This window comes from Labrenzia sp. PHM005, from assembly GCF_006517275.1.
In the GTDB taxonomy this organism is placed as follows: domain Bacteria; phylum Pseudomonadota; class Alphaproteobacteria; order Rhizobiales; family Stappiaceae; genus Roseibium.
Map to the genome: position 1 here is coordinate 1428305 of NZ_CP041191.1, position 111696 is coordinate 1540000.

Genomic DNA, 111696 nt, shown 5'->3' on the forward strand with positions numbered 1-111696 from the left:
AGGCATCACCAGTGAGGGATATTTGGTCGCTGTTGCCGCAGTGATGGAAGCGCCAGCGATCCTGTCCGCTCTTTGGATTGTCGCGAAGTATTCTGGCAATGGGTCCGCAAAGGCCCGGGAAAAGGATACACAAGGCCTTTGGCGGGAAATCCTGTTGAACGGATCGATCGTTCTTCTCGTCGGGTCCTTCTTGATTGGTTTCCTGACCGGCAAGGACGGCTTGAAAGAGATCGAGAGCTTTATTGTGTCCCCGTTCAAAGGGGTTTTGTGTCTGTTTCTGCTTGATATGGGGCTGGTCGCCGGCCGGGGTTTGCGGGCCAGCGCCCATCAGATGCGTCCGGGTCTCATCAGTTTCGGCATTTTGATGCCGGTCCTTGGGTCAGCGGCGGGGCTGGCAGCGGCAAGCCTGATCGGTCTCTCAACAGGCGGCACCGTGCTGTTGATGACCTTGAGTGCCTCAGCCTCATATATCGCGGTTCCGGCCGCCATGCGGGTGGCCTTGCCGGAAGCCAATCCCTCTATTTATTTAACCATGTCGCTCGGGATCACGTTCCCATTCAACTTGACGCTCGGAATCCCGTTCTATCTGAGCATTGCACAGGCCGTGGGAGATTAAACCAATGGAGATGAACCCAGCGAAACGGGTGGAAATCATTATCGAAGCCCCGATGGAAAGCCGCCTGACCGATGCCATCGAAAGAGCGGGAGTTACCGGCTACACGATTTTGCCGGTGCTTGGCGGCAGCGGCCGCTCCGGCCGCTGGAGCCGGGAAGGGCAAGTCTCGCGTGCCGGGGGGATGGTCGCGATCACGTGTATCATCCGCCCGGAACGCCTTGATGAATTGCTGGAAAGCGCCTTTGAAGTGGTTGAAAGGCACATTGGTGTGGTCAGTGTAACCGACTGTCAGGTGTTAAGGGCCGAACGTTTTTAAATACAACTACCGCTGAAAATCGGCCTTTCAGCGTAATTGTGCTTTTCAAGAAACAAATGTAAGACACGTCTCCAAATTCCTGGCGCGGAAAAGTGCCACGACAACAGGAGTAGTGCAGTGACGTTTCCTTCACACTTATTGGATGGTTATGGCCGGTATTTGAACAAGGGCTTTGTCCGTGTGAAAGAAACCCATGAGCGGCTGGCCGTTTATGGTCAGAAGCCGGATGTCATGGTTATTTCCTGTTGTGATAGCCGCGTCACGCCGGAAGGCATCTTCAACGTTGGGCCTGGCGAATTGTTCGTTGTGCGGAACGTCGCCAATCTTGTACCACCTTATGAAGACACAGAAGGTCAGCATGGCACCAGCGCAGCCATCGAATTTGCGGTGAAGGGCCTAAAGGTCAAGCACATCGTCGTCATGGGCCATGGCCAGTGCGGTGGTGTGAAGGCTTTCCGCGAGAATGCTAATGATCCGATGGCGACCGGCGAGTTCATCGGACGTTGGATCAAGCTTCTGGAACCTGCGGCCATTTCAATGGCCTGTATGCCAGTCGACAAGTCGGACGATCCGCAGCTTGCGATGGAATATGCCGGGATCCGCCAGTCTTTGAAAAATCTGGTGACTTTCCCGTTTATTGAAGAGGCTGTTCAGTCCGGAACGCTCGACCTACATGGTGCCTGGTTCGACATCGGCTCCGGTGAGCTGCGGGTGATGAATTCAGAGACGGAACGGTTTGCATCAGCCGCGCCGGACGCTGTGTTGTCTGATAGCTAATCTGAGGCCTAAAAGGCAAATCAGTTGAAGGCCGATCTGCCTTCTACGGCGGTACATCGTGTTCAAACGGCAGGCCGATAGTCTCGACTTGCCAAAAGAATTTCACAATTCTGACCTGTTTTTAGCTCTCACTGGGAAAAAGCCCGGGTGGCCTGGTGTTTTGAAGACACATGGTCTTTGGCTTCGATAATTTGATTGGAACGATTCATGTCTATTGATCCGGCGCTCTATCAGCGCCTTGCGAAGTATAATACTTGGATGACAGACAAGGCCTATGTGGCCGCCGATCAGATGAGCGATACGGCGCGCAAGGAAGACTGCGGCGCATTTTTTAAGTCGGTGCATTCGACCCTCAATCACTTGCTTTTCGGCGATCGGGCATGGATGCGCCATTTCACTGGTCGCGACTATTATGTCGAAAAAATCGGCGTTGACCTTTATGAAGACTATGGTGCGTTGAAGGCTGCACACCGGGCCATGTGCGGTGACATTGAAGATTTCGCAGATGATCTGACCTGTGAATGGCTGGATGGCTCTCTGGAATGGACCAGCCGCAGCGACGGCAAGACCCGGACGCGGCCGCGCTGGTTATGCCTGACCCATATGTTCAACCATCAGACCCATCACCGGGGCCAGCTGTCGACGCTCTATATGCAGGCGGGGATTGACATCGGCAAGACCGACCTGCCCTTCATGCCGGATCTGTTGCAACAGGATGTTTCCGGCTAACTTGCAAACAGCAGTGCGCTGCCGATAACCACCAGCGCGGCCCCGGCCCAGGCGCCAAGTGCTGGCACTTCCTTCGTGCGCCACCAGAGCATCGGCAGCATCACGGCAGGTGTTGTGGCCGACAGGGTTGCGATGATGCCGACTTCGCCACCGGAAAGCGCGAACAAGATCAGCGTCATGCCGAGACCCATGCCCAGAAATCCGGAAACGGCAATGATGCCGACGATGGATGGTGTAAAACGGCCAGCCGGTTTGACCCAGGAGACCGGCAACCGTGTCAGGGCTAGAAGGCAGAGGGCGGCCATCCCGACCCGCAAGCTGGAAGCGGCGACTGGATCCGCGCCGGTTTCCATGACCGGCCGGGCAATCAGTGAGCCGACCGACTGAGACAAGGCTGCGGCCAGTCCTAGCAAAACGCCGGCCCAAAGCGGCCCCCGGATGCTTTCCCATTTGTGCAGCTGGGATTTGCGCTTGCCGAAGCGGATGGCGAGCAGGACACCCGTAAAGGTGATCAAGATCCCGATAATCTGTGTGCCTGACAGATGTTCTTCCAAAAACAGCCAGCCGAGTACAGCGGACATTGGCGCATTCAGGGAAAACAGCATTGCGGTCCGGCGGGGACCCATCCGGTTCAGCGTTAGAAAAAGCGCTGTGTCTCCCATGAAGATGCCGATCACACCTGAAAGGATCAGCGGCATCACATGTTCACCGGCAATTGAGCTCCACCCTGTCGTCACGGCGACCCAGATGACAAGCATCACCGCAACAAGCGCCATGCGGGTACAATTGAAGGCAATGGCGCCCAAATGCTGAGCCGGGCCTGCAGAAATCAGGCCTGTGAGGGCCCAAAGCGTTGCAGCTCCAAGGGCCGCTGCCTCGTAGACGAACATGAGAGGATCAGACCTTTTCTGGGTTCACTTCCGGCAGACAGGCTTCTCCGGTCCAGGCTGTCTCAAAAAATGCAACTTCCAGCGCACTCATCTTGGAGAAGATCTTTGCGAGACTTTCCTGTTGAGCCGGCGGCAGCGCAGCGCCAACGGCATCCATTTCCTCGCGGATCCAATTGACGAAACTTTCAAAGCCCTCAACGGCGTGCAGATCGATCCATTCGGCCAGATAGAATTTTTCTGGACGCGGCTGCCCCGCTTCGCGCAAACCCCAAGTCAGGTAACACCATTCTGCACAAAGCAGGCAGGCAAGGCCTTCGGCATAGGTGCCTTTGCCGGAAGAGGTCAGCAGCAGATCTGCGAAAGCCCGTGTAACCGGTCCTTGAGCTGCCGTTTCATAAGTTGCTGCCGGAAAGCCTAGAGCCTCAAACGACCGAAGAAAATAGTCGTTTTCTTCCGATGTCAGCAACGCCAGAAACCCGGAGAGCCGAGATTTGGAGCGCATTGTTGGTGCTTTTGCGACCAGATATCCCAGTGTAGAGGCGAGATCTGTGATGAAGGTATAGTCTTCGATCAGGTATCGGACATAAGCCTCATCCGGCACGGAACCGTCACCGATCGCGTGGGTGAACGCATGGTCGGTTGCCTCGCTCCAATAGGGCTCGGCTCTAGCTGCCAGCCAGTCGGAGAAGCGAGCATTTGGTGTTACGGCTTGGAAGTCTTGAAAAGAACCGGAAAAAGCCTCGGGCATGGCGCCGGGCTCCTTGTCTCAATGATATCTGGGAAGAGAAGAAAAAACGGGCGCCGGATGGCGCCCGCATAAGTGCTTTAGGCAGCAGCTTTTTTCGGTGTGATCAGGCCGCGGTTGACCAGAACTTCGGCGATCTGAACCGTGTTGAGTGCCGCGCCTTTGCGCAAGTTGTCGGACACAACCCACATATTGAGGCCGTTTTCGATGGTCGCATCTTCGCGGATGCGGGAAATGTAGGTCGCATCTTCACCGGCCGATTCATAAGGGGTGATGTAGCCACCGTCTTCCTGCTTGTCAATCACCAGGCACCCTGGCGCTTCGCGCAAGATGTTGCGGGCTTCTTCTGCTGTGATCTCGTTTTCGAACTCGATGTTGACGCTTTCTGAGTGACCGATGAAGACCGGCACACGGACGGCGGTACAGGTCACCTTGATGGCCGGATCCAACATCTTCTTGGTTTCGGCGAGCACCTTCCATTCTTCCTTGGTGTAGCCGTCTTCCATGAAGACATCGATGTGCGGAATGACGTTGAACGCGATGCGTTTGGTGAATTTTTCCGGTTCGATCGGATCGTTCACGAAGACAGCGCGGGTCTGGTTGAACAGCTCTTCCATCGCTTCCTTGCCGCCACCGGACACCGACTGGTAGGTGGAGACGACGATGCGCTTGATTTTGGCGGCTTCATGCAGCGGCTTCAGCGCGACAACCAGCTGCGCGGTTGAGCAGTTTGGATTGGCGATGATGTTCTTTTTGGTAAAGCCGGTGATGGCGTCGGCATTCACTTCCGGAACGATCAGCGGCACGTCCGCATCGTAGCGCCATGCGGAAGAGTTATCGATGACAACACAGCCTTTTGCGCCGATTCTCGGAGACCATTCTTTGGAGATGGAGCCACCAGCGGACATCAAACAAATATCGGTGTCGGAGAAGTCGTAATTCTCCATCGCCTGAACCTTCAGCGTTTTGTCGCCAAAGGAAATATCGGTGCCCTGCGAGCGGCGGGACGCCAATGCAACGACTTCGTCTGCCGGAAAGCCACGTTCTGCGAGAATGTCGAGCATCTCCCGGCCAACATTGCCGGTCGCTCCAGCGATTGCGATCTTGAAACCCATTTTTCGACTTGTCCTTGTCCGTCTCCCCGCTTCACCAGCTGCCCGGATCTTTCAGGGCATGGCTGGCTCCTGGCGCCTCCCATCCCCGGGGAGGCAGGATGAGCGGCACCTTAAGCGGTGGTCTTGGTTGTCTTTGTCGTGTGTTTGAATGTGGTTGTGGCAGCCGTCTTCGTCCCGCCGCGCAGAAAGGTTGCGCTGGCAAGGGCTTCAGACATCATATCCAGAATGTCGGCTTTCAGCCGGGTCATCAGGTGCTCACAATCGACAAAACTCGAGACGGCGGTGTTTTTGCCCGGAAACTGGCGGAAGTCAATATGCAAAGCGCCTTGATCGGCGCATTGGTTTTCACACTGTTGCGCAAAGGCGGCGAATTTTGCGTTAATCGAACAAACGCCCCGGCCCCTGGCCCTTCGCTGGAAGGCCTGCCAACGTCATCATGTGCCAAGCGAGCGCAGAGTTGGAACTGATAACTGGTTTTCCAAGTTTTGCTTCGCAGGCTTCAATCACCGGGAAGGTGCGCAGATTGGTGCAAGAGGCGAACACGGCATCGATTTCCGGGGCACTGCCGACCGAGCAAATGGCCTCTTCAACCGAGGCCGGGGAAATACGGGCCACGACGGCTTCTTCTGATTGACCAAACGAGCCCAGGTTCACAACCGTAAGACCATTGTCTTTAAGCAGAGAAACAACTGCTTCGGAAACTTCGGCGATATAGGGTGTGACCACCCCGATTTTTTTTGCGTTCAAGTGCTCAAGCGCGGCCAGCACAGCCGCCGCCGGGTTGGTTACTTTGGCGGTTGGATGAGCTTTTTGAACGGCTTTGGAAACTTCCCCTGACCCGATGACGGTTGACGCCGATGTGCAAGCGTATCCAATAACATCCAGATCGCGGGCATTTGGCAGAAGGGCTGCGGTTCCCGTCAGCTGCGCTTTCATCCGCATCAAAGTTTCTGGCGTGACTTCCGGATCGCTTTCAATGCGGGTGTGATTGAGCGTCACGCCGTCTTGATCAAACAACGGCCGGAACTCATTTTCGATGGTCTCATCGGCTTGCAGAACGATCAGCCCAAGAGCAGCTTTATGCGCAAGGCCGTTGTCTGTTTGGAAATTGAGATCCATGTCGTACGCTCTTGTTATTGAATGACCGGAATGTCCGGATCCGCCGGGGTGCTCAGGTATTCCGGCGCACCATCCCGGATGACGATGTTTTCTTCGTGTACCATCATCTTGCCGCCGCCGAGATCAATGCCCGGTTCCAGGGTAATTACCATGTTTTCCTGCAAAACCGTTTGATCGAAACTGGTGAGTGATGGGGTTTCGGTCAGCTGGATGCCTAGCCCGTGGCCCATGCGGCCGACGTCGCCGTCAGATTGGCCCAGAACATCGGTCATGGCTTTGAAGAGATCCGCGCAGGTTTTTCCGGGGCGGGCGATGCGAGCTGCGGCTTGAACCGATTCAACCAGTTTCCGATGGGCGTTCTTGACATCATCACTCGCATGGCCAATCGCAAAATTCCGGTCGAAGTCGCAGAAATAACCGTTTTTGACCGAGCCGGTATCCAGCATCAGGACATCACCTGCACGAAGCGGCGTATCTGTGGGTGGTGAAATCACATCGCCATAGCCACCCTGACCGGCCCCGCCGACCAGATAGGGCACATCATCGGCGCCGCGTTCCAGCAGATCGATCTTGAACTTGCGGAAGGCCTCTTTCAGGCTCTGGCCTTCATGAAAGAGTGCCTGGTTATTTTCGAAGCTTCGCGAGGCGATCTGGCAAATCTCGCGGTGGATCGCAATCTCCGCTTCCGATTTGATGTGGCGTATTTGTTGGACAAGATCTGAAGTGTTCAGAAATACCGCGCCCGGCAAATTTGCTTTCACGACATCAAAATCAACAAGCGGCATGCGCAGGGAACTTTCCCGGCCCATCGGCATGCCGATGGTTTTAAACGGCTTGAGCGCCGCGCTTAAAAGACTGACGCCTTCGTCGGTTGGATGCGGGGCGGCAAAGGTCCGGATGTCGTCCAGCCAGGTGCTGGCCATCAGATGGGCACCGATTTGCGGGATCACTGCGAAGGGTTTGCCGGACTTAGGCAGGACGCAGAACCAGGGCCGGGCCGGACTTTGCCAGAAAAGTGTCCGGAAGCCAGTGAAATAACGGACTTCTGCTTCTGTGGTGAACAGGAGCGCATCGAGCTTTTGCGCATGCATCAGGCGCTGGGCGCGCTCAGTCCGGTCTTCAAATTCCTGTTCCGGAAAATCCGCTTCTGACATTCCTGGCCTTTCGATTCGCAAACCATCACTTGAAACCATCTTAGAAAGAACAGTTTGAAGTCACAGGAATGCCGGTGCCGCTGCAAGCAGTCATGCGCGGCACGCATCAATTCAAGGAGGCAAGTCATCAGGTCTTTGAGGGAATGACAAGCGAAATCTGGCGGCTTGAGTAAAGCCTCCATTTGTCTTCTGGAAGCGCAACGTCGCTATAAGCGGCCTGATAGGGCAGGTGTGCAGCGTTATGGATATTGCGCTTCCAAAAAGTGCGACTTAAGCTGCGGCTTTGCTCCGGCGGGTGGGCCGGAGTGTTGCCAGTGCAAGGACCAGAGCAAACACAGCACACAGTGCAATCGCACCGACCATCGGCAGGGCTGAGCGGTCGAAAAACGGGCTGCAAATGAAAATCATGATGCCGCCGGCAACCATTTGCAGGGTTCCGCCCAATGAGGAGGCCATGCCGGCATGTTCCCCATGGTCCTCTAACGCCATGACCATGGTCGGGGCGATGACCTGGCCCAGAAACGCGTTGGCGATGAACAACAGCGTCATCAATACGTACAGATGATCAATGCCATTCCAGACCAGTAGGAACAGGGTGCAGGTTCCCGCGGCAAATCCGGCGACACCTGTCAATGCGACAGGCGCCATGCCAAACCGTTCTCCGAGTGGCGCGGCGAATTGTGACGACACAAAAAAGCCGGTCGCGCCAAAGGCAAACACGAGGCTGAACTCGGTCGGTGTGAGTGCGTATTGGGTCATATAGACCAGCGGTGCGGAAGCGATGAAAACAAAGAAACTCGCCAGGGAAAAACCGCTGATCAAGGTCAGGCCCATAAACTTGAAATCTTTGCACAAATAGATTGCACTGCGCAGCATGGCAGCGGCATTGATCGGTGTTCTGCGTTCAGGCGCCAGTGTCTCAGGGAGCTGGAAAAAGACCATAACCATCGACGCAAACGCCAGAAGCCCCAAGATCATGAAAATCAGCCGCCAACTGCCGAAGGCAATGATCCCGCTACCGGCAAGCGGAGCGAGCAACGGCGAAATGCTGAACACCAGCATGACAAGGGCCATGAGCCTCGTGGCTTCCGTGCCAGTGTGAAGATCCCGGATCACGGCGCGCACGACGACCATCGGGGCTGCCGCGCCGATGGCTTGGACAAACCGGCCTAAAGTAAGGTCGGAAATATCGCCCGCCCAGGCGCACATCAGCGAGCCGATAATGTAGATGACCAGACCCAAAAACACCGGTGGCCGGCGACCGAACCGGTCGGCGAGCGGCCCATAAAGCAGTTGTGCGACGCCGAAGGCGGCAAAATAAACCGAAAAGGTCAGCTGCACGGCGACATCGTCGGTATTCAGGTCTGCCACAATCTGCGGCATGGCCGGAAGATAAAGGTCGATAGCGAATGGGCCGACAACGGCCAAAAGGCCCAGCACAATGGCCGAGCGAACAAATCCGATAGACATGAAAATCCAATCTCAAAGCGCCCGGCAGGAAGGCGATGGCCGGGACGAACACAAAACACTTTATCCTTCAGATTGTCGAGTGGCTTTTCACACTAGGTCGGGATTGAAGCTCTTGAGTTCAAGGCCACCGCTAGCGGAAGTGGCCTTGCAAGCGCAGCTGGGTTGACCAAGTCAAACCTAAGGCCAAAGTGCTACTGCTGAAAAATATTATGATAGCGCAAAGGCACTGAATATCTGAATAGGGTGACTGGTTTTGATCTGTGCAATGCCATGGAAAACCCGATAGCAATGAGATAAGCGCCGCCATAAACAGCCAGACCAATGGACACCAAAAGGGGTGCCTGAGCCGTTTTGAGAATGGATGACGCGCCGAGCATCAGGGCATAGAGCCAGCTGGCGCCGGACAGCGCGGCACAATTTGCAATCAGCAACTTTTGCGGTAAGGCCAAGGCCGCCAGCGGCCGGCCGGCGTATTCCTTAAGCAGCGGGGCCACCAGCTGTCGCATCAAAACCGCATCTATCGTCAGGATCGTGACGACGGCCAGCTTGGTGACGAGTTTTGGAGAGAACGCACTTGGATCGAAATTGGTGCGCACTCCAATCAAAGCAAGTCCGGAAATCCAGAGAATGGCAATGGCGCAAGCGATCTGGCGATGTGATTTGTCGACAAACTCCAGGAGTTGCCGGCTCATGCCCTTTGTTATCATCTGACGGACCGACAGGGCGGCAGAAACGACGGTTCCGAGCCCGATTGCAACACCGGCCAGATGCGCAAGCCGGATGAGATCCACATAGGCCGACGCCCAGCTGAGGTCTGGCGTCCACATGGCGACCATGTCTTGCAGATGATTGGAAGAGCCGGGCTCCGGATGCGGGCTGGCGGTCATCACCTCGCCTGAAAACCCCAAAGCGCCGCGCAGCTGAAGGGTCTCCATGGATGGGAAACAGATCGCCTCCAGGAGCGCTTGAATGTCGACGTAAGCCCCGCTGGAGAACAGGTAGATGTTGACGGCGGCGAGGACACCGCAGAGAGCCAGCGGCACACGCGCAGATTTCAGAATATGGCGGGTTTGATCAGACATTTTTTAACATCCCAAGGATCAGCCTGAATAGGCCGGGACAAAGAAGGCGTGTCCTCACCGTCTTTTAAGACGCACGCCGATGAACAATTTAGTGGGGTGTTCCGGGCGGAGTAACACCCGCCCGGAAACTGAGTGGTTAGGCGAGTTGATCAATGGCAACGGATTGGTCGTTGAAGGCCAGTTCTTCGAAATCATAAAGAATGTCGAAGTCGTTTCCGGACCATACGACGACACCTGCGCCGTCCTCGGTGGCGCCCCAATTGTAATCAGCAGCGTTGCCGTCGATCTTGAAGCTGTCCTGGCCTTCGGTGCCGGTGAGATATTGGGTCACTCCAGCGATATCCTGAACCTGCCCGCTACCGGTTGTCAGCGGCACGCTCATGTCTGAAAACTCAAGACTTTCAAAGCCGTGGAGAATGTCAAAGCCGGAGGCACCCCAGACAACAACGCCAGTTCCGTCGTTGGTCGGCCCCCAGCCAAAATCAGAGGCTTTGCCGTCAATCACAAACCGGTCATTGTCCGTGGTTCCGGTCAGATACTGGGTCACCCCGGCAACATCCTGGTAGCTGCCGTCTTCGGATGTCAGCGGGACGGAAAGATCGTCAAACCGGATTTCTTCGAAATCTTTCAAGATGTCGAAGCCGGTCGGGCCCCAAACCACAGTCCCGGTGCCGTCCTCGGTCGGACCCCAGCCGTAGTCCTTGGATTGTCCATTGATCACAAAGACATCCTTGTCGGCTGTGCCAGTGACCCATTGGGTTTCAGTGGCAATGTCATTGACTTCGTTCACCGGATTTGTTGGATCTACCGGGTCTGGATCAACCGGATCTGGGTCTACCGGATCTGGGTCTACCGGGTCGGGATCTACCGGGTCTGGGTCTACTGGGTCGGGATCGACTGGCGCAGAAGCGCCCTCCTTCAGTACGACATTGTCCAGAAGCCCGCCGATGGACGGATGCGTTCCGTCAGAGGCCCGGAAGGAGAGTTCGTCATTGCCGCCTGTGCCGACAACCGTGACGCTGTAGCTGCCCGGGTCCGAGTGGCCCGGTTTTACCGTCTGAACGACAGATCCATTCCACAGAATGTCCATACCGGCCCGGTCACTGTGGCCGGTGCGCACTTCATAGTCGAAGGTCAGGTCGTAGGTCTTGTTTTCCTGTGTGGCGACCGATTGCGAAATCACGCCGCGTTCAGAATCGATCTCAAGAGCGGTTTTTCCGTCCGTGGCTGCAATGCCTTCGTAGCCGTCCTGCCACAATTCGAAATTGTTGCGGCTCGATTGCCAGCCGGTCAGGGAGCTGTGTGTCTCCCAGTTTGTGACCTCTTCTGAGGTTTCAAAGCTGCCATTGGTCAAAAGGTTTGCCGGATCTACGGGATCCGGGTCGACCGGGTCGGGATCAACCGGATCCGGATCGACCGGGTCTGGGTCGACTGGATCGGGATCGACCGGGTCCGGCATTGGAACCGGATCGGTTCCATCGGATTTCAAGACCACATTGTCCACCAGACCGCCGAGCAGCAAATTGGTGTCTTTAGTTGCTTGGAACGTCAGCTTGTCATCGCCGCCTGTTCCGACGACTTTGAAGTCATAGGAGCCAACATCCCCATTATCGGGCTTGAGCGTGGCAATGATCTCATCGTTCCAAAGAACTTCCAGGCCAATCTTCCAGATGTTGGCGCCCATGGCTTCGGTTTCATAGGTGAAAGACAGGTCATAGGTCTGGCCCCGGACAGTATCGACGGTCTGGGAAACCGCGCCGGATGCGCCATCAAGGCCCAGTGCCGTATGACCGTGTGTGGCATTCGCATCTATGTTCTTGTCGCCATGAATTTCAAAGCGGCCGTTGCTGCTGGTCCAGCCTTCCATCTGATTGACCGTTGTCATCTTGTCGGTCGGGTTCGGGACTTCGAAGCTGCCGTTGACCAGAATGTTTTCTGGGTCTTCTGCCAGGGGAACATTGGATGGCTGAACGTCAATGTTGGGCGCAATGGACGGCACACCGTTCTTGTCCCAGACAAACATCATCCAGCTGCCAGACGACAGGCCCTGTTCCACTGTTGGGGTGTAAACGGTGATGTTGTCGCCGGAACCTGCTTTGAACGGAACTTCAACAAAACCAGTACCCATGTTGAAGGCGTGCGTCGACGCGCCGTTTTTGACCATGGTGATGCGCGCGACATCGGCGCCGTCATCAACGCGGATGTTGTAGGCGCTGCCGGCATGAACCTCAGAAGGCGCGATTTCAACGACCGGACGGTCGGCGAGATTGCCGTTGTCGTCATACAGATAAGACGGTTTGTAAGCCTGAGCGTCGAGGTAGTTTTTCTCAGCAAAACCGGCAGCTCCGCCCCCTGCAGACAGGATAGTCCCATCGTTCAAAAGAACAGACGTGGAGTGGTAGAGGCGGGAAGATGCTTCATCGACCGTTGTTGTCAGGGAGTTGTCTTTTGGATCCCAGATCATGGCCGTATGGTTTGCAGCTGCCTCTGTGTTGCCCCGTGCGGACCCGCCGTTGATGAGAACCGTGCCGTCGGCCAGCGTGGTCATGTTTGACCAGTTCCGCTCGGCCCCCATGTCTCCAACTTTCTCGAAGGACACACCGCCGCCCGAGATATCCATGCTCCACAGGCCGCTGCCGGTGTCCTGAATGAGGATCTTGCCGGAATCGTATTGGACGGCAGGATTGTCCCAGGCTGCGTAAAAGGGGAGGGTGCCGATCTGAGTGACCGAACCGTTTCCTGACGGATCCAGCGACATGACTTCGATCTGGCCGTTGCCGCCGCCGCCAGTGGCGAAGTAAACAACCTTACCGTCCGTATCCAAAAAGGCGCGCGGATAATGCCCGGAAACGCCCAGATTGGCATCCGTTGCACCGGTCAATGGCTTCCAGCCTTCGCCATAGGTGTAGATTTCCGGTGTTGCCATATGGCGCCCGGCTGAATCGCTGCCGCCGAGCATGATCATCTGGCCGTTGTCCAGGGACACCATGGTCGGATACCAGCGCTGATTGACCATGTCGCCATCCGGAGCGGCATATAATTCGCCGGTTTTCATGTCCAGGATGTTGACGTCGTTGACGCCGGTGTTGGGCTTGCCGTCCGGCCGGCCATCGCCGCCCGCGATCAGGATCTTGTCTTCTCCCGGAATAATCATGGCCGCCGAACAGAAAATGTCGGTTGTCGTGGTGTTGGTCAGCGTTTCGTGCTCGCCGGTCACCGGGTTGTAGATGTCGTAGATAAATTGACCGCCCTGCATGCCCTTGTTGTCGGTGCCAAAAGTCAGAACCCGTCCGTCATCCATGACAACGGAATGAATTCCAATGATCGGCCATGCTTGCAAATTGCCCCAAGTTCCATCGGTTTGTGCCGGCATCTGACAATCTCCTGTTTCCAATCCAAATTGAGACACTCGGCATTGGTAATTGTCTCAATATGAAACAACGTAGCGTTGTGCCTTTCTTGGTAACGGAAAATTGCAAGTCGTATGCCAGGCTAACTATTAGTGACCTTAATTATTTCGCTTTCGCTATACGGAATTTTATCAATATCGAGGCAGAGTGCAGGATAGGCGAAGGAATTAGTTATATGCCCGTAGCAGTTTTTAGTAAGCCGCTGTTAACGTTTACTATATTGGCCAACCTTCTGATGCTGGCGGCTCCCTTGCACATGATGCAGGTATATGACCGGGTGCTGATCTCCGGCAGTCTCAGTACCCTTTTCTATATTACCCTGATTACAGCCGGGGCATTGGCCATGTTCGGTGTTTGTGAGGCCCTTCGCAACCGTTTGGCACAACGCCTGGCTGCAGCTTATGTCGTTGAGCGCGCTGAGCCACTGTTTCAAGCCTGTGCCAACTGTACTGACAAGACCCGGGCAAATGAAATGCTCCGCCATTTCAATACGGTCAAACAGTTCATTGGCAGCAAAGCGTACATTGGTCTTTACGATTTGCCCTTCGCGCCGCTGTTTCTCATGCTTCTTTTTGCCATTCACACGCAAATCGGTCTGATCACCTTTGCAGGAGCAGCCGTATTAGTGTCGATTGCGCTTCTTAATAAGAGGGTCAACGATACCAATCAGCGGACATCGGCCGGCGCCAATTCGCAATCGGTCAACTTTGCCAGCACAATCATATCCCGCAGCGAAGACATCAAGGCCATGGGCTTGATGCCATCTTTGGTGGAGCGCTGGGGGCATATGACCGGGGCGTCCTTGAATGCGCAGGAACAATCGACCGAAATCAGCGCGAAGTTTCATGGGGCAAGCCGGGCGGCCCGCCAGATCCTGCAAATCTCGATCATGGCCTGGGGCGCGTTTCTGGTGCTCGGCGGCGATATGTCCGGCGGTTTGATCTTTGCGGCTTCGATGATTTCCGGCCGGGCTTTGCAGCCGATCGAGCAGGTGATCGGTGGCTGGGACAACATCAATCGGGCGGTCCGGTCTGCCGAAGACATTGCCGGGTTTTTGAAACAGTCCGGTTCCACTGCCGCGCCCCTCGAACAACCGGCGCCAAAGGGTAGCCTGCGCCTTGAAGAGGTCACTGCAACCGCAGGCGAATCCATTCTTTTGGAGAATATTACATTTGAATTGAAACCAGGAGAGTTTCTTGGGGTTGTCGGCCCGTCAGGGGCTGGCAAGTCAACTCTGGCCCGCATCATCTCCGGGGCACTGCCTCCGGAAAGCGGCCGGGTATTGCTTGATGGCTGTGACCGCAGGAATTGGCCGGATGGCCAATGGGGCGACAGTGTCGGCTATCTCGGCCAGGACTTACAGCTCTTTCCAGCATCCATCGCAGAGAATATTGCCCGAATGGCCGTAACACCTGATGAGGCCGGGGTTGTCGAAGCGGCTCAGCTGACTGGGGTTCATGACCTCATCAACAGCCTGCCGGACGGTTATCAAAGCCAGATTGGCGACGGTCAGATCCGGTTGTCCGGCGGGCAGATCCAGCGGATTGCGCTCGCCAGGGCGATCTACACCCAGCCGGCTCTCTTGGTGCTGGATGAACCCAACGCTCATCTGGATCAGGCAGGCGAAGAGCGGTTGATCGGAATTTTGAAAAGGCTGAAGGGTGAGGGGGTGACCATCATCGCCATCAGTCAACGTGGCGGCATCAATCAGTTGGCGGACCGGATCATGGTGCTGAAAGACGGTCGCTGTGCTGCCATGCATGTGAATGAGGCGCACAATCCCCGGCCGGCCGCAGCCAACACCACCGGGTCGGCCTCAGTCCGGACGCCTGAAGTGCCTGCTACTCAGCCACGGCCGCAAGCCCCGGTTCAAAGGCAGATGCCACCTGTACCAGCGGTCGATCAAAATACCTCGGCAGAAACTGCCAAAGCATTTGCTGAGCAGCGCCAGGCAAAACCTATAAAGCCGACCGGTTCTATAGATAGAGAGAGCCGTCCGGTTCCAGGTACTCGGAAATATGCTTCACCGGACATTGTTTCTGAACAGCGGGAAAGAGGGGCGGCGTGAGTTTCTACAAGCAATTTCATGCCCTCGGCGGGATGCTGTTTGCTCCAGAAGAGGCCCAATCGACAGTTGGTTTGGGTTGGCGAGCGAGCGTCAAAACCGGAGACCGCGATATCATTGCCTCCGGCACACGCTGGGTTGGGATCGCGTGCGCGGTGTTTCTCGTTTGGGGACTGTTTTTCCCGCTCAGCTCGGCCGTTGTGGCACCTGGTACGTTAATCTCCAAAGGCCGCAACCAGCTTTTGCAGCATGCCGCAGGCGGGGTTGTTGAAGAGATCTTGGCGGCCAACGGAGATCATCTGTTTGAAGGTGATCCGATTGTGCGCATCGATCCATCTGCGGCTCGTGCGCATTTGGCCAAACTGGAGGCCCGCCAGGCTTTACTTCAAGCTCAGGAACAGCGCTTGGCCGCTCTCAGAATTGCCGGCGATACTGGATATCAAACAGCGGAGATAGATGTTGCGGCCTTGCGCGGCGTTTCCAAAGACCTTGCCGCAAAAGTGAGGATCCCGCTTGGCATAGAGGGACGCTATCCAATTTTGGATGAGCAGCTCGCCGCTTTTGACGCCAGCTTGCGGCAATCGGAAAGTGAAGTGTCCGCTTTGCGGAACCGCCGGGCCGGCCAGGCGGACGAACTCACCGGTCTGAACAATCAGATTGCCGCAAAAACTCAAAAACTCGCGTTGCTTGAAGGTGATTTGGCCAAAATGGAGCCGCTGGTGGCGGAAGGGTATATTTCCCAGACACGGTTCAATGAAAAACGCGCGGGTGTCATGGAAGACACCAGCCAGCTTGCCGCCCTCAAGGCACGTGCTGGGACGATGACGGCGCAAATTGCGGAAACAGAAGATTCCCTGGCAACGCTAATTGCCCGTAAGAACGCGGAAAACGCTGAGGAATTGTCCGCCGTCTTTGCTGATTTGGCAGCCGTTCAAAAAGAAATCGATGCGGCACGGATTGCCCTGAACCAGACCGTTGTCCGTGCCCCGGCAAAAGGAATTCTGGTCAAATTCGAGGCCAACACGGTCGGCGGTGTTATTGAAGGCGGCAAATCCTTCGGCGAAATCGTACCGGTCTCCGGAGATGTTGTGGTGGAAGCTCGCGTGTCGCCGCAAGACATCGGCGCGATTAAGGTTGGCCAGGAAACGGAAGTTGTCATCACAGCATTCAAGCGGGGTCAGGTGGATCCCTTGCCAGGTGCCGTCACCTATGCGGCTGCGGATTCCAAACTGGATGAACTGACGGGCGAACCCTATTTTGAAGTATTGATTTCCCTGAAGGAGACCGCTGACCGGAAGAGCATCACCGTCCAGCCTGGCATGCTTACTGAGGTGTATATCCAAACAGGCAGCCGTAGCTTCTTTGGTTATCTCCTTCAGCCGGTCACAGACAGTTTCCTGCGTGCGTTCCGAGAGCGGTAATCTTGTCTGCCGGAAATTCGTTGGCTTGATGTGCTTCGCAGCCATTGAGTTTGCGCAAGGAGCGCCCTAGGTTCAGCCCGGACTGACAAATTGGGATCCCACATATGCTCTTTGCGCTGATCTGCACCGACAAGCCAGGTGCACTCCAAGCCCGTCTCGACAATCGGGACGATCACATTGCCTTTTTGAAAGCCATGGGTGATGGCCTGAAAGCGGCCGGTCCGTTTTTGGACGACGATGGCAACATGACCGGGTCGCTGGTGGTGATTGAAGCTTCCAATCGGGATGAAGCCCTTGCGATTTCCGAGGAAGATCCCTACGCCAAGGCCGGATTGTTCGAGAGCGTTGAAATCCGCCCGTGGAACTGGGTGGTGAAGAATCCGGAGACGGCATAAGTGCAGTACTGGTTGATTAAATCCGAGCCGGACAAATGGTCCTGGGAACAGCAGAAAGCCAAGGGTGATGCTGGCGAAGAGTGGGACGGCATCCGCAACTATCAGGCCCGCAACAACATGCGGACGATGGAGATCGGCGACCGGGCGTTTTTCTATCACTCCAATATCGGCAAAGAAGTGGTCGGTGTGGTCGAGGTGTGCAGCGAAATACACCCAGACAGCACAACCGATGATCCGCGCTGGGAGTGTGTTGATTTCAAAGCCGTCTGCGACATTCCCAAGCCGGTAACACTGGCCCAGGTCAAAGCGGAACCGCGCCTTGAAAAAATGTCCCTGGTGACTTCCATGCGCCTGTCCGTTCAGCCGGTGACGGCAGACGAATGGAAGATCGTTTGTGAGATGGGTGGCTTGAGCGATCCTGTCTGACATGTGTCTTTCGGAGACCCCATGCCGCGCATAGAAAACCCGCGTCAATTTATCGTGACGGAAACCCGGATCCGGCCGGTGCCTCATGCAGAGGAGATTTCCCTCTATGTGGCAGACGAGGCAATGGGCCTTTGGCAAAAGACCGAGGAAGAACTCGGCGAACTCGGTCTTGAGCCTCCGTTCTGGGCGTTTGCCTGGGCGGGAGGTCAGGGGCTCGCCCGCTATATTCTGGATCATCCGGAGCTGGTGGCGGGCAAACGGGTGGTCGATTTCGCCTGCGGGTCCGGCCTTGTCGGTATCGCAGCCATGATGGCCGGCGCGGGGGCTTGCCATGCGGTGGATGTTGATCCGTTTGCCATTGCAGCCGCCGAACTCAATGCAGAATTGAATGGCGTTTCCCTCACATTCGAGGAAGGCGACATTACGTCTTTGCCAGCTCCCGATGCTGATGTCGTGTTCTGTGGTGACGTCTTTTATGACCAGCAAATGGCCAAACGTGTTTTGAGGTTCATAGACACGCTGCTGGCCCAGGGGCTGGACGTCTATGTCGGCGATCCAGGGCGCACCTATCTTCCCCATGAAAGGCTGGTTGAATTGGCATCCTATCAAGTGAGTGTGGTTGGCCAGCTTGAAGACAATGAAATAAAGTCAACGCGCGTATACCGGATAGCGGAAAAACCATCCTAATTGACGGCATCTCCGTGGCTATCCTTGCCAAACCGCCTGCAGTTATGACATTTTCCATCATCCGAAATTCGCTTCCGCATCTGTCTAAAGTCATGACGTAGCGGAAGATTTATCCCAAACAGATGTGTCCAAGGAGTTCTTCATGCCCATCGTTAATCGCCTTGCTGATCTGGCTGATGAGATCACCGCCTGGCGCCGCGATATTCACGAAAATCCGGAAATTCTCTACGAGACGGTCCGCACCGCAGGCAAAGTTACTGAGCTTCTGGAAAGCTTCGGCCTGGATGAAGTTGTGAGCGGTATTGGTAAGACCGGTGTTGTCGGTGTGATCAAGGGCAAGAACGGCGGTTCCGGCAAAACGATTGGCCTGCGCGCGGACATGGATGCGCTGCCGATCGAAGAAATCACCGGCAAGGAATATGCCTCCAAGGTGCCAGGCAAAATGCACGCCTGTGGTCATGATGGTCATACGGCGATGTTGCTGGGGGCAGCGAAATATCTCGCTGAGACCCGCAACTTCGACGGCACCGTTGTGGTGATCTTCCAGCCGGCCGAAGAAGGCGGTGCTGGTGCAAAAGCAATGATCGATGATGGCCTGATGACCCGCTGGGGCATCGAGGAAGTTTATGGCATGCACAATTTCCCGGGCATGCCGGTCGGCGAATTTGCCATCCGTAAGGGCCCGATTATGGCGGCAACGGATGAGTTCCGCATCAAGATCACTGGCCGGGGCGGTCACGCTGCTAAGCCGCACGAAACCATTGACCCGATTGTTACGGGCGCGAAGATGGTCAGCGCACTGCAGACCATCGCCAGCCGCAATGCCAATCCGCTCGATTCTGTCGTGGTTTCGGTCACCGTTTTCAATGGCGGTAACGCGTTTAACGTGATCCCGCAGGAAGTCACCTTGCGCGGTACGGTGCGCACGCTGAGTCCGGAAATGCGGGACCTGGCAGAAGAGCGGATGACCAAGATCGTTCGAGCCACTGCTGAGGCTTTCGATGCCAATGCGGATTTGGAGTTCATTCGCGGCTATCCGGTCACGGCTAACCATGATGAGCAAACTGACTTTGCCGCGCAGATTGCGGAAACCATTGCAGGTGAAGGCAAGGTCAACCGTGCCATCGACCCGATGATGGGCGGTGAAGACTTTTCTTTCATGCTGGAAGAGCGGCCGGGCGCTTTCATCTTTGCTGGCAATGGTGACAGTGCTGGCCTGCACCACCCTGCCTACGACTTCAATGATGAACTCATTCCGGTGGGATGCTCCTACTGGGTGAAACTGGTAGAGACAGCAATGCCGCGCGCGGCTTGATGTAACGCTTTGAAAAACGCCGGTTCCCACCGGCGTTTTCTTTTTGTCCGATGGTGCAGTTCGCAATGAGATTCTTTTGATCTCAAACAGTTGCCGCTAACTGTTGTGCTGGCACGGTCTGGAATTCGATTGAACTTAAGATTTTAACACCAGCTGATGCTTGCATTAAGACGCGGCGCGATTTGAAATAAGTTTCAGAAATCAATTTGGTGAGTGCTTCGAAGGTTGCAGATCGAAGCTGCCGTCAAACACGTTTAATAATGATATTTTTAATCTCTATATCTGAGTATCTGAGAGAAATTACCTGTTTAAATAGGCAATGAAATGGACTTGAAGTCCAAAATTTGGGGCTATGTTTTTGGCCGCCAGGTTTGGCGGTTTTGTTTTTGCATTTTTACCTTTTGGATGATCTTTAGCATCGGGCTTCCGGTGGCAGCGGCAGACGACCTGCGGATCATCACCACCGTTGAACCCCCAACCAATTACCTGGACGAACAAGGTCGGCTGACCGGCACATCGACCGATATTGTCAGAGCCTTGCAGAAAATTGCCGGTATCGAAACTGAGATTGAAGTGATGCCTTGGTCTCGCGGGTATCTCTTGGCGAAAACACAGCCGAACATCGCTCTTTTTACAGGTGGGCGAACGCCGGAGCGTGTTGCTCTTGGGTTTGAGTTTGTCGGGCCAATGGTCACCCGGCGGCATGGCATCTACATGCTGTCTGAAAAATCACGAGACTTCGACAGTCTGGAGAGCATTGCAGATCATAAACTGCGAATTGCCGGTTTGCGGGGAAGCTGGCGGCCCGCCCTGTTGGCCAAAAACGGTATCTTTATCGAAGAAACTGACTCCCTTGAAGCTGGACTGAGAATGCTCCAGGCCAAACGGGTGGACGGCTGGATTTCCTCGGATTTGGAGTTGTCCCAGATCTTGCGGGAATCCGGTGTTCGACGCAGCGATCTTCAAGAAACTTTCCTCATCAGTGAGGCCTCAAGTTACTTACTCTTGTCGAAAGGGACGAGCGCTGAGCAGATTGCGGTTTTGAAAGACGCGTTTGAAACGCTCCAGAAAACAGACCTCTTGATGCAGCTTGCACAAAAATGGTCCGGGATTCTGGAAGTCCCATTCTCGTTTTCAAGAGATCGTGGCCTTTTTCTGACGAGCGGCGATGACGATGGAAACCGGTTCGGCGGGTGATGCCATCTTGGAGTTCAGGATTGTCTGAACAAAAGAACCAAACCCGAAGGTCTTTGCTATTGAAGCTCTCCACATCTCAATAGAATTGCACTAAAGCTAACCGGGCTCTTCGCTGCGTTTTTAGGCTTGGTATTATGTCATTTCCTCCAGTTACACTGCCTCTCATTGCGATTTATGTCCTTGTCGGCGCTGTCGTTGGCGTGCTGGTCATTCATCCTTTAAATTTGGTGGTGATTTGGTGGGAGTTGTCCCGGTTTTCTGAAACGGCCCCCTTGCTCATCGAATTTTTGCGAGCCCGGCTCTGGCTGATTCTGTTGCCACGACATGTGGATGTCGCCATCGCCTATACACTGGTGGGAGCGGTGGTTGGCCTGGCCTTCGGCATCTTCACCCGCAACTATATGCGCACCAGCGAAGCCTATAACTCTTTGCGGGAGGAACAAACGGCCCTTATTCCGCAACTGATGGGCCAAGGCGAAACGGAACGCGTTGAGTTCAAGTCATCACTGCGCTGGGACATCAAGGAAAACCGGGTCAACCGCGGTTTGGAGAAGGTTATCGCCAAGACGATTGCTGGCTTTTTCAACGCCAATGGCGGGCACTTGCTGGTCGGTGTCAATGATGATGGCAAACCGCTCGGCCTGACGAACGACCTGTCTACCCTGCGCAGCCCGGACCACGATGCCTTTGAGCGCACGGTCAATGATATTGTTTCGAAGAATCTCGGGGGTGATCTTTGCCCCTATATTCACACGGTGTTTGCCGACGTCGACGCCAAAGACGTTGCCATGATCATCATTCGACCTGCGCCGAGAGCGGTCTATTTGGAAGAGGGCAAGTCCTCCATTTTTTACGTGCGCAGTGGCAATTCCACCCGGCAACTGGATGTTCGCGAAGCTCTGAGCTACGCCAATTCGCGCTGGTCTTAATCCGATGAATATTCTTTCGGCCCTTGCCCCTCAGGATCTTCCCCTGATTGCGAGCTTGTTCTTGATTTTCTGCAGTTTCTTTACGTCCGCCCTGACGGCAGCTGTCGGGCTTGGCGGCGGAATTGCTTTGATCGCGATCATGGCAATGGTGATGCCAGCGGCTGCCTTGGTACCTGTGCACGGCGTTGTTCAACTAGGCTCAAATGCCGGTAGGGCGCTGGTCCAGATCAAACATGTGGATTGGCTAATCGCTGTGTGGTTTGCGTGTGGCGCGGTCTTGGGGGCAGGCCTTGGCGGAGCAATTGCGGTTCAGTTGCCTGCGGCTATTCTTAAAGCTGGCATTGCTGTCTTTGTTCTATGGGTTGTCTGGGGACGGGCGCCGAAGCTGGCTCATATGCGCAAGCGGGCCATGGCCGTTGCCGGATTCGCTTCGACCTTTTTGTCCATGTTTTTTGGTGCTGCTGGACCAATCGGTGGGTCGGTCTTGTCGACCTTAGGCCTGACCCGGCACCAGTTTGTCGCCAATCAGGCGATCACCTCCATGATGATGCATGTCTTCAAGATCATCGCTTTTGGCATTCTCGGTTTTGCTTTTGCGCCTTGGGCTGGGTTGATTGTCTTGATGATTGCAAGCGGATTTCTCGGCACATTGACCGGCAGCCATCTTCTTGGCCGCATGAATGAAGATGTCTTCAAAAAGGGTTTTCGCCTGGTGATGACTCTTCTGGCTGCCAATCTGTTTCTGCAGGCAAGCGGACTTTTGTGAAGCTGTAATTCTCGTAACTCAGGTCAAAGCATTAACGGAGAAGGCGGCGGAAAACTGCATTATTGCCTTGTGGTGAGGGCGCATGACAAAGTCATGTCAATTTTAACAGCGGTAAATATCTGAAAGACAACGCTTTTCTTTTGTTTTAACGCGTTGATAACCATCAAGAAATTTCGTCACCTAAGTTACATAAAATTGTGCGGCAACATACATACAGTCAGGTCAGAAATCCCTTGAAATACAAGGCCTAAGACTGATGACGGCACAGCCGGTACTTGCGACTTTCCTCAAAGGCTTTCCAAGCCCGCATGCGTTTTTAGAGAGTGCTGAAACTCTCCTGGACTATGCCTTTCAGCCAATTGTTGATGCTCATTCGGGTGACAGCTACGGCTATGAAGCTCTGCTGCGCAATGTTGGTCAGATGGGTTTTCAAACGCCGGTTGAAGTATTTGATTTTGCCGAAGACGCAGGTGTTCTCGTCGAACTGGAATGCCTCCTTCGGAAGAAGGCGGTCACGAAATTCGTGTCCTTACCGAACCGGGGTAAAGCAAAACTGTTTTTGAACGTTGACGCTCGGTTGTTGGAGACAGACGGCTATCTTTATGAAGAAACCGGCCTTTTGCTTGATGGCGTCAACTTGGCGGCGTCCCAGATCGTCCTGGAGGTCTGTGAAGCCGGGGAAATTGGCGACAACGGCCGTCTGGCGGAATTCACCAAACTCGGTCGGGATCTTGGGTTTGGTTTTGCGATCGACGATTACGGCCGCGGGTATTCGCAGCTGAAGTCTCTCTATGACATTGAGCCGGATATCCTCAAGATTGACCGGTTTTTCGTTCAAACTATCAACAGTGATGCCCGCAAGAAATTGATGGTTAGAACGGTCGTGGACGTGGCCCATGTCCTGGGTATGCGCGTTGTCGCTGAGGGAGTGGAAACCGCGCAGGAATTGGCGACATGCAAGGATATCGGCTGCGACCTGATCCAGGGCTATCTTGTTGCCCGGCCGTTTCAGGATCTGGAAGAAGCGGAAGCCCGCTACCCTGTTGTTTCTTCTGCAGCCAAACGGCCTGTGCTCGCCCCCCGTGATGATATGGAACTTGTGAACCGGGAGATTAAACCGCTGGTGCCGCTGCAGGACAGAGCCCGAATGGAAGAGGTGCTTAATCTGTTGCGTGCCGGTCGGGCCAATCCGTTCATTCCGGTGATCAATGCAAGTGGCGAACCGCGCGGCCTGATCCGCGAAAAAGACATCAAAACTTTTGTCTATATGCCCTTTGGGCGGGATCTTTTGCTCAATCCGGTGATGAGCAACAGTCTGGGCGCTTTTACGCACCGGTGTCCGATCGCCAATTTCAACACACCGCTCGACCAGCTCGTTGAAATGGTTGCTGATGAGGATGACGAAGCTGGCGGCATCATCATCACCCGCAACGGCAAATATTGCGGGTTTCTGACGACCACCTCCCTGTTGAAGATCTCAAACGAGGTGCGGATGCGGGCGGCGGAAAACCAAAATCCGCTGACCAAAATGCCGGGCAATGCGTCGATCATTCAATATGTTCAAAATGATGCGCAAAGCCCGGAAGTCGAGAGGTCGTTTTGCTATTTGGATTTCGACAATTTCAAACCGTTCAATGATGCCTATGGATTTACCGTCGGAGACCGGGCGTTGCTGCTGTTTTCAGAACTCCTGAAACGCCTTGCGACCAGCGAAGACGTTTTTGCTGGTCACATTGGCGGGGATGATTTTTTCATAGGTGCGCGTGGACGGACAACTGCTGATATGAAGAACATGATCGGCGATCTACAGGACGCCTTCCGCCATCAAGCGGAAAGCCTTTATGATCCGAGTGACCGGCTGAAAGGCTATATTGAAGCCCAGGACCGGCACGGTGTCGCCCGAAAGTTCCCGCTGTTGCGCTGCTCGGCCGCGATCTTGCATCTTCCTGTGGGGCTCAGTGTTGACAGAAAGGACATCCTGGGCCGTCAGATCGCAAGCTTGAAAAGTGAAGCCAAGGGCTGTGAAAGCGGGATTGCGGAAGCAACCCTCGGCCAACTGGTGTCACCCAGCGTGTTATAATGGGGCTGCCCATAGGATCTTGACCTTTCTGCAGGTCTCGCTTGAGTTCTTCGCAACAGCCTTTGCCTTGCCAGATTGGCCTTGGCACGCTAACCCAGCGCATCAGTTTCAATAAAGTGCGGGATGGTACGCCACATGGGGTCTCAAAAACTTCTGCTTCTGCCGGGTGACGGCATTGGCCCGGAAATCATGGTCGAGGTGAAAAAGGTCATCTCCTGGTTCAACGCCAAGGGTGGCATGGCCTTTGAAACCGAAGACGGTCTTGTCGGTGGATCTGCGTATGACGCGCACGGCCAGTCGATTTCTGAAGACGACATGGCAAAAGCCATGGCTGCAGATGCTGTGATCTTCGGTGCGGTCGGCGGTCCCAAATGGGACGACGTTCCTTACGAGGTCCGTCCGGAAGCAGGTCTCTTGCGCCTGCGTAAAGACATGGAGCTCTTTGCCAACCTGCGCCCAGCGATCTGTTATCCGGCGCTTGCTGATGCGTCGTCCTTGAAGAAAGATGTCATCGAAGGCCTCGATATCCTGATCGTGCGTGAGCTGACCGGCGGTGTTTACTTCGGTGAACCGAAGGAAATCACCGATCTCGGCAATGGCCAGAAGCGCGGCGTCGACACCCAGGTTTATGATACCTACGAGATCGAGCGCATCTCCAAGGTGGCCTTTGAACTGGCCCGCACCCGGAACAACAAAGTCACGTCCATGGAAAAACGGAACGTGATGAAGTCCGGTGTTCTGTGGAACGAAGTAGTTACCCAAACGCACGGCGCTGGCTACAAGGATGTTGAGCTGGAACACATGCTGGCCGATGCCGGCGGCATGCAGCTCGTGCGTTGGCCGAAGCAGTTCGACGTTATTGTCACTGACAACCTCTTTGGCGATATGTTGTCGGATGTTGCGGCCATGCTGACCGGTTCGCTCGGCATGTTGCCGTCTGCGTCTTTGGGCGCTCCGGATGCCAAGACCGGCAAGCGGAAGGCGCTCTATGAGCCTGTACACGGGTCTGCTCCGGACATCGCCGGGACGGGCGCTGCCAACCCGATTGCCATGATTGCCTCCTTTGGCATGGCCTTGCGTTATTCCTTTGAGGAAGTGGCAGCTGCCGACATGCTGGACAAGGCGATCGCCAACGCTTTGGAGAAAGGTCTGCGTACCAAGGACATTGCAGCTAGCGGTGAAGCGACGGTTTCGACCTCCGAAATGGGTGATGCCATCGTTGCAGAATTGGACGCATTGAACGGTTAAGCCAATTCCATGTTTGCACCTAAGGCTGTCACCGGGTATCCCGGTGGCAGCTTTCTCTTTTTTGTGACCTGATGAGATGATGACCGAAGACAAAATCGCACCCTTTCTCGGCACCTGGATCCTGGACGCGGCAGAATGCGATTTTGAACAGGGGGATCCGCCCAAGAGCGCGACGCTCAAGATCGAAGACAATTTTGGTATGGCCATCTTCACCATGAACCAGGTTTCGGCAGACGGCGAAGTCACCAACGACAGCTTTGAGGCTATGCCGGATGGGCCGGAAGTGAAGCTTGGAAAAAGCGGGCTCGTTGATGCCATGCGGCTGGTTTTTCAAAACGACCGCAACCTGGTGTCTGAAGCCCGGCGCGGTGGGTTGACGATTATGAAAGCTGAGCGCGAACTGTCTGATGATGGGCAAACGCTGACCGTGACTCAAACGGTTCACTTGGTAGATGTCGCGAGTTTCAAAAACATTTCCGTTTATCATCGCGCGCAGTAATGACACTGGAATCACTCGTCGAGAAAACGTCTTGGTCCGGTAAACCACGTACGGTGAGCGGAAAATCTGCATAGATTATTTTTATGCTATTGCAATTCCTGACGATAAAACCACGGGTAAGTTACGTAACGTAATGCGGAAAATTTACAATAGTGCCTAAAAAACAGGCGATGCAACCTAAAATTTAAAGGTGCATTAACCGCACTAATGAACCCTCGGATGAAATTTAGGAGGGTTCCATGTGGGATCAATTGTCAATTCGTATTAAAATTCCGGCCGCTATTTTAGGCTTCGCGCTCGCTGTCGGTACCGGAATAGGACTGAGCAGTTACGTTTCAGCTTCCAAAGAAATTCATTCTTTGACAGAAAACCGGCTTGAGGCCATAGCCGCCACCCGGGTCAGTGAAATGGCAGATTATCTGGATGCTATAGAGACCGATCTGAAACTGGTCAGCACGCTGCCCTATGCGCATTCAGCTTTGACGGCATTTGATAAAGCTTGGCAGGATGTGGACGGTAACCATACCGACGTTTTGAAGGCCGCCTATATCCGCAACAACCCACACCCCCTGGGTGAGAAGCATCTTCTGGATGCTGCAAACACTGGATCTGCTTATGACACGGCCCATGCGGAGTTCCATCCCTGGTTCCGTGAATTGCTGTTGGAGCGCGGGTACTACGATATCTTTCTGTTCAACACCAATGGCGATCTGATCTATACGGTGTTTAAGGAAGAAGATTACGCCACCAACTTCCGCGCAGGCGGCCCCTGGGCAGACACCGACCTCGGCCGGGCATTTCGAGCCGCGCATGAAGGGCAAGCCGGCGCTGTGCACTTTTTCGATTTTAAACCCTATGGACCAAGCCACGGTGCGCCGGCGAGCTTCATGTCGACGCCCATTAGTGAGAACGGCAAGAAGACGGGGGTTCTTGTCTTCCAGATGCCGATTGACCGGATCAATTCCATGATGAGCCGGTCTGCTGGGTTGGGTGAAACTGGTGAAACACTAATCGTTGGCGAAGACGGTTTGTTCCGCAACGATTCCAGGTTTACAGAGGAAAACGATATTCTGGCCACCCGGCTTGAAAGCGAAGCGGCGGAAACTGCGTTGAATGGACATACGGCGGTTTTCGCCGGTGACAGCCACCGGGCCAGTACATTTATTCAAGTCGGCCAACCGTTTGAATTCCGTGGAACCAATTGGGCAATCCTGGCCATGCAGGCGGAATCTGAAGCCATGGCCTCATTGGCCAACCTCCGGGCCTGGATGTTTTTTGCCGGACTGAGCCTTTTCGCCTTCGCGGCAGTTGGCGGGTACTGGTTGGCCCTGACGTTCACCCGCCCGCTTGGGCAGCTGATCGGGAATATCCGGGATCTCATTGATGGAAACTTCGATACCGATCTCAACGGCGGAGAGCGGGCTGATGAAATCGGAGATATGAAACGCGCCATGAAGATATTCCGGGACAATGCACTGGAGTGCAGACGGAATGAAGAGGCTGCTGAAGTGCGCCGGGCCCATGAGGACGCGCGGCGTTCGGAAATGGACAATCAGGTTAATCACTTCAAAACCCAGATTTCCGAAATACAGGCGCAGCTCTCCGCACAAACGGAAGTCATGGGGGCAACATCCGAAAAGATGGTCAGCATTGCAGAAGCCTCGGCGCAATCGGCGGAGGGAGCCCTTTCAGCAGCCCGTATGTCCGATGAGAGCGTACAGTCCTCGGCGTCCGCAGCTGAGCAGCTCAGAGTTTCCATTCAGGAAATCAACGGCCATACGTCCCGGGCTCTGACGATTTCCCGTGAAGCAGCAAAAACCGCGAAGTCCACGGATGACGATGTCAAAGACTTGGCGGGTACGGCCGAGAAAATCGGCGATGTCATCAACATGATCCGTGATATTGCCGAGCAAACCAATCTGCTAGCATTGAATGCAACGATCGAAGCGGCCCGCGCCGGCGAGGCAGGCAAGGGCTTTGCCGTTGTCGCAGCGGAAGTGAAGGAGCTGTCGACACAAACAGCCAAGGCAACGGATGAGATCTCCTCCCAGGTTGCTGCTGTTCAGACCTCGACAAACCGGGCTGTGGAAGCCATTCGCTCGATAGGCACGCAAATGGACAGCGTGGAAGAAGTCACCACCGGCATCGCAACGGCTGTTGATCAACAAGGTGCTGCGACCGGAGAAATCAGTGCTGCAATGTCCCAAGCCGCAAAGAGCAGCCGTGGCGCGACTGAAAATGTGAATGCGCTTCAGGAGCGTATTCAGGAAACACGCTCCAGTTCGAGTGAAGTCGAAGAGCTAACGGCCTCTCTTCACGATGTCAGCATCACATTGAGTACAGCGGTGAATGACTTCCTCAACAGTGACATTTGGGCGGATAGCCAAGACGAAGCGGCATAAACGGTCGCATTGATTGGTCTCAAATGTCTTGGATTGGCCGGACAGAAAAATTGGAAATGGCTATCCTCTATGATAGCGATGCAGCATCTATTGTTTGAGGGCAGCCCTTTCCATGAAGCAGATCATCAGTGCCGTTGCGCTCCTGGTTCCAGACTATGATGACGGTTTGGCGTATTATGTGGGAGTGCTTGGGTTCGATCTTATCGAAGACACAGAGCTCGCCCCAGGAAAGCGTTGGGTGCTGGTGGCACCCAAGGGTAGTTCTGAGACCAGACTACTGTTGGCCAAGGCCGATGGTTCAGACCAGGAGCAAGCAATTGGCAGTCAAACCGGCGGCCGTGTGTTTCTGTTTTTGACAACGGATGATTTTGACCGGGATTTTGCAGCCATGTCAGCGCAGGGCGTAACCTTTTTGGAAGACCCGCGCTGTGAGCCTTACGGTAAAGTTGTCGTTTTTCAGGATCCGTTTGGGAACAAGTGGGACCTCATTCAACCTGCATAACGGTTTTGATCTCCTCAGGTCGCCATATCGTTCTGCATAGCCGAGATTGCCCGGCGCATATAGTCCAGGAACTGTTCAGTTTCCTGCTCAGATAATCCCGCCAACGCGATGGTGTTTTGCGCCATCGCCGCTTCAACAGCGTCGTTCTTCAGAGCCCTTGCCTGGTCCGTCAAATGGATGCGCTGAACCCGGCCGTCTTCTTCGCAAGGTTTTCGCACAATAAGGCCGTCGCGCTCCATCCTTGAGAGCGTATTCGCCAGGGTCGCTTGCTCAATATCGAGCAGGCCAACCAGATCTTTTTGTGTCTGGCCTTCTTTCTGCCAAAGCGCCAAAAGCGCCGGAAATTGCCCGGTCGCGAGCCCCAAAGGTTTGATCCGCCGCTGGAGACCGGAGGCAAACAACCGGGCCATGTGATTGGCCAGGTAGCCTGCTGAAAAATTTTTTTCGAATGTCATGGCTTGCATATACGATATATAGCATACTATATAAATAAATATAGCTTGCTATGTAAAGAGATTCGAAATGCAACAGACACGTTCGATTTGTACTGCTCTAGCGCTCTTTGCTGGGCTTGCCGGTCCGATCACTCAAACCGCCCTGGCTGAAAATGCCCAGACTTCAGACGCCGTCACCCTGATCAATGCTTTTGAAGTGCAGGCCAAAGATGTTGATGCCACGATCGAGGCCTGGAAAAAGGCGCGTGACTTTCTTCAAAACCAACCGGGATACATCGATACAAAGTTGCACCGAGCGATCATGCCCAAGGCGAAATTCCAACTAATCAACATTGCGAAATGGGAAAGTCCGGCGGCCTTCAAAGCTGCGATCAGCAACTTCCACAAGAGCCCGGATGCGACGAAATTCCGGGGAGTCATCTTCTATCCGGCGCTTTATGTGCCGGTTGAGCAGGAGGCGGGATCATGAATACTGCTGGTCTGATAAATCCCCGAACACTCCATTGGCTGATTGCCGCGTCCATCGGGCTGGCCCTTGCAACTGGTCATGCCATGACGTTTCCGGATCAGATCAATATCACACTGCTCCGATTGCACCTGGGTTTCGGGTTTCTCGGCGGTGTATTGGCACTGGTACGGCTCGCAATCTGGTTTGTTGCCGGTCCTCCGCCCAGAGTGTTTGCCGAGCAAGCCGCAGTCCTCGAAATAGGCTCTAAACTGGTTCATGGATTGCTCCGGTTGGTGCCAATCGTTCTTTTGGTCAGCGGTGCCGGAATGTTGGTGGTATCTGGAGCAGCGCCCTTAATCCTGGCTGGAACGGCGCCGGATCCAGCGCAGCTTGCGCAAGTCCCGCCAAGAAACCTTCATCACTTGGCGGCAGCAATTCTGCTGTTTCTTATTGTCTTGCACAGCGGAGCTGCACTCTGGCATTGGTTGGCCGGGCATAAGTCCCCCGTTAAGCTCACAGTTGAGTAGTGCCACAACGACAAAGGCTGCCTCTGGGGCAGCCTTTTCTTTGCTCGCTGATAGCTTACCAGTTCCGAATTAAAGAAAATCAGTCTCTGATTTTAGCGGACGCGCCATCAGTGTGTTCAAAGCCTCGTCAATGGTCATGTCTTCGCCAACCATGCGGGCAACCGTCTCACAGATCGGGACTTCGATGTCATGTTTTTGGGCGAGTTTGACCGCAACTTGAGCCGAAAACGCCCCTTCGGCCAGTTTGCCGCCAGCTGCAATTAATTCCGATGCCATGAAGCCTTCGCCGAGGCGCATGCCGAAAGAAAAATTCCGGGACTGGGTGGACGAACAGGTCAGCACCAGATCGCCAAGACCGGAGAGACCAGTCAGCGTTTCGCCTTGTGCGCCCATGACGCTGCCGAGACGGCTCAGTTCCGCAAACCCGCGCGCGGTCAGGGCCGCTTGCGCGCTGGCACCCAGTTTCCGTCCGGCCACTGCACCGCAGGCGATCGCAAGCACGTTTTTCAGTGCGCCACCGATCTGGGTCCCCAGCACGTCGATGGACGCATAGGGGCGAAAACATGCTGATTGCAGTGCTTCGCAGAGGTGAAGCGCGGTTCTGGCCGTATTGGCTGCGACCGTGACGGCGGTCGGCAGCCCGCGCGCAACATCGTCGGCAAAACTTGGGCCGGACAACACCCCCGGTTCAACACCCGGCAGTTCCTCTTTCATGACTTGGGACAGCAATTTGCCGGTTGTCTGTTCAATACCCTTTGCACACAACACGATCGGTCCGCGCACTGCGCCAGTTTCTTTCAATTCACTCAGCATGGTTCGCGTTGATTGCGCCGGGGTTACGAGAAGGATGGCGTCGGTATCTGCAGCTTCTTGTAAAGACGAGGTGGCGTTCAGGTCTTCGTCAAACGTAATACCGGGCAAATAGCGGGCGTTTTGCTGTTGAGCGCGGATTTCCGACACCGTTCCCGGATCCCGGGCCCAAAGCCGCACGGTGGTTCCCGCCCGGGCGGCAGTGAGCGCGAGCGCAGTTCCCCAAGCGCCGCCGCCGATGACGCCGACCGACTTAATGGCCCCCATTGATCTGCCCTTCCATACGCGACCGTAATGTTTCAAGCTGCGCTCCAAACCCTTGAAAAAACCGGGTCTCGGACGGCGCTTCATCTGAAAACAAATCGACCCAGAACAGGCGGAACCGAATCGGGGGTCCGCCCGCACTTGGCGTCATTTCAAAATGTTCCCATTCATCAGCCGGTTTTTCAGGGATCCATCCGTGAAAATGCCGCCTGCGATGAAGGCCGTCGAGAATTCCAGGCACATTTTTGATGATGTGATCCTGGTCCGCGAACGATTCGAAGGCGATATCCAAGGAAAGTCCGGTTTCCTCGGAAAATTCACGATGGGCCCCTTGCAGGTAGCTTTCACCCGGATCGAGCGTCCCGCCCGGCACCTGAAGATCCGGGCGTGGATTGTCCGCTTCTTCAAACACCAGCAGCTCCGGTCCGCAGGTCAGATAGACATAGGCTTTGTGATAAATCTGCAAGGCAGGGATCCGTTCAGGAGATTTCGTGCCCCTACCTAGCAGCGGAAATGTGGCGCGAAAAGGTGTAAGCGGCATTCAGTTCATTGCTGCGATGTATCCGGTTTGCAGCAACGGTGCATAACGGATCTGAATTGTCAGGCTCTGCCTGGGTGCGGCAATATATCCAGTCGGCAACGGTTGATTGACCGTTGGTTTTTCGCAGCTAACGGTTGGCCAGCACACCAAAGATTAACGCGTCTGACCTAGTCCTATTTCCAAAGGGAAATATGCAGCGGTTCAGGTCATGGAAACTCTTGAGATTGCCGTCACGACGTTCGTCAGAGCATTGGCAGCGATTGTGGTTCCTTCAGAGCGGATTTTTTTCCTATATGCGTTCGGTGCGCTCGCGATCACCTATCTTCTGTACCGGTACAGGAAACCGGCAGTTGCCTTTTTAAAGTACTGTTTCCCGAAGGAAATCTTGTTCCACAAGTCGGCCAAGCAGGACTATCTGTTTTATTTCCTTTTGGCTCTGTGTAAGGGCGTGCTTGTTGTTGCTCCTTTGGCATGGCTGGGCAGCGGCATTCACGATTGGTGGGTTGCTCCAGCGGTTGCGCAAGCAGGAGAGGGGGCAAGTGCCGGTCTTTGGCCGATGATCGCCTTTTCATTTGTGCTTTTGATTGCTTTTGACTTTGCAATCTTCTTCACCCATTACCTGCAGCATAAGGTCCCCATTTTGTGGGAGTTCCATAAAGTCCATCATTCAGCGGAAGTACTGACACCGATCACCGTCTTCCGGATGTCTCCGGTCGATTTGCTGGTCACGGGGGCGGCGGTCATTCTTTGCGAGTCCGGTGCAAGAGCTCTTTGGCTGATGTTCGTCGGCCCCGCTCCCGACATCCTGACAATCTTCGGCATAAATGCCGGCATCTTCCTGTTCTATCTGTTGGGCTACAACTTACGGCATTCGCACATTTGGTTGTCGTATCCGGCCTGGCTCAGCGGCCATCTGGTGAGCCCTGCCATGCACCAGATCCATCACAGCAGTGAGATCCGGCACTGGGACAAGAACATGGGACTGGTCTTTTCCTGGTGGGATTGGCTGTTCGGTACGCTGTACATTCCAAAAGAAAAAGAGACGTTCAAACTGGGCATCAACGGCGAGGAAGCCAATCCGTTTCATGCAACGCACGAGATGTTATGGAAGCCATTTGTTTGGGCTTGGGCGCGGATCAGTACCCGGGCGAAACAGCTGCTATCCGTGTTTGCCGCCTGCCTAGTTTGTGTTCTGGGACCGACGCAAGACAGCGTGGCCAAGGAAAGTTACACACCGCCCTCGCTTCACCTGGAAGAGCTGACCTGGACAGAGGTGAAGAAGGCGCTTGAGGCCGGCTATACGCAAGTCATCATCCCTTCCGGGGGAACTGAGCAGAACGGCCCGCATATGGTGCTGGGCAAGCACAATATTGTGGTGCGCCACACGTCTGGAGCACTCGCCCGGGAGCTTGGGGACACTCTGGTTGCGCCAGTGGTGACCTATGTCCCAGAGGGGAACATCGATCCTCCGACGGGGCATATGCGGTTTGCCGGGACCCTGACGGTCTCTGAAAGGACGTATCAAGACGTTTTGGTCAGTACCGCTGAAAGCCTGCTCCAGCATGGGTTTGCGCACATCTATCTGATTGGGGATAGCGGCAGCACGCAGTCTTCGCAGCAGGCAGCGGCTGACCGGGTTAATGGCGGTTGGTGGTGGTCCGGCCCTCCGAAGGTTTTTCATATTGGCGATTATTATTTTCCGGAAAAAAACCGGCAGATCGCGTCGTTGGAACAAGATGGTTTTAGCCTGGAGCAAATCGGTACCCACGCCGGTATCCGCGATACGTCGGAAGTTCTTGCGCTTTGGCCGGCAGGGATCCGCGACCTCGAGACTGCGGTTCCAGGTGCTTTAACTCCAGGCGGGGAAACCGGCGTGATCGGCGATCCGGCGCTTGCGAGCGTCGAGATTGGTCAGATGATGCTGGATTTAAAGGTACAGGCGGCCTTGGCGCAGATCCGGTCGCTTATGGAATAACGAACCAGTCCGTCGACAGAATTCTCTTTTCAAGATTAGACCTTGGCGCCCTTTTTGCCGGCGCCCAGGACACCGGCGTTTGTCTGGTCGAGCGGCCAGCGGGGACGGGGTGGCAGGCTCATGTCATCGACCGGGCCTTCTTGCAGGCGTTCGATCCCTGCCCAGGCAATCATGGCCGCATTGTCGGTGCACAGCGCCATTGGCGGGGCAACAAAACGCGCGCCTGCTTCCTCAGCTGCAGCGAGCAGGCTAGAGCGGATTTCCTGGTTGGCGGCCACACCACCTGCAACCACAATGGCCGGTGGCGTCTCCGGATAGCGATCCTGGAACAGATCCAAAGCGCGTTTTGTCCGCGCTGCCAAGACATCGGCAACCGCACGCTGGAACGCTGCGCAGAGATCGGCGATCGTCTGTTCGTCGACCGGTTCCAGCTTTTTGGCCTGCGTGCGCAAGGCCGTCTTTAGTCCAGCAAAGGACATGTCGAGACCCGGGCGGTCGAGCAGAGGACGCGGCAGTTTAAACCGGGTCACATCGCCCTTAAGGGCCATTTTTTCAACATGCGGGCCTCCGGGATAGGGCAGGCCAAGCAGTTTGGCAGTCTTGTCGAAAGCTTCGCCAATAGCATCGTCGATGGTCGTCCCAAGCCGTTTGTAGTCGCCGACACCGCGCACCAGCAGAAACTGGCTGTGACCACCGGAGACCAGCAGCAAGAGGAACGGAAATTCCAGATCGTCTGTCAGGCGCGCTGTCAGGGCATGGCCTTCCAAGTGATTGACGCCGACCAGTGGTTTTCCGGCCGCCATGGCAATCGCCTTGGCTGTCATGAAACCCACGATCACACCGCCGATCAGTCCTGGGCCAGCAGTGGCAGCCACCGCATCGATATCATCCCAGGAACAGTTTGCGTCTTGGAGTGCCTCGGCGACGATCCGGTCAAGGATCTCGATATGGGCACGGGCCGCGATTTCTGGAACCACACCCCCAAATTCGGTGTGTTCGTCAATTTGGGAGCGGATCACATTTGATAGAACATCTTTGTCTTTCGGGCCGCGCACCACCGCAGCTGCGGTTTCGTCGCAGCTGGTTTCGATCCCCAGAACCGTCAAACACGTATCTTCTTGGCTTGAATTGACGAAGGTCATTGGTCTTGCAGCAAAGGTTTGTGATAGGTCATGTCAACAAGAAGACACTTAAGACCCGGCGCACTCACTGCTGGGCGTAGCATTTGGACGGTAAACCTTGCAATCAAATCCTTTGCGCATCGGCACAAGAGGCAGCGCGCTGGCACTGGCTCAGGCACATGAAACCCGCTCCCGGCTGATGGCAGCACACGACCTGCCGGAAGATGCCTTCGAGATCGTGGTGATCAAAACGTCCGGCGACCAGATCCAGGATCGGCCACTCTCTGAAGTGGGCGGCAAGGGCCTGTTCACCAAGGAAATCGAAGAAGCGATGCTGGATGGTCGGATTGATCTGGCGGTGCATTCGTCCAAGGACATGCCAACAGTTCTTCCGGATGGATTGGCGCTGACCGCTTTCCTTCCACGTGAAGATGTGCGCGATGCGTTTTTGTCGCCCAAGGCAAAAACCTTGATGGACTTGCCGCATGGCGCTGTCGTCGGATCGAGCTCTTTGCGCCGCCAGGCCATGATCAAGCGCCTGCGGCCGGATATCGATGTGGTCATGTACCGGGGCAACCTGCAGACCCGCCTACGGAAACTTTCTGAAGGTGCGGTTGATGCAACGCTGCTCGCCTATGCCGGGCTGCGGCGCCTTGGGCTTGACGGAGAAGTGACCAGCCTTTTGGAAACCGAGGATTTCCTTCCGGCAGTCGGCCAAGGTGCCATTTGTATTGAAAGCCGGGAAGGTGACGAGAAAACACTCAAGATGCTACAGGCAATCCACGACCCGGATACGCAGGTCCGGCTTGATGCGGAAAGGGCGTTTCTTGCGGTGCTTGACGGCTCCTGCCGCACACCGATTGGTGGATTGGCGACCGTCAACGGTGATGTGTTGACGCTTCAAGGCATTGTCTTGAAACCGGATGGAACAGAGGTTCATGAAGAAGTCCGCTCTGGTCCGGTCACTGACGCCGTCGAGATCGGCAAGGCTGCAGGTGAGGCCCTGAAATTAAAGATGGGTCCCGGGTTTCTGGCAGGCCACTGATTCGATGCGTTTGCTTGTCACACGGCCGCAACCGGACTGCAAAAGAACGGCAGGCCGGCTGCGCGCCCTGGGGCATATTGCAGATGAACTGCCGCTTTTGGTTTTCAAACCTCAGCCTCCTGAGAAATTTGATCTTTCCAATGTCTCGGCCTTGGCAATTACCAGCCGCCGGGCCGTGGATGTTCTGGTGGGGCATCCCCAATTTCCGGAAATGAAAACTCTTCCAGTCTTTACGGTTGGAGACAGGACCGCAGAAGCCTGCCGGGACGTGGGCTTTGCAAGCGTCCGGTCTGCCGAATCGGATGTTTCAGGGCTTGCGTCGCTAATTCTGGCTTCCAAGGAAGAAACGAGCGGCGGTGCGGTGCTTTATCCGGCTGCTCAGGAGCGGGCCGGAGACCTTGGAGAGTTGTTGGAAACCGGTGGTCGTCGCTGCCAGACGGTGCCGGTCTACCGGATGGAACCGGTTCAGGACCTGCCGGACACAATTGCTGCCGCACTGGCAGATGGAAACTATCAAGGTGTGCTAATTTTTTCGCGCCGCACAGGTGAAACTCTAAGCACCCTGCTAAAGGCTAATGGTCTTGGCCATATTTTCTCCAGTTTGCCAGTCTACGCGATTTCTGGGCAGGCTGCGGGTTCTTTGGGCGATTTTGGATGCATATATACTGCAAAGGTTCCCCGGGAAGATGCACTCATCGATCTGGTCTTAGCTAATTGTTAACCAGAACCGGGGGAGTCGTTGTATTGCAGCGCAAGACACATTGCCGCAGCGGTACCGCTTCACAAAGAGGCGTGTATAGTGAAGATCTTGCGGCCGGCCGGGTTCAGGAGGAATAAAGATGGCAACCGATAAGAAATCTCCCGGCGGACCTACATCATCCGATGGCAAGGATTCAGGAGCATCTTCGAAACCGGGAAGTCCATCATCCGGGTCGTCTTCTTCTGGTTCCAAACGCCCGGTGACAATCGATTTGAAGCCTGAAAAAGTCAGCGACAAAACCGCTACTGCGGGCAAATCTGCCGACCCAGCGAGCTCATCCTCCGCTTCAAGCTCTTCCAAAAGCACCACAGGGGCATCTGCAACTAGTGGATCAAAGACGAGTGAAACAAGCACGTCGTCTTCTGCGCGCCCATCCAGCTCCTACTCCTCGTCCAAGACGACGGGTAGTTCCACCACTGGAACAGGTTCTTCGACATCAACCGCAAAAACTGCAAAACCGGAAACTTCGGCCAGCGGAAAAAGCGGGTCAACGTCCAGCACATCCAGCAGCAAACCATCGGCTGCCAGTAGCACGTCACGGACCTCCGGTTCGGCGAGCTTCTCAAACCCGCCTGCGGCGCAGGAAAGCAATGGCGTTGGCGCGTTTGGTGTTTTGATTGCCGCAGTCATCGGCGGGGTCTTGGTGCTCGGTGGCGGTTTTGGCCTCTATCAGGCCGGATTGATCAAGCTGACACCAGAGCCGGATCAGCAGATGACGCGCGCACTGACAGCAGCGCAGAAAAAGATCACTGAGCTGGAAAGCCAACTTAGCGACTTTGGTACCAAATTGTCCGGTCAGGATAGCAGCAGTGCAGTATCAGCGCTTGAAAACAAGTTGGCAGGCCTAGAGGAAAAGGTTGCTGACGCGGCCAACGCGGGCGGTAGCGACGCTGCCGCAGCAGTCGATGCCTTGAAGAAAGACGTTGAAGCTCTCAAATCCGATCTGTCTTCTATCAGCACTGGGACAGGTGAGGGAGCTCCGGTCAATCTGCAGCCGTTGCAAGACCGCCTTGCAAGCGTTGAGGAGTCCATCAAATCGGCCTCATCGGTTGATCTTGGGCCGATTGAGACCCGTTTGAGTGACTTGGAGGGCGGGTCCAGTGCAGCCGCGTCAGAGGCTGGCAAGATTTCAGGATCAGTCACCGCGCTTGAAGGTGACGTCAAATCCATTGAAACCAAACTGACGGAATTGCAGACCAGGCTACAAAACACCGAAGCAACCGCCAAGGCTGCCCAGACAGCCGTGTCCACGTCCGATGTTTCGCTCAAAACTCTGGCCGACAGCCAGGCTCGCGCCACGGAAACGCTGTCGAGCCTGTCTTCAGACATTCAGTCGGTTGGGGCCGCGAATACGGCCGCTCTTGAAGATGTCCGTGCAGAACTCGACGCTTTGTCCAAGCGGCTGGCGCAAGTGGAATCGACCATGGGCGATGCGACGGCCCGGGAAACCGCAGCCCGTGCGCTGTCTGTCTCTGCTTTGAAATCAGCTGTCGATTCCGGCAGGCCGTATGAAACCGAACTGGCTGCGGTCAAGGCGGGTCTCCCAGCTGGAATGGATATCTCCGCCCTGGAAAGCCACGCCAAAACTGGTGTCGAACCGGTATCTGTTCTGATTGCGCAATTCCCGAATGTGGCGCGCTCTGTCTATCAGACATTTTCTGAGCCGGAAGAATCAGGGGATGTTCTGGAGAGTTTTCTGGCAAGCGCCCGCTCGTTGGTTGCGGTTCGCGGACCGGGCAATACGGATGGAACCGGTCCGGATGCGGTTCTGCGCCGGATGGAAAATGCCGTTTCCAAAGGCGATCTGAGCGCAGCGATCGCAGCCTCCAAGGAGCTGCCGGATGCCGGACAAAAAGCTGCGGCTGATTGGACGGCCCGGGCGCAAGCGCGTGTAGAAGTCGATGCATTGACGGAAAAGGCCTCTCAGGAAGTTCTGAACGCCTTGTCCGGGAAAAGTTAAACCAGAGGCCGGGCAACGGCCTTTTGGACTTGAGACCTTATTGCCGGCATATGCCGGCGCATCTTGGGAGCGACACCGATGATCCGCGTCCTTATCTTTTTTGCACTGCTGTTCCTGGCCACCCTTGGGTTTGCCTGGATGGCGGATCTTCCTGGAACGATAGCTGTCAGCTGGAACGGTTATGTTTGGGAACAGCCGCCTGTGGTGGTAGCGCTTGTCGTCGGTATTGCACTCTTTGCCTTTCTGATTGCCGTCTGGTTGATCCGGGTCATTTTGAAATCACCGCAGATCGCGGGACGGTTTTTCAAACAGCGCCGCAAGGACAAAGGCTACAACGCGTTGTCGCAAGGGTTGATCGCTCTTGGCACCGGCAATGCCAAACAGGCCCGCAAGCATGGCCTGGAAGCCGACAAGCTCCTCGGTGAAGAGCCTGCAACAAAACTGCTGTTGGCGCAGTCCGCACAGCTGGCAGGTCGCGACGATGAGGCACGGCAACGGTTTGAAGAGATGTTAGATGATCCGGCGACCAAACCGCTGGGCCTGCACGGTTTGTTCATTGAAGCCGAGCGCCACAAAGAGCCGGTGGCGGCCCGCCACTACGCGGAAGAAGCGGTCAAAGCCTCGCCCAGCCTGGAATGGGCCGGCAAAGCGGTGCTTGGATATCAGGCAGTTGCCCACCATTGGGATGACGCGCTGAAAAGCCTTGAACGGAACTATGCCGCCAAGCTCTTGGATAAAAAGGCCTACCGCCGTCAGCGGGCGGTCATCCTGACAGCCTTGGCGCTCAAGCTGGAAGACGGCGGCGATCCGGACCGGGCGTTCTCCCTTGCAAAAGAAGCGCATGGTTTGGCGCTTGATCTTGTGCCGGCCGCTGTTGTCACTGCGCGCCTTGCGACCCGCCGCGGCGATATCCGCAAAGCGTCCAAGGTTCTGGAAGCAACCTGGCGCCTGTCGCCCCATGCCGAACTCGCCGAGGCTTATGCGCATGTGCGCACCGGCGATTCTGCGGTCGACCGCTTGAAACGCGTGAAAACGCTCTCCTCACAGCGGGCCAACACCCCGGAAGGGGCGATGGCCATTGCCAAGGCTGCCATGGAAGCGCGCGAATTTGATGAGGCGCGGGCACAGCTTAAAAAGGTGCTGCAGTCCGAGCCGACCCGGGCCGCATTTCTGTTGATGGCCGAATTGGAAGATGCGGAAACCGGCGACAAGGGCCGGATGCGCGATTGGCTGGCCCGTGCGGTCAAAGCGCCGCTCGACAAGGCCTGGATTGCCGACGGTATCGTGTCGGCCGAGTGGCATGCGGTTTCACCTTTGACCGGCAAGCTGGATGCCTTCCAGTGGGCGGTGCCGAGCGGTCTTCAGGAAGATGAAGGCGCGCTTTTGGAAGACAGCCTCTTTGAGGCGCCGGTCTTGCCGAGCCCTTCCGAGGCAACTAGTCCTGCAGCGTCACAAGAAACACCAGTGGACGTGACCCCGGTAAAAGAAACTGCGGCAGACGCGCCGAAAGTGGTTGAGCTGGAAGCTGAGCCAAAGACCGAAACGGCACCTGCCGAACAACCTGCTGAAAAAGATGCCCCGGCACCGAAGGCCGCTCCGGCATCGGCCGAAGCTGAGGTTGCCGCCAAAGAAGGTTATGAAGGCACAACGGACGATGTCCGGTTTGCACCGGCATTGAAAGACCTGCCCGACAGTCCTGCGGCCACTTCTAAACCCGCAACTCCGGCGCCTGCGGAACCGGCAAAAGACAGGGAAACAATGGAGAAAAAGCCGGATACCACGTCAGCCTCTCCTGAAAAGGCCAAGGAAACTCCGGTTGCCAAAGAACCTGCCGAGCCTGCTGCCAGCAAAGAAAAGACCGCTGCAACGGACGATCTGAACCGGCCCATTGAGTTTCCCTTGTCCCGTATGCCTGATGATCCGGGTACCGATGACAAGGATGGTGACGGAGAAGATAAACCGGCCCGGCCGCGCTTCTTCAACTAGTGCGGCTGTGATGTCTGTCTGAGGTTTCGAACCTCAGCTGGGACCTTTGAGGCGAACTTGTGCCCATCGCTTTTGGAGCCGTGAAAAGCCCTTGCATCCGGCCAAAAGCTCCGCTAATTAACCGCCCACTTGTGCAGCGTAGTTTTGTCATTCGCTGCACGTGAGGGTAGTCTCTATTGTGAAGAGACCTAAGCCGCTGTAGCTCAGATGGTAGAGCACGTCATTCGTAATGATGGGGTCGTAGGTTCGAGTCCTATCAGCGGCACCAGTTCTTTTAAGATTTGGAAGTTTCTGTAGGGAATGCGTTCGCATTTTTTATGCGTTTTGCGACATCCAGTTCCCGGCGTTTGTCTTGCTGGGTTTAAACCAAATGCCAAGGATAGTAGATTTTTTTCGCTCTCAATTGCCCTTTTGCTTTTGAAACTTCCTGGCGGTACACATTCTCTAGTCCAAATATCTCCAGCATACTTAGTACTGTTTTTCTGGCTATCGAGGTGCCCAGATATGGATTTTGAAGACGAGTATTTTGGTACTGCGGCGCAGATAACTGTGTCGAGGCGTGCTCGTGATTTATGGAAATTGGTTCGAAATGACCCACGCTTCTCCTACAATGGCCGAATTGTCGCAGTTGCCGGTGATGTTGGTGACGAAACTGCAGATAAACTAGCGGTTCTTGCTCGCTTACAAGGCTCAACCACTTGCCACTTTTTGCCCAAGGAGAAGGAGGAAATAGTCCAGCGTTCAGTGAAAAAACAGGGATTGGCAACGAATGTCTGGGAGTTCTGCAAAGGAGGCAAGTTGGCATATGAAATGGCTCAGGACGTCCTTACGCAATATCAGCTCCCATCAGATCTTTCGGTCACAACGTTATGTGAATCCACCGATCCATCATTTGTAAGAGATTTCGCCTTGATGGTTGGAGAGTGCGGCGTCCTTGTGATGGCTGGACGGGTCATGCGAGGCGTCGATATTCCGGGCATCACACTGGCAGCGGTTGATGGATCGGGGAAAGTGATCGCCAGCGCCTGGGGATACAAATGCTACCATCCGCAAAGCCCGTTTTCAGACCATGCTTTTTGGGGCGGTCTTACTTGTCACGTAGATCGGCGGGGGCAAAAGATTGCTCTGATCCTGGGTGCTCTTAGTATTGTGCAATTGTGGGAAAAGCTTGATGTGCGTGGGGTTTGTACCGGAATAGCACGCGACAACACCGCTTCATTTGCGCTCTGCGAAAAACTAAATGTTCTGAAATCCGATCAGATTGGATTGGGAGTAAGCGATCCCAAAATGTTTCAGGGTGCGACACTGACAAAATAATCTGAAGTACAAAAAATAGCGGCAGGCTTTTTGCCTACAGCGAACCCTCGGGCTCTAAAATGGGCATCTATGCAACAAGCTGTCTTGTGTTTCAGGCGAAACCGGCGCCTGGTTCCGGACTATTTTGCTTTGGCGTTGTCTAATCTGATGATTTGGAAATCGCAGAACTAGATACTTTCCCAAAAAGATAACTAACTCCCCCGTGATGTCATTTTACATTCCCATCTGAATTAGCAAAAACTGAAAACCGGTGGAGACGTGTCTCCGGATCAAGGCTGGATGAAGCTTTTTATTGAGAGAGGCGTGCCAAGGGCGCAACAATCCGGATAAGCTGATGTCCAGCAAGAATGCGCGGCGGCCCGCGCGGCCAAGCCGAGCCTGAACACAAACAAATGGGCCGGCCTAGGAGGAGGAAAAATCATGGACTTTAAGGCGGTACTTGGCGCGGCGCTTTTAGCGGTTGGCGCGACATCGGTGAGCGCAGCGGATTATGAGTTCAATCTGCACCATTTCCTAAGTGAGAAAGCTCCGGCCCATTCCAAAATGCTGGCGCCCTGGGCCAAGCAAGTCGAGGAAAATTCCGGCGGTAAGATTGCGATTGAGATCTATCCGGCCATGACACTTGGCGGCCGCCCTCCGGAGCTGATCAACCAGGTCCGTGATGGTGTTGTCGATCTTGTCTGGACTGTGAACGGCTACACGCCGGGCCTCTTCCCGCGCTCGGAAGTTTTTGAACTGCCGGGTGTGCACAAGAACGACACCGCCGCGACCAACCTGGCTTTGAAAGAGCTTTTTGAGAGCGATCTCAAAGACGACTACAAGGGCGTTGAAGTGATGTTCCTCCATGTGCATGCCGGTCAGGGCATTCACATGCGCGATGCGGAAGTCAGAAAAGTTGCCGATCTTGAAGGCAAGAAGATGCGCATTCCGACCCGCACGGGTGCCTGGGTGATTGAGGCGCTGGGCGCGTCTCCGGTCGCCATGCCGGTTCCGGAACTGCCGCCAGCACTGCAAAAAGGTGTTATTGATGGGGCGCTGATCCCCTGGGAAATCATTCCGCCGCTGAAAATCCAGGAGCAAACCGAGTATCAGATTGAAGGCGCGGACAAGGAGCGTTTCGGCACCACCGTCTTCCAGGTCTCCATGAACAAAGACCGTTGGGACAGCCTGCCGGAGGATGTCCAAAAGGCGTTCCGCGATGCGTCTGATGCAGCCTGGTCCAAGCAGGTCGGCGACATCTGGGCTGGGGCCGACGATTTCGGCATTGGTTTGGCCGTCAAGGCCGGCAACAAGCACATCACGTTGACCCCAGAAGAAACTGCCGAATTCAATGCAGCGCTTGAGCCGGTTGTCGGCCGCTGGGTCGAAGAAGTTTCCGGTAAGGGCATCGATGGTGAAGTGCTGGTCGACAAGGCACGGGCCGCGATCGCGAAGAATGCGTCCAACTGATGCCGGCAAATGATATGAAAGGTGGTCCCGGCTTTGCCGGGATTGCCATCCAGATCATCACCTATTGGGCTCTGGCCGGCGGCCTTGTTCTGCTGCTCGTTGTCGCCGTGAACATGGCCTCGATTATTGGAGCAATGTTCGGCAAGCCGTTCCCAGGTGATTTTGAATTGACCGAAATGGGCGTTGCGATTGCCGTGTTTGCCTTCCTGCCCTACTGCCAGCTGACAGGCGCAAATGTGTCAGCCGATATCTTCACAGCTGGAGCCTCGAAGCGGTTGATTGCCTTTTTCACCCTGCTCGGCTCGCTGACCGCCCTTGGTTTTGCCTGCCTTCTCATTTGGCGCATGTACTACGGCATGCTCGATCAGAAGGAATACGGCTACACTACAACGATCCTGCAAATACCGCATTGGATGGCGTTCGTTCCGATCCTTGTTTCCCTGGCTTTGCTTGCTTTGGCAGCGCTGGTCACCTTGATGCGCGACACGTCGGCTCTGTCGAAAGGATAATAATAAATGGCAGACGCTGTTCTTCTGGGCGTGGGCGGGCTCGTCGTTCTGATTATCCTGATCGCCATTCGCATTCCGATCGCCTATGCCATGATCCTGGTCGGCGGTGTCGGCACCATGTTGCTGAACGGCCCGGCCCTAGTCTTCAGCCAGCTGAAGACTTTGGCTTATGGCCAGTTTTCGATTTACGACCTGTCCGTTGTACCGATGTTTGTGCTGATGGGCGCGATCGCCTCTAAAACTGGGCTCAGCCAGGCCTTGTTCCGCGGAGCCAATGCCTGGCTTGGCTGGTTGCGCGGCGGCACCGCTATGGCCGCCATAGCCGGATGCGCAGGCTTTGGTGCTGTCTGTGGCTCGTCTCTGGCGACGGCCTCGACCATGGGCAAGGTCGCCCTGCCGGAATTGCGCCGCTACAAGTATTCCGGCGCGCTCGCGACCGGCACTTTGGCGGCGGGCGGTGTTTTGGGCATCCTCATCCCGCCCTCCGTCGTTCTGATCATTTATGCGATCATTGTGGAAGCCAACATCGTCACGATGTTCATGGCCGCGTTCTTGCCCGGCTTTCTGGCGGTGATCCTGTTCCTCTTGACCATCGCCATCTATGTCGCGATCAAACCGGAAGCCGGCCCCAAAGGCGGTAAACCGGACCGCCAAGAGTTCATCGAGGCGACGGCCGGCATGATCCCGGTCCTGTTTATCTTCGCGCTGGTGATCGGCGGGATTTACTTCGGCTTTTTCAATCCCACCCCTGCTGCGGCTGCAGGTGTGTTTTTGGTTCTCATTTTTGGCGTTGCGCAGCGCAAGTTGTCGAAACCTGACTTTGTCGCGGCGCTAAAAGAAACCGCATCAACGTCAGGCATGATCTATCTGATTATCCTGGGCGCGGAACTTTTAAAAATCTTCATGTCCCGGGTCCGCCTGCCACAGGAAACAGCCGCCTGGATTGCTGGGTCCGGCATGGAGCCGATGACGGTTCTGATCCTGTTGCTTATTGCGCTCATTCTGCTGGGCTGCCTGATGGACAGCCTGTCGATGATCCTGTTGGTGATCCCGTTCTTCTGGCCGGTTCTGGTGGAGATCAACGGCGGTCTCTACCAAGGTGCAGACGGTGCCGGCTATGGCATGAGCACCGAGGACCTGAAGATTTGGTTCGGGATCCTGGCGCTCATTGTGGTGGAGCTTGGGCTGATCACGCCGCCGGTGGGCATGAATGTCTTCGTGATATCTTCGCTTGCCCGCGACACACCGATGATCGAGACATTCAAGGGCGTTGCGCCGTTCTTCGGGGCCGAGCTCGTCCGTGTTGTGCTTCTGGTGAGTTTTCCGGCACTGACGCTCTGGCTGCCAAGAGTTTTGAGCTGAAATTAAGCGAGCTATCGTGTCCGCTTGGCAAAAATCTGAGCGGACATGTCTTTGCAGGCCGGGATCACCGACTTGGGGTCCAGGACACTGTCCCAATCGATTCCGTCTGGAGCGTTTTCGCGCAAAGTATCTTCAAAAGAAACGTTTGTGGCGGCAGCAGCTGCGACGATGTCTTTGGCTTCAGTGCGCGGAACACCAGATCGGGCAAGCGCAAAGCTTGCTGCCTCCGCCATGATTTCCGGATTGTTTTTGAAACTTTCAGCAATCCGGTCTGGGTTCGGGCGCAAGCTGTCGGCCAAAGATTGCGCATGGCGGAGCGCCGCACCGCAGGCGATCAGCATTTGCGGCAGGAAAGCCCATTCCAGCGGCCAACGAGCGCCGTCCCGTTCTTCAAGCGGACTGGCCGCAGCCGAAAGCCCATTGGCTGCGGCCAATAGACTGCTGTTCAGGGTCAGGATGGCTTCGGCCTGAACAGGATTTGATTTCTGCGGCATGGTCGACGAGCCGCCTCCGGTGCCGGATGCGACTTCGCCAATGTCCGAACGCCCGAGAAGGATCAGATCTCCGGCCATTTTTGCAAGGTCTGCCGACATTGTCTGCAGCCACCCGGATAGTGCCAATATGCCGGAGCGGTTGGTGTGCCAGGAAGGTGAGACTTCCAGGCTCAGCTCCTCGGCGAGCGCTTCGGCAATGCGTTGGCCGTCAGGTGCGACCGCGCTGTTCACCCCAGACGCACCGCCAAATTGGATTTTCAGGACTTTTTTCCGGAGAGACGGCAGATCTGCTTCCGCATCAATCAGCGTATGCGCCCATTGGGCGATCCGGTAACCGAGAGTGATGGGTGTTGATATCTGAGATCGGGTCCGTCCGGCCAGAAGCTGGTCCGCATGGCGCAGGCTTCCGGTTTCCAGCGTGCTGATCAGCGTCCCGAGGCGCACTTCCAAAACATCCAGGCAGCTCTTTGCCTGCAGGATAAAGCCCGTGTCCATGACGTCCTGGCTGGTTGCTCCCCAATGCAGCCAGGTTCCGGCGTCTTCGCACGCAATCTTTCTCAAGTGAGCGACCAGAGCGGGAACAGGTATTCCAGCCGATCGCGTGCCAGCAGTCAGCTCTTCCGGGCCGATTTCGCAAGTTTCCAGCGCAGTCACGATCTTGTTCGCAGCGTCCATTGGGATAACGCTTAGCTCACCTTGTACTTTCGCCAAGGCCTGCTCAAAACGGATCATATGCTGGATGTCAGCGGTATCATCAAGCAGTGGACCGAGTTCGTTATCCGAATAAAGGCCCGAGAAAACTGTGCTGGAAAACAGGGAAACAGGCATGGCACCAACGTTCAGGCAAAGGGAGCCCGATAGAGGATCAACAAGAGCTGAGCGTCAAGCAGCCTTTAACGGGATGTCCAGAATCTCACGGGCTGTCTGCCAGTTCGCCACCGGCCGCTCGTACTTCTCGCAAAGGTCTACGGCCCGCTTCACCAGCGCTGCATTGGACGGGGCAAGGGTGTCCTTGTCGAGCCGGATATTGTCTTCCAAACCGGTTCTTGTGTGCCCACCGGCGGCAATCGACCATTCATTGACCATCAACTGATTGCGCCCGATGCCGGCGGCACACCAATCCGCGTCCGGGGCCAGCCGTTGCACGGTCTTGATGTAATAATCAAAGACATCCTTATCGACGGGCATCGCATTCTTCACACCCATGACGAACTGGACATAGAGCCTGCCGGGAATGCGGCCATCCTTATTCATCGCTGCCGCCTGATGGATATGGCTGAGATCAAAGGCCTCGATTTCCGGTTTGACGTGGTGCTCGCGCATTTCGCTGGCAAGCCAATCCACCAGATCGGGCGGGTTTTCATAAACCCGAGTCGGAAAATTATTCGACCCAACTGAGAGCGAGGCCATATCCGGTTCCAGCGGCAGCATGCCGCCACGGGCTTTCCCTGCTCCGGAGCGGCCGCCAGTCGAGAATTGAATGATCATGCCAGGACAGAATTTCTCCAGCCCCTCTTTCAACCGGGCGAACTTTTCCGGATCGGAAGAGGGGGTCTGATCATCGTTGCGCACATGGGCATGGCAGATCGAAGCGCCGGCCTCAAAGGCCTCTTGCGTGCTTTCCAGCTGTTCGGCAACTGTGATCGGCACAGCCGGATTGTCTTTTTGGGTCGGTACTGAGCCGGTGATGGCAACGCAAATAATGCAAGGTTTGGTCATTTTGGCCTCAAATATCAAAAAACACCGTCTCGTCTTCGCCTTGCAGCTTGATATCGAACCGGTAGACAGGTTTACCGTCTTGTTCTGTCCGTGCAGCGATCAGTGTTTGACGGCGCCGTTCCCACTCTATCAGGTTGAGCACGGGATCCGCTGCATTGGAAGCTTCTTCATCGGAAAAATAAAGCCGGGTCTGCAAACCGACATTGATGCCGCGCGCGACGATCCAAAGGCTGATATGCGGCGCCATGGTGCGGCCATTCTGATCCGTCACGGCGCCCGGTTTGATGGTGTCAAAACCCCAGTCGCCGGTGTTGAAATCCGTGATGACCCGGCCCCAGCCGCGAAATCCATCTTCAACAGCACCTGGATGTTCCGGATGCGCGTAAATACCGGCCGCATTCGCTTGCCAGGCTTCCAGCATCACGTCCTTGATGGGTGAACCCATGCCGTCGATCACCCGGCCTTCAATCCGGATGCGCTTGCCCATGGCATTCGGTCCAGCGATGTCTTTGCCGAGTTCCTGCTTGTAGATGTCAAATCCGGCTGCCCCTGGTGCCAGGCCGATATGCACATAGGGTCCTGCCGTCTGAGACGGTGTTTCTTTGAGATAGTCCAGTGTCTGGCGCATGGTCAGTTGCCCTCCGGACGGTTTTCAAACAATGTCGAGCGTCGGCCGCGCAGAACAATGTCGAATTTGTAAGCGATAGTGTCGAGAGGCATGGTCGCATTGAGATCCAGGACGGCCACCAGCTGGTCCACGGCATCGGAATCTGGAATGGAGTTCACAATCGGGCATTTGGCAATCAGCGGATCGCCCTCAAAATAACACTGGGTGATCAGCCGCTGCGCGTAGGCTGAGCCGAAGATCGACATATGCACGTGCGCCGGGCGCCAGTTGTTGACCCAGTTGCGCCAGGGGTAGGCACCGGGCTTCACCGTCCGGAAGGCGTAGTAGCCGTTCTCATCCGTCAGAGTGCGCCCGCAGCCACCGAAGTTCGGGTCGATCGGCGCCAGATAGGTGTCCTTCTTGTGCCGGTAGCGTCCGCCGGCATTGGCCTGCCAGATTTCCACAAGGGTGTTTGGGACCGGTTTGGCATTTTCATCGAGAACCCGGCCATGCAGAATGATGCGTTCGCCGATCGGGCTTTCACCTGGTTTTGCGTAGTTCACCAGGAGATCGTTATCGATTGGATCGATGTCGTTATGCCCGAAGACCGGTCCCGTGATTTCGCTGACTGTCGTTTCCAGACTGATCAGTGAATACTGCGGCGACCGGGAGACACTGGTTTTATAGTCCGGTGTCAGCGCAGGCGGCTGCCATTGCCGGTCGCGCTGATAGTAGGGGCCTGGTTTCATCAAAGTCTCCCTCAACACAAAGCAGCTGGACTTCAGCGCTGTGTGTCCTCCTGTTCCATTTCCGCGTAGGTGTCTTTGGCGATCTTGAGCGCCTGATTGGCTCTTGGAACTCCAGCATAAATCGCGACATGCTGAAAGGCCTCCAGCACGTCTTGTTTGCTCGCGCCGGTGCGGGCTGTTGCCCGGATATGCATGGCGATTTCCTCAAAATTTCCAAGGGCGGCCAAAAGCGCCAATGTCAGCATGGACCGCTCACGTGCACTGATACCGTCCGACGCCCAGACTGTTCCCCAAGCCCCTTCCGTGATCAAGGTTTGAAAGGGCGCGTCGAGATCTGTCTTGCTGGCTTCTGCCCGCTCCACATGGGCATCGCCAAGGACCGTCCGGCGAACTTTTAGGCCCTGCTCATACCGGTCAGACATGAGCGCTCTCCTCCAAAAATTTTTGAACATGGGCCGTAAACAGATCCGGCTGTTCGACACAGGGCAGATGACCGGCATCTGGAATTTCAATGAACCGGCTGCCGGCGATCAAATCGGTGGTGGCACGCACCTGTTCCGGCGGACTGGCAAGGTCTTGTGAACCCGCAATCCCAAGTGCTGGCAAGGACAGGCTTGTAGTCGTCGCCGATAGATCGGCTGCGGCAAGGGCCGCGCTGCAGCCGATATAGCCTTCTGCGGGAGTGCGCGTCAGCATATGCCGCCAGGCCAGACATTCGTCTGAGTGGCGGAATGGGCCGGAAAACCAGCGGTCCATCACAGCATCCGCGAGGCTCTCCAATCCGCCTGTTTGGATGGATTTGATCCGGTCCTGCCACATCTCCGGCGTGCCCATTTTGACCGCTGTACAGGCGAGAACCATGCAGGTCACACGATCCGGATGGCGGTGTGCGAGCAGCTGGCCGATCATGCCGCCGATGGAGAGACCAATGAACGCAAAGCGCGTTACGCCAATTTGCTTCAACAAGCCTTCTAGATCATCAACCAGTTCGGTGATGGAGTACGGAGCCGGTGGACAGGACGACAGGCCGTGGCCGCGCTTGTCGAAGCGGATGTACCTGTGTCCGTCTTTTGGCAGGCGTTCGATAACGCTGTCCCAAAGCCTCAAGTCTGTACCGAGGGAATTGGCAAAGACAATTGGTGCACCATCCGGGTCACCATCTTCGCGCCAGTGAATGTCTGCGTTTTTGAGCCTGGCGATCCGCATCAGTAAGGCAATCCCACGTAATTTTCGGCAAACCATTTCTGGGCCGTCTCGTTGAAATGGAGGGATTCGATCTCTGCGCGCTGCATCTTCAAATCAAATTCGGACTGGTCCGGGAACCGATGTAATAGGTTTGTTGTCGCCCAGCTGAATCGTTCGGCCTTCCAGACCCGCGCCAATGCTTTTTCCGAATAGGTATCAAGACCGCGGCTGTCCTTGTCCAAATAGAAGCCGGTGAGCGCATGATAGAGATACTGGACATCGGAGGCTGCGGTGTTCAGGCCTTTGGCGCCGGTTGGGGGGACTATATGAGCGGCATCGCCGCACAAGAACAGCCGACCCCATCTCATCGGTTCGCTGACAAATGACCGCAGAGGTGCGATCGACTTTTCAATCGAGGGGCCGGTCACCAGTTTTTCGGCAATGTCTTCCGGCAAGCGCCGTTTCAACTCATCCCAGAACGCGTCATCGCTCCAGTCTTCCGCTTTGTCGCTGAGGTCACATTGAATGTAATATCGGGAGAGATTTTCATTGCGCATGGAGCAAAGCGCAAAACCGCGCGTCGAGTTGGCATAAATCAGTTCATCATGCACCGGCGGCGTTTCAGACAAGATGCCGAGCCAGCCGAACGGAAAGACCTTCTCATACTCCTTGCGGACAGTGTCCGGGATCGTCTGGCGGCTGACGCCGTGAAACCCATCGCAACCAGCAACGAAGTCACAATCAATCCGGTGTTCTTTGCTATCCTTGAGATACGTGACATAGGGCGCATCGGTATCCGCATCGTGGATTGAAACGCCGTCGGCCTCGAAGATTGTCTGCGCTCCGACAGCGTCCCGGGCGTCATAAAGGTCGCGGGTGACTTCTGTTTGGCCATAAACGATGACGTTCCGGCCGATCAGCTTTTCAAAATTGATCGAAAACAACTCGTTTTCATAAGAAATGCTGGTGCCGCTGTGGACAAAACACTCCTTGTCCATGCGTTCCGACACGCCTGCTTCGCGCATCAGATCAACAAGGCCGGTTTCTAAAATTCCCGCCCGGATCCGCGCCAGAACGTAGTCTCTGGTCTTGCGCTCAAGAACAATCGCTTCAATGCCCTTGAGATGAAGAAGTTGTCCCAGCAGGAGCCCGGACGGGCCGCCGCCGACAATGACAACTTGAGTACGCATCTAGACCTCCCGAGATTTTTGAGCATATTGTTTGCCTGAAATGGTGAAGTAAAATGACAAATTGGGTCATTTGATTTCCAATATGGATAAGTAAATGATCGATCGGCGAATAAAGTTCCGGCATATCCAGTGTTTTGTTGAGATCGCGCAAGAGCGTAGTCTCAAGCTGGCTGCAGACAAATTAAACCTCACCCAGCCCGCGATTTCCAAAACGCTGAAGGAGCTGGAAGAGATCATCGGTGCGGTTTTGATGACGCGCAGCCGGGCGGGCATCTCCTTGACGGCTCAAGGCAAGATGTTTTTGCATTTCGCGCAGATTTCGCTCGCCAGTCTGCAGCAGGGTTTGGATGGAGTTGAACAAGCAGGGGAGGAGGCGAAGGCAACGCTCAAAGTTGGCGCTTTGCCAAGTGTTTCAGCCAGTTTCTTGCCGTCCGCCGTGCGCGAGTTCGCTGAGTTGGCGCCCAACGTCATGCTGAAGATCCTGGATGGGCCGCATGGATACCTCATCGAGCGGCTGCGGCTGGGTGAAATTGACCTGGTGATCGGCCGTCTTGGGCGGCCCGTTACAATGGAGGGTGTCTCCTTCACCCAGCTTTATTCCGAACGGGTCGATTTTGTGGTCCGGGCAGGCCATCCGCTTCTGGAGGCGCCTGACATCAAACGGATTGGCGAATGGCCGGTGCTTTATCCTCCTGAAGGGTCTGCCATCCGGCCGCTGGTCGAGCGGTATCTGATTGCCAATGGTGTTGGCGAAATTCCGAACCGGATCGAAACCGTGTCAGGTGCGTTCGGGCGGATCTTCACACGCCAATCGGATGCCGTCTGGATCATTTCCTCCGGCGTTGTGCGCAACGAAACCGTGGACGGCAATCTCGTGCGGCTGCCGTTTGACAGCGACATTACAAAAGGCCCGATCGGTCTGATGACCCGGCCAGATACCCAACCGAGCCCGGAAGAGCAGGTGTTCCGCCTTGCCGTGCAATCCGCCATTGAAAAATTGGAATTGACCTCATGAGCGACACCAACGCGACCGTAGCAAACCCTAAAAATCCGACTAACGAAGATGGCGCCCAGACCGGCGCAGCTACTCTAACGTCCGGTGGGGCGCTGCTGAGCCGGATGAAGGCTTTGGGCATTGAGTATATTTTCGCCAATTCCGGCACAGATTTTCCACCGGTCATCGAAGGGCTGGCTGAGGCGGAAGCGAAAGATATCGACTTGCCGCAAGCGATTGTCATTCCGCATGAAAGCGCGGCCATGGCAATGGCTCACGGCTACTATCTGGGAACGGGCAAGACTGCAGCTGTGATGGCGCACACCAATGTGGGTCTAGCAAATTGCGCAATCGGTGCGATCAACGCGTCCATCGAAAACATTCCGATGATGCTGTTTTCCGGGCGCACGCCAACAACGGAAAAAGGACGGTTTGGCTCGCGCACTGTCCCCATCGGCTGGGGGCAAGAGATGCGGGATCAAACGGCGCTCGTGCGCGAAGCTTGTAAATGGGATTACGAACTTCGGTTCCCGGAGCAAGCTATCGAAACGGTGGACCGGGCGAAAGCTTTGGCCGAAACCACGCCGCGCGGCCCGGTGTATGTCAGCTTGCCGCGAGAGGTTTTGTGCGAACCCTGTCCAGCCGGTCAGATTTCATCCCCTGCACTCATGAGCGCGCCGAAACCCGGCGTGGATCATGATGCCTTCCGTCAAGCCGCACAGTGGATTGCCGAAGCGGAGCAGCCAGTCATCTTTGCGCAAAGGGGCGCGGGGGGAGAAAAGGGGTTTGCTACGCTGGCAGAGATGGCAGAACGCTGGGGTATTCCGGTCTGCCAGTATTGGGCGGTACGTCTTGCAATGGATCTTGATCATCCAATGGCAGCTGGGAACAATCCGGCGGATGTATTGGATCAAGCGGATGTGGTGCTTGTCGTTGACAGTCTGGCGCCTTGGTCGCCGGACAAACACACATTGAAACCCGGCTGCAAAGTCATCCACCTCGGACAGGATCCGTTGTTCAGCAAGGTGCCAGTGCGCAATTTTCAGTGCGATCTGGCTCTTGCCTCGGATGTGGAAGCTGGACTTCTTGCTCTCAACGCGGTCTTGAATGAGTTTGATGTTCCGGTGCGCGCAAAATCTCGGCAAGATATGTGGGCGGCCGCAAATTCGGAAAAACGGCAGACGGTTTTATCGGCTGCTGCGAAAGCCGGAGCTGGAGGCATCACAAAGGAGTGGGTGAGCTTGTGTCTGTCCCGTGCTCTGGACGGAAGAAAAGCATCGATTTTGTCTGAACTTGGGTGTCCACCGGCGCCGATGACCCTCAATCACCCAGCCGCTTGGTATCAGGAGCCGCATGCTGGCGGCCTTGGCTGGTGCTTTCCGGCAGCTCTGGGCATGAAGCTCGGTGATCCGGAGCGCACCGTTGTCGCCACGATGGGGGACGGATCTTATATGTTCTCCAATCCAGTGGTTTGCCATCAAATTGCTGAAGCTTTGGAATTGCCTATTCTGGTGGTCATTTTGAACAATGCGGAATGGGGGGCTGTGCGCCAATCCGTGCTTGATCATTATCCAGATGGCTACGCCGCGCGGAGCAACCAGATGCCGCTGACCCAGTTGTCGCCTGTTCCGGATTTTATACAAGTGGCCAAAGCCAGCCGCGCCTATGCAGCGAAAGTAACGCAGGCAGATGAAGTGGAAAATGCTTTGCGGGAAGCATTGAGGCATGTCGAAAAAACAAAAAGCCTCGCTTTAATTGACATTTCAATTACTCGCTAAAGTCGCAACGCATAACACTTGGGGCGATGTAAGCGCTTTACCTGAAAAAATCTTAAAGGTTGGACGTTGAGCCATGTATTTTGCTGAGCTAGCTAACTTTTAGTAACCGAAATTATACCAATGGCAGGATAAACAATCAGGAGAAAATACAGAGGGTATTGAGCCTTATACTCAAAAGGGTTCGACCGGGTCCGGCGAGGGGGAAGCCGTGCTACATAAAATAATAAGAGTACTTATCGCCGACGACAGTTCTGTTGCGCGTGAAGTTGTCGCGCAAGGAGTTAAAACTCACCGCAAGGAACGGTATATTGAAGTTGACGTAGTCGACAATGGCCGTGCCGCGCTTGAGACGCTGCGCAAGAAATCAATCGATATTGCCTTCATCGACATAAATATGCCGGGGTTGAATGGCCCCGAAGTGGTGTCGGCCATGCAGGAAACGCAGTCGAACGAATGTTTGACAGTGGCAATGTCGGGAAGTCTTGATGACAAGCTCGAAGCGGTCCTAAAGCGCTTCGGTGCCTACCATTTTCTGCAAAAACCTTTTTTGCCCGAAGATGTGGCTGAAATCGTTGGCACCTACCGAATGATGGTGCATGCCTATCCAATTCTGATCGTTGATGATTCAGGGACGATGCGCAAAATTACCCGGAAGGTTTTAGAAAGCAGCCGGTTTAATTTTGAGATTTCTGAAGCCGATAGCGCCGAAAATGCTCTTAAAAAACTGGCAGGAAGAGAATATGCGATCGTCCTGACTGATTTTCATATGCCTGGCCTGGACGGGTTGGAACTGGCAGGGTCGATACGGGATCTTTCGAGCAAAATCGCCATCTATATGATGTCAACCAACGACACGACCTATTTGGAGCGATCGGCTGCGTTCATCGGAATAAACGGGTTCTTGAAGAAACCCTTTAATGCTGCGGATATCGACACACTCATGCATGAGTATCTGGAAATCGATAAGCCGAAATTTGGTAAAGTGCGGGATATGTTCAGTTTCGTTTCCCGGGAGCGGAAGGCCTCTTAAGTATCGGCCTTCCTTTTCTCCGTACTCCGAAGCATTTTCTTCAAATTAGCTGGGTAATAATTGCCTTCTGATTACATTCATTTTGGATAGTTTTTCCTGCGCCTTGATTAGCGTGCTCCAAGTTGATTCAATGGCAGAATCAGTACTTCCGCGAGTTTATAGCGATTTCGCCCCGGTACGATGGAGCGCGGTGTGGGCAAAACAGCACGACTTGAATATCTAAGGCGTATCTTACCTTTGAGCTTGGCAGTGCTCGGCATTGCCGGCTGGTTCTTTTTCATGACCGTGCTCAGCAGTGTGATGTGTTTGATCGCCGCAGCGGCTATTTATGCAGCTCTGCCCAGCCCCCAACCTGCATCCGGTGCTATTCGGCCTGTTTCCAAACCATCGGTGTTGGTTTTGGATATGATCGGGTTTGGATTTGGACTTATCTTCCTTCCGCCAGCCATCATAGGCATGGCGACTGCGCATGGCGTACTTGCTGTTCTTGCACTTCTGTGTCTTGTGCCGGCCAGCCTCTCGCTGGTGTTTTTTACCGTGGCTGTGCGCCAGGAAACGTCCTGGGTGCGGTTTTTCGGCAATGGCTTCGAATTCACCCAATTCGGCCTGCGGGTTCGTGTTCCCTACAACGAACTGGAAAAAGTCAGCGTGCGGCAGTGGCATGCTTCGGGCGCTGTCGCCTGGTTTCAGTCGACGATTGGGTCCAGCGGCCGGAAAAAAGCCGTTCTGCTGAACGGCGAACAGACAACAAAAACACTGGTTTTCCGGCGCAAAGACGGTTCTGTTTTCACGATATCCTCCGAGCTTATTCCCGATTTGCAGCGGGTTTTGATCGGCATGGATCGTGCGGAGATCGAACTGCCGGAAGGCATCAGCGAATGGCAGCGCAAGAAAATCCGCCGCCGTCGCGAGAAAATGTATGCCGAACCAAGGCCGGAACCAAAATCAGAGCAGCTTGACGTTGCGCGGATTGCAGCCCTAATCGAGCATGCCCGGCGCAACGCCTAACACTTCCTCGTAAGTTGAGGTCAGGCGCAGAGCCTCATACTGAAATCAGAATCTTAGCTGGCCCAGGCCGGTTTTCTCTTCTCAAAAAACGCTGATGTGCCTTCATTGGCTTCCGGTGTTTCCCAGGTGTCTGCCAGACGTTTGATCGTGTCTTCGATGACGGCATTCGTAATCACCGGGCCGAGGGATCTGGCAAGCGCTTTAGAGGCGGCGACAGCTGCTGGAGCTGCGCTCAGATAAGGTTTGATTTCTTTTTCAATTGCTGCATCAAGCTCTTCTGCACTGACCACCTTGGCGGCCAGGTCGAGATCGCGAGCTTCTTCAGCACCAAAGATCCGGGCAGACATAAAGACACGGCGGGCCTTGCCTTCGCCCATGCGAGCCAGGACATAGGGGCTGATGGTAGCCGGGATGAGACCCAAGCGGACTTCGGTCAGACCGAATTTTGCGGTGTTCACCGCGACAACGGTATCGCAGACACTCATCATGCCGGTGCCGCCACCAAAAGCCTGGCCCTGAACCCGACCAATGACCGGTTTGGGCAACTCGTTGAGCGCTTTAAGCATCATTGCAAGTTTTCGGGCCTCGGCCATCCGGGTAGTCCGGTCGGCGGCCATTTGTTCGCGCATCCAGGCAAGATCACCACCAGCGCAGAAACTTTCTCCCGCGCCAGTCAGCACCACGACACGGACGACATCATCTGATCCGAGTTGTGCGGCCGCTTGGGTGAGTTCGTCGATCATCTTAGCCGACAGGGAATTATGTTTCTCTGGCCGGTTCAGTGTGAGCGTGGCGACGCCGCGCGCGTCGGTTTCAATCGAAATTGTTTCAAAACTCATACGGTGTCACTCCGAAGGGATTTGGCGAACTCGGCAAGCTCAGCCAGATTTTCCAGTTTCAGGCCGGTTTCAAATCCCCGGCGCTGCATCAGATCGGCAACGGCTTCTGTTGCCACGTTGCCCTTTGCGCCCGGCGCATACGGGCAGCCGCCGAGACCAGCAATCGTGCTGTCGAACGTGCGAAGACCCTTGTCCAGACTGACCTCGATGTTTTCCAGTGCCCGGCCCTTAGTGTCGTGATAGTGACCGGCGACTTTTTCCGCTGGCACCACTTCCAAAACCGCGTCGAGCATCCGGCCGATGGTTTCCGGTGTTCCCGCCCCAATCGTGTCACCGAGGGAGATTTCATAACAGCCGAGGTCAAACAGGATCTTGGCAACTTCTGCGACCTTTTCCGGCGGTGTCGGACCATCATACGGGCAATCGGCGACGCAAGAGACATAGCCGCGCACCGGCATTTCATCCTGCCTAGCTTTATCCATCAGTGGTTTGAACCGCTCGATGCTTTCAGCCACAGAGCAATTGATGTTCTTTTTCGAAAAACCCTCCGATGCAGACCCGAAAATGGCGACTTCGTCGGCGGAGACTTTTAAGGCGGCCGTATAGCCCTTCACGTTGGGTGTCAGGACCGAGTAAACGACGGCCGGGTGGCGGTAGATGCCCTCCATGACCTCTTGCGCATCGGCCATTTGCGGCACCCATTTCGGGCTGACAAAACTGGTGACTTCAATCTTGCGGAAACCGCATTCCGACAAGCGGTCGACAAGTGCAATCTTGTCTTCGGTCGGGACAAACCGCTTTTCATTCTGCAGCCCATCGCGCGGGCCCATTTCGAAGATGGTGACAAAGTCAGACATATCTTTGGGGTCTTTCTTCAAACGTCGTCGACGGCACGGGCACGGAGTTCGCGGCGGATCACCTTGCCAGTGGTGGTCATCGGCAGAGCATCGACGAATTCGATTTCCCGGGGGTATTCATGAGCAGCGAGGCGGATCTTGACGAAGCCGGCAATCTCTTTCGCAAGATCGTCGGAAGGTTCCACGTCTTGCTTTAGGATGATGTAAGCCTTGACGATTTCTGTGCGCTGGGCGTCTGGTTTGCCGATCACTCCGGCCATGGCAACGGCCGGATGTTTGATCAGGCAGTCTTCGATTTCGCCGGGACCGATCCGGTAGCCGGAGGAGGTGATGACATCGTCATCCCGGCCAACAAAGCGGATCCAGCCATCGTCATCCATCTCGCCGGTGTCACCGGTCAAAAGCCAGTCGCCCGCGAACTTCTTCTGCGTAGCCTCTGGATTGTTCCAATACTGCAAGAACATCACGGGATCTGGACTTTTTACGGCGATGTTGCCGAAGGCCCCATTTGGAAGAACTTCTCCAGAGTCGGAGACAATTGCCAGTTCATGTCCGGGAACAGCCTTGCCCATGATGCCGGGGCGGGCGTCCATGATCTCAGAGCAACTGGATACGATCATGTTGCATTCGGTCTGGCCGTAAAACTCATTGATCGTCTGGCCAAACGTCTTTTGACCCCAGGCGATCAGTTCCGCGCCAAGCGTTTCGCCGCCGGAGGCAACGGTGCGCATGTTCAGCTGCCAGCGGTTTTCCGGGTCTTCGATCTGGCGCATCATTTTGAGCGCCGTTGGCGGGATAAAAGCGTTGCGGATCTTCTGGTCTTGCAGGAGCTGGAAGGCCGCTTCCGCCGTAAATTTCTTGAACCGGCAGGCAACGACGGGAACGCCGAGGAAAAGCGCCGGCATCAGCACATCAAGAAGGCCGCCGATCCAGGCCCAGTCCGCGGGCGTCCAGATGCGGTCATCCGGCTGACCAAGAAAATCGTGGCTCATTTCAACGCCGGGCAAATGGCCAAGCAACACACGGTGGCCGTGAAGAGCGCCTTTCGGCTGACCAGTAGTACCCGAGGTGTAGATGATAATCGCCGGATCATCAGGCGCTGTATCAACTGGATCGAACGTCTCTTCGTGAGCCTCCATGGAGGACCAGAGATCGTCTGCCCCACAATGCGCGCCATCTGCGCAAAAGACAGTTGTCAGCTCTGGCAAGCTGCCATGGATCTTCTCGATTTTTGCAGCGCCACTTTCATCGGTAATGACCGCTTTGGCACCAGAATCTTTCAGCCGGTACTCCAGCGCCTCTTCACCAAAGAGCGTGAACAGTGGAATAGAAATTCCGCCGAGCTTTAAGGCGGCGATATGAGCGAAAGCCGTCTCGGGCCGCTGCGGCATCAAGATGCCGACACGGTCGCCTTGCTGGATACCGCGGCTTTTCAAAAGATTGGCCAGCTGGTTAGAAAGGCGTTTCAAGGCGCCATAGGAATAGGACGTTGCCGGGGCGCCTTCCTCCGCATAGATCAAGGCTTCGCGGCGCGGGTCTTTGTCCGCCCAGGCATCACAGACCGCAACACCGATGTTGAACCGCTCCGGGATCTGCCAGGAAAAATTCTTGGTCAGCTCCTCATAGCTGGTGGCCTCAGGCAGCAGCATCGGTTTCCTCCGCCAGCACGAGGAGGATAGTGCCGTCGGTGACTTGTTCGCCTTCGCTGACAAACACTTCGCCAATGACGCCGTCGCGTGGCGCCTTCAAGGTGTGTTCCATTTTCATGGCTTCCAGGATGATCAGCGGCTGATCTTTTGTGACCGCATCCCCGGCCGTAGCGGTGAGTACTTTCACAAGACCCGGCATTGGCGCGATCAGTTGATCGCCTGCACCCGCAGCTTCTTCATCGGAGCTCAACGTATCCGGCAGGCCGACGGTGAACGTGTGGCCATTCATAAACACCGTCAGTCCCTTGCCATCTTCGACTACCGCACCGGATGCCCGGTGGCCGTTGCTGTCGTAGGTGAGCGTGTTGCCATCCACCTGGACCAGGCTGAAGTCCTTGGGGCCGCTTTCCAGATGAACCGTAAAGCGGTTGTTGCCTTGGGCATGAACTTCAACATCCTGGCGTTCCCCGCCAATCTCCAGAAGGGCAAACTGGCGCGAGGCGCTCCAGATCCGCCAACCGGCCAAAGCTTCGAAGGGGTCAGATCCGTCTACCGGGCGGGTCAGGCCGAGGGCGGTAAGAGCTGCAAGCGCAATTGCGTCTTCGGGCATCGCCGGTTTCGCGATCAGCGCGTCCAAATCCCGGTCAATGAGCCCGGTGTCGACGTCCCCCTTGGAAAACCCGTCATGACGGCAAAGCGCTGCCAGGAAGTCCGCATTGGTGACACAGCCGGCAACTTCCGTTGCCTCCAAGCTTGCCAGCAGCTTGCCGAGCGCGGCGTCGCGAGAGGGCCCATGGACAATGACCTTGGCGATCATCGGATCATAGAAAGGCGAAATCTCATCTCCAGCCCGGACGCCGCTGTCGACGCGGGCCTGGGTTTCCGGGAGAACCAGGTGCTCCAATGTGCCAATCGCTGGGAGGAAGCCTTTTGGAGCGTCTTCAGCATAAAGCCGGGCTTCAAACGCCCAGCCATCAAAGGAGAGTTCGTCCTGGGTTTTGGGTAGCGGTTCGCCAGAAGCAACACGGAGCTGCCATTCGACCAGATCTTCGCCGGTGATGAGTTCCGTGACCGGGTGTTCCACCTGCAGTCGGGTGTTCATTTCCATGAAATAGAACCGGTCGGCGCGCAGCCCTTCGGAAACGTCAACGATGAACTCGATGGTGCCGGCCCCGGAATAGTTGATCGCCTTGGCGGCCTTTACCGCAGCATCGCCCATGGCTTTTCGCATGTCTTCGGGCATGTCGGGGGCTGGCGCTTCTTCGATCACCTTCTGGTGGCGGCGCTGCAGCGAGCAGTCGCGTTCGAACAGATGGACGGCATTACCATGGTTGTCGCCAAAAACCTGGATCTCGATATGGCGTGGCTTGGCGACGTATTTCTCGATGAGAACCTGACCGTCACCAAAACTCGCTTCGCCTTCACGCTGGGCGGATTTGAGCGCTGAGATGAAATCTTCCGCCCGTTCCACCTTACGCATGCCTTTGCCGCCGCCGCCGGCGCGGGCTTTGATCAAGACCGGGTAGCCGATCTTGCCAGCCTGGATCTGTAGAAACCCAGGATCCTGAGTCTCGCGGTGATAGCCGGGAACGACCGGAACACCCGCCTTCTCCATCAAGGCTTTCGCGGCGTCCTTCAGGCCCATCGCCCGGATGGCATCTGCGCTCGGTCCGATGAAGGCAATACCGGCAGCGTCCAACGCATCGACAAAATCCGGGTTTTCAGACAGAAACCCATAACCCGGGTGGACGGCTTCCGCGCCGCTATGTTTGCAGACCTCAATGATCTTGGCAACTTGCAGATAACTCTCGGAAACAGGCGCCGGGCCAATGCGGTAGGCCTCGTCGGCCATCGCCACGTGTTTGGCGTTGGCGTCCGCATCCGAATAGACAGCAACGGTTTTGACGCCAAGCTTTCTGGCGGTTTCCATCACGCGGCAGGCGATCTCGCCACGGTTGGCAATGAGGATTTTCTTGAACATTCAGGTGTCCTCCCCGAGGGCGGCTGTAAGATGGCGTTCACTGGCCGCATCGAAAGCGACCAATGTGACCAATTCAATTGTCTGGAGTTGTGCCGTGGTGCGGCGGATGGTGGTCACAGCGATTTTGGCCGCGCTGTCGGCGGGATATCCGTAGATGCCGGTTGAAATGGCCGGAAAGGCAAAGGTTTGGCAGCCGTGGCCGGCACCGAGCATGAGGGCGGTTTCATAGCAGCTTGCCAAAAGGTCTGCTTCACCCGCAAAGCCGCCGCGCCAGATGGGGCCGACCGTGTGCACAATGAACCTGCAAGGGAGCCGGTAGCTCCCGGTGATTTTGGATTGGCCTGTCTCGCAGCCGCCGAGGCCGCGGCATTCTTCCAAAAGGTCCGGTCCGGCTGCCCGGTGGATCGCGCCATCGACCCCGCCGCCGCCGAGCAGAGATGAATTTGCTGCGTTGACGATGGCGTCCGCTTCAAAACGGGTGATGTCGCCGGTGCGGATTGCGATCCTGGTCATTTCTCAAGATCCTCAATCAATTTGAAGCGTTCACAAACCAGCATCATCTCGGGGTCAAACCCGCCATTGCGTTCAAAATATGCCTGGTGATCAGTCCGCCAGCCCTCGAGGTCTAAGTTTTCGCCTTCTGCCAGGGCAAAACCTTCGTCGACGTCGCAATAACGAGTGGTTGTCACTTCAACCGTCTCGATGACGAGTGCGGGTGAGCCGTCCCAATTAAGGACAATGTCCTTCCGTCCCTCTAGAGGCAGAGCTTCACCGCCGTCGGTGAAGTCACGGAGCGCGCCGCAAGTCGCTTTCTTTTTCCCCGCTCGGACCAATGCAATCAGCTGGGCACTCAGCTCCGGTCCATCACCGAACTTGAAGGTTTCTGCGCCGGGATATTTGTTTTTTAATCTGTCCAGCAAAGCCGTCATGCCGATGCCCTCGCTGCCGGAGACAAAACTTGGACGACGAGTTCCGAAATTGCGGACGCAACGACATCTGGCTCGGTCATCTGGGGAAAATGACCGCTTTTTTGCGCAATGATCTGTTTGCCCGGATGCCCCAGTTCCACCAACTTTTTCTGACCTTCCGCCCGGATTTCAAGGGCCGCTTTTCCGGCAAGCCAGGAGGGGAGGGATTTGCCACCGGTCACGACGGAGACCGGAATTTGCGGAAAGGGCGAGATCGCCCTGAATTCCTGCAAGGTCTGCGAAGCCGTTGCACGTTCACTCAATGGATCCGGTTTCCAAAGGGTGTCGAGCACCCTTTGCAACAGTCCCGGTTTTTGTGCCGTGCTGAATTCAAGATCTTCGACTGTTCCTGCTTCCAGAAAAGTTACGCTGGCCACTTGGCCCGGGTTTTTCCGGGCAAACATGTTGGCGATCAAACCGCCAAAAGAGTGGCCAGCCAAATGCAGAGGGTGTTTTAAGCCAATAGTGCCGATGAGCTCTTTTAGCTGAACCGCTCCGTATTCCGCTGTTTGCGGTTTTGAGGCCTTGGCGGTCTTTCCGATCCCGGCTCGGTTGTAGGCAAGAATTTGAAATTCGTCTGACAAGCGTTCGACGATAGGATCCCAGGCGCTGAGTGGGCCGCCTGCGCCATTGATCAGGACAACAGACGGCCCTGCCGAATTGCCAGTCAAAAGATATTCGACTGGTCCGTCAGGTGTCTTCGCCAGAGATGTCTGTTGCGGCTGGCTCATGATTACATCCGGAAGAGGCCAAACTTGGTGTCTTCGATCGGTGCGTTCAGCGGCGCCGAAAGGGAGAGGCCAAGAATGCAGCGGGATTTGTGTCGGGAACGAACACTACGAGCAGTCATCGCTATTCCTCCAGTCCAACTGCTTTGCCTCAGGCACGACGTTGAACAACTGCCAGTCTTCGGCTGAGCACTCGAAGGCTTCATCCCTCAGATAAAAAAGGAAATTCCGTTGTTTGGTTTGATGCTGATGAAGCAAGTTCCAGTTTGTGTTCTGTAGGTTTTCGAGAAAGTCTCCGAGGACTTCATAAAACTCGCCCCAGCTCGGTGCTAGTTCGCTGAACCTGCACTGTCCACGGTACCAACCTTCATCGTTTACCGGTGTGAAACGAAATCGAGAGCAGTTGGAAAATTTCAGATGCAGATGTGGTACTGCGCTGTAATTCTTGAACCGAAACGCATTCGGTCCAAACCGCAGCCAAAGGTCATTTTCGTCAATAGCGACCTGCGGAAACGGACAGTTTGGCTCTGCATTCCAGCCGTCGTTTAGTTGAAGGAAAGTTGTCATCACATCACATCCGGAAGAGGCCGAACTTGGTATCTTCGATCGGGGCGTTGAGCGACGCCGACAAGGAGAGGCCTAGAATGTCGCGTGTTTTGCGCGGATCGATGATGCCATCGTCCCAAAGCCGGGCCGTTGCGTAGAGCGGGTGTCCCTGTTCTTCAAACTGGTTGATGATCGGCTGCTTGAAGCTGGCCTCTTCTTCGGAAGACCAGCTGCCGCCCTTGCGCTCGATGCCATCGCGCCGGACGGTGGCGAGAACGCCAGCAGCCTGTTCACCGCCCATGACGGAAATGCGGGAGTTCGGCCAGGTCCACAAGAAACGTGGAGAATAGGCGCGGCCGCACATGCCGTAGTTGCCGGCTCCAAAGGAACCGCCGACCAGCATCGTGATTTTCGGAACCTTCGTGGTGGCAACGGCAGTCACCAGCTTGGCGCCGTCCTTGGCGATGCCGCCGCTTTCATACTTCTGGCCGACCATGAAGCCGGTGATGTTCTGCAGGAAGACCAAAGGCACCTTGCGCTGCGAGCAGAGCTCGACGAAGTGTGCGCCTTTGACCGCGCTTTCGGAGAACAGCACACCGTTGTTGGCGATGATGCCGACCGGCATCCCGTGGATGTGAGCAAAACCACAGACGAGCGTCGTACCGTAACGCGCTTTAAACTCGTCGAAGCGGGAGCCGTCAACGACGCGGGCGATCACTTCACGGATGTCATAGGGCGTCTTCAGATCTGCCGGAACCACGCCGAGGATTTCATCCGGGTCGTAAAGCGGATCTTCCGGGGTCTGCAAGGCAAGTTGAGAGGCTTTGGTGCGGTTGAGGCTCGCAATGGAACGCCGGGCAAGGGCCAGCGCATGCGCATCATCGCGCGCCAGATGGTCGGCCACACCAGAGAGGCGCGTATGAACATCTCCGCCGCCAAGGTCTTCTGCAGAAACTTCTTCACCCGTTGCAGCCTTCACCAAAGGAGGTCCTGCGAGGAAGATCGTGCCCTGGTTCTTGACGATGATCGTCTCGTCCGACATCGCTGGGACATAGGCACCGCCCGCGGTGCACGACCCCATGACAACCGCGATCTGGGCAATGCCCTTGGAGGACATGTTGGCCTGATTGAAGAAGATCCGGCCGAAGTGGTCGCGATCCGGGAAGACCTCGTCCTGGTTCGGCAGGTTGGCGCCGCCGCTGTCGACCAGATAGACGCACGGCAGATTGTTCTGCTCGGCGATTTCCTGGGCACGGAGGTGTTTTTTGACGGACAACGGATAATAGGTGCCGCCTTTGACGGTCGCGTCATTGGCCAGGATCATGACTTCCTGCCCTTCAACCCGGCCAATGCCTGCGATCATACCGGCAGATGGGGCCGCGCCGTCGTACATCTCATGGGCAGCCAGCATACCGACTTCCAGGAACGGAGAACCCGGATCAAGCAAGCGCGAAACCCGTTCACGCGGCAGGATTTTGCCGCGGGAGACGTGACGCTGGCGAGCTGTTTCGCCGCCGCCGTCCAGGGCGGTCTGTGCAGCGTCCTTGATTTGCGCCATGGCATCTTCATGGGCTGCCTTGTTGGCCGTGAAGTCTGCGCTTTTGGGCGATAAGCTCGATTTGAGGATGCTCATGTCATCCGGTCTCCGTTGGGTGAAATCTCCCCGGTTTCCGGGGCAATGGTCTTTTGCACCATCTTCAAGTAAAGCGTTTCGATGTCGTCTTTCGACAGGCCGCCGCCAGAACGATACCAAGCCGGTATGCCGGTCAGCATGGCAATGATGGCCCGGGTTGCGACCTTGGCGTCGTCCACCTGATAGCGGCCGTTTGCGGCACCCTCGGTCAAAATGCCGGTGAGGATCTCTTCATAGCGCCGCCGCTCGGTCTCGATCACCTCGAAGTTTTCCGGGTCGAGGCTGCGCAATTCCATGTATGCGATGAAAACCTCGTCGGCCCGCTCCAAGTGGTAGCGAATGTGGAAGCGCACGAAACGCTCGATCGGATCCATCCCGTCCGGAAAGCCGGCGTTTTCCCACTCGGCCATGAGGTCGGCCATATGGGTCAGCATCAGATCTTTCAGGATGTCTTGCTTGGTCGGGAAGTGATTGTAGAGCGCGCCGGGCTGAACACCGACTTGGGCGGCAATGTCACGCATGGAAACGGCCGCATAGCCGGAGGCGGCGAACAGCCGAAGTGCTGTCTTCCGGACCTTTTCGGCTGTTTCCAGCCCCTTTTGCCGCGGCTGTGCGCGCGCACTCAATCCCATCATCAACTCCTCTTACCAAGCAAAGTAAATGAACGTTCATTCATTTACAAGTCAAATTTGAGCCCTAGGTTTTGAGCCAGCGCATTGCGGACCGGATTCTGCTGCCTTTAGTGTCAAACTCCTGTCATGGAATTTGGGCTCTCAGTGCATGTGAGTGAGTATTGATCAGCAAGTAAGGACAAGCGGATGATGAAGGACGCTAAGACTTGGGTGGAGAATGAGTGGGCTGACAGCATGGATGAAGAGCTGGAGATGGAAATCGATGATTTCCTGATCGCTAAGGATCTTCAATTCATTGCTGACAAAAAACACAAATCCCCGCTCGACCGGCGAACTTACTTTCATGAATTGCTGATGCTCCAGGCAGAGCTGGTCAAGTTGCAAGACTGGGTGCAGGACAGTGGTGAAAAGATTGTCGTCATCTTTGAAGGTCGGGATGCGGCCGGCAAGGGCGGCGTGATCAAACGTATTACTCAGCGGCTAAACCCGCGTGTTTGCCGTGTGGTTGCTCTGCCGGCACCGTCCGACCGGGAAAAGAGCCAGTGGTATTTCCAGCGTTATGTGCCGCATCTGCCGGCAGCTGGCGAAATCGTGCTCTTTGACCGCTCCTGGTACAACCGTTCTGGCGTCGAGCGGGTGATGGGTTTTGCTTCTGACGATGAGGTCGAAGAATTTTTCAACGATGTGCCCGAATTTGAACGCATGCTGGTGCGCTCCGGCATCCGGTTGATCAAATATTGGTTCTCCATCACCGACGAAGAACAACAGTTGCGCTTTTTAATGAGGGTTCATGACCCGCTCAAACAATGGAAGCTGTCGCCGATGGATCTGGAATCCCGGGTCCGTTGGGAAGATTATACAAAGGCCAAGGAAGAGACCTTTGAGCGGACCAACATTCCCGAAGCGCCCTGGTTTATCGTTGAAGGCAATGACAAGAAGCAGGCGCGGCTCAACTGCATCAACCATCTTCTCTCCGTCATGCCGTATGACGAGGTCCCGCACGATCCAATCACATTGCCCGAGCGGCGATTTAAGCCGGACTACGAGCGCAAAGTTTTGCCAGAGCATCTTTACGTGCCCGAAAAATACTGATTGTGTTCATACACAAAACGAGATCCCGGCCATCGGCCGGGATTTTCATTTAACGATAGGAGGCAATCATGAGCGCAACTAAGAAAATCCGGTGGGGCGTCCTGTCGACTGCAAAAATCGGCCGGGAAAAGGTTCTGCCTGGCATTCAAGGCTCCGAGACCGGCATTGTCGCTGCCATTGCCTCACGCGGGCTGGAACGGGCACAGGAGGTCGCTGGACAGCTCGGGATTGAAAAGGCCTATGGGTCCTACGAAGACCTGTTGGCCGATCCGGACATCGATGCCATTTATAATCCCCTGCCAAATCACATGCATGTACCGCTGACGCTGCAGGCCGCTGCAGCCGGGAAACATGTTTTGTGCGAAAAACCGATTGCTCTCAACGCGGAGGAGGCAAGGCAGTTGCTTTCCCGGTCTGATGACCGGTTGATTGCCGAAGCTTTCATGGTCCGGGCGCATCCGCAGTGGATCCGCGCGCGTGAGATTGTTCGATCTGAGCAGCTGGGGGAATTAAAAGCGATCCAGGCGTTCTTCAGCTATTTCAACGATGACCCGGGAAATATCCGCAACAACGCTGAGATCGGCGGTGGTGCACTGCTAGATATCGGCTGTTACACCATGCTGGCCGGCCGGTATTTCTTTGATGCCGAGCCGCAACGGGTTGTCTCCCTGATTGACCGGGATCCGGAATTTGGAACCGACCGCATAACCAGCGCGATGCTGGATTTCGGTCAGGGGCGCCAGCTCAACTTCACGGTCTCGACCCAGTTGACGGCTTATCAGCGCCTCCAATTGGTCGGTACGAAAAAGCGGTTGGAACTCGTCATTCCGTTTAATGCGCCGCTTGGCGGGGAGGTGTCGCTGCGTCTGGACGATGGGTCCTTGCTTGGGGGTCAATCGGCAGAAACCGAAACTTTCGCACCTTGCAATCAATACAGCGAGATGGCCGATGTTTTCGGGCGGGCCATTCTGGGTGAAGAAGGCCTGCCCTATGGGGTTGAGGATGCCATTCAGAACATGGCGATTCTGGATGCTCTGTTCAAATCCGCCGAATCTGGTGGCTGGGTTAGCGTTGGCTGATTGCCGCTAGGCTATCGGCTCAAATGAATAGCCGCCGCCGGCACGTGCCTGCAAAACACCGAAGCTGGTGGTGTCCAGATGCGTTGCCGCAAACGGGATTTGATCCGCAGCCAGTTTTTCAAAAAGGGTTTTGCGTGTTTGCGCGGCGGTCTCAGGAGCGCTGTCCAAGGCATAGCGCACTTCTGGATTGGCGAACTGCAAGGTTCCGGACACAAGTGCATCGCCCAACAAAAACGCCTGCTTGCCTCCGCTGGCGACATGAACGATTTGATGGCCGGGCGTGTGACCCGGCGCGAAGGACAGGTGTATCCCCTCGCCAAGATCACTGTCGCCGGTATGCAGTTCAACTTGCGGGGACATCGGGCGCGCCAGTGATTGGATTAGCTCCACAATAGGTTTTTGGTCCTCCGGCACCGTGCTGGCCAGATCGTCATTTGTCCAGAATGCCCATTCACTCTCTTGGAGATGCAATTTTGCGTTTGGAAACAAGCTCTGGCCGTTGGAAATCAGACCACCAATGTGGTCGGCATGCATATGGGTGAGGATGATATCGGTAATTTCGCTGGACGCGCTGACGAGTGCGGTGCCGGCGTCGGTGACATGGCCGGTATCTGGAAACCGCGCTTTCAGCCAGTCACCGGATCCCGCATCAACCAGGATCTTCCGGGTGCCAGTTTCGATCAGCCAGCAATTGGCGCCGAAACGGGCGCTCGGGCTTACCAATTGGAGCTCTGACTCGCTGGCATTGGAAAAATAGCCGGCCGGGATGTCGAGGTGTCCATCAGAGAGGGTTTTGACGGTGATGTCTCCTACGGCAAACGAAGAAGACTGAGGTGCGGGCGTGTGCATGAGTGCTCCGTGTATTTGGGATTTGTCCGCAAAATACAGGGAGCGCTCATGGTTGGGCGATTGGCGCAAATGACAAATTATGTGTTAAATACGCCAGATGGCGTCTCGAGTGTATCAGTTTGCGATTCTGGCCTATCCTGGCTGTCTTCAATCGGCTGTGCTGGGCCTTCAGGATGTTCTGGGATATGCCGCCACTGTTTCGGACAACACAGTAACGGTGGACGTGGTTTCGGTGTTTGAAATCAGCAAACACTCGTATGATGCAGTGATCTTGCCGCCATCCGCAGCGGAAGTGGAGGCGAAGGATGTTCCCGAATTGGCAGGATATATTGCCCATCAACATGGGGAGGGCGCGCTCGTCTGTTCCGCCTGTACAGGCGCGACATTCGTCGCTGAGGCCGATTTGGCTCAAGGGCGTGCGCTGACAACTCACTGGGGTTTGGAGCAGAGATTAAAATCCAGGTACCCGGAAGTGATGTTTGATACCGATCAGCTTCTGATCGAATACGGGGACCTTGTCACGGCAGGTGGGTTGATGGCCTGGATTGATCTCAGTTTGGCGGTGATCGAACGATTTTTGGGATATGCTGTTGCTGCGCGCACTGCCGGGTATTTTGTTGTCGACATGCGCCGCCGGGATCAGCGTCGGTTTCGCCGATTTTCTCCACAAATGCGCCATGGCGATGCTGTCATTCTAAAGACCCAACACCTCATCGAAGCTCAATATGCGGACGCGTCAAACGTTAGCGATATCGCGCGTGCGTCGGGTTTGCCAAGCCGCACCTTTTTAAGGCGCTTTAAGCTGGCGACAGGATTGACGCCCAATGCCTATCTGCAAGAGCTCCGGATCGAGCGGGCCAGGGATCTGTTGATCGAGACTGACAAAAGCGTTTCGGAAATTTGTTTTGTCGTTGGCTACCAGGATCCGCCGTCCTTTGCGCGCCTGTTTGCAAGGCTGACGGGTTTGTCGCCTGGGGCGTTCCGCAAACACTTTGCCCGGCAAAGGCTCTGAACAAAAAACCCCGCCGGGTGGCGGGGTTTGAAACGTGTTAGGGTCTGCGCTTATTTGATCGGTGCGAGAACCATGACCATCTGGCGGCCTTCCAATTTCGGATGAGACTCCACCTTGGCAATCTCGGCAGTTTCATCGCGAACCTTGTGCAAGAGTTTCATGCCCAAGTCCTGGTGCGCCATTTCGCGGCCCCTAAAGCGGAGCGTGACCTTAACCTTGTCGCCGTCGTTGAAGAAGCGCAGCATGTTCTTCATCTTCACCTCATAGTCATGGGTGTCAATGTTCGGACGCATCTTGATCTCTTTGATCTCGACGGTCTTTTGTTTCTTGCGGGCTTCTGCAGCTTTTTTCTGAGCCTGATACTTGTATCGGCCGTAATCCAGAATCTTACAGACCGGCGGATTGGCATTCGGCTGGATTTCAACAAGATCCAGACCGGCATCCATAGCGATATCCATCGCTTCTTCGGTCGCTATGACACCACGGTTGGCGCCTTCATGGTCGATCAACTGGACTTCGCGTACGCGAATTTCTTGGTTGGTGCGCGGGCCTTCCTTTGTAGGAGGCGGGGCGCGGAACGGACGGCGAATGGTCGCAATCTCCTCTGCGATTTAAACTCTAATGGCTCTCAAGTGTTGGCTCATACGCAAAAGTCCTCGGGACGTTCGTACCAAGGGCCACTACGCGTTTTCTTGAACGCCGACCCATAAGCTCACGCTAAATGTACAAAAAGTCAACAGAAAACAGCGGTATTTGCGCCATTTCATCCAACCTTTCGGCATCTGGCAGTAGCTGATATCAATGGAGCCTAGCCGGGTGCCAAGGTTCACCGGCTTGTTGCAATCTGGTTTAGATGCCGCCAAGTAAGTCCTGGGTTTGAACGGTGCGAAAGAGAATCGGGTGAACGGTACACAATTTGTCTGGCAACTCTTGAAAATCGTCTGCGGATTTGTGCTCGCAGTCGTTGCCAGTGGCGTGTTCCTGTCCTGGGGGCTGTTCCGGCCAGGTCACCCAGACAGTGATCCTGTGGCCATGGCTGCTATGATCGGCACAGGCCTGGTGACGGCAAGTGTCATTGGGGCTGTCGCCTTAGTCCCGGCTGGCTGTGCGGTTGTGCTGTCCGAGCTTGGCCGCCAATCCAGCGTGATTTTTCACGTCGCCGCTGGTGGCCTTATCGCGTTTCTTCTTTGGACGCTGGATGAAACAGCCGGAGAAGGATTGCGGCCTGGAAGTCCTATTGCCCTGGCAGCTGGCTTTATTGCCGGTGCCGTCTACTGGGGTGTGGCTGGCCGAACTGCGGGACGCTGGCTGGGTGTGCGTCTGCATCAAAACACAGGCCCCAACTCAGACAGCGGTCTATAACTCGTCTTCCTTGAGAGCTTCTTTTGCGGCCTGGTAATGGTCGGGACGCATATGTGCGCGGATCATTGCGATCGTTGCCATCAATATCGTCGCATCATCGCCAAAGCCGACACCCAATATAAAATCTGGAATGACATCGATCGGCAGAACGAAATAGGCAAGTGCTGCCAAAACTGTGCCGCGGACTTTTGCCGGTGTTGCCGGGTCCAGCGCACAATAATAGCCGGCCACAACATCTTCCATGAACGGAACTTGTTTTGCAGCCCTTCGGGCCGTCCCGAGGAGTTTCTGGCGGACCGTTTTCTGCTGGTCCTCTTCCGGCCCCAGAATTTCTGGATCAAAGCCCAGGTCTTCAAAGGGGGAAGAGGAGTTCATGTATCAATACCTTTCAACGATGCCTTAGCAACATATGTGGTGATTTTAGAGGGATCTTCAACTTCACGCCAAGCGCCCTATGTGTGATCCTTGTCACTTCAGACAAGAAAGAGACGTCTGATGTTTCGGTCATTGGGAATTCGGGGATGAATTTTTGAAAGGGACATGACTATGAAAAATTTCGGTTTTGTTGCAGCTATCGCTCTATCAATGGCGCTACCGGGGGGCGTTGGCGCGATAGCGGGGGAAACACCGGCTCCAGACGGGGCAAAGGTCTATTTCATCAATTTGAAGGACGGCGACACGGTCAAAAGCCCAGTCACCATCCAATTCGGCTTGGAAGGTATGGGTGTTGCGCCGGCTGGCGTTGAAAAAGAAAAGACTGGCCATCACCATCTGATCATCGATGAAAAGATTGAAGGCGAAGAACTCAACGAAGCCATCCCGGCTGATGACAATCATAAGCACTTCGGCGGCGGGCAGACGGAAACCACAGTTGAGCTGGCGCCTGGAGAGCACACCCTGCAATTGGTTCTCGGTGATTGGAGCCATATACCGCACAACCCGCCAGTGATGTCCGAACGGATCACGATCACTGTTGAATAGGATTTTTGATCAGGGCGCCTCGGGCGCCCTGAGGTTGCTGACAAACCTTGGACATCGCAATCGTTATCCTCGGCCTAGTCCCGAGGACCCACGTTTTTCAACGTATGTTGGATGGCTGTGCTTGCCTCAGGTCTATCCGGCCGAGATTTGGACCGGCCATTTCTATCGAGCGCTGCTTTGTATACCCTTCTTCTTCGCAAGGGAGGGAGAGGATACGGAGTGTACAGCAGATCTCGTATTTCGATTTGCGGTGAGAAATTCTTCTTCTGAGAATTTAGCCCGCAGTCCAAGCAAGCCGAATGTATGCTGGAATGTAATCTCAGGTTGTGATAATTATTGTTTTTCGTTTCGGTGGTGGTGCCGCAATGACATCGGCGTTCTTTCGTGTATGGACGACCTTCCTGTCTGCGATAGTCCTGGCAGGGGTGACATGGCATGCAGCTATTGCCGGACCTGCTCCGCGTCTTTGCGAGCCGCAGGGGACAACCCAAGACCGGCCGGATGATGTTCCGATCCGTATTCATGCATTGGACGAATCGCCGGATCAACTCGATGATGGTTTGCCAGTGTCGACCTTGGCCGCGGAAGGTTTTTCTATTGCGCCTATCAAGGAAATGGTTGCGGATCTCCAAAACGGGACTTACCGCAACGTTGATGGGGTCCTGATTGCCCGGCATGGGAAGCTGGTGTTCGAAGGCTATTTCAACGGGTTTGACCGCAGTACCAAACACGAGACCCGATCCGCGTTCAAAAGCATCACGTCAACGCTGACAGGGATTGCGCTTGATCAGGAGCTGATATCAGGTGTCGATGTGCCGATATCCCGGTTTTTCCAGAAGAATTGGCCGGCGGCTTCCGGCGACCGTGAGCTGAAGGACGCGATCACACTCGCGGATATGCTGACGATGACACCCGGTTTCGATGCCGAGGAAGCTTTTGGTGCCGGCCCCTGGCGTGAGACCGCCATGTGGGCAGCGGAGGATTGGATCCGCTTCTCTCTGGATATTCCAATGGCGGATCAGCCGGGTCGGCAGTTTCGCTACAGTTCCGCGACGACCTTTCTGATTGGTGTTGCTGTGGCGCGGGCCGCGTCGCTGCCGCTGCCGGAGTTTGCGAAAGCAAATCTGTTCGAACCGTTGGGGATTTCCAACTATTGCTGGACGCTCAGTCCAAAGGGGCATGCCATCGGTATGGGCAGTTTCTATATGCTGCCGAGGGACATGCTGAAGATCGGACAACTGTTTTTGGATGGCGGATCCTGGAACGGCCGGCAGATCGTTTCAAAAGAATGGGTCGGCCAGGCAACTCAGCATCTTGTCGATGCGGTACCGCCGGGCACACAATCAGAAAAACCCGCGACTTCCGGATATGGCTATCAATGGTGGACCTACACCCCGCGGTCTTTCGAAGATCCGCGGGTTGCGTATTTTTTTGCTAGCGGCAATGGCGGGCAGGAGATTTTTGTGTTTCCGAAGCTTGACATGGTCGTTGTCTTCACAGGCAGCAACTACGACAGCCCGATTGCCCATAGGCAGCCAATTCAGATCTTGAACCGGTCGATTTTCTATTCGGTGCTTTAAAAAACAGCGTCTTGCTCAGCCGCTGGAGTTATTGCTGATAGTATGAGGATCCCGGCTCTCAAACATCGAGCTGTCTGATGGCCGGGACTTCGTCGGTTCTGTGAGACCGCTTAGGCGTTGCCGCGGGTTTCCAGCAGACGGCGCGCGATAACCTGGGCCTGGATTTCCGCTGCACCCTCAAAGATGTTCAAAATACGGGCATCGCACAGGACGCGGGAAATAGCGTATTCCAGCGCAAAGCCATTGCCGCCATGGATCTGCAACGCGTTGTCTGCCGCCGCCCATGCGACACGAGCGCCGAGAAGCTTGGCCATGCCGGCTTCCAGATCGCAGCGTTTGCCGGAGTCTTTTTGCCAGGACGAGAAATAGGTGAGCTGACGTGCGATCATCAGTTCGGCGGTCATGAGGGCCAGCTTGTCCGACACGCGCGGGAAGTTGATCAGAGCTTTGCCAAATTGAATGCGCTCTTCAGCGTAGCGCAGACCCAGATCAAGCGCGGCCTGGGCGACACCAAGCGCGCGCGCCGCTGTCTGAATACGCGCGCCTTCAAACGTCTGCATTAATTGCTTGAAGCCTTCCCCCTCGACCTGGCCAAGCAGGTTATCGGACTTGACCTCAAATCCGTCGAAGGCAATCTCGTATTCCTTCATGCCGCGGTACCCCAGCACCTCGATTTCACCGCCGCTCATGCCCTCTGCCGGGAATGGATCTTCGTCGGACCCACGCGGCTTCTCGGCGATGAACATCGACAGGCCCTTGTATCCGGGTTCATCCGGGTTGGTGCGGGCCAGCAAAGTCATGATGTCTGCGCGCACCGGATGGGTGATCCAGGTTTTGTTGCCGGAGATCTTCCAGGTATCGCCGTCCTTTACCGCCCGGGTTTTCAAGGAGGCCAGATCGGAACCGGTGTTGGGTTCGGTAAAGACCGCAGTCGGCAGGATCTCACCAGATGCAATTTTCGGCAGCCAATGCGCTTTTTGCTCATCGGTGCCACCGCACAAGATGAGTTCCGCGGCGATTTCCGACCGGGTGCCCAAAGATCCGACGCCAATGTAGGCGCGCGAAAGCTCTTCAGAGACCACGCACATGGATTCTTTTCCAAGACCTAGCCCGCCGTACTCTTCGGGGATGGTCAAGCCGAACACACCGAGTTCGGACATCTGCTCGACCACGTCCATTGGAATGTAGTCGTTCTTCAAGTGCCACTCATGTGCATGGGGCGTCACATTGTCTTCAGCGAATTTCCGCATCTCGTCGCGGATTTGCTCATAGGTTTCTTCCAGCCCGCAGTCGCCGAACGTTGAGTGGCCGGCCTGATGGCGGATCAGCTCGGTCAAACTTGCACGGATCTCTGTTGTGTTGCCGGCAGCAATCAGCTCATCCATATCTGCTGTACGATGGGATTGGGCTTCTTCATTTGAGATGCCCAAATCCGAAAGGCGGACGAACTCGCCTTGGTTCATCGGAATGCCGCCGAAAATCTGGGCCGTGTATTCGGCAAATCCGAGCCGGACAATCTTATCCTCCAGATCGCCATACCGGCCCTCGTCTTTCAGACGCTGGGCATAGGCATCAAGCTGACGCAGGGCTTCGACATAGGTTGCGAGCCAAGCCAGGCCGTGAGTTGCTCTTTGCTCTTCTTCCATCCGGCTTGACGAAATCCGGCCATCCACTGTCACCTGTTCACGCACACGCTGCGCTGCAAGATCAAGCAGGCGGTCAAGCTCGCCGACAACGGCGCTCGTGCGTTCAGAAAGGTTGGGCTGCGACTCTGCAGCCGTCATGGCGGCGGTGGACATAGGCATCTCCGTATTCATTTGTTGCGCGTGCGCGCTTTTTCTTGAAGCTATGTTGCGTTGCACACCGCCATTTGTCGAGCCGGAAATTGTTCGCCTTTCGGAGGGGGCGCAATTGAAATGCGGATGACTTGACGGCAGCCGCGGTCCGGGCGACATGAAAAGCATGAAATTGCAACAACTAATCAAAGTCACCTATTCTGTCCTGAAGGATGCCATCGGCCACTTCTCACGCGATGACGGATTCGCGATGGCCAGCCATGTTGCCTTATCTGGACTGCTTGCAGTTTTTCCGCTCTTGATTTTCATTGCCTCGCTTGCCGCTTTTTTTGGAATGGAGGGGGCCGCCGATACAGTCTCTGAATTGGTATTCGAGGCCTGGCCGGAAACGGTCGCTGCTCCGGTCGTTCGGGAGATCGAAAACGTCCTGACCGTCCGTCGTAGTGATCTTTTGACCTTTGGTGCTGTGGCAGCACTTTGGTTTGCATCCAATGGTGTTGAAGCGCTGAGAACAGCGCTCAACCGGGCTTATCGGCAAATGGAGAACCGATCCTTTTTGCTTTTACGTCTGCAGTCGCTGGCGCTCGTCCTACTTGGAGCGGCCATTCTGCTGGCCTATACGTTTTTAGTGGTGTTGGCGCCGCTTGGTCTGGAAGCCTTGAAACAAGTCGTGCCGAAAGTGGAAGCGTTCCTGTTTTCGATCAACATTGCCCGCTACACGCTGGCGGGATCGCTTTTGATCCTCGGCTTGTTCATGACCCATTGGCTGTTGCCATCTGGTAAGCGGTCGTTTGGGGACATCTGGCCAGGGGTGGTCGCCACGCTGGTGTTGTGGATCATTTCGGGCAGTGCCTTTGGCGCATATCTGGCCCGCTTTGCCAATTATGTTTCCACCTACGGCGGTCTGGCCGGGATTATGACAGCCCTGATATTTCTCTATATCTGCGCGCTGTTTTTTATTCTGGGCGCTGAGCTGAATGCGGCCATCGCCCGCCAGCGCTCCTATTGGGAGCGCCAGAAACAACGGCAGATAACGGGCTAAGTCCGTTTAGGCGCATTGCGGATCATTAGAACCGCGCCAACAACGAGGGCCATCCCGGCAATCTGAACCAGCGACAAGGTTTCGCCGAAGAGAAAGTAGCTCTCAATGGCTGTGGCAACAGGGACCAGATAAAACAGGCTGGCTACCTGAGAGACCGCACCCTGCCGGATCAGCAGCATCAATAGCAAGATGGCACCGATCGACAGCACCAGCACCAGCCAGGCGAGTGCGAAGATGAGTTCACCCGACCAGATGATTGTCCAACTCTCAAAAAAGCTGAGTGGTAAAGTGATTAACAAGGCACCGACATATTGCCAGAGTGTGGCGGCCATGAGGTCGGTGTCCTGGACGAAGCGCTTTTGGTAGACAGTGCCGAGGCTGATCGCGATCACGGCGCAAAACAGTACTGTTACGGTGACCAGTGTAATTCCTGACCCGTCGAGATCGAATTTGGGGCCTAATACCAGGCCAAGGCCAGCCAATCCGATTGCCATGCTGATCCAGTGCTTGCGAGTGATAACTTCACCGAGCATTCCAACAGCAAAGATCGCCGTTAGGACTGGTTGCAATCCAACAATGATGGCCGAGGCCCCTGCCGGCATGCCTTGTTTGATCGCCCAAAAGACCCCGCCAAGATAAATGCCGTGAACAAGAGCTCCCGTGACGATGCAGTGTCCAATTGCGCGGCCTGTATTGGGCCACGCTTTTACTAGAAAGAGGCCAAGGACAAATAGGACCGGGAGCACCGCCGCGAATCGCACGGTGAGAAAAACCATTGGGTCGATATAGGGCGCCCCAAGTTTGGAGCCGATAAAACCGGTCGACCACAAGAGGACAAAGATCGCGGGCGCAAACTTGGCCAAATACGCCATATATTCTCCAAAAGATTGTATATGTGAAATTTCACTATGTGAGGTAGTGAAAAATGGTGAGGAATTGGCAGTTTGGTTAACTGGAAATTGGCAATTTTAGCTAACCCTACGGCAATCGATCGCCTCCAAAAAGGAAATAAGCCAGTGGGAAATCGAGCGCAATCAACTTTTGGACTCTTGTCCAATCTCTCTGTCAAAGTGCGGGTTATGGCACTTAGTCTGATCACGGTGGTGGGCCTTCTTGTGATTGGCGGTGTCTATTTCTGGAGCCAAGGTGAACTCAATACCGCGTTTACACGCATGAGCCAGAGTTCCGGATTGGCTGAGGATGTCGCTGCACTGTCCAAAACGGCTGGGTCTCTAGAGGTCATTCAGAACCGCTATCTGGCGACTCCATCGGCTACAGTATTTGAGAGTTTCTCCGCCGAGATGGCCAATGCCATGGAGAATGTAGCTAGTTTGGAAGCCAATCCGGCAGCGACAGCCTATTCAGCGGAAGTCGGTGATGTCAAAGACACACTTGAAAGTACCGGTGGTGCATTTGCTACGCTGAATGCGGTCCGCCAGCAAATTGGCTATACGAAAAATGATGGCTATCTGGCAAAACTCAACTCCCTGACCAAAGCTGTTAAAGACCGCCTGTTTGAAGAGATGAAGTTTGGTGGTGGGCCAGACTTTGAAAAACTCGCTCGCGCGATCCTGGCGGTTCAGCTGGCCGAGAAGGAGTTCACTCTCAACAGTACGCCGGAAGCGATCGGTGGGTTCGATGAGCAGTTCGCTGCTTTCGAAAAGCTTTTGAAGAAGGTGTACATCTCCGACACGATCAAGAAGGAATTGGCGGACAATATGGCCGCTTACCGGGAGACCTTCACGCTGTATACAGCGGCAAATTCGGAGGAAACCAAGAGTGTCGCGCTGTTGGAAGACCTGTTTCAGCTCGTCCCGCCGCACATCGAATCTCTGAATTCAGCTGCTAAGGATCTGCAAACCCAGGCTGCCGCACAACTTGATACCGCACGGTCGATTGCGACATTCGCAATTGGTGGAACTATTTTAGGTTTGCTGCTGTTGCTTCCAGCGATCGCCTTTGTCGTTGGCCAGTCTGTGGCCCGGCCGCTAGCGCATTTGCAGAAAGCAATGGAAGCCCTTGCGGGTGGCCAAACCGACATCGCTTTGCCAGAAGCAGAGGGCAAAACCGAGCTCGCGGCGATCAGCCGGACAGTTCAAGTTTTCCGCGACAACGCGGTCGAACGCGCCGAACTTGCAGCGGCACAAGAGCAGGAAAACAGAGCGCGCGAAGAACGGGTCGCCCGCCTCGAAAACATTATTGGGCGGTTTGAAGGGACGGTCACCGAGGCGCTTGGAAGCCTTGATAATGCCAACGGCGAATTGCGCCAGACATCCAAGTCTATGGAACAGGCGGCCGATGATGTTGCCGGCCAGTCGGGAGGTGCGGCAGACGCTGTTCGAACCGCCGCTGAAAATGTAACGTCCGCGGCTCAATCTGCTGACGAACTGGCAGCCTCGATCGCAGAAATCTCCGGTCAGGCAACCAAGTCGACAGAAGTTGCGCAGCAAGCTGTCTTGAGTGCATCCTCAACGGTTTCAACAATGCAGGAGCTGTCCAGCGCTGCAGAGCGGATTGGCGAAGTAATGAACCTGATCCGAGATATAGCCAATCAGACCAACCTTTTGGCTTTGAACGCCACCATTGAGGCAGCCCGGGCCGGAGAGGCCGGCAAGGGCTTTGCAGTTGTTGCGGCGGAGGTCAAACAGCTGGCGGATCAAACATCCAAAGCAACGGAAGAAATTGCTGTCCAGATCGAAGCGATCCAGGGGTCTTCCGGCCAAGCCGTTCAGGCGATCGAGGATGTCAGCACGATCATCTCCGATATGGAAAACCTGGCATCTTCCGTCGCAGACGCAGTGCAACAGCAGGACCAGGCGGTGCGGATGATTTCCGACAACGTCACCAGCGCGTCGCAGCGTTCGGATGAAGCGGCAGACCGCATGACGACTGTTGGTTCAGCTGCCGAACTTGCCCGCACCAATGGTGCAGAGGTCGATCAGCTGGCGCAATCTCTGTCGCAGCAGGGCGGGCTGATCCGGCAGGAAATCGCGACCTTCTTGCAAGGCGTGCGCAGCGCGTAAGGCACCGCTACAAAGACCGCTTTTGGCTGTCCGTCCACCAGGACGTTTAACCTGGCTGGCGGGCAGCTTTTCTTCGTGCTAGGGACGTTCCGGTGGTCTTGAGGAAGGCGGAACGGAATGCAGGAAGAAATCGTTATTGTCGGTGCTGGCCAAGCCGGTGCGCAGGTCGCTCAATCCCTTCGCCAGGGCGGATTTGAAGGTCCGTTGCGGCTGATCGGAGACGAGCCGCACCCGCCTTACCAACGGCCGCCACTTTCAAAGAAGTTCCTTGCTGGTGAAGTTGGATCTGAGGGGCTTTGGTTGCGCCCTCCGGCATTTTATTCCATCAACAACATCGATCACATTCCAAGCACCCTTGTGACGGGCATTGATCGCATGGCCAAGCGGCTGGTGCTCGAGAATGGCGATACTCTGTCTTATGGAAAGCTTGTGCTGGCCACGGGCACCAAATCACGGCTGTTGCCGCTGACCGGCGCAAATAAGGCTGGTGTGGTTACTCTGCGCTCCATCGCTGATGTCGACGCAATTCGCGAGCGGCTCTCCAAGGCCAAGCACCTTGTTATCATTGGGGCTGGCTACATTGGCCTTGAAGTGGCTGCGGTCGCACAAGGAATGGGCAAAGACGTTTCCGTTGTCGAAGCTCAAGACCGCCCAATGAAACGTGTCGTCAGCAAAACGGTGTCGGATTATTTTGCAAAACTTCATGCAGATGAGGGCGTTAAGCTGCTCCTGGAAACAGGCATTGATGCGATCGAAGGTGAGGAGAAGGTCGAAGCCGTGCGTTTGAGCACAGGTGATAGCCTGCCGGCAGATCTGGTTCTGGTCGCTGTTGGGGCTGAGCCAAACGATCAGCTAGCTGCTGACGCCGGACTTGATACCGACAATGGCATTCTTGTTGATGGGGCAGCTCAGACCAGCGATGCCAACATTTATGCGGTCGGTGACTGCACCCGTTTTTATTCCGGCCGATATACCCGCTCGGTACGGATGGAGAGTGTTCAAAACGCGATCGATCAAGCCAAAGCCGCGGCGCAGGCGTTGCTGGGCGGGGAAGTGGACTATGATCCGCTGCCGTGGTTCTGGTCGGACCAATATGACATCAAGTTGCAGATTGCCGGGCTATCAGAGGGGTACGACGACACGGTTGTCGTTGGAGAGCCGGCAGCGAATAAATTCTACGTTGCTTACCTCAAAGACGGCACTCTCATCGCGGTCGACAGCATCAATTCGCCCCGGTCACATATGATGGCCCGCCGGGTCATCGGAGAACCCTGGCGGGATGATCTATTGCCCGACGCCTAAAACCGGTTAGCCCTGTCCCTAGTCGGCAGCCGTGTTCTGCAAAATGAGCCGTGTGGTTTCTTTTGGAATTTCCAAATGAACCATATGGCCGACGCGCTCAAAAATATGCGTTGCTACGATCCCGGGAAGCTTATGGGCTTGCCGGGTCGGCAGTACGCGGTCCTGTGTTCCCCAAAGAACTTTGATGGGCATCGGTAGGGCGGCCATATCGTCCCGTGGCAAAGTCTTTTGCACGGATCCGTCGATGATCTCATCTGCAATGGCTTCTAGCGTGGCCGCGCCGCCTGGTCGGGCCCGGCTTTCGGCGGCGGTTTTCGCCAAGAATTTCGGAAGTTTGAATTCCCAGCCAAAAAACTGTTCGAGCAACACTTCCATTTCTGCTGCTTCCGAGGCGACCGCATACCGGCGCAGCAGCCGGTGATTGATTTCCGGGCCAAAGCCGCCCGGGGCCAGCAGTGTTAGGCTGGCGACCAGCTCTGGCGCGCGCAGGGCGACCAATGCGGCGATAGCGCCGCCCATGGAATGGCCGACCAGATGGACCCGCTTAAGATCGAGCGCTTCCATCGACTGGCTGACGGCCTTGGCTGAGATGCCCGCATGCCCGACCTTGGGCCAGTCAAGCGCTTCGCCATGCCCGGGAAGGTCAAAGGCCAAGGATCGTTTCTTAGGCGCTAGGGCCGTCTGAATGTTTTGCCAGGTTTGTCGGTCACCGCCGAACCCATGCAATAAGATGATCGGTGCGCCGTCTTCCCCGTTTTCTGCAGCTTGTTCACGGAAAGGCAAATGTGGGCGTGGGTTGGGGCGAAGATCGGTCATGTAGGTCCAGTTTGTTCTGATGAATTGTTTGCTGTCGTTTGGAGAAGGCCGGATTGGTCTAGAGCAAAAAGCGGTTGCCGGGTGGTAAATCCGTCTAGTTCGTAAGCACCCGCATTTCGGGCGCGATTCCCTGCGAATGCGGCGACTTCTCCAGTCATAAGGACGTCGGATTTGACCCGTTTGGTCAGGCTTTCAATGCGCGCTGCTGCATGAACGGTCTGGCCAACAACTGAAAAAGTTAGCCGGTTCGCAACACCGATATTGCCGAACATGACTGACCCGGTGGACAGCGCGACCCCTGCCTTCATTTCCGGGCCACCATTAGTGTGCTTATTTGCGTCCGCCAATCGGCGCCGGGTTTCATCGGCTGCTGCGATCGCTTTTTCGACGGCTTTTGCCAAAGAATCCTTTTCGGTCGGAAAGACGGCTAAAACGGCATCGCCAATGAAATCGAGAACTTCACCACCGTGTTCCAGAACTGCCCCGGCCGTTGCTTGAAAATAGGTGTTGAGCCAAGCGAGATAGGCTTCCGGACCGAGCGCTTCAGCGATGGCTGTCGAATTGCGCATGTCGCTGTAGTAGATCACTGCATCAATAGTCTCACCATCACCATGACGGATCTGACCGTTTAGAACCTTGGTGCCGGCAAACGATCCCAGATATGTTTTGGCAATGATCCGGGTAATGTCGCCTTGCAGCATCGCCCGGGCGGCAATTGCAAGCCGTTTTTGGATATACTGTATCGCGGTAAGCGCTTCTTCGGAAAATCCGCCCGGTTCCCGGGTGGCCCAGCTGAGGATGATCCCCGTGTTCGGATATTCCCCGCGGATTGCAGGGATTTCAAATGCTGTCGGGATCACCATGTAGTCGGTGTAGCCCTCAGATTGCAGCCGGACCAACAATGGAAACTCTATCGGCGCGTTGGCGTTACTTAGGCGCCGCCGGAGCATCGGCTCCTGACTAACCAGGACAGCCCTGACCGGGCTTTGAAGCCAATCGTCTGTGTCTTCGTCAGAGTGCTCTATCTGTTCGTGGTAGACAGTTCCGCCTCTTTCCCAAAAGGCGATTTCCGCTTCGATCATTGGATGGAGCGTCGACCAGACAAGCATCGCCCGATCAACCGGGACATTGCATTGGCGCAAACGTTCACACAGTTCGGCAAAGAGCTGAGTCATATCCGGGTCGCCGAGCGCTTCCCCGATTAGCCAGTCTTCAACCGCGTCAATGTCCATCATGTCGATCATGTGGGAACGTTAAATACCTTTCACAGCTGACACCAGAGATGGTGTCAAATTGCGGTCTATTCATCCCCTGTCATGGCAACTTTGCCGGGCGGAATGATTAACCAATTGATCTTTAGATCGCGGAAAGTGCCATAGGTGTGAAACGGAAGTGTTTTGGTGCCGCTGCGCACTGCATCCGGATAAAGGGTTTGGATATGCCCGTCCGGCTGGGCACTGTCGCCGCGCCAGATGATCATCACACCTTTATCCTGAACATCTTCAAGATCTATCCAGGGGCTCAGCAAGGGATCATGCTCGAGGAACATGGACGGCCGTGAGGGGGCGTGCAGGGTCACATTCGCTGTGGTCCACATGTCGCCTGCCACATAAGCGAGATCCGTCCCCACTTTTTCTTTCCAGATGTCCACCAGCACATCGGCGGTACTTTGACCTGGATAGTGAATGCGCGAGTGTTTGGTTTTCCAAAGGGGTTCCAGGACTGCTTGGCCGAACAGAACTCCGAGAAAAATCAGTTGAATGACGACAGCGCTAGCCAATGACCGTTTCGGGGCTGACCAAAGGGCCGGCAAATGCAGGAAACGAACGGCTACCAGGCCTGAAAGGACAAAGAGTGGTGTTCCCCACATATGCTTGAATTCGCTGCCGGTGACGGCCGAGATCAGGAGGACCACGGCAAGGGGCAGAAACGCAAACCACAGAAGGAACCTGTCTGCATTCGCCGCGGGTTCGGGTCCGACTTGTGATGTCAGTGTGGCTTTAAAGGTTCTTATCGTCTGCCAGCTGAGACCAAGGGCAATGACAATGAACAGCCCGGCATGATTGGCGACTTGCGCCAGAAAAAAGTTCACCGGATTGTAGACGTGATCGAACAGAGACCCCGCCGGGTTGCTGCGCCCCAATGCGTACCGGAAGGTCAGAAACTCCGTTTCATAGAGCCAATAAAGATGAGGGCTAACAAGCAGGAGAAACACAACTGCGCAGATCCAAGGACCCGGCTTGGTAAGGTGCTTTCTGGCATCAGCATAGACCAGCATATAAAGACCGATGGTGCCGATCAGCAGCACAACAAAGTATTTCGTATAGAAGCCGAAGGCCGCCAGAGCGCCGAGAAGCACCCAGTCGAGCAGTGCGCCCTTTGAGATTGCTCGCAAGAAGAAAAACATCATGCCGGCCCAGACCGGGATCTGCAGGATGTTTGGATTAAATTCTGGCAAGGGCAGGGTGAAATAGAAGGTAACGCTCGTCAGAACAATCGCCCAAAAACCCTGCCAGCCGCTGAGACCCAGCTCCTTGGCGATCAACCAGATAAACCAGTAGCCGAGGGCCGCGCAAAGAGCGCTGAGCCAATAGGCACCAAGACTGTGACCGCCTGTTAGGAGATAACTGGCCTCTAGCAACCAGGCCTGCATCGGCGGGTGTTTGGTATAGCCCAGCTGCAGTTCCCGGCCCCAGGCAAAGCCTTCCACGACGTCCAGCGGCGGGTTAGGAAACGTTAGGCTGGGCAGCAGCGCGTAACAGAGGCACAGGAGGCCGGAATACAGGATCGCAGCACGGGCAGCGGTCATAGGTGAAAGCTCCAGAACACTCTTAAGGGTTCGCTGGTGTGTGCGAGAACGCCCACATGCGGGCGGCAACAAAGGTGAGCGCCGGCACGATGGCGATAGCGATCATCAACCCCAGCAATTCCGGCCAGGGCGTGAAACTGAGCCACAAGGCAAGCACGCTCGAATTGAGGGCAAACCCGGAAACGGCGATCAGAAAGAACCGCAACATCGCTTTCAGCGCTGCATTGTGCTGGCGCAGATGCGAAAAACTCCAGTAGTAGTGCCCGGAAAACGAAACCCCAAAGGCAATCACAAACCCGGCCAGATTGGCCAGCATGGCCGACAGCCAGCCGGTCTCCAGAAGAACACCCGAGATACCCGCGTGGGTCAGCGTGGCAGCGATGCCAACAATCGCAAATTTCCCTGCAGCACCAGCTTCGGTTTTGAGAGATTGCCGGTTTCGGTCAGTTGGCATCCGGCTTCCCGTCTTTGGCGGGACCGCCTTCAATGACATCTTGTAGCAGATAAACCGGCCGCTGTTTTGTTTCGTTGAAGAGCCGGGAGATGTATTCGCCGATCATGCCAATCGACAGCAGCTGGACGCCTGAGAAGAACAGCACGGCGACCATCAAGGACGTATAACCGGGGACATCAATGCCGAAAATCAAGACCCGAAGGGTTAGGTACAGCGCATAGGTGAAAGCGATCAGCGAAACCAGAGCGCCGCCATAAAACCAGATCCTGAGTGGCATTGTCGTGAACCCGGCAATCCCGTCCAAAGCGAAATTCCAGAGTTTCCAGTAATTGAACTTGCCAGTGCCGGCTTTACGCTGCGGGCGTTCGTAAGGAACCGCCATGGATGGAAATCCAACCCAGGCAAACAGGCCTTTCATGAAACGGTTGCGCTCTGGAAGGCGCAGCAAAGCGTCAATCACTGTCCGGTCGATTAGCCGGAAATCGCCGGCGTTTGCAGGCATGTCGATGTTCGAGAGCTTGTTAAAAACCTGATAGAACATCCCCGCCGTTGAGCGTTTTATCAAGGTGTCGGACGTCCGGTCGACACGCAGCCCATAGACCACATCGTAACCGGCGCGCCAGCCATCTATCATCTGGTGGATCAGTTCCGGCGGATCCTGAAGGTCTGCGTCGATTATGACAGCAATGCCACCCTTCGCGGCTTCCAGGCCAGCCGATAGGGCTGCTTCCTTGCCAAAGTTCCGGGACAGGCCGAGCAAACGCCCGGGCAATCCGTTTGCCAGTTCTTCGGTTAGAATGTCGGCTGTGGCGTCCCGGCTGCCATCGTCGATAAAGACGTATTCGAATGGAAAACCCGTTTCTTCTAAAACGGGGCGGGTTGCCTCGAGAAAGTGCCGGATGACGTCTTCCTCGTTATAGACCGGGACAATGACGCTCAGAAGCGGCCGGTCAGGGCGGATTTGTTTCCGTCTGGAGACGTAGACTTGGGCGGCGGGTGTGGGCTGCATGGGCACGGGTGTTGTTGGAATCTTTGCCGCAACCTGCCGGAAAAGACACAAAAAGGCCAGCCCTTATGGAGGCGGCTGGGCGACGGATTCATCGCAAGGCCGTCCTGGACGAAGCTCCGTTGTGAGCCGGGGCCTATCAAGTGTTCTGTTGCCTTGAAAACTGATGTATTCGCCAAAAACAAAAAAGGTCCCGGCTCAGAGGCCGGGACGGCGTTGTTTCGGACCTATTGTGCCGGTTCCATTGAGTGATCGCTGTCCTGGCGTGTCTTTTCGACGATTTCCTTTTGGCGCTTGGCCTTGGCCACCGCTTCGCGCGAGGCGTCGTTCAGGTTGAAGATTTCGAGGTTTTCTTCTTCAGCATCCTCCACCGGTTGAATGGCAAAGTCCGTGTAGGTCTTGCTGGCCGGATCCTTCTGGATCCGTTTGCGCATCCTATGAAGCTTCAAACCATAAAGGCCAAAACGGGCGTATTTGAACAGGCTTTCCAAAGCAAAGCGCGGGTAGTGAATGAAGGCCGGCCAGCGGCGGAAGCCTGGACGTCGCTGAAGCGGGTCCTTCAGGCGGAAATAGCCGCATTGCTGAGGGTGAACGCCTTCAAATTTCATGGCTCCATAGATCTGCAAGCACAGCCGCCAGACGCGGACCGGTTTGATGCCATAGGCAACATTGCGCTTCATCAGCGTCTCAATGTGCTCTTTGGTGTAGTACCACTCCCAGATATCCCAATAAGTTTGTTGCCAGACTTCCGGGCTCATGAGGGGATGTTCGCAGGTCGTGTGCTCCAGATCGTAGCGGTTGAGGTCCGGATCGAGCCAAGTACCCTTTTCATAGAGCACCTTGTGGTCCTCAGAGCCCGGCAGCGGAGTGAGCATCGTGAACTCAAGCATGTCGACGGGCAATTCCCGCTGAATGATCTCGATGTCCCGCTTGATGCTCTCCGGCGTATCGCTTGGCAGACCCATGATGAACCCGGCATAGGTCATGATGCCGGCTTCCTTCCACAGTTGGAACATCTTGCGGTATTCGGTAATCCGGTTCTGGCCCTTCTTCATGTGCTTCAGATTTTCCGGATTGATGCTTTCCAATCCGATGAAGACATGAGTGCAGCCGGCCTTGGCCGCTTTTTCGATGAAATTGGGCAGACGGTGCGCGAGCGTGTCGATCTGAATCAGGAAATGGATGCAGATATCATCCTGTTCCTTCAGCTGGATGATCCGGTCGAATATCGCTTCCCAGTTCTTGTTGCGGGCAAAGTTGTCATCGGTGATGAAAAACGCGGTGATGCCTTGTGCATGGTTGGCCCGGATCAGGTTCTCAATGTCATCAGCATCCCGCCAGCGGGATTTCCGCCCTTGCACGTTGATGATCGTGCAAAACGAGCACTGGAACGGGCAGCCCCGGCCGGCATCGAACGAAGATAAGTTCCCATCGTATTTGCGGACAATGCTTTCCGGCAGTAGTGGCGGGACCTGGTTTTGCAGGCCCGGAAGATCATGCATGACGTTGTAGATCGGCTGCAGGTCTCCGTTGGCGGCATCTATCAAGAGATTGGCGAAATGTTCTTCTGCTTCACCTGCAAACAACGTGATGCCAAGATCCAGGGCTTCCTGGAGGTCAGGGGGCACGTCTTTCAGCATCGACAGGCAGCCGGAAACATGGAAGCCGCCGAGCAGCACGGTGACGTTTTCCTTGCGCAATTGTTTGGCGATTTCGAGGGCTCGCGGGTATTGGTTGGACTGAACGCCAACCAGGCAAACGATGCCGTTGTTTCCTTGAGTTTTCTGGATAATCTCGGCGAGAGGCACTCGCATCGTCATTTCATCGTAGGCGTTGACCGAGATGTCCGTATCTGCGCCAAGAACCTTTTTGGCAGCGCAATCTTGGGCAATGGCATAAAGGCAGGCCATGGAATTTGACGGGATCCAGGCTTTCCACCATTGCAAAACATAGCCGTCATCGTCGTAGTGCGACGGTTTGATGATTTCGATATGAAACGTACCCATACAGCGCGACCTCCGCAGGATTATGTCGCGGTGCAGCTCTCACATGAGTGGCACTGTTTTTTATTTTGTTCGCCGTAAGGAGAACCTCACCCCCTTCAATATTGCTGCAGGTTAAGTCAGGTCTTTTGTAAGAACAAGGCAACAGGGAAAGCCGCAATGTTCCAATCGAATGCGCGATTGGTGTGACTTTTTGCAAGTTGTTGTGTTGAAAAGAAAAACCGGCGCCAAAAATACTGGGCGCCGGTTTGTTGTTTTCGAAAATCGTCTGATGATCAGACCAAAGCACCATGGCAGTGCTTGTACTTTTTGCCAGAACCGCATGGGCAAGCTTCGTTACGGCCGACCTTGCCCCAGGTGTCCGGGTTGTTCGGATCCCGTTGTCCGGCCGGTTGCATCGGCGCGTTCGCAAGCGCCACTTCATCCTCGCCGGTCAGCGGATTGATGTGCTGGGCGTGCATTTCAGGCGCCTGCGGCATTTCCGGCGGCTGCTCTGTGACCAATTCAACGCGCAGCAGCTGTGCAGTGGTGATCTGACGCAGCTGGACCAGCATGGTCTCAAACAACGTAAAGGACTCGGTCTTGTACTCCTGCAAAGGATCGCGCTGGGCATAGCCACGGAAACCAACGACAGACCGCAAGTGATCGAGGTTGGCAAGATGTTCACGCCACAAGTTGTCGAGGGTTTGCAGAAGGATTGCCTTTTCCACCTGGCGCATGATGTCCGGTGTGTATTTGGCAACTTTTTGGGCCATGGCTTCATCCGCTGTGCGTGTGAGCCGGTCTTTGACCTCTTCGTCTGCAATACCTTCTTCGGCCGCCCAATCTTTGATCGGCAGGTCTAGATTGAGGTACTTGCGCACCTCTTCTTCAAGGCCTTCGGTGTCCCATTGCTCCGGATATGCTTTTTCCGGAATATGGCGTGCCACCAGATCATCGATGACGTCGTGACGCATGTCCGAGACGGCGTCCTGAATGGCTTCACTGTCCATCAATTCGATGCGCTGATCAAAAACGACCTTGCGCTGGTCGTTCATGACGTCGTCGAACTTCAGAAGATTCTTACGAATGTCGAAGTTGCGCGCCTCAACCTTCTGCTGAGCCTTTTCCAGTGCCTTGTTGATCCACGGGTGGATAATGGCTTCGCCTTCTTCAAGGCCGAGCTTTTGCAGCATGGAGTCCATGCGCTCAGAGCCGAAGATCCGCATCAGATCGTCTTGCAGCGACAAGAAGAATTTGGAATGGCCAGGGTCACCCTGACGGCCGGAGCGGCCGCGCAACTGGTTGTCGATCCGCCGGCTCTCGTGGCGTTCGGTGCCAATCACATAAAGGCCACCTGCCGTTAGAGCTTCTTGCTTCAGTTCTTCGACTTCAGAGCGGATCGCAGCTTCTTTGGCAGACCGTTCGTCGCCTTCTGGCATGTCGCCGAGGGCCATTTCGATCTGCATGTCGGCATTGCCGCCAAGCTGAATGTCGGTGCCGCGGCCGGCCATGTTGGTTGCAATCGTAACAGCGCCCGGCAACCCGGCCTGGGCGACAATGAAGGCTTCCTGCTCGTGGTAACGGGCGTTCAGAACGGCAAAGACTTTGGATTTTCCGTCTTCTTTTTTCTGAGCTGCTGCGAACGCTGCCGGATCGCTCAGATCGGTCTGCTTATAACCGTGCTTCTTCAGAAGATCGGCCAGGTACTCGGATTTCTCGATCGATGTGGTGCCGACCAGAATTGGCTGGCGGCGTTCCTTGCAGTCGTCGATCAGCTCGACGATCGCATTGAATTTTTCCTGGAATGTCCGGTAAACCTCATCGTCGTCATCAACCCGTTTGACGGTGACATTGGTCGGAATTTCAACGACTTCCAGCTTATAGATGTCGGCAAATTCGTCGGCTTCCGTGGACGCGGTACCGGTCATGCCGGCAAGCTTGCCATACATGCGGAAGTAATTCTGGAATGTGATCGAAGCCAGCGTCTGGTTTTCCGGCTGAATGCGGACCTTTTCACGGGCTTCGAGGGCCTGGTGCAGGCCTTCGGAGAAGCGCCGGCCCGGCATCATGCGGCCTGTGAACTCGTCGATGATGACAACTTCATCATTGCGGACAATGTAGTCCTTGTCCCGCTGGAACAGTTTGTGGGCCTTCAGGGCTTGCTGCAGGTGGTGAACGATTGAGACGTTCTCGACATCGTAGAGCGACTCGCCCTTCAGCAATTCAGCTTCGGCCAAAAGACCTTCGAGTTTTTCATTGCCCGCTTCGGTAAAAGTCGCCGAGCGTGCCTTCTCATCAAGCTCATAATCTTCTTCGGTCAAGTTCGGAATGAACGCATCGACCGTATTGTAGAATTCTGAACGGTCTTCCAGCGGACCGGAAATAATGAGCGGTGTCCGCGCTTCGTCGACCAGGATCGAATCAACTTCATCGACGATCGCAAATGCATGGCTACGCTGAACCATCGACGGGCGGTCGTGTTTCATGTTGTCGCGCAGATAATCGAAGCCGAATTCGTTGTTGGTTCCGTAGGTGACGTCGGCTTCATAGGCTGCGCGGCGTTCTTCATCCGAGAGGCCATGTGTGATGCAGCCGACGGTGAGGCCAAGGAACTTATAGACTTGGCCCATCCATTCGCTGTCGCGCTGTGCCAGGTAATCGTTGACGGTGACCACATGGACCCCGTCGCCTAACAAAGCGTTGAGGTAAACCGGTGCGGTCGCAACGAGGGTTTTACCTTCACCAGTGCGCATTTCCGCGATTTGACCGGAATTCAGCACCATGCCGCCGATCAGCTGAACGTCGTAGTGACGTTGGCCGAGCGCGCGTTTGGCTGCTTCGCGGACTGTGGCAAATGCAGGAACAAGAATGTCGTCGAGGGTCGCGCCATTTTTGAGTTGTTCGCGGAATTTTTCAGTCTGTCCGCGCAGGTCTTCATCCGACAAAGCCTGGATTTCAGGTTCCAGAGCATTGATTTGCTCAACCCTTGACCGGAATGTCTTTATTATCCGGTCGTTTGCAGACCCGAACAACTTACGTGCTAATGCGCCAAGGCCAGCCATGTGGCGGTCCTTCCCTTACCGGCGGCGTCAATGGCAATCTGACGCCTGCCCATGAAATCGTCTCAATTTTCTGTACACGTTGCACATGACGCACAGCGTGCTGGCCGGTGAACGCGGCCGAAAAGATGCCATCCCAGCCTCACAGCAGGGCCGCCCGACAGATAAGAGGGGGCTCTATGCTTGTCAACGCTGCTGGAATAGGCAATGTACCCAAGCCCTCGTTCTAGGAGGGCAAAAAAGAGACATGTTCCCATAGGTAAAGGTTTTCTTATGCTCCGAAATTCCTTGCGCAGGCCAGTCAAGGCGCTTGCTGTTTCCTTTCTGGCACTGACGCTCGGATCGGCTTCCCTGTCCGCGGCCGAACCGGACGACGTAGTTGCAAAAGTTGGTGATGCAGTCATCACCGAAGCCGATATTGCATTTGCCGCCCAGGACTTGGGCCAGGAGCTTCAGCGGTTTCCACCGGCACAATGGCGCCAATTGCTGCTGGATGTGATGATCGATATGGAATTGTTGGCTTTGGCTGCCAGAAAAGACGGACTTGATCGGGATCCTGAATTCCAGAAACAACTTGAATTTCTGGAACTGCGTGCGCTTCGCAACGCTTATCTCGGCCAGAAGATTAACAGTGCCATCACCGATGACGACGTCAAAGCCGCATACGAGAAAGAGTTTGCGGATTTCGAAGGTCCTGAAGAGATCAATGCTCGTCACATTCTGGTAAAGGAAAAGGCGGAAGCTGAAGCCATTATCAAAGAACTGGATGGCGGTGCGGACTTCGTCGAACTGGCGAAAGAAAAATCCACTGGCCCGTCCGGCCCGGGTGGCGGAGATCTCGGCTACTTCGGCAAAGGCCAAATGGTGCCGCCGTTCGAAGAAGCTGTGTTTGCGTTGGAGCCGGGAGCTTACACCAAGGAACCGGTTGAGACCCAATTCGGCTGGCATGTCATCAAACTGGAAGACAAGCGCCGCCAGGAAAAGCCGGCTCTGGATTCGGTAGAAGCGAACCTGCGCCAGCAGCTGATGCGGGAGCGGTATGACGCCCGCATGACCGAGTTGAAAGACGAATACGCGGTCGAGATTCTAGACGAGAAACTGGCAAATGCTGGAAACGAAGCACCGGCATCTGAATAACTACATTTAGTTCGATCCGAGAAATGCCCGGTGGCACGCGCCTGCCGGGCATTTTTGTTTTTCCAGAGCGATGCTTGGATTTTCGCGAAAAGACTTGCGGACTGGACAGCTGGTGGCTAGGGACATTTCCAGCTTCATTATGACAGTCTGGAACCGATCCCATGTCGACCAATGTTTCTCCGCTTGCCCCAAAATCCTACCCCGATATGCCGGACATCGCTGGGGTGACATTTGCGACGGCTGAAGCCGGGATCAAGTATTCTGGCCGTACAGATGTGTTGCTCGCATCACTTTCCGAGGGGACGACGGTTGCGGGTGTATTCACAAAGTCCAAATGTTCGTCTGCGCCGGTCGATTGGTGCAAGGATATTTTGTCTGGCGGCAAAGCTCAGGCACTCTTGGTCAATTCGGGCAACGCCAACGCCTTTACCGGAAAGAAGGGTAAGGCTTCGGTTGAGCTGTCTGCCGCTATCATCTCCAAGGCAATGTCCTGTCCGCTGAACAGCATTTACCTTGCCTCGACTGGTGTCATCGGTGAACCGCTGCCTGCGGAAAAGTTTGAAGATGTTGCCGCGCAGTTGGTCACCTCGCAGGGCAGTGCAAGCTGGCTAGAGGCGGCTGAGGCGATTATGACCACCGACACCTATCCCAAGGTGGCAACTGCAAGTGTTGAGCTGGACGGCAAGACCATCACCATTAACGGGATTGCCAAGGGCGCGGGCATGATTGCGCCTGATATGGCGACGATGCTGTCGTTCATCTTCACCGACGCAGCCATCTCCCCAGCGGTGTTGCAGGCGCTGTTGAGCGAAAAAACCGAAACCTCCTTCAATGCGGTCACGGTGGATAGCGATACGTCGACATCGGATACGGTTTTGTTTTTCGCCACTGGTGCTGCCGAAGGCGAAGGTGTTGAGCCAGTTGTCACCATGGATGATCCGCGCATTTCTGTCCTGCGTGAAGCGTTGTCCGATGTCATGACGGACCTTGCGCATCAAATCGTGCGGGATGGGGAAGGGGCCCGGAAGTTCGTGGAAGTCCGGGTCGAGGGAGCGGAAAGCGACCAATCAGCAAAAACAATTGCTCTGGCGATTGCAAATTCACCGCTGGTGAAGACTGCGGTTGCTGGAGAAGATGCCAATTGGGGCCGTGTTGTCATGGCTGTCGGTAAGGCCGGAGAACCGGCGGACCGGGATCGCCTCGCGATCTGGTTTGGCGATGTTCGGGTCGCTGTTGAAGGCGAGCGGGATCCCGACTACAGCGAAGATGCAGCCTCCGCTGTCATGAAGGAAGACGAGATCGTGATCCGTACTGATCTCGGGCTTGGGAATGGTTCAGCGACGGTTTGGACCTGCGATCTGACCAAAGAGTACGTCGCAATCAACGGTGATTACCGGAGCTAATGACACTGTCAGAAGTTGTTAGGATCTCGCTTCGAAAATTCCCGTAGTTTTTCGCAGTTGTTTCAAAATCGGACATTCATGACATGACAAAAATAGTCCTTGTGGCCGCATGTGCGCTCGTCGATGTGGATGGGCGAATCTTGCTAGCGCAACGGCCAGAAGGCAAATCAATGGCAGGTTTGTGGGAATTTCCGGGTGGAAAGGTCGAAGCTGGCGAGCGGCCAGAAGAAACTTTAATCCGCGAATTGCATGAAGAGCTCGGGATTGAGGTTAATGAAGCGTGCCTGGCGCCCTTGACCTTCGCCAGCCATACTTATCAAGACTTTCATCTTCTTATGCCACTTTTTATCTGCCGACGGTGGGACGGTTTTCCTCAAGGGCGGGAAAATCAAGCTCTGAAATGGGTGCGCGCAGTAAGGTTGCGGGATTATCCGATGCCAGCGGCAGATGAGCCGCTGATACCGCACATTATGGACGCTGTTTCGGGCTGAGGATTGGCAGGGCTGATTGAATGTTTTTTAAGATTGGCAATTTTTTAAATCGTGAATTGACCCGATTTCTTGCCGACCGCAGCGGGGCGACCATGGTCGAGTATGGGCTCATGATCGCTTTCATCAGCGTTGCGATCTTGATCACATTCGTCAGTATTGGAGAGACGATGCGCGATGATATCTTCACCGCGATCTCTGATGCGATGCAATCCGGTTCTTCCCAAGCCTCTCCATAAAACGCTTCAAGCGCTGTATTTTACGGTTTTTCGGTCAGTTTCACTTCTTGCGTCTTCAGCGCATCCGCCAGCCGGGTTTTTGCCGATCCGGGCTTCATCGGCTTTTGCTGGCTATCGTGCGGCGCCCAGCCGAGCAGAGTTACCAGACTAAAACTTGCCCGGATGCGGCCGTCTGGGTCTGAGTAGTCTTGGGCATATAGCTCCGCAGCGCGCAGGAAAACCTGGCGGTTTATTGGTGTCAGGCTGCGGTCCTTCAGAATTGACGTTGCCCCCATTGCTTTCAGATCGGCCATCAGATCGAACATCGTGTCGTAGCGCACGGTCAGCGGATCCATATCGGTGACCGGCAAGGCAAAGCCTGCCCGCTGCATGAGGCCCCCAAGGTCGCGGGTATCGGCAAACGGTAGAACTCGCGCTGCTGCACCTCCGGTTATCTCCAGTTCTGCCCGTGTGAGGCAATCTCTCAATTCAGTCAGCGTTCCGGCGCCGGCAAGCGTAGCCAGAAATAGCCCGTCAGGGCGCAGTGCCCGCCGAATCTGAACGAGTGTTCCGGGCAAGTCGTTGATGAATTGCAGGTTGAGTGCTGAGACGATCAGGTCGACGGACTGATCTTTGAATGGGAGCACGGCATCATCAGCAACCAGGGTAGGCGGAGCAAGGTTGGGATCTCCCGACCAAAGGTCTACCCGGCAAATAGTCTGTGTTTTGGCAGACGCTTTCAGCATTCCCGAGACATGCCCGCCATGGCCCCCGAGGTCGATTGCAATCTCGAACATCCGGGTAATTGTCGACAGCCGCTCACCGAGGTCTTGGGCAACTGCAGCAAGCAGAAAATCTGAGCCAGATTTCGCGTTTTTCAAAGCAATTTTGCGCCGGTGCCGCAGAAGCGTGCGATCGAACAATTCAGGCTGCGTGGTCACGGACAGGACTTTCCTTTGTGCCGATTTGAGGCTGACATATGCGATAACCAGCCTGGGGTCAAAACAGCTGCTGACCGGGAGCTAGCCGTCTCTGCTGTTCGTCTGCATTTTGGGTTGTGATATCGTTTTCCACTTGGGGAACGTTCATGATCTTAAAACCTCTTATCGATTATCCGGGCGCAGCAATGGAGCTCCTTCTGGATGCACTGTTGCCGCGGCGCTGCGTCTGCTGTGAACAAACAATTGCTCACGAAAGTGGATTATGCGGATCATGCTGGCAGAAAATGCGGTTTCTTGAAAAACCATGGTGTCAAAGGCTGGGAACCCCTTTTTCGCACGATGTTGGCGAGGATGCGCTCAGTCCTCGAGCCCTGACGTCACCGCCAGATTTTGACAGGTTGAGAGCTGTTTCCTTTTATTCCGGCCCTGCGCGAGATCTTGTTTTGGGACTGAAGTTTGGCAGGCGGCGGGACTTGGCTCAGCCAATGGGGCGATGGATGGCACGTGCTGGTAGTGAGGTGTTGCCGGACAGCCTGCTTGTTCCAGTTCCCCTGCATTGGACCCGCATTTGGCAAAGACGTTTCAATCAGGCAGCCGAGCTTGCACGAGCGATTTCGAGCATTGCCGGCGCAGAATATGCCCCAACTTATCTAACCCGCACCCAGCGGACACGCCAGCAAGTCGGTTTGCTCGCTAAGGAACGGAAACGGAATGTGCGGAGGGCTTTTAAAGTGCCGGAAAATGCGCAGCCGGCCATTGTTGGCCGGCACGTGGTTCTTATCGATGATGTGTATACCACTGGGTCTACGGTAAGTGCCTGTACAAAAGTTCTCAAAGCTGCCGGGGCAAGATCAGTCGATGTCCTGACTTTTGCGGTTGCAGACCTCACCAATCACGAAGACGTGGGATATTCTGATTGGTAGGCACTTTCAGCCGTTCTTGAGTTTTCATCCCTCTATCGCATATATCCGCTGCAAATACTGCTATAGGCGTGGGGATTTGATCCTGGCGCGCGAGAAGGAATGAACTGAATGCCTGATGTGACGATTTATACCCGCCAGTTGTGTGGCTTCTGTACCGCTGCAAAGCGGCTTTTGGACAAAAAAGGTGTTTCCTTTAAAGAACACGATGCCACGTTTGATCCTGAACTGCGTCAAGAAATGATGCAGCGATCGAATGGCCGGTCAACATTCCCGCAGATCTTCATCGGCTCAAAACATGTCGGCGGTTGCGACGATTTGCATGATTTGGAGCGGGCGGGCAAACTGGATCAATTGCTTGCTTCATGATGTCATGGGCAGCTGTATCATAAATACTTGATAGGTAAGGACCAGGCGATGGCTACTTTTACGGCTGCGTGCATCCAGCTTCGGAGCGGAAAAACCGTTGCCGAGAATGCTGTGGCCGCTGAACAGCTGATCCGGCAAGCCGCAGGAGATGGGGCTGCCTATGTCCAAACGCCGGAAATGTCCAACGTCCTGGTGCGCAGCCGTGATGAATTGATGGACCGGATCGGGCCGGAGGAAACGGATCCATTTCTTGCGATGGCCCGCCGGGTTGCCGCGGAACTCTCGATACACCTCCACCTTGGTTCATTAGCCATTTTGAAGGAAGGTGGAAACGCCGCTAACCGTGCTTTTCTCATCGGTCCGAACGGAGATGTCCAGGCATCCTATGATAAGATCCATATGTTCGATGTAGATCTTCCAAACGGTGAGAGCTGGCGGGAGTCGGCGACCTACGATCCCGGACATGACAGTACTTTGGTGGACCTGCCATTCGGCCGCTTTGGGATGGCTGTGTGTTATGATGTGCGGTTCCCGGCGATCTTCCGAGAGCAGGCAAAACGTGGAGCTGAGGTGTTAACCGTACCTGCGGCTTTTACGCGGCAGACTGGTGAAGCCCATTGGCATGTGCTACAGCGCGCCCGCGCCATCGAAAATGGCGCCTATGTGATTTCTGCCGCTCAAGGCGGGTTGCATGAGGACGGACGGGAAACCTACGGGCACAGCCTCATAGTCGATCCCTGGGGGCAGGTGATCGCCGAATTGGACCATGATGCGCCTGGGTATGTACTTGCCACCGTCGATACAGAGAATGTTGCCAAGGCACGGGCACGCATTCCCGCTATTGCCAACGAGCGGGGTTTTGCTTGCAGGCTTGCTGACGGCCTGAAGGAGATACCGGCGTGATCAAATACACGCTCATTTGCGATGCGCCGCACACGTTTGAGGGGTGGTTCCGGAACTCGGACGACTTTGATGCGCAGTGCGCCCGCGGATTGGTCATGTGCCCGGTGTGCAACAGCACGGACGTCAAAAAGGGGTTGATGGCTCCGGCAGTGTCCACATCGCGGAAGAAGGACGCCATGGTGGTGCCTGATATCAGTGAACCTGCACCGGCTCCTCCTGCCGCCGCGCCAGCAGCCACCCCACAGGTTCCAGCTCCTGCCAGTGACGTTAAACCACAAGCTTCTGCACTGATGCCCAATGATGTGCGTCAGAAAGAGATTGTCGAGGCGTTGCGGCTGGTGCGCGCTAAAATGACAGAAAATTCTGAAAATGTTGGATCTTCTTTTGCCTCCGAGGCCCGCAAGATCCACTACGGCGAAGCTGAAGAACGGAATATATACGGTGAAACCTCACCGAAAGAAGCCATGGACCTTCTGGACGAAGGTATTTCGGTCCTGCCACTGCCTGACCTTCCCGACGATAAGAATTAGAAAAAACAATAGGGCAGCCAGAGTTGACTGCCCTTTTCAATGTCAATCGAGTCGCCAGGAGTTTCTAAAGATCACCTAACCAGCTGCAGCGGTCTTGCGGCGTGATTTCGGTTTTTGAACTTCCTTTATGCTTTCTTCCGCAGCTTTGCTGAATTCGCTCACGGATTCCATTGCCGTATCATTGAGCTCTTCAACTGCTGCCGCATTTTCACTGTAGCTCTCGCGCAGCAATGCAGCTTGTTTTTCGAAGTGTGCCTGATACTCGCTGGACATTTTGGCGTAGAAGGCCTGAAGCGTTGAAAAGGTTTCCTCGGGAGCACTGCATTGGCTTAGGGATTTTGCGCATTCAAAATCTTCGTGAAGCCGGTGGCTGACAAAGTCCATGTGATCTTCAAACGCCTTCCCGGCATGAGACCACATTGTTTCACCGATTTTTTGGAAACTGGCGACAGCCTTGGCTTCCATCCGATCTTCTCTTTCAGCAAATGCCCAATTTGAGAAAGCCGGGATCGGCCAGTCAGGTACCTTGCCTATGAAATCGAATCCGCCGGTATTACGTTTTGTCGGCATTTGAAACCTCCGCTTTTGAGTGGCAGTCAAGCGAACGCCGGCGGGGTGATATTTTGTGCCGGCGTTGTTTCCGGTCTATGCGCGCTGACAAGCGCACAACGTCAGAGTTTATCTAACTCTACGTAAGACGGAACTCTAATCGTTGACCTAGATCAAAAGCAAGCGTGGCGGAATTGTCGCAGTCTTTCACTTGCGTTGGCAAACTACGGCCTGCTTAGGAAATCGCGCAATGTGTTGGTCACTTTCTCCGGTTCTTCCAACGTCGATAGATGGCCGCTGCCCTCAATAACGGCCAGCTCGCTATTTGGGATAAGGGAATGAATTTCCTCGGAAATCTCGAGTGGTGTTAATCTGTCGCCCTCACCGACCAGAACCAGCGCTGGGCAGGTGATTTCCGGAAGACGTGGCCGGGCATCCGGCCGGTTAATCAAGGCGGTCTGCTGGCGGATAAAGCCTTCAGGTCCGGTGTCGTTGGCCATATCGACCACGATCGCCTTCAGATCAGCATCCTCTTCCCGGCTTTCATGAACAAACCCCGGATAAAGTAGATGTGGAACCTTCTGAAAGCCCCGTTCCCGGGTCATTTTGATCATGAATTTCCGGCGTTCCGTCTGATCGGCTGTGTCCGGTCGCGCATTTGTATCCAGGAGAGCCACCTTGCCGACCCGGTGTGGGGCTTCCCGCAGAATTTCCATGGCGATGTACCCACCCATGGACAGGCCGGCGAGGGTGAAGCGCTCTGGCGCATTTTCTAAAATGCTGGCAGCGATTTTCTCGATACTGTCATGCTCACGGTGATTGGCGACCATGATTGGCCTGTCCGCGAAGGCAACAATCTGCGGGGCAAACAAGGCCTCGGTGCACAACAGCCCCGGTACAAAAACGATTGGATCACCCATCAAGAGGCCTCGGACCGCTCGGCAAGCAGCATGTAATTGACATCCATGTCGCGCGAACGGCTCCAAGTGTCCGTCAGCGGATTAAAGCTGACACCGGACCGGTCAATGATTTTTAGCCCCGCGGCATTTAGAGGCGCTTCGATTTCCGGCGGCCGGACAAGCTTTTCATAAGAATGCGTGCCTTTTGGCAGCCAGCGCAGGACGTACTCGGCGCCAACAATCGCTAGAGCATAGGCTTTTAAGGTCCGGTTGATCGTTGCAACGAACATCAAGCCGCCCGGACGCACCATGCGGCTGGTAGCAGTCAGGAACAACGGCACATCGGCAACATGTTCGACCACTTCCATATTTAGAACCACATCGAAGGTTTCGCCTGCATCTGCCAGCCCTTCGGCCGTTTCCGCGCGGTAGTCGATTTCAAGCCCGGAACTTTTCATGTGAAGGCGGGCAATTTCGATGTTGGTTTCGGATGGGTCGGCCCCAATGACTTCGGCGCCGAGGCGGGCCATCGGTTCACTCAGCAGGCCTCCGCCACAGCCGATGTCCAGGAAACGCAATCCTTTGAAGGCGTCAGGCGCATTCGGGTCCCGGTCAAATTTCCTGCAGACTTCCTGTTTGATATAGGCAAGGCGGACCGGATTGAATTTGTGCAGCGGCTTGAACTTGCCGGTCGGATCCCACCATTCGTCGGCCATTGCGGAAAAACGGGCAACCTCGTCGCTGTCGATGGTGCCGCTGGTCATTTTTGCCGTACCTGTCATTTGTTGATCCTCAAAGGGAGTGCAGCTGGCCGCAACTCCACCCATCTAATTTGTCTTACCTGTCGTTCCAAGGTCGCAGCCTATTTGTCAAGGCACCCGGTTGCAGCATGGCGACGCAGCCTGTATGCATGTCCGCCGATCCAACCGGCGCGTTCGGCGCCTCGGGAAGTCATAACTAGAATACGAGTGGAATGGCCCGACTGGTTTTAAAATTTGGCGGAACATCGGTTGCCGACCTTGATCGCATCCGGAATGTCGCCCGCCATGTCAAACGGGAAGTGGATGCCGGCCACCAGGTTGCGGTTGTTGTTTCGGCGATGTCCGGACAGACCAACAAGCTGGTACAGTTCTGCCGCGAAGCTTCACCGCTGCACGATGCCCGCGAGTATGACGCGGTCGTTGCTTCAGGCGAACAGGTGACGTCAGGCCTTTTGGCCATCGTTTTGCAAGATATGGGTGTCAACGCCCGATCTTGGCAAGGATGGCAGGTGCCGATCAAAACCGATGAAAATCACGGCGCTGCCCGGATCCGGGAAATCGACAGTGAGTTTTTGTGCGAACGCCTTGGACAAGGCCAGGTTGCCGTGCTTGCCGGATTCCAGGGTGTCGCGCCAGACAACCGGATTTCGACACTCGGCCGGGGCGGATCTGACACCAGCGCGGTTGCAATCGCGGCAGCCATCAAGGCGGACCGCTGCGATATCTACACCGATGTAGATGGTGTCTATACGACGGACCCGCGAATCGTACCTCAAGCTCAACGGCTGGCCCGCGTTTCCTTTGAAGAAATGCTCGAAATGGCCTCGCTTGGTGCCAAGGTTCTTCAAGTCCGGTCGGTCGAAATGGCCATGGTCCATGGTGTGCGCACGTTTGTGCGTTCCAGCTTCGACGACCCGGAAGCACCGCAGACCGGCGAAGGCAATCTTCCCCCAGGAACTCTTATTTGCGACGAGGACGAACTCGTGGAACAGCAAGTTGTCACCGGCATTGCATATGCCAAGGACGAAGCCCAGATCTCGATCCGTGATGTTGCGGACAAGCCGGGGGTGGCGCAGTCGGTCTTTGGACCGCTGGCCGATGCCAATATCAATGTTGATATGATCGTCCAGAACATCTCGCCGGACGGCAAGACAACCGATATCACGTTCACCGTGCCGGAAGCCGACTACGACCGCGCACAGAAAGTCCTGAATGACAATCGGAAAGAAATCGGTTTTCAGAACATTGAAGGCGCAACCGATGTTGTGAAAGTGTCGGTTATTGGGATCGGTATGCGCTCGCATGCCGGTGTGGCTGCTCAGTGTTTCAGCGGTTTGGCGAGCAAAGGCATCAACATCCGTGCGATCACCACTTCCGAGATTAAGATCTCCGTTCTGATCGATTCCGCCTACGCAGAACTTGCAGTGCGGACTCTCCATTCGCTATACGGATTGGACGGATAAGAATCCGTAAGCTTGGTTCCGACCGATTCGGAACCAGGCAAACCTATGAGCGGGATCAATCGGGGGGGGAATGCGGAACAACCTTGCAGGACCACGCCTATTGCTCCGCCGGCTCCGGGAAGTCATGGCGGAGCCGATCAAGGCGCAAGAACGGCTCGACAAGATCGTCGTCCTGATCGCGTCGAATGTCGTCGCCGAAGTTTGTTCTGTTTACATTCTGCGGGCTGATGGCGTTCTGGAGCTCTATGCAACAGAAGGTTTGAAGCGCGAAGCGGTTCACAATGCGTCGCTCCGGGTTGGCGAAGGCCTTGTGGGCCTGATCGCTGCTGAAGCTCGTCCGCTCAACCTGCCAAATGCTAGCGCGCATCCAGGCTTTGCCTATCTGCCAGAGACCGGCGAAGAAGCTTACAATTCTTTCCTCGGTGTTCCGATTCTTAGGGCCGGGCGCACGCTTGGTGTTCTGGTTGTTCAGAACAAATCCCACCGGACCTACCTCGAAGACGAAGTTGAAGCCCTGCAGACCACCGCAATGATTATTGCGGAAATGGTGGCAGCTGGGGAACTCGAGGCGATTGCCCAGAAAGATACCGGTCTCGATCTGTCGCGCCCAATCACGGCATCGGGCATTTGTTTGGCAGAGGGCGTCGGGCTTGGTCATGTGGTTCTGCACGAGCCACGCGTTGTCGTTACCAATCTGATCGCTGAAGATGCCGATAAGGAAAAACGGCGGTTGGACGGAGCGATAAACCGGCTGCGTCTTTCCATCGATGATCTTCTGGCCAGCGGCGAAATCGCGGCAACGGGTGAGCACCGCGAAGTGCTGGAAGCCTATCGGATGTTCGCCTACGACCGGGGCTGGATCCGCAAGATTGAAGAAGCGATCCGAAACGGCCTGACTGCGGAAGCGGCCGTAGAAAAAGTTCAAAGCGATACCCGCGCCCGGATGCTGCGCCAAACGGATCCGTATTTGCGCGAGCGGCTGCACGATCTGGATGATCTGGCGCACCGGTTGATCCGCGAACTTATGGGCCGTGAGCACGGGCCAGGTCTCGAAGAACTTCCACAAGATGCGATCATCGTTGGTCGCAACATGGGTGCGGCCGAGCTGCTGGATTATGGCCGCGATCGGATTCGTGGCCTGGTTCTGGAAGAAGGCGGACCGACCAGCCACGTGACAATCGTTGCGCGGGCACTTGGAATTCCGACTGTTGGTCTGGTTGAAGACATCGTCAGCCTCGCGGATGGCGGTGATGCCATCATTGTGGATGGCGACAGTGGTGAAGTGCATCTGCGGCCGGCTGCCGATCTCGAAAACGCCTACGCCGAAAAGGTCCGTTTTCGCGCAAGGCGCCAGGCTCAATACCGTCGGCTGCGCAACAAGCCCTCTGTTACCAAAGATGGTGTCGAGATTGCTTTGCAGATGAATGCAGGATTGCTGGTCGACCTGCCGCATCTGGAAGAATCGGGTGCCGCCGGGATAGGCCTGTTCCGCACAGAACTCCAGTTCATGGTCGCCTCGTCTTTCCCGCGCATGCGTGAGCAGGAGGCGCAGTACTCTCAAGTTTTGGATGCGACCGGCGGTAAGCCGGTGACCTTCCGGTCTCTCGATATTGGCGGCGACAAGGTGCTGCCTTACTTGAGGTCAATCCTGGAAGAAAACCCAGCCATGGGCTGGCGGGCGCTGCGCCTTGGGCTGGACCGTCCGGGCCTCCTGCGCACTCAAATTCGGGCGCTGCTTCATGCCGCTGCGGGCCGGGATCTGAAACTCATGTTCCCGATGGTGGTTGAAGTGGCCGAGTTCCTCGATGCGCGTGCGCTCGTTGAAAAGGAACTCAAGCATTTGCGCCGCCATGGCCATCCGGTGCCTGAAACAGTGCGTCTTGGTGTGATGGTTGAAGTGCCATCCCTGCTGTTTCAACTGGATGAACTTCTGGGCCACGTGGACTTCATTTCCGTGGGCTCCAACGATCTGTTCCAATTCTTTTGCGCCGTCGACCGGGGCAACACTCGTGTAGCTGGCCGTTTTGATCCATTAAGCCCTCCTTTCCTCAGGGCCTTGAAAATGATCGTTGATGCGGCAGATAAAGCACATGTTCCAGTCACACTTTGTGGCGAGATGGCGGGCAATTCGCTGTCGGCCATGGCCTTGATTGGTTTGGGATACAGAAACCTCTCAATGTCGCCGGCGTCTCTTGGTCCTGTCAAAGCCATGTTGCGCACACTTGATGCCAGCCGGCTCAGGGCGCGGTTGTTGCCGCGTATGGAGCCGGAACATCGCGACAGCAATATCAGGGCCTTTTTGACCCGGTATGCTGAAGAAATGGACGTCGCTCTTTAGCGGCACTCTGCTTTTGCCACCCCAATAGTTGGGAATTCAGGAGAACCTGCGCGTATGCTGGCGCGTCATAAACTCGATAATTTGCTGGACCGGTTTGCCGAACTTGAACATATGATGTCGGCAAATCCCGATCCAACTGCCTATGTCAAACTCTCGCGGGAATATGCCGGGCTTGAGCCGCTGGTGATGAAAATCCGTGCCTTGGTCAAGGCGGAAGAGGATCTCAAAGGCGCAACCGATTTGATCGACGATCCGGAGACGGATGCCGAAATGCGCGAGCTGGCTGAGCTGGAACGCGATGAATTGTCGGAAAGCGTCGAGCAGCTAACACAAGATGTGCGCATTGGCCTGTTGCCGAAAGATGAAGCCGACACCAACGATGCGATCCTGGAAGTGCGGGCTGGAACGGGCGGCGATGAAGCTGCTCTATTTGCTGGTGATCTTTTCCGGATGTATCAGCGGTACGCCGAATTGCAGGGTTGGAAAGTAGAAATCCTGTCAGCCAGTGAGGGAGAAGTCGGCGGGTTTAAGGAAATCATCGCCTCGGTAACAGGCGAAAACGTATTTGCCCGGATGAAGTTCGAATCCGGCGTCCATCGGGTTCAACGGGTGCCGGCAACTGAATCCGGCGGTCGAATCCATACCTCTGCGGCGACGGTTGCTGTACTGCCGCAGGCTGAAGACGTTGATGTTGATGTTCAAGACAGTGATCTGCGGATTGATACGTTCCGGGCGTCCGGTGCTGGTGGCCAGCACGTCAACACAACCGATTCTGCCGTGCGGATTACCCATCTACCAACTGGAATTGTCGTGGCGGTTCAAGATGAGCGCTCACAGCACAAGAATAAGGCGCGGGCCATGCAGCTTTTGCGGGCGCGGATCTATGATGAGGAACGCGAGCGGGCCGCAAGCGAGCGGACAGAAGCGCGCCGGCTTCAGGTCGGGTCCGGGGACCGGTCAGAGCGGATTAGGACTTACAATTTCCCTCAAGGCCGCGTTACCGACCATCGTATCGGACTGACCCTTTATAAGCTCGATCAGATCATAGCGGGCGAGGGTCTTGGTGAGGTGATTGAAGCCTTGATCCTCGATCATCAGGCTAATCTTTTGGCATCAGAAGACAGCTAATCAAAGAAAGCTGGCCAATGAAGGTTGGAATGCTCTACCGGCAGGTCCGCGATCAATTTCGGTCTGCCGACTTGGAGACACCGGATCTGGATGCAAAGCTCCTGGTGAGTGCGGCTCTTGGGACGACCGTGTCCAATCTTCTCTTGATGGACCTGGATGAGGCTCCTGAGGCCAGCGCACTTAAGGCACTGGAGTTTTCCACGGAACGGCTTGGTGGCATGCCCGTCGGCCGCATACTTGGTGAACGGGAGTTTTATGGCCGCTCTTTCAAACTCAATCACGCGACTTTAGAGCCACGGCCGGATACCGAAACGTTGATCGATACCGTTTTGCGTCAGTGCAACCCTGATCAACCTCTTAAGATGTGCGATATCGGCACCGGCACAGGCGCCATCGCTGTGACCCTTCTGGCCGAACTGCCGAAGGCACAGATGGTCGCCGTCGATATTTCTACCGACGCGCTCGAATGTGCTGCGGCAAATGCCAAGAGCAATGGAGTTGGTGACCGGTTTTTGCCGGTGCGCGCAGATTATGCAGATCCTCTTCAGGAAGGCTTCGACTGGGTCGTCAGCAACCCGCCTTACATTCGCACACAAGTCCTCGATGAGCTCTCGGCTGAGGTTACAAAACATGATCCGAATCTGGCGCTCGATGGTGGCGCGGACGGGCTGGACGCTTATCGGCGGATCGTTGCGCGCGCTGCAGTGATTCTTGTGCCTGGAGGGCGTATCGCACTCGAGATCGGCTATGATCAGGCGAGTGAGTTGAAAAACCAGCTGCGTCATCATGGCTTTGAGGCGATTGATATCATTCAAGATCTTGGCGGGCGTGACCGTGTTGCAACAGCTCGCAGGGTTTAATACTTTTGATTTAATCTTGCTGCGAAAAAGCACTTGGAAATCGCAACGGAAACGGGTAGGTTCAGCTTGCCGAGACCGGAGATGTGATAAGCGTTAAGCGGGGCATACGCATCCGGCAACTTCACGAAATAGGCAGACTTGCACTGTTGACGTTGTTGCGAATCGGGCGAACCGGTTTTTGGACTGTCTAAGAAAGAGACGAGGGCGCTGGCCGTTGGCCGGACGCACGGTGTCTTTTGTTTCATTGACGGCCGCATGCCATCACGCATGGGTTTCGGTGTGAATTTCGTAATCGGTTTAGGCAATTCCGATGTTTGGTCAGCATTGCGCTGACCGCCGTTCCTTAAGAGAAAACGGCAGGATGAGACCAGGAAATCAAAGCAATAAGCGTATGCGCGGACGGGGCCGCAAAGGACCTAATCCGCTAACCCGGACATATGAATCCAACGGTCCTGATGTGAAAATCCGCGGCACAGCGATGCATATTGCGGAGAAGTATCAGCAGCTTGCCCGGGATGCTCAGGCATCGGGCGATCGGGTGATGTCTGAAAATTATAATCAGCACGCAGAACATTATCTTCGGATCGTCGCTGCTGCACAGCCGCCGCAGCAACAGTCAGCTCAACCAGCTGCGCGCAACGAAACGGATGATAATCAGGAGCAGGCTGCCGCAAGCAGCCCGGCTGCTGCCAATGGCGCTGAGCAGGCAGCTCAAACTCCTGCTGATGCCGCTGTAGTTGATGGTGATGCTCCGCAGCCATTTATCGACAACATGCCGGTGATCGACCAGGAAGGTCAGGTGAACGGGGCTGCGAAAGCATCGGATGGTGAGACGGCGGAGGCGGACGAAAAACCGCGCCGGCGGACGAGAACTCCGCGGGCCCGCGCACCGAAGAAAGCTGCTGTCGAAACATCCGCTGAAACGGATGCTGCAGCAGACGGTGCTCCGGCTGTCGAGGCTGCCGAAGAGGCGCCAAAACCACGCCGGCGGACCACGCGTCCGCGGCGAACCAAAGCGGCAGAGGAAACTCCTGCGGAAGCTGTTCCTGCCAGCGAGTAAGGTCAGTGCGAGACAAGCTTTAAGATGGAAAACGGCGCCTTCGGGCGCCGTTTTTTGTTTTGCTGCAGAAATCGCGGGCAAGGGGGTTTTGTTGTGAATATGCAACACTATATTTGAAGTGCAGTGCTTGATGAGGCTGCGCAGATGCCCGCAAACGGGGTCTGAATCTCAAAACGTTCCCCACGCTTCGGGTGGTGCGGACGGGTAGGAGGTCATATATGAACGTCGAAAAGTACACCGAACGAGCCCGCGGTTTTATTCAATCCGCTCAGACCTTTGCGCTGGGACGGGGCCATCAGCAGTTTAAACCGGAACACATTTTGAAAGTTCTTCTGGATGACCCGGAAGGCTTGGCAAGTGGTTTGATCGACCGTGCCGGCGGCGGCGCCAAGGCGCTCAAAGGTGATTTAGAGGGCATCTTGGACAAGATGCCGAAAGTGTCGGGTGGTTCCGGTCAGCTCTATATGCACCAGGCAACCGCACGCTTGTTTGAACAGGCAGAGTCGATTGCAGATAAGGCGGGAGACAGTTTTGTCACCGTAGAACGTCTTTTGCTGGCACTGGCAATGGATGCCGACAGCGAGGCCGGTAAACTGTTCAAGCGGCATGGCATTACGCCGAATGCTTTGAACGAAGCCATCAACCAGTTACGTCAGGGGCGCACCGCTGACAGTGCAACGGCCGAAAACCAGTATGAAGCCTTGAAGAAATATGCCCGGGATCTGACAGAAGTAGCCCGGGACGGTAAACTTGATCCGGTGATTGGCCGTGACGAGGAAATCCGCCGTACGATCCAGGTGCTCTCTCGCCGGACGAAAAACAATCCGGTTTTGATCGGTGAACCAGGCGTTGGTAAAACCGCCATTGCAGAAGGTCTGGCACTTCGCATCATCAATGGTGATGTACCTGAATCTTTGAAAGACAAACAGCTCCTAGCGCTGGACATGGGCGCGTTAATCGCTGGTGCGAAATATCGTGGTGAGTTTGAAGAGCGATTGAAATCGGTGCTTTCCGAGGTCGAAGCAGCGGCCGGTGGTATCATCTTGTTCATCGATGAGATGCATACATTGGTTGGCGCTGGCAAAGCAGATGGCGCGATGGATGCGTCGAACCTTTTGAAGCCGGCATTGGCCCGCGGTGAGTTGCACTGTGTTGGGGCGACGACACTCGATGAATATCGCAAGCACGTGGAAAAAGACGCCGCGCTCGCCCGCCGATTCCAGCCGGTGTTTGTGACGGAGCCGACCGTCGAGGACACGGTCTCAATCCTGCGCGGTATCAAAGACAAATACGAACTTCACCACGGCGTGCGCATCACCGATTCTGCCATTGTCTCGGCCGCGTCCTTGTCCAACCGTTACATCACTGACAGGTTCCTGCCGGATAAAGCCATCGACCTTGTTGATGAGGCTGCAAGCCGGTTGCGGATGCAGGTGGATTCCAAACCGGAAGAACTGGATGAGTTGGATCGGCGCATCATTCAGCTGAAGATCGAGCGCGAAGCCTTAAAGACCGAAAATGACGAGGCGGCCAAAGACCGGCTGGGTAAACTTGAAAAAGAACTCACCGAGCTGGAAGAACAGTCGCAGACCCTCAGCAACCGCTGGCTTGGTGAAAAAGAAAAGCTGAATCTTGAGCAGAAGATCAAGGAGCAGCTGGAGCAGGCGCGGATCGACCTGGAAATCGCGCAACGGCAAGGAGACCTGGCAAAAGCCGGGGAACTGGCCTATGGCGTGGTTCCAGATCTGGAGCGTCAGCTGGCCGAAGCTGAGGCGTCGGAAGACAAGGATGCCATGGTGGATGAGGCGGTCACCCCGTCGCATATCGCCCAGGTGGTCTCGAAGTGGACCGGAATTCCAGTCGATAAGATGCTGGAGGGTGAACGCGAAAAACTGCTGCGCATGGAAGATGTCCTGGCCGGTCGTGTTATCGGTCAGAGTGAGGCGATCCATGCTGTTTCAACAGCCGTACGCCGGGCGCGTGCTGGTCTTCAAGACCCGAACCGGCCGATTGGCTCGTTCATGTTCCTTGGACCGACCGGTGTTGGCAAAACCGAACTCACCAAGGCGCTTGCCAGCTTCCTCTTCGATGACGACAGTGCAATGGTCCGCATCGACATGTCGGAATACATGGAGAAACACTCCGTTGCCCGGTTGATCGGTGCGCCTCCCGGCTATGTTGGCTACGAGGAAGGCGGCGCGTTGACGGAAGCCGTACGCCGGCGTCCGTACCAGGTGGTCCTGTTCGATGAGATCGAGAAGGCGCATAGCGATGTCTTCAATGTGCTTTTGCAGGTACTTGATGATGGCCGCCTGACAGATGGGCAGGGGCGGACAGTGGACTTCCGAAATACTCTGATCATCATGACGTCGAATCTTGGATCGGAGTATCTGGTCAATCAGCCGGAAGGCGAGGACAGTGATGCAGTTCGCAACGAAGTCATGTCGGTGGTCCGTGGCCATTTCAGGCCGGAGTTTTTGAACCGTCTTGACGAGATTGTTCTGTTCCACAGGCTGCAGCGTTCGCAGATGTCCGCGATTGTCGAAATCCAGCTTGAACGCCTCCGCGGTCTGCTGACCGACCGCAAAATCACGCTCAATCTGGACGACGGCGCGCTCGGTTGGCTCGCCCAAAAGGGATACGACCCGGCCTATGGCGCACGCCCGTTAAAACGGGTCATCCAGAAGGACGTTCAGGATCCGCTTGCCGAAAAACTCCTCGCCGGAGACGTCTTGGATGGTCAGACGGTGGATGTATCGGCTGGAACCGACCGGCTGATCTTCCAGGTCGCAGGCGCGGGAAGTCAAGCAGCCTAAAGCCACATAAGTTTGATCAGCGGCTGTTTAAGTAGAATCGCTTGAGCAGCCAAAGCTGATCGATCTTAGGTAGATAGAGTATCCTGCGTTCACTTGGATGCAGGATACTCCAGCGCAAAAAAAAAAGCCCGCAGATCCAAGATTTGCGGGCTTTTTTTATCTGGAACGGGCTCAATTGATCGATGCGAGCCGTGACGGTTTGCGGGCCTTATCAAGCAAGGTATCGATCCGGTAACGTTCGCCTTCAAATGCGGTGCGCAGTTCACCGTCTAACGTCCGTCCCTTCGGCAGCTTGATCCGCATTGGATCCATATAGCGGCCATTGACCAGCACTTCATAATGAAGGTGCGGACCTGTCGATAGGCCTGTTGAACCGACATAACCTATGATTTGACCCTGGCTGACACGCGAGCCCTCCCGGACGCCTTTGGCGAAACCAGTCATGTGATTGTAGGTCGTCAGATAACCGTTGGTGTGCTGCAGTTCGATCCGCCGGCCGTAACCAGAGCTCCAGCCGGCTTTTTTCACAACACCATTCCCGGCGGCAAAGATCGGCGTTCCGCGCGGAGCCGCCCAATCGACGCCCCGGTGCATCTTTGTATATTTGTGGATCGGGTGGCGTCGCATACCAAACCCGGACCGGAACTTGCCGCCGTTCAGCGGTTTGCGGATCAGGAACTTTTTGGCACTTTGTCCAGAGCTGTCATAAAAATCGAGCACTTTGTCGTCCGGTGTGCGGTAGCGATAAAACTCGCGTTTGGTGCTGCCGGTTTTCAAAGATGCATAGAGGATTTTTGGCGCGGCCCCTGTTTCGCTTTCTGTAAAGAAGAGCTCCAAAGCGTCCCCAGGTTGAACACGGGCGTTGAAATCAACATCAAAGGAGAACATGCGGACCAGCTCGCCAATGATGCTCTCAGGCATCTCCTGTTCCAGGGCGGTCTGATAGAGGCTGTCGTAAATCGCCGGGGTGGGACCGCCATAGGAAATTCGGTCGGCTTCCTCAAAGGCGTTGGCTAGGAACGTGTCTGGTTCTTTGGCTTCAATATAGGCGCCGCTGTCTGAGCGGGCGACTGTCGCCTGGTGTTCGGTATCTGTATAGAGACTGACCCGCTCCGGGCGCAGGCGCTCCATGTTGTCCGGATCCGGCGCATAGGCAATGCGCAGGCGCTGGCCATCGGAAATCTCGCGGAGACCG

General features: G+C 55.4%; 105 protein-coding genes, 1 tRNA gene and 1 pseudogene (2 of these 107 only partly in view). 58 read left to right on the top strand and 49 right to left on the bottom strand.

What is annotated here, in order from left to right:
• The 4 genes from FJ695_RS06490 to FJ695_RS06505 all read left to right on the top strand — a co-directional run.
• Positions 1 to 616 carry the 3' portion of a sodium-dependent bicarbonate transport family permease gene (locus FJ695_RS06490; protein ID WP_141184678.1) on the top strand. 380 nt of this gene lie to the left of the window's left edge, so the window shows 616 of its 996 coding nt (coding positions 381-996); its start codon lies beyond the left edge, outside the window; its stop codon occupies positions 614 to 616.
• A 4-nt stretch (positions 617 to 620) separates the two neighbouring features.
• Positions 621 to 932 carry a P-II family nitrogen regulator gene (locus FJ695_RS06495; protein WP_141184679.1) on the top strand — a complete coding sequence of 104 codons (312 nt, stop codon included), beginning with the start codon at positions 621 to 623 and terminating at the stop codon, positions 930 to 932.
• A gap of 117 nt (positions 933 to 1049) precedes the next feature.
• Positions 1050 to 1709, top strand: coding sequence for a carbonic anhydrase (locus FJ695_RS06500; RefSeq protein WP_141184680.1), 660 nt, complete (start codon positions 1050 to 1052; stop codon positions 1707 to 1709).
• A gap of 207 nt (positions 1710 to 1916) precedes the next feature.
• Complete coding sequence (locus FJ695_RS06505; RefSeq protein WP_141184681.1) at positions 1917 to 2438, top strand: DinB family protein; 522 nt, start codon at positions 1917 to 1919, stop codon at positions 2436 to 2438.
• Here FJ695_RS06505 and FJ695_RS06510 read toward each other — a convergent pair.
• The 9 genes from FJ695_RS06510 to FJ695_RS06545 form a co-directional block, all read right to left on the bottom strand.
• Positions 2435 to 3328 (bottom strand): DMT family transporter, encoded by an 894-nt coding sequence (locus tag FJ695_RS06510; protein ID WP_141184682.1) that lies wholly within the window; start codon positions 3326 to 3328, stop codon positions 2435 to 2437. The genes FJ695_RS06505 and FJ695_RS06510 overlap by 4 nt on opposite strands.
• Positions 3329 to 3335: 7 nt before the next feature.
• Positions 3336 to 4076, bottom strand: coding sequence for a TenA family protein (locus FJ695_RS06515; protein WP_141184683.1), 741 nt, complete (start codon positions 4074 to 4076; stop codon positions 3336 to 3338).
• Positions 4077 to 4153: 77 nt separating this feature from the next.
• Positions 4154 to 5188, bottom strand: coding sequence for an aspartate-semialdehyde dehydrogenase (locus FJ695_RS06520; RefSeq protein WP_141184684.1), 1035 nt, complete (start codon positions 5186 to 5188; stop codon positions 4154 to 4156).
• Positions 5189 to 5298: 110 nt separating this feature from the next.
• Complete coding sequence (locus tag FJ695_RS27965; RefSeq protein ID WP_168206283.1) at positions 5299 to 5436, bottom strand: hypothetical protein; 138 nt, start codon at positions 5434 to 5436, stop codon at positions 5299 to 5301.
• A gap of 130 nt (positions 5437 to 5566) precedes the next feature.
• Positions 5567 to 6307: an aspartate/glutamate racemase family protein gene (locus FJ695_RS06525; RefSeq protein WP_141184685.1), complete on the bottom strand. Its 741-nt coding sequence runs from the start codon at positions 6305 to 6307 to the stop codon at positions 5567 to 5569.
• Positions 6308 to 6321: 14 nt separating this feature from the next.
• The gene (locus FJ695_RS06530; protein ID WP_141184686.1) at positions 6322 to 7461 is read right to left on the bottom strand and encodes a Xaa-Pro peptidase family protein; all 1140 of its coding nucleotides are present in this window, start codon (positions 7459 to 7461) and stop codon (positions 6322 to 6324) included.
• A gap of 270 nt (positions 7462 to 7731) precedes the next feature.
• Positions 7732 to 8931, bottom strand: coding sequence for a multidrug effflux MFS transporter (locus FJ695_RS06535; protein ID WP_141184687.1), 1200 nt, complete (start codon positions 8929 to 8931; stop codon positions 7732 to 7734).
• 191 nt (positions 8932 to 9122) lie between these two features.
• Positions 9123 to 10013 (bottom strand): hypothetical protein, encoded by an 891-nt coding sequence (locus FJ695_RS06540; protein ID WP_141184688.1) that lies wholly within the window; start codon positions 10011 to 10013, stop codon positions 9123 to 9125.
• A 136-nt stretch (positions 10014 to 10149) separates the two neighbouring features.
• The gene (locus FJ695_RS06545; RefSeq protein ID WP_141184689.1) at positions 10150 to 13386 is read right to left on the bottom strand and encodes a DUF642 domain-containing protein; all 3237 of its coding nucleotides are present in this window, start codon (positions 13384 to 13386) and stop codon (positions 10150 to 10152) included.
• A gap of 212 nt (positions 13387 to 13598) precedes the next feature.
• Here FJ695_RS06545 and FJ695_RS06550 point away from each other — a divergent pair, with 212 nt between their 5' ends.
• The 14 genes from FJ695_RS06550 to FJ695_RS06615 all read left to right on the top strand — a co-directional run bounded on the left by FJ695_RS06550 (position 13599) and on the right by FJ695_RS06615 (position 29355).
• Positions 13599 to 15491 (top strand): type I secretion system permease/ATPase, encoded by a 1893-nt coding sequence (locus FJ695_RS06550; protein ID WP_168206284.1) that lies wholly within the window; start codon positions 13599 to 13601, stop codon positions 15489 to 15491.
• A complete protein-coding gene (locus tag FJ695_RS06555; protein ID WP_141184691.1) occupies positions 15488 to 16909 on the top strand; it encodes an HlyD family type I secretion periplasmic adaptor subunit in 1422 nt (473 codons plus the stop codon). Before FJ695_RS06550 ends, FJ695_RS06555 begins: the two co-directional genes overlap by 4 nt.
• A gap of 104 nt (positions 16910 to 17013) precedes the next feature.
• Positions 17014 to 17304, top strand: coding sequence for a YciI-like protein (locus tag FJ695_RS06560; protein ID WP_141184692.1), 291 nt, complete (start codon positions 17014 to 17016; stop codon positions 17302 to 17304).
• On the top strand, positions 17305 to 17730 hold the full coding sequence (locus FJ695_RS06565) for an EVE domain-containing protein (protein WP_141184693.1): 426 nt from the start codon (positions 17305 to 17307) through the stop codon (positions 17728 to 17730). It begins immediately after the preceding gene.
• A 21-nt stretch (positions 17731 to 17751) separates the two neighbouring features.
• On the top strand, positions 17752 to 18417 hold the full coding sequence (locus tag FJ695_RS06570) for a methyltransferase (RefSeq protein WP_141184694.1): 666 nt from the start codon (positions 17752 to 17754) through the stop codon (positions 18415 to 18417).
• Between the two features lie 142 nt (positions 18418 to 18559).
• Positions 18560 to 19732, top strand: coding sequence for a M20 aminoacylase family protein (locus FJ695_RS06575; protein ID WP_141184695.1), 1173 nt, complete (start codon positions 18560 to 18562; stop codon positions 19730 to 19732).
• A gap of 429 nt (positions 19733 to 20161) precedes the next feature.
• Positions 20162 to 20929 carry an ABC transporter substrate-binding protein gene (locus tag FJ695_RS06580; protein WP_168206285.1) on the top strand — a complete coding sequence of 256 codons (768 nt, stop codon included), beginning with the start codon at positions 20162 to 20164 and terminating at the stop codon, positions 20927 to 20929.
• 134 nt (positions 20930 to 21063) lie between these two features.
• On the top strand, positions 21064 to 21858 hold the full coding sequence (locus FJ695_RS06585) for a helix-turn-helix domain-containing protein (RefSeq protein WP_141184697.1): 795 nt from the start codon (positions 21064 to 21066) through the stop codon (positions 21856 to 21858).
• A gap of 4 nt (positions 21859 to 21862) precedes the next feature.
• Positions 21863 to 22624 (top strand): sulfite exporter TauE/SafE family protein, encoded by a 762-nt coding sequence (locus FJ695_RS06590; protein WP_141184698.1) that lies wholly within the window; start codon positions 21863 to 21865, stop codon positions 22622 to 22624.
• 256 nt (positions 22625 to 22880) lie between these two features.
• Positions 22881 to 24704: a GGDEF domain-containing protein gene (locus FJ695_RS06595; RefSeq protein WP_141184699.1), complete on the top strand. Its 1824-nt coding sequence runs from the start codon at positions 22881 to 22883 to the stop codon at positions 24702 to 24704.
• A 135-nt stretch (positions 24705 to 24839) separates the two neighbouring features.
• Complete coding sequence (gene leuB / locus FJ695_RS06600; RefSeq protein WP_141184700.1) at positions 24840 to 25952, top strand: 3-isopropylmalate dehydrogenase; 1113 nt, start codon at positions 24840 to 24842, stop codon at positions 25950 to 25952.
• Between the two features lie 76 nt (positions 25953 to 26028).
• Complete coding sequence (locus FJ695_RS06605) at positions 26029 to 26451, top strand: hypothetical protein (RefSeq protein ID WP_209010945.1); 423 nt, start codon at positions 26029 to 26031, stop codon at positions 26449 to 26451.
• Positions 26452 to 26690: 239 nt separating this feature from the next.
• Positions 26691 to 28853, top strand: a complete 2163-nt coding sequence (locus tag FJ695_RS06610) for a methyl-accepting chemotaxis protein (protein WP_141184701.1) — start codon at positions 26691 to 26693, stop codon at positions 28851 to 28853.
• Positions 28854 to 28965: 112 nt separating this feature from the next.
• Complete coding sequence (locus FJ695_RS06615) at positions 28966 to 29355, top strand: VOC family protein (RefSeq protein WP_141184702.1); 390 nt, start codon at positions 28966 to 28968, stop codon at positions 29353 to 29355.
• Positions 29356 to 29369: 14 nt separating this feature from the next.
• Here the strand turns inward: FJ695_RS06615 and FJ695_RS06620 are convergent, their stop codons facing one another.
• A complete protein-coding gene (locus FJ695_RS06620; protein ID WP_168206286.1) occupies positions 29370 to 29810 on the bottom strand; it encodes a MarR family winged helix-turn-helix transcriptional regulator in 441 nt (146 codons plus the stop codon).
• A gap of 67 nt (positions 29811 to 29877) precedes the next feature.
• Here FJ695_RS06620 and FJ695_RS06625 point away from each other — a divergent pair, with 67 nt between their 5' ends.
• Together FJ695_RS06625 and FJ695_RS06630 are read left to right on the top strand one after the other, a co-directional pair.
• On the top strand, positions 29878 to 30279 hold the full coding sequence (locus FJ695_RS06625; protein ID WP_141184704.1) for an antibiotic biosynthesis monooxygenase: 402 nt from the start codon (positions 29878 to 29880) through the stop codon (positions 30277 to 30279).
• Positions 30276 to 30785 carry a cytochrome b gene (locus FJ695_RS06630; protein ID WP_141184705.1) on the top strand — a complete coding sequence of 170 codons (510 nt, stop codon included), beginning with the start codon at positions 30276 to 30278 and terminating at the stop codon, positions 30783 to 30785. Before FJ695_RS06625 ends, FJ695_RS06630 begins: the two co-directional genes overlap by 4 nt.
• A 69-nt stretch (positions 30786 to 30854) precedes the next feature.
• Here FJ695_RS06630 and FJ695_RS06635 read toward each other — a convergent pair whose 3' ends face one another.
• Complete coding sequence (locus tag FJ695_RS06635; RefSeq protein ID WP_141184706.1) at positions 30855 to 31862, bottom strand: NAD(P)H-dependent glycerol-3-phosphate dehydrogenase; 1008 nt, start codon at positions 31860 to 31862, stop codon at positions 30855 to 30857.
• Positions 31849 to 32325 carry an NUDIX domain-containing protein gene (locus FJ695_RS06640; protein WP_141184707.1) on the bottom strand — a complete coding sequence of 159 codons (477 nt, stop codon included), beginning with the start codon at positions 32323 to 32325 and terminating at the stop codon, positions 31849 to 31851. Before FJ695_RS06640 ends, FJ695_RS06635 begins: the two co-directional genes overlap by 14 nt.
• A 283-nt stretch (positions 32326 to 32608) precedes the next feature.
• Here FJ695_RS06640 and FJ695_RS06645 point away from each other — a divergent pair, with 283 nt between their 5' ends.
• Positions 32609 to 34375 carry a creatininase family protein gene (locus FJ695_RS06645; RefSeq protein ID WP_141184708.1) on the top strand — a complete coding sequence of 589 codons (1767 nt, stop codon included), beginning with the start codon at positions 32609 to 32611 and terminating at the stop codon, positions 34373 to 34375.
• Between the two features lie 35 nt (positions 34376 to 34410).
• On the opposite strand, the gene tsaD is transcribed toward FJ695_RS06645, so the two are convergent.
• On the bottom strand, positions 34411 to 35481 hold the full coding sequence (gene tsaD, locus FJ695_RS06650) for a tRNA (adenosine(37)-N6)-threonylcarbamoyltransferase complex transferase subunit TsaD (protein ID WP_141188609.1): 1071 nt from the start codon (positions 35479 to 35481) through the stop codon (positions 34411 to 34413).
• A gap of 133 nt (positions 35482 to 35614) precedes the next feature.
• Between tsaD and hemC the strand changes: the two genes are divergently transcribed.
• Together hemC and FJ695_RS06660 are read left to right on the top strand one after the other, a co-directional pair.
• Positions 35615 to 36541: a hydroxymethylbilane synthase gene (gene hemC / locus FJ695_RS06655; protein WP_141184709.1), complete on the top strand. Its 927-nt coding sequence runs from the start codon at positions 35615 to 35617 to the stop codon at positions 36539 to 36541.
• A 4-nt stretch (positions 36542 to 36545) separates the two neighbouring features.
• Positions 36546 to 37262 (top strand): uroporphyrinogen-III synthase, encoded by a 717-nt coding sequence (locus FJ695_RS06660; protein ID WP_141184710.1) that lies wholly within the window; start codon positions 36546 to 36548, stop codon positions 37260 to 37262.
• On the opposite strand, the gene FJ695_RS06665 is transcribed toward FJ695_RS06660, so the two are convergent.
• Together FJ695_RS06665 and FJ695_RS06670 are read right to left on the bottom strand one after the other, a co-directional pair.
• Positions 37248 to 37655 carry a hypothetical protein gene (locus tag FJ695_RS06665; RefSeq protein ID WP_141184711.1) on the bottom strand — a complete coding sequence of 136 codons (408 nt, stop codon included), beginning with the start codon at positions 37653 to 37655 and terminating at the stop codon, positions 37248 to 37250. The genes FJ695_RS06660 and FJ695_RS06665 overlap by 15 nt on opposite strands.
• Before the next feature lie 27 nt (positions 37656 to 37682).
• Positions 37683 to 37931 (bottom strand): hypothetical protein, encoded by a 249-nt coding sequence (locus tag FJ695_RS06670; protein WP_141184712.1) that lies wholly within the window; start codon positions 37929 to 37931, stop codon positions 37683 to 37685.
• Between FJ695_RS06670 and FJ695_RS06675 the strand changes: the two genes are divergently transcribed.
• The 7 genes from FJ695_RS06675 (at position 37915) to FJ695_RS06705 (ending at position 45884) form a co-directional block, all read left to right on the top strand.
• Positions 37915 to 39261, top strand: a complete 1347-nt coding sequence (locus tag FJ695_RS06675) for a COG4223 family protein (protein WP_209010946.1) — start codon at positions 37915 to 37917, stop codon at positions 39259 to 39261. The genes FJ695_RS06670 and FJ695_RS06675 overlap by 17 nt on opposite strands.
• Positions 39262 to 39339: 78 nt before the next feature.
• Positions 39340 to 41247, top strand: a complete 1908-nt coding sequence (locus FJ695_RS06680; RefSeq protein ID WP_141184713.1) for a heme biosynthesis protein HemY — start codon at positions 39340 to 39342, stop codon at positions 41245 to 41247.
• 192 nt (positions 41248 to 41439) lie between these two features.
• Positions 41440 to 41515, top strand: a tRNA-Thr gene (locus FJ695_RS06685).
• 236 nt (positions 41516 to 41751) lie between these two features.
• Positions 41752 to 42564: a hypothetical protein gene (locus FJ695_RS06690; protein WP_141184714.1), complete on the top strand. Its 813-nt coding sequence runs from the start codon at positions 41752 to 41754 to the stop codon at positions 42562 to 42564.
• A gap of 420 nt (positions 42565 to 42984) precedes the next feature.
• Entirely contained in the window at positions 42985 to 44013 is a 1029-nt protein-coding gene (locus tag FJ695_RS06695; protein ID WP_141184715.1) for a TRAP transporter substrate-binding protein, read from the top strand.
• The gene (locus FJ695_RS06700) at positions 44013 to 44522 is read left to right on the top strand and encodes a TRAP transporter small permease (protein WP_141184716.1); all 510 of its coding nucleotides are present in this window, start codon (positions 44013 to 44015) and stop codon (positions 44520 to 44522) included. Before FJ695_RS06695 ends, FJ695_RS06700 begins: the two co-directional genes overlap by 1 nt.
• Before the next feature lie 6 nt (positions 44523 to 44528).
• Complete coding sequence (locus tag FJ695_RS06705) at positions 44529 to 45884, top strand: TRAP transporter large permease (RefSeq protein ID WP_141184717.1); 1356 nt, start codon at positions 44529 to 44531, stop codon at positions 45882 to 45884.
• 11 nt (positions 45885 to 45895) lie between these two features.
• Here the strand turns inward: FJ695_RS06705 and FJ695_RS06710 are convergent, their stop codons facing one another.
• From FJ695_RS06710 to pobA, 7 genes are read right to left on the bottom strand one after another with little or no spacing between them, the layout of a single operon-like run.
• Positions 45896 to 47206 carry a lyase family protein gene (locus tag FJ695_RS06710; protein ID WP_141184718.1) on the bottom strand — a complete coding sequence of 437 codons (1311 nt, stop codon included), beginning with the start codon at positions 47204 to 47206 and terminating at the stop codon, positions 45896 to 45898.
• A gap of 54 nt (positions 47207 to 47260) precedes the next feature.
• The gene (locus tag FJ695_RS06715; RefSeq protein WP_141184719.1) at positions 47261 to 48097 is read right to left on the bottom strand and encodes a 3-keto-5-aminohexanoate cleavage protein; all 837 of its coding nucleotides are present in this window, start codon (positions 48095 to 48097) and stop codon (positions 47261 to 47263) included.
• Positions 48098 to 48104: 7 nt separating this feature from the next.
• Complete coding sequence (pcaG, locus tag FJ695_RS06720) at positions 48105 to 48725, bottom strand: protocatechuate 3,4-dioxygenase subunit alpha (RefSeq protein WP_141184720.1); 621 nt, start codon at positions 48723 to 48725, stop codon at positions 48105 to 48107.
• Between the two features lie 2 nt (positions 48726 to 48727).
• Entirely contained in the window at positions 48728 to 49453 is a 726-nt protein-coding gene (gene pcaH / locus FJ695_RS06725; RefSeq protein WP_141184721.1) for a protocatechuate 3,4-dioxygenase subunit beta, read from the bottom strand.
• A 32-nt stretch (positions 49454 to 49485) separates the two neighbouring features.
• Positions 49486 to 49875 carry a 4-carboxymuconolactone decarboxylase gene (gene pcaC / locus FJ695_RS06730; RefSeq protein WP_141184722.1) on the bottom strand — a complete coding sequence of 130 codons (390 nt, stop codon included), beginning with the start codon at positions 49873 to 49875 and terminating at the stop codon, positions 49486 to 49488.
• Positions 49868 to 50659 (bottom strand): 3-oxoadipate enol-lactonase, encoded by a 792-nt coding sequence (gene pcaD, locus FJ695_RS06735; RefSeq protein WP_141184723.1) that lies wholly within the window; start codon positions 50657 to 50659, stop codon positions 49868 to 49870. The genes pcaC and pcaD overlap by 8 nt, the downstream gene beginning before the upstream one ends.
• Positions 50659 to 51828, bottom strand: a complete 1170-nt coding sequence (pobA, locus tag FJ695_RS06740) for a 4-hydroxybenzoate 3-monooxygenase (protein ID WP_141184724.1) — start codon at positions 51826 to 51828, stop codon at positions 50659 to 50661. The genes pcaD and pobA overlap by 1 nt, the downstream gene beginning before the upstream one ends.
• 94 nt (positions 51829 to 51922) lie before the next feature.
• Between pobA and pcaQ the strand changes: the two genes are divergently transcribed.
• The 4 genes from pcaQ (at position 51923) to FJ695_RS06760 (ending at position 56638) form a co-directional block, all read left to right on the top strand.
• Complete coding sequence (pcaQ, locus tag FJ695_RS06745; protein ID WP_141184725.1) at positions 51923 to 52843, top strand: pca operon transcription factor PcaQ; 921 nt, start codon at positions 51923 to 51925, stop codon at positions 52841 to 52843.
• Positions 52840 to 54600 (top strand): thiamine pyrophosphate-requiring protein, encoded by a 1761-nt coding sequence (locus tag FJ695_RS06750; protein ID WP_141184726.1) that lies wholly within the window; start codon positions 52840 to 52842, stop codon positions 54598 to 54600. The genes pcaQ and FJ695_RS06750 overlap by 4 nt, the downstream gene beginning before the upstream one ends.
• Before the next feature lie 208 nt (positions 54601 to 54808).
• Positions 54809 to 55630: a response regulator gene (locus FJ695_RS06755; protein ID WP_141184727.1), complete on the top strand. Its 822-nt coding sequence runs from the start codon at positions 54809 to 54811 to the stop codon at positions 55628 to 55630.
• A gap of 192 nt (positions 55631 to 55822) precedes the next feature.
• Entirely contained in the window at positions 55823 to 56638 is an 816-nt protein-coding gene (locus tag FJ695_RS06760) for a hypothetical protein (RefSeq protein WP_209010947.1), read from the top strand.
• Between the two features lie 53 nt (positions 56639 to 56691).
• On the opposite strand, the gene FJ695_RS06765 is transcribed toward FJ695_RS06760, so the two are convergent.
• The 10 genes from FJ695_RS06765 to FJ695_RS06810 form a co-directional block, all read right to left on the bottom strand.
• On the bottom strand, positions 56692 to 57477 hold the full coding sequence (locus FJ695_RS06765) for a crotonase/enoyl-CoA hydratase family protein (RefSeq protein ID WP_141184728.1): 786 nt from the start codon (positions 57475 to 57477) through the stop codon (positions 56692 to 56694).
• On the bottom strand, positions 57474 to 58334 hold the full coding sequence (locus tag FJ695_RS06770; protein WP_141184729.1) for a hydroxymethylglutaryl-CoA lyase: 861 nt from the start codon (positions 58332 to 58334) through the stop codon (positions 57474 to 57476). The genes FJ695_RS06765 and FJ695_RS06770 overlap by 4 nt, the downstream gene beginning before the upstream one ends.
• Before the next feature lie 17 nt (positions 58335 to 58351).
• Complete coding sequence (locus FJ695_RS06775) at positions 58352 to 59983, bottom strand: acyl-CoA synthetase (protein WP_209010948.1); 1632 nt, start codon at positions 59981 to 59983, stop codon at positions 58352 to 58354.
• Entirely contained in the window at positions 59970 to 61964 is a 1995-nt protein-coding gene (locus FJ695_RS06780; RefSeq protein WP_141184730.1) for an acetyl/propionyl/methylcrotonyl-CoA carboxylase subunit alpha, read from the bottom strand. The genes FJ695_RS06775 and FJ695_RS06780 overlap by 14 nt, the downstream gene beginning before the upstream one ends.
• Entirely contained in the window at positions 61965 to 62477 is a 513-nt protein-coding gene (locus FJ695_RS06785; RefSeq protein ID WP_141184731.1) for an O-acetyl-ADP-ribose deacetylase, read from the bottom strand.
• Complete coding sequence (locus tag FJ695_RS06790; RefSeq protein WP_141184732.1) at positions 62474 to 62893, bottom strand: ASCH domain-containing protein; 420 nt, start codon at positions 62891 to 62893, stop codon at positions 62474 to 62476. The genes FJ695_RS06785 and FJ695_RS06790 overlap by 4 nt, the downstream gene beginning before the upstream one ends.
• On the bottom strand, positions 62890 to 63663 hold the full coding sequence (locus FJ695_RS06795; protein WP_141184733.1) for an alpha/beta fold hydrolase: 774 nt from the start codon (positions 63661 to 63663) through the stop codon (positions 62890 to 62892). The genes FJ695_RS06790 and FJ695_RS06795 overlap by 4 nt, the downstream gene beginning before the upstream one ends.
• Positions 63664 to 63768: 105 nt before the next feature.
• Entirely contained in the window at positions 63769 to 64227 is a 459-nt protein-coding gene (locus tag FJ695_RS06800; protein WP_141184734.1) for a hypothetical protein, read from the bottom strand.
• Positions 64228 to 64231: 4 nt separating this feature from the next.
• Positions 64232 to 65839, bottom strand: a complete 1608-nt coding sequence (locus tag FJ695_RS06805) for a carboxyl transferase domain-containing protein (protein WP_141184735.1) — start codon at positions 65837 to 65839, stop codon at positions 64232 to 64234.
• A complete protein-coding gene (locus FJ695_RS06810) occupies positions 65836 to 66474 on the bottom strand; it encodes a TetR/AcrR family transcriptional regulator (RefSeq protein ID WP_371708975.1) in 639 nt (212 codons plus the stop codon). Before FJ695_RS06810 ends, FJ695_RS06805 begins: the two co-directional genes overlap by 4 nt.
• Before the next feature lie 183 nt (positions 66475 to 66657).
• Here FJ695_RS06810 and ppk2 point away from each other — a divergent pair, with 183 nt between their 5' ends.
• Together ppk2 and FJ695_RS06820 are read left to right on the top strand one after the other, a co-directional pair.
• Positions 66658 to 67563 (top strand): polyphosphate kinase 2, encoded by a 906-nt coding sequence (ppk2, locus tag FJ695_RS06815; protein WP_141184736.1) that lies wholly within the window; start codon positions 66658 to 66660, stop codon positions 67561 to 67563.
• Between the two features lie 68 nt (positions 67564 to 67631).
• Positions 67632 to 68642, top strand: coding sequence for a Gfo/Idh/MocA family protein (locus FJ695_RS06820; RefSeq protein WP_141184737.1), 1011 nt, complete (start codon positions 67632 to 67634; stop codon positions 68640 to 68642).
• A 6-nt stretch (positions 68643 to 68648) separates the two neighbouring features.
• Here the strand turns inward: FJ695_RS06820 and FJ695_RS06825 are convergent, their stop codons facing one another.
• Entirely contained in the window at positions 68649 to 69491 is an 843-nt protein-coding gene (locus FJ695_RS06825; RefSeq protein ID WP_141184738.1) for an MBL fold metallo-hydrolase, read from the bottom strand.
• Positions 69492 to 69600: 109 nt separating this feature from the next.
• Here FJ695_RS06825 and FJ695_RS06830 point away from each other — a divergent pair, with 109 nt between their 5' ends.
• The gene (locus FJ695_RS06830; RefSeq protein WP_209010949.1) at positions 69601 to 70503 is read left to right on the top strand and encodes a GlxA family transcriptional regulator; all 903 of its coding nucleotides are present in this window, start codon (positions 69601 to 69603) and stop codon (positions 70501 to 70503) included.
• A 50-nt stretch (positions 70504 to 70553) separates the two neighbouring features.
• On the opposite strand, the gene infC is transcribed toward FJ695_RS06830, so the two are convergent.
• Entirely contained in the window at positions 70554 to 71093 is a 540-nt protein-coding gene (gene infC, locus FJ695_RS06835; protein ID WP_141184740.1) for a translation initiation factor IF-3, read from the bottom strand.
• A 310-nt stretch (positions 71094 to 71403) separates the two neighbouring features.
• Here infC and FJ695_RS06840 point away from each other — a divergent pair, with 310 nt between their 5' ends.
• A complete protein-coding gene (locus tag FJ695_RS06840; protein ID WP_209010950.1) occupies positions 71404 to 71865 on the top strand; it encodes a hypothetical protein in 462 nt (153 codons plus the stop codon).
• Here the strand turns inward: FJ695_RS06840 and FJ695_RS06845 are convergent.
• Positions 71860 to 72240: a YkvA family protein gene (locus FJ695_RS06845; protein WP_141184742.1), complete on the bottom strand. Its 381-nt coding sequence runs from the start codon at positions 72238 to 72240 to the stop codon at positions 71860 to 71862. The genes FJ695_RS06840 and FJ695_RS06845 overlap by 6 nt on opposite strands.
• 171 nt (positions 72241 to 72411) lie before the next feature.
• On the opposite strand from FJ695_RS06845, the gene FJ695_RS06850 reads away from it, so the two are divergent.
• Entirely contained in the window at positions 72412 to 72846 is a 435-nt protein-coding gene (locus FJ695_RS06850) for a DUF4399 domain-containing protein (RefSeq protein ID WP_209010951.1), read from the top strand.
• A gap of 365 nt (positions 72847 to 73211) precedes the next feature.
• The gene (locus FJ695_RS06855; RefSeq protein ID WP_141184743.1) at positions 73212 to 74426 is read left to right on the top strand and encodes a serine hydrolase; all 1215 of its coding nucleotides are present in this window, start codon (positions 73212 to 73214) and stop codon (positions 74424 to 74426) included.
• 110 nt (positions 74427 to 74536) lie between these two features.
• Here the strand turns inward: FJ695_RS06855 and FJ695_RS06860 are convergent, their stop codons facing one another.
• Positions 74537 to 76225: an acyl-CoA dehydrogenase family protein gene (locus FJ695_RS06860; protein ID WP_247653804.1), complete on the bottom strand. Its 1689-nt coding sequence runs from the start codon at positions 76223 to 76225 to the stop codon at positions 74537 to 74539.
• Positions 76226 to 76394: 169 nt separating this feature from the next.
• On the opposite strand from FJ695_RS06860, the gene FJ695_RS06865 reads away from it, so the two are divergent.
• On the top strand, positions 76395 to 77264 hold the full coding sequence (locus FJ695_RS06865) for a YihY/virulence factor BrkB family protein (RefSeq protein WP_371708988.1): 870 nt from the start codon (positions 76395 to 76397) through the stop codon (positions 77262 to 77264).
• Here the strand turns inward: FJ695_RS06865 and FJ695_RS06870 are convergent.
• Positions 77261 to 78136, bottom strand: a complete 876-nt coding sequence (locus FJ695_RS06870) for a DMT family transporter (protein WP_141184745.1) — start codon at positions 78134 to 78136, stop codon at positions 77261 to 77263. The two genes, FJ695_RS06865 and FJ695_RS06870, sit on opposite strands and share 4 nt — an antisense overlap.
• Before the next feature lie 207 nt (positions 78137 to 78343).
• On the opposite strand from FJ695_RS06870, the gene FJ695_RS06875 reads away from it, so the two are divergent.
• Together FJ695_RS06875 and FJ695_RS06880 are read left to right on the top strand one after the other, a co-directional pair.
• A complete protein-coding gene (locus FJ695_RS06875; RefSeq protein ID WP_209010953.1) occupies positions 78344 to 80287 on the top strand; it encodes a methyl-accepting chemotaxis protein in 1944 nt (647 codons plus the stop codon).
• A gap of 117 nt (positions 80288 to 80404) precedes the next feature.
• On the top strand, positions 80405 to 81589 hold the full coding sequence (locus FJ695_RS06880) for an NAD(P)/FAD-dependent oxidoreductase (RefSeq protein WP_141184747.1): 1185 nt from the start codon (positions 80405 to 80407) through the stop codon (positions 81587 to 81589).
• An 18-nt stretch (positions 81590 to 81607) separates the two neighbouring features.
• On the opposite strand, the gene FJ695_RS06885 is transcribed toward FJ695_RS06880, so the two are convergent.
• The 7 genes from FJ695_RS06885 to secA form a co-directional block, all read right to left on the bottom strand.
• On the bottom strand, positions 81608 to 82405 hold the full coding sequence (locus FJ695_RS06885; RefSeq protein WP_141184748.1) for an alpha/beta fold hydrolase: 798 nt from the start codon (positions 82403 to 82405) through the stop codon (positions 81608 to 81610).
• Positions 82402 to 83649: an adenylate/guanylate cyclase domain-containing protein gene (locus FJ695_RS06890; RefSeq protein ID WP_141184749.1), complete on the bottom strand. Its 1248-nt coding sequence runs from the start codon at positions 83647 to 83649 to the stop codon at positions 82402 to 82404. The genes FJ695_RS06885 and FJ695_RS06890 overlap by 4 nt, the downstream gene beginning before the upstream one ends.
• Before the next feature lie 56 nt (positions 83650 to 83705).
• Entirely contained in the window at positions 83706 to 85214 is a 1509-nt protein-coding gene (locus FJ695_RS06895; RefSeq protein ID WP_141184750.1) for a glycosyltransferase family 39 protein, read from the bottom strand.
• A gap of 22 nt (positions 85215 to 85236) precedes the next feature.
• Positions 85237 to 85668, bottom strand: a complete 432-nt coding sequence (locus FJ695_RS06900) for a GtrA family protein (protein WP_141184751.1) — start codon at positions 85666 to 85668, stop codon at positions 85237 to 85239.
• Positions 85658 to 86677, bottom strand: coding sequence for a glycosyltransferase family 2 protein (locus FJ695_RS06905; RefSeq protein ID WP_141184752.1), 1020 nt, complete (start codon positions 86675 to 86677; stop codon positions 85658 to 85660). The genes FJ695_RS06900 and FJ695_RS06905 overlap by 11 nt, the downstream gene beginning before the upstream one ends.
• A 224-nt stretch (positions 86678 to 86901) precedes the next feature.
• On the bottom strand, positions 86902 to 88680 hold the full coding sequence (locus FJ695_RS06910) for a radical SAM protein (RefSeq protein ID WP_141184753.1): 1779 nt from the start codon (positions 88678 to 88680) through the stop codon (positions 86902 to 86904).
• 272 nt (positions 88681 to 88952) lie between these two features.
• Positions 88953 to 91721: a preprotein translocase subunit SecA gene (gene secA, locus FJ695_RS06915; RefSeq protein ID WP_141184754.1), complete on the bottom strand. Its 2769-nt coding sequence runs from the start codon at positions 91719 to 91721 to the stop codon at positions 88953 to 88955.
• Between the two features lie 270 nt (positions 91722 to 91991).
• On the opposite strand from secA, the gene FJ695_RS06920 reads away from it, so the two are divergent.
• From FJ695_RS06920 to FJ695_RS06935, 4 genes are all read left to right on the top strand, one after another.
• Entirely contained in the window at positions 91992 to 92855 is an 864-nt protein-coding gene (locus FJ695_RS06920) for a peptidylprolyl isomerase (protein WP_141184755.1), read from the top strand.
• A 161-nt stretch (positions 92856 to 93016) separates the two neighbouring features.
• A complete protein-coding gene (argJ, locus tag FJ695_RS06925; RefSeq protein WP_141184756.1) occupies positions 93017 to 94258 on the top strand; it encodes a bifunctional glutamate N-acetyltransferase/amino-acid acetyltransferase ArgJ in 1242 nt (413 codons plus the stop codon).
• An 83-nt stretch (positions 94259 to 94341) separates the two neighbouring features.
• On the top strand, positions 94342 to 94749 hold the full coding sequence (locus tag FJ695_RS06930; RefSeq protein ID WP_141184757.1) for a (deoxy)nucleoside triphosphate pyrophosphohydrolase: 408 nt from the start codon (positions 94342 to 94344) through the stop codon (positions 94747 to 94749).
• A 20-nt stretch (positions 94750 to 94769) separates the two neighbouring features.
• Entirely contained in the window at positions 94770 to 94985 is a 216-nt protein-coding gene (locus FJ695_RS06935; RefSeq protein ID WP_141184758.1) for a Flp family type IVb pilin, read from the top strand.
• A gap of 20 nt (positions 94986 to 95005) precedes the next feature.
• Here the strand turns inward: FJ695_RS06935 and FJ695_RS06940 are convergent, their stop codons facing one another.
• Positions 95006 to 95905 (bottom strand): methyltransferase domain-containing protein, encoded by a 900-nt coding sequence (locus tag FJ695_RS06940; protein ID WP_141184759.1) that lies wholly within the window; start codon positions 95903 to 95905, stop codon positions 95006 to 95008.
• A 185-nt stretch (positions 95906 to 96090) separates the two neighbouring features.
• Here FJ695_RS06940 and FJ695_RS28240 point away from each other — a divergent pair.
• From FJ695_RS28240 to FJ695_RS06960, 5 genes and pseudogenes are all read left to right on the top strand, one after another.
• Positions 96091 to 96234, top strand: a pseudogene (locus FJ695_RS28240) (double zinc ribbon domain-containing protein); the annotation flags it as partial.
• Between the two features lie 168 nt (positions 96235 to 96402).
• A complete protein-coding gene (locus FJ695_RS28130; RefSeq protein ID WP_209010954.1) occupies positions 96403 to 96828 on the top strand; it encodes a ComF family protein in 426 nt (141 codons plus the stop codon).
• Between the two features lie 108 nt (positions 96829 to 96936).
• Complete coding sequence (grxC, locus tag FJ695_RS06950; protein ID WP_141184760.1) at positions 96937 to 97194, top strand: glutaredoxin 3; 258 nt, start codon at positions 96937 to 96939, stop codon at positions 97192 to 97194.
• A 48-nt stretch (positions 97195 to 97242) separates the two neighbouring features.
• A complete protein-coding gene (locus FJ695_RS06955) occupies positions 97243 to 98097 on the top strand; it encodes a carbon-nitrogen hydrolase family protein (protein ID WP_141184761.1) in 855 nt (284 codons plus the stop codon).
• Positions 98094 to 98627 (top strand): DUF1178 family protein, encoded by a 534-nt coding sequence (locus tag FJ695_RS06960; RefSeq protein ID WP_141184762.1) that lies wholly within the window; start codon positions 98094 to 98096, stop codon positions 98625 to 98627. Before FJ695_RS06955 ends, FJ695_RS06960 begins: the two co-directional genes overlap by 4 nt.
• 75 nt (positions 98628 to 98702) lie before the next feature.
• Here FJ695_RS06960 and FJ695_RS06965 read toward each other — a convergent pair whose 3' ends face one another.
• The 3 genes from FJ695_RS06965 to ubiG form a co-directional block, all read right to left on the bottom strand.
• The gene (locus FJ695_RS06965) at positions 98703 to 99197 is read right to left on the bottom strand and encodes a hypothetical protein (RefSeq protein WP_141184763.1); all 495 of its coding nucleotides are present in this window, start codon (positions 99195 to 99197) and stop codon (positions 98703 to 98705) included.
• Between the two features lie 203 nt (positions 99198 to 99400).
• Entirely contained in the window at positions 99401 to 100096 is a 696-nt protein-coding gene (locus FJ695_RS06970; RefSeq protein ID WP_141184764.1) for an alpha/beta fold hydrolase, read from the bottom strand.
• On the bottom strand, positions 100096 to 100857 hold the full coding sequence (gene ubiG, locus FJ695_RS06975) for a bifunctional 2-polyprenyl-6-hydroxyphenol methylase/3-demethylubiquinol 3-O-methyltransferase UbiG (protein WP_141184765.1): 762 nt from the start codon (positions 100855 to 100857) through the stop codon (positions 100096 to 100098). Before ubiG ends, FJ695_RS06970 begins: the two co-directional genes overlap by 1 nt.
• Before the next feature lie 191 nt (positions 100858 to 101048).
• On the opposite strand from ubiG, the gene FJ695_RS06980 reads away from it, so the two are divergent.
• The 6 genes from FJ695_RS06980 (at position 101049) to clpB (ending at position 110501) form a co-directional block, all read left to right on the top strand.
• Positions 101049 to 102299 (top strand): aspartate kinase, encoded by a 1251-nt coding sequence (locus FJ695_RS06980; protein WP_141184766.1) that lies wholly within the window; start codon positions 101049 to 101051, stop codon positions 102297 to 102299.
• A 70-nt stretch (positions 102300 to 102369) separates the two neighbouring features.
• A complete protein-coding gene (ptsP, locus tag FJ695_RS06985) occupies positions 102370 to 104637 on the top strand; it encodes a phosphoenolpyruvate--protein phosphotransferase (protein ID WP_141184767.1) in 2268 nt (755 codons plus the stop codon).
• Between the two features lie 54 nt (positions 104638 to 104691).
• Positions 104692 to 105765: a peptide chain release factor 1 gene (gene prfA / locus FJ695_RS06990; RefSeq protein WP_141184768.1), complete on the top strand. Its 1074-nt coding sequence runs from the start codon at positions 104692 to 104694 to the stop codon at positions 105763 to 105765.
• Between the two features lie 17 nt (positions 105766 to 105782).
• Positions 105783 to 106625 (top strand): peptide chain release factor N(5)-glutamine methyltransferase, encoded by an 843-nt coding sequence (gene prmC / locus FJ695_RS06995; RefSeq protein ID WP_141184769.1) that lies wholly within the window; start codon positions 105783 to 105785, stop codon positions 106623 to 106625.
• Between the two features lie 361 nt (positions 106626 to 106986).
• Complete coding sequence (locus FJ695_RS07000) at positions 106987 to 107685, top strand: DUF4167 domain-containing protein (RefSeq protein ID WP_141184770.1); 699 nt, start codon at positions 106987 to 106989, stop codon at positions 107683 to 107685.
• 218 nt (positions 107686 to 107903) lie between these two features.
• Entirely contained in the window at positions 107904 to 110501 is a 2598-nt protein-coding gene (gene clpB, locus FJ695_RS07005; protein WP_141184771.1) for an ATP-dependent chaperone ClpB, read from the top strand.
• 171 nt (positions 110502 to 110672) lie between these two features.
• Here clpB and FJ695_RS07010 read toward each other — a convergent pair whose 3' ends face one another.
• Positions 110673 to 111696: the 3' portion of a M23 family metallopeptidase gene (locus FJ695_RS07010; protein ID WP_141184772.1), read on the bottom strand. 956 nt of this gene lie beyond the right edge of the window; the window shows 1024 of its 1980 coding nt (coding positions 957-1980); its start codon lies beyond the right edge, outside the window; the stop codon is at positions 110673 to 110675.

What these genes read in the sequence shown, in the direction of transcription:
- FJ695_RS06495 (WP_141184679.1), top strand. Translation starts at nt 621, where the DNA reads ATGGAGATGAACCCAGCGAAACGGGTGGAAATCATTATCGAAGCCCCG.
- FJ695_RS06505 (WP_141184681.1), top strand. Translation starts at nt 1,917, where the DNA reads ATGTCTATTGATCCGGCGCTCTATCAGCGCCTTGCGAAGTATAATACT.
- FJ695_RS06510 (WP_141184682.1), bottom strand. Translation starts at nt 3,328, where the DNA reads ATGTTCGTCTACGAGGCAGCGGCCCTTGGAGCTGCAACGCTTTGGGCC.
- FJ695_RS06515 (WP_141184683.1), bottom strand. Translation starts at nt 4,076, where the DNA reads ATGCCCGAGGCTTTTTCCGGTTCTTTTCAAGACTTCCAAGCCGTAACA.
- FJ695_RS06520 (WP_141184684.1), bottom strand. Translation starts at nt 5,188, where the DNA reads ATGGGTTTCAAGATCGCAATCGCTGGAGCGACCGGCAATGTTGGCCGG.
- FJ695_RS27965 (WP_168206283.1), bottom strand. Translation starts at nt 5,436, where the DNA reads ATGACCCGGCTGAAAGCCGACATTCTGGATATGATGTCTGAAGCCCTT.
- FJ695_RS06525 (WP_141184685.1), bottom strand. Translation starts at nt 6,307, where the DNA reads ATGGATCTCAATTTCCAAACAGACAACGGCCTTGCGCATAAAGCTGCT.
- FJ695_RS06530 (WP_141184686.1), bottom strand. Translation starts at nt 7,461, where the DNA reads ATGTCAGAAGCGGATTTTCCGGAACAGGAATTTGAAGACCGGACTGAG.
- FJ695_RS06535 (WP_141184687.1), bottom strand. Translation starts at nt 8,931, where the DNA reads ATGTCTATCGGATTTGTTCGCTCGGCCATTGTGCTGGGCCTTTTGGCC.
- FJ695_RS06540 (WP_141184688.1), bottom strand. Translation starts at nt 10,013, where the DNA reads ATGTCTGATCAAACCCGCCATATTCTGAAATCTGCGCGTGTGCCGCTG.
- FJ695_RS06545 (WP_141184689.1), bottom strand. Translation starts at nt 13,386, where the DNA reads ATGCCGGCACAAACCGATGGAACTTGGGGCAATTTGCAAGCATGGCCG.
- FJ695_RS06550 (WP_168206284.1), top strand. Translation starts at nt 13,599, where the DNA reads ATGCCCGTAGCAGTTTTTAGTAAGCCGCTGTTAACGTTTACTATATTG.
- FJ695_RS06560 (WP_141184692.1), top strand. Translation starts at nt 17,014, where the DNA reads ATGCTCTTTGCGCTGATCTGCACCGACAAGCCAGGTGCACTCCAAGCC.
- FJ695_RS06570 (WP_141184694.1), top strand. Translation starts at nt 17,752, where the DNA reads ATGCCGCGCATAGAAAACCCGCGTCAATTTATCGTGACGGAAACCCGG.
- FJ695_RS06575 (WP_141184695.1), top strand. Translation starts at nt 18,560, where the DNA reads ATGCCCATCGTTAATCGCCTTGCTGATCTGGCTGATGAGATCACCGCC.
- FJ695_RS06585 (WP_141184697.1), top strand. Translation starts at nt 21,064, where the DNA reads ATGTCATTTCCTCCAGTTACACTGCCTCTCATTGCGATTTATGTCCTT.
- FJ695_RS06590 (WP_141184698.1), top strand. Translation starts at nt 21,863, where the DNA reads ATGAATATTCTTTCGGCCCTTGCCCCTCAGGATCTTCCCCTGATTGCG.
- FJ695_RS06595 (WP_141184699.1), top strand. Translation starts at nt 22,881, where the DNA reads ATGACGGCACAGCCGGTACTTGCGACTTTCCTCAAAGGCTTTCCAAGC.
- leuB (WP_141184700.1), top strand. Translation starts at nt 24,840, where the DNA reads ATGGGGTCTCAAAAACTTCTGCTTCTGCCGGGTGACGGCATTGGCCCG.
- FJ695_RS06605 (WP_209010945.1), top strand. Translation starts at nt 26,029, where the DNA reads ATGATGACCGAAGACAAAATCGCACCCTTTCTCGGCACCTGGATCCTG.
- FJ695_RS06610 (WP_141184701.1), top strand. Translation starts at nt 26,691, where the DNA reads ATGTGGGATCAATTGTCAATTCGTATTAAAATTCCGGCCGCTATTTTA.
- FJ695_RS06615 (WP_141184702.1), top strand. Translation starts at nt 28,966, where the DNA reads ATGAAGCAGATCATCAGTGCCGTTGCGCTCCTGGTTCCAGACTATGAT.
- FJ695_RS06620 (WP_168206286.1), bottom strand. Translation starts at nt 29,810, where the DNA reads ATGACATTCGAAAAAAATTTTTCAGCAGGCTACCTGGCCAATCACATG.
- FJ695_RS06625 (WP_141184704.1), top strand. Translation starts at nt 29,878, where the DNA reads ATGCAACAGACACGTTCGATTTGTACTGCTCTAGCGCTCTTTGCTGGG.
- FJ695_RS06630 (WP_141184705.1), top strand. Translation starts at nt 30,276, where the DNA reads ATGAATACTGCTGGTCTGATAAATCCCCGAACACTCCATTGGCTGATT.
- FJ695_RS06635 (WP_141184706.1), bottom strand. Translation starts at nt 31,862, where the DNA reads ATGGGGGCCATTAAGTCGGTCGGCGTCATCGGCGGCGGCGCTTGGGGA.
- FJ695_RS06645 (WP_141184708.1), top strand. Translation starts at nt 32,609, where the DNA reads ATGGAAACTCTTGAGATTGCCGTCACGACGTTCGTCAGAGCATTGGCA.
- FJ695_RS06660 (WP_141184710.1), top strand. Translation starts at nt 36,546, where the DNA reads ATGCGTTTGCTTGTCACACGGCCGCAACCGGACTGCAAAAGAACGGCA.
- FJ695_RS06670 (WP_141184712.1), bottom strand. Translation starts at nt 37,931, where the DNA reads ATGACTGCGGCAATCAAAACACCAAACGCGCCAACGCCATTGCTTTCC.
- FJ695_RS06680 (WP_141184713.1), top strand. Translation starts at nt 39,340, where the DNA reads ATGATCCGCGTCCTTATCTTTTTTGCACTGCTGTTCCTGGCCACCCTT.
- FJ695_RS06690 (WP_141184714.1), top strand. Translation starts at nt 41,752, where the DNA reads ATGGATTTTGAAGACGAGTATTTTGGTACTGCGGCGCAGATAACTGTG.
- FJ695_RS06695 (WP_141184715.1), top strand. Translation starts at nt 42,985, where the DNA reads ATGGACTTTAAGGCGGTACTTGGCGCGGCGCTTTTAGCGGTTGGCGCG.
- FJ695_RS06700 (WP_141184716.1), top strand. Translation starts at nt 44,013, where the DNA reads ATGCCGGCAAATGATATGAAAGGTGGTCCCGGCTTTGCCGGGATTGCC.
- FJ695_RS06705 (WP_141184717.1), top strand. Translation starts at nt 44,529, where the DNA reads ATGGCAGACGCTGTTCTTCTGGGCGTGGGCGGGCTCGTCGTTCTGATT.
- FJ695_RS06710 (WP_141184718.1), bottom strand. Translation starts at nt 47,206, where the DNA reads ATGCCTGTTTCCCTGTTTTCCAGCACAGTTTTCTCGGGCCTTTATTCG.
- FJ695_RS06715 (WP_141184719.1), bottom strand. Translation starts at nt 48,097, where the DNA reads ATGACCAAACCTTGCATTATTTGCGTTGCCATCACCGGCTCAGTACCG.
- pcaG (WP_141184720.1), bottom strand. Translation starts at nt 48,725, where the DNA reads ATGCGCCAGACACTGGACTATCTCAAAGAAACACCGTCTCAGACGGCA.
- pcaH (WP_141184721.1), bottom strand. Translation starts at nt 49,453, where the DNA reads ATGAAACCAGGCCCCTACTATCAGCGCGACCGGCAATGGCAGCCGCCT.
- pcaC (WP_141184722.1), bottom strand. Translation starts at nt 49,875, where the DNA reads ATGTCTGACCGGTATGAGCAGGGCCTAAAAGTTCGCCGGACGGTCCTT.
- pcaD (WP_141184723.1), bottom strand. Translation starts at nt 50,659, where the DNA reads ATGCGGATCGCCAGGCTCAAAAACGCAGACATTCACTGGCGCGAAGAT.
- pobA (WP_141184724.1), bottom strand. Translation starts at nt 51,828, where the DNA reads ATGCGTACTCAAGTTGTCATTGTCGGCGGCGGCCCGTCCGGGCTCCTG.
- pcaQ (WP_141184725.1), top strand. Translation starts at nt 51,923, where the DNA reads ATGATCGATCGGCGAATAAAGTTCCGGCATATCCAGTGTTTTGTTGAG.
- FJ695_RS06750 (WP_141184726.1), top strand. Translation starts at nt 52,840, where the DNA reads ATGAGCGACACCAACGCGACCGTAGCAAACCCTAAAAATCCGACTAAC.
- FJ695_RS06765 (WP_141184728.1), bottom strand. Translation starts at nt 57,477, where the DNA reads ATGAGTTTTGAAACAATTTCGATTGAAACCGACGCGCGCGGCGTCGCC.
- FJ695_RS06770 (WP_141184729.1), bottom strand. Translation starts at nt 58,334, where the DNA reads ATGTCTGACTTTGTCACCATCTTCGAAATGGGCCCGCGCGATGGGCTG.
- FJ695_RS06775 (WP_209010948.1), bottom strand. Translation starts at nt 59,983, where the DNA reads ATGCTGCTGCCTGAGGCCACCAGCTATGAGGAGCTGACCAAGAATTTT.
- FJ695_RS06780 (WP_141184730.1), bottom strand. Translation starts at nt 61,964, where the DNA reads ATGTTCAAGAAAATCCTCATTGCCAACCGTGGCGAGATCGCCTGCCGC.
- FJ695_RS06785 (WP_141184731.1), bottom strand. Translation starts at nt 62,477, where the DNA reads ATGACCAGGATCGCAATCCGCACCGGCGACATCACCCGTTTTGAAGCG.
- FJ695_RS06790 (WP_141184732.1), bottom strand. Translation starts at nt 62,893, where the DNA reads ATGACGGCTTTGCTGGACAGATTAAAAAACAAATATCCCGGCGCAGAA.
- FJ695_RS06795 (WP_141184733.1), bottom strand. Translation starts at nt 63,663, where the DNA reads ATGAGCCAGCCGCAACAGACATCTCTGGCGAAGACACCTGACGGACCA.
- FJ695_RS06800 (WP_141184734.1), bottom strand. Translation starts at nt 64,227, where the DNA reads ATGACAACTTTCCTTCAACTAAACGACGGCTGGAATGCAGAGCCAAAC.
- FJ695_RS06805 (WP_141184735.1), bottom strand. Translation starts at nt 65,839, where the DNA reads ATGAGCATCCTCAAATCGAGCTTATCGCCCAAAAGCGCAGACTTCACG.
- FJ695_RS06810 (WP_371708975.1), bottom strand. Translation starts at nt 66,474, where the DNA reads ATGATGGGATTGAGTGCGCGCGCACAGCCGCGGCAAAAGGGGCTGGAA.
- ppk2 (WP_141184736.1), top strand. Translation starts at nt 66,658, where the DNA reads ATGATGAAGGACGCTAAGACTTGGGTGGAGAATGAGTGGGCTGACAGC.
- FJ695_RS06820 (WP_141184737.1), top strand. Translation starts at nt 67,632, where the DNA reads ATGAGCGCAACTAAGAAAATCCGGTGGGGCGTCCTGTCGACTGCAAAA.
- FJ695_RS06825 (WP_141184738.1), bottom strand. Translation starts at nt 69,491, where the DNA reads ATGCACACGCCCGCACCTCAGTCTTCTTCGTTTGCCGTAGGAGACATC.
- FJ695_RS06845 (WP_141184742.1), bottom strand. Translation starts at nt 72,240, where the DNA reads ATGAACTCCTCTTCCCCCTTTGAAGACCTGGGCTTTGATCCAGAAATT.
- FJ695_RS06850 (WP_209010951.1), top strand. Translation starts at nt 72,412, where the DNA reads ATGAAAAATTTCGGTTTTGTTGCAGCTATCGCTCTATCAATGGCGCTA.
- FJ695_RS06855 (WP_141184743.1), top strand. Translation starts at nt 73,212, where the DNA reads ATGACATCGGCGTTCTTTCGTGTATGGACGACCTTCCTGTCTGCGATA.
- FJ695_RS06860 (WP_247653804.1), bottom strand. Translation starts at nt 76,225, where the DNA reads ATGTCCACCGCCGCCATGACGGCTGCAGAGTCGCAGCCCAACCTTTCT.
- FJ695_RS06870 (WP_141184745.1), bottom strand. Translation starts at nt 78,136, where the DNA reads ATGGCGTATTTGGCCAAGTTTGCGCCCGCGATCTTTGTCCTCTTGTGG.
- FJ695_RS06875 (WP_209010953.1), top strand. Translation starts at nt 78,344, where the DNA reads ATGGCACTTAGTCTGATCACGGTGGTGGGCCTTCTTGTGATTGGCGGT.
- FJ695_RS06880 (WP_141184747.1), top strand. Translation starts at nt 80,405, where the DNA reads ATGCAGGAAGAAATCGTTATTGTCGGTGCTGGCCAAGCCGGTGCGCAG.
- FJ695_RS06885 (WP_141184748.1), bottom strand. Translation starts at nt 82,405, where the DNA reads ATGACCGATCTTCGCCCCAACCCACGCCCACATTTGCCTTTCCGTGAA.
- FJ695_RS06890 (WP_141184749.1), bottom strand. Translation starts at nt 83,649, where the DNA reads ATGATCGACATGATGGACATTGACGCGGTTGAAGACTGGCTAATCGGG.
- FJ695_RS06895 (WP_141184750.1), bottom strand. Translation starts at nt 85,214, where the DNA reads ATGACCGCTGCCCGTGCTGCGATCCTGTATTCCGGCCTCCTGTGCCTC.
- FJ695_RS06900 (WP_141184751.1), bottom strand. Translation starts at nt 85,668, where the DNA reads ATGCCAACTGACCGAAACCGGCAATCTCTCAAAACCGAAGCTGGTGCT.
- FJ695_RS06905 (WP_141184752.1), bottom strand. Translation starts at nt 86,677, where the DNA reads ATGCAGCCCACACCCGCCGCCCAAGTCTACGTCTCCAGACGGAAACAA.
- FJ695_RS06910 (WP_141184753.1), bottom strand. Translation starts at nt 88,680, where the DNA reads ATGGGTACGTTTCATATCGAAATCATCAAACCGTCGCACTACGACGAT.
- secA (WP_141184754.1), bottom strand. Translation starts at nt 91,721, where the DNA reads ATGGCTGGCCTTGGCGCATTAGCACGTAAGTTGTTCGGGTCTGCAAAC.
- FJ695_RS06920 (WP_141184755.1), top strand. Translation starts at nt 91,992, where the DNA reads ATGCTCCGAAATTCCTTGCGCAGGCCAGTCAAGGCGCTTGCTGTTTCC.
- argJ (WP_141184756.1), top strand. Translation starts at nt 93,017, where the DNA reads ATGTCGACCAATGTTTCTCCGCTTGCCCCAAAATCCTACCCCGATATG.
- FJ695_RS06930 (WP_141184757.1), top strand. Translation starts at nt 94,342, where the DNA reads ATGACAAAAATAGTCCTTGTGGCCGCATGTGCGCTCGTCGATGTGGAT.
- FJ695_RS06935 (WP_141184758.1), top strand. Translation starts at nt 94,770, where the DNA reads ATGTTTTTTAAGATTGGCAATTTTTTAAATCGTGAATTGACCCGATTT.
- FJ695_RS28130 (WP_209010954.1), top strand. Translation starts at nt 96,403, where the DNA reads ATGGCACGTGCTGGTAGTGAGGTGTTGCCGGACAGCCTGCTTGTTCCA.
- grxC (WP_141184760.1), top strand. Translation starts at nt 96,937, where the DNA reads ATGCCTGATGTGACGATTTATACCCGCCAGTTGTGTGGCTTCTGTACC.
- FJ695_RS06955 (WP_141184761.1), top strand. Translation starts at nt 97,243, where the DNA reads ATGGCTACTTTTACGGCTGCGTGCATCCAGCTTCGGAGCGGAAAAACC.
- FJ695_RS06965 (WP_141184763.1), bottom strand. Translation starts at nt 99,197, where the DNA reads ATGCCGACAAAACGTAATACCGGCGGATTCGATTTCATAGGCAAGGTA.
- FJ695_RS06970 (WP_141184764.1), bottom strand. Translation starts at nt 100,096, where the DNA reads ATGGGTGATCCAATCGTTTTTGTACCGGGGCTGTTGTGCACCGAGGCC.
- ubiG (WP_141184765.1), bottom strand. Translation starts at nt 100,857, where the DNA reads ATGACAGGTACGGCAAAAATGACCAGCGGCACCATCGACAGCGACGAG.
- FJ695_RS06980 (WP_141184766.1), top strand. Translation starts at nt 101,049, where the DNA reads ATGGCCCGACTGGTTTTAAAATTTGGCGGAACATCGGTTGCCGACCTT.
- ptsP (WP_141184767.1), top strand. Translation starts at nt 102,370, where the DNA reads ATGCGGAACAACCTTGCAGGACCACGCCTATTGCTCCGCCGGCTCCGG.
- prfA (WP_141184768.1), top strand. Translation starts at nt 104,692, where the DNA reads ATGCTGGCGCGTCATAAACTCGATAATTTGCTGGACCGGTTTGCCGAA.
- prmC (WP_141184769.1), top strand. Translation starts at nt 105,783, where the DNA reads ATGAAGGTTGGAATGCTCTACCGGCAGGTCCGCGATCAATTTCGGTCT.
- FJ695_RS07000 (WP_141184770.1), top strand. Translation starts at nt 106,987, where the DNA reads ATGAGACCAGGAAATCAAAGCAATAAGCGTATGCGCGGACGGGGCCGC.
- clpB (WP_141184771.1), top strand. Translation starts at nt 107,904, where the DNA reads ATGAACGTCGAAAAGTACACCGAACGAGCCCGCGGTTTTATTCAATCC.